Origin of the sequence: Psychrobacter sp. 1Y11 (assembly GCF_052259045.1) — a bacterium.
Lineage (GTDB): Bacteria > Pseudomonadota > Gammaproteobacteria > Pseudomonadales > Moraxellaceae > Psychrobacter.
Window position 1 is genome coordinate 230687 of sequence record NZ_JBQQER010000002.1, and the last position, 115343, is coordinate 346029.

Here is a 115343-nt window from a genome sequence, read left to right on the forward strand (position 1 = left end):
GCTTACCCGCTAGAGGATGGTTAGCATCAACAGTAACTTCTTGATCGTTGACATCAGTTACCGTCACTAGCATCACTTGGCCACCCGCTTCTGACTGAAACTGCATGCCAGGCTGAATGTCATCAACGCCTTGGAAGTTATCGCGAGGTACCTTTTGTACCGCTTGCTCTTGGTATTCGCCGTAGCCATCAGCAGGCTCAACGACTGCATTGACTTTTTCGCCAGCAGATTTGCCTTCTAGTTGCTGCTCAAGGCCTGGAATGATGTTGCTATGACCATGAAGATAAGCAAGAGGTTGGCCTTCTGGCGACTGATCAAGGATATTGCCTTCATCATCTTTTAGCGTATAGTTGAATTTGACGGCGGTATCTTTTGCGATAGTAGTCATAAATTATCCTAAATTGAATATCGTTATAAAATTAAATTTGGAGGTAATAAACCTAAAAAGGTCGATCAGCTAAAGAGCCATATCAATAATCAATTATCATCAGTTTATTAAGGTAACTGTTAAAAAGAAACTGTTAATTTCACTATTAATTAGAGTAACTGTAGCAGTTAGCCTCTTTAATTGAGATGGTTATGATAACTTTCAAGGCAAAATGCATAAAAAAAGAGGATTTATCGCATATTCATGCTATTTGCGGTCTAGATTACTTTGAGTTTGAGCTATTGTTAGCTGTAGCATACGCTTTAGCCGTTGCGTTTTTGCGCAAGGACTTCTACCATAACTATAAATACTACCAAGATAATAAGCAGAGATTATGACCGCTACTACTTTTAACCATTTAACTGAAAGCTTGGACAATAAAAAAACTGCTTTGAGCGATAATACCGCTACTATTAGCTATAGCTTAGATTTTGCGCGTTTTAATGAGCATTTAGTCGATGTGACCTTGAGCTTTACGGCGACTATGGATAGCCCTGAGCTGTGGTTGCCGGCATGGATTCCCGGTAGTTATCTGATGCGTGAGTTTGCGCGTAATATTACCGCGGTCCATTATGAGATAGTAGCAGATAAGCCGACAAAATCTTATCGTGCTCAAAAAATAGATAAGCACAGCTGGCAGCTACCAGAGGTAACAGCAGGACAGGCAATAAAAGTGCAGTACGAAGTCTACTGCTATGATTTGTCCGTGCGTAGCGCTTATGTCGATCAGCAGCGTCTCTATGGTAATTTCACCTCGTTAACGGTGGCAGTAGCAGGGCAAGAGCTGTCGCCTGTACAAGTCAGTTTGTTAGTTCCAGCCGCTTTTATAGCTAACAATAATAATGATGCCACAACTGATAGCTTTATAGATAATAATGAGACTAACCAAAGTGAAGTGGTGTTAGCTTGTGGTCTTAAAGCTAGCCATTTACAGCTAGATAATCATCACGGTTATGGCCTACAGGCAGACGATTACTATCAGATGATTGATCATCCGTTTGAGATTGCGCTGCAGCAGTCCTTTGATTTTATTATTCAAGACGATGAGCATCAAACCTTGCCGCATAGCTTTTATCTCTCTGGCAGACACAATGCCAATATGGGGCGTCTGCAACATGATGTCACCCAGATTTGTCAGACCTATCTGAACTGGTTAGGAGATGCGCCTTTTAGTGACTATACCTTTATGACTTACGCCAGCGGCCAAGATTATGGTGGCCTTGAGCATATTAATTCAACGAGCTTGATTACGCCGCGTAACGATCTGCCAAGTGGTGATGAGCCAGTATTGCCAAGCCCTGATTATCAGCGCTTTTTAGGTCTATGTAGCCACGAGTACTTTCATGCGTGGTGGGTGAAGACCGTGCGCCCTGATGTGATGATGGAGGTGGATTTACGCCGTGAAGCTTTCACCCCGCTTCTTTGGGTGTTTGAGGGTTTTACCTCTTATATTGACGATTTTATGCTACAAGCCTCAGGCGTCATCGATAAGCCAAGCTACCTTAAGCTATTGGCGGAGCAGATCAACCACTATTATCAAACCGATGGCCGCGCCAATCAAAGTGTTGCCGAATCGAGCTTTGATGCTTGGATTAAACTTTATCGTAGTGATGAAAATACTGGTAATGCTGGTATTAGTTACTACAATAAAGGCGCTTTAGTCGCGCTGTGTTTGGATCTAACGCTGCAACAAAAAACGAATGGCCGCTATCGTTTATTTGATGTCGTCAAAGCCTTTTATCAGCAAGCCAAACAAAACAATAAACAGCGTATCGGTATCAGTAGCGCCGATATGGGAGCAGTGATTAGTGGGTTTATGTCACAGGCGGAGTGGCAGGATTTTGAGCAGCGCTATATCAATGGGGTCGAAGAGTTACCTATTAAGACGCTGCTAAGCGCGAATGGTATCAGCTGGCATGAGAACGAGATAGAAACGGCAGACAAAAACATCCCTTGGGGCATGCGCTGTAGCGAGGCGGCTACAGGGCTAAAAGTGAATCGCGTGCAGCGCGGTAGCATTGCGGCAACGGCTGGTATCTCAGCCAATGATATCATCGTCGCCATTGACGGTATCAAGGCTACCAGTAAGCAATTAGCGCTATTTAGTCCTCTGAATCAACCGGTGAGCTGTCATCTGTTCCGCCGCGACGAGCTCATGACGATGACGATACTGCCAAAACAAAGCGCCGATACTGCTATTCAGGGTCAACAAGCATTTCCGCACAAGATAAGCTTGACGCTAGTCAATACAGATAGCGCTGAACAAGAGGCTGACAAGACAGCTTCGGCTTGGCTGGATGTTTTATCGGACTAATCGTTTTTGGTTTTTAATAACAAATAAGACTTTTACTCATAGTAAAAGTCTTATCATCGATCTGGAGGTTTTTGGCATTACGGTTTTAATGTCGGTTAGTAAGTCATAGCTTTATGCCTTAGTAGCTAACCGCTATCTGCTTACCAGTGGTCTTGTTGTCTTTGCTTGTTATTCTTGCTCGTCGTGTTTGATAGTATCGCCATGTTCTTCTGGCTCTAGACTCTCTACCGATTCTGGTACTGGGGCATTGTTGGCAAGCCAGTCTTCTAATATCTGTATAATACGCGGCTGATCTCTAGTGATTTGTACCGCCAGTCGGCGCATCTCCACATCAGTACCATATCTAAGCTGTACTTGCGCAAGTTGTAATATGGCTTGCTGATGAGCAAGCATTCCGCGCGCAAAAGCTAAATCTGCGGCAGGAGACTCCGTACCCATTCTGATGTTATAGTTCATAGAAGCTACAATGTCGGCATAGTCGAGCTGCATGGCTTCAGTATTGGGCTTAGGATTAGGGATATCAGGGTGGCTGGCTAGCCATTTGTTACTGATATCAATCTTTTGCTGTTGAGATTTGATGATCTCTTGAGCCAGTAGTTTGAGCTCGTTGTCTGTTCCATATTTGAGCTGCAGCTCCGCCATACTGATAGCGCCGCGATGCAAAGCAAGGATGGTTTTGGCAAAAGCGGTATCTGGATCGTTATAAACTATGCCTATCATGATCTCATTATTCATTCTAGTCATTGCCTTAGTATAGTCCTCCGTCATCTGCTCGCTATTGACCATACTCTCGTCTGTTTCATCCACTACTATTACTTCATCAGTATCATCTTGAGTCGCCGAGTTCTGCGTGACTATCGGGGTATCCGTGGTCTCGGCTGTTGTTTCGCTAGGGTCAGAGGCAGGCTGACAAGCACTTAGGGCAAACCCTACCACAACGCTGATGAGAGAAGCGCTAAAACGCGATGACAGTATCATAGTAATCCTTAACATAAGCCGGCGGGATCAAACGTAACCATAGAAAACGGTAGTTAAATACTAGCAGATTTAACAGATAAATCTAGAGAGTTTGAGAGAGCGATTTCATAATGATTAAGGTATTTGTGGCAACCTTGATAAAACTACTGTTTTCTTAACAGAATAACGGCCTGTTAGTCATTAATCCCTAACTGCTGACAGCGCTCAGTATTGAGATGAATCCGTACAAATTCTCCACTCGCCAATGACCCTAAGTCAAAACCGGCTACCGACCAGCGGATAAGGCGTAAGCAAGGTAGATCCACATGTGCGGTCATTCGCCTGACTTGTCGATTTTTGCCCTCATAGATCGTCAGCATCAGCCACGAAGTCGGAACGTTTTTGCGCTCGCGTATCGGTGGATCGCGTTGCCACAATTCAATAGGTAGCTCGTCTTCTGCGACCATTTTTGCTGTCGCAGGTAGCGTCATACCGTCTTTTAGTAAGACACCGTTTGTCAACTTATCGAGCTGCTCTTGGCTCGCTTCTCCTTCCACTTGCACTAGATAAGTTTTACCTTGTTTATATTTATCTTTATTAAAATTTTTTTGACTAGGCGGCTGGGTAATGGCTTTATTGACACGGCCATCACTAGTCAGAATTAACAGACCCTCCGAGGTGGCATCTAAGCGGCCGGCGACGCGCAGTGACTTATCGGTGAAATACTGCGATAGGGTAATATGGTTATTATTACTGTCATCACGAAACTGACTTTGTACCCCATAAGGTTTGTTAAAAAGCACTAAGCTTGAGGTGGCCATGAGAGGAGTGTTCCTAATTAAAGATTAGAGATAGTCATACTATCAATCTTTGCCATAAAAAACACCTCAACAGTATTATACCATTGAGGTGTGGCTATCATTTAAGCGTTCTATATTGCTCAACTAGCGTTATAGCGACTTATTAATCACTATTATAATGAAGCAATAGCTTCGTTAAATAGCTTACTCGGACGCATGGCCTCTTCAGCTAGTTTTTCATCAGCTAAGTAGTAGCCTTTGATATCTACAGGCTTGCCTTGTGCTTCATTCATCTCTTCAACAATCGCTTGTTCATTATTTTCAAGCTGCTCAGCTAGAGGTGCAAACTGAGCTTTTAGCTCCGCATCTTGATCTTGCGCTGCAAGCTCCTCAGCCCAGTACTTAGCTAAGTAGAAGTGGCTACCACGGTTATCAAGCTCACCAGTTTTGCGTGATGGCGATTTGTCGTTTAGTAGTAGTTTTTCAGTCGCTTTATCCAATGAGTCTGCTAGTATTTTCGCTTTAGCATTATCATCATTTTTGGCTAAGTGCTCTAAAGATTCAGTCAAGGCTAAGAACTCACCTAATGAATCCCAGCGTAGATGGTTTTCCTCAACCAGCTGCTGCACGTGCTTAGGAGCAGAGCCCCCTGCGCCGGTCTCAAACAAGCCGCCACCTTTCATGAGCGGTACTACCGAGAGCATCTTGGCACTAGTACCAAGCTCGAGGATAGGGAACAAATCAGTCAGGTAATCTCGCAGGATATTACCAGTAGCTGAGATAGTATCGAGACCGCGAGCGACACGCTCTAAAGTGTAACGCATGGCACGAACTTGCGACATAATTTCGATATGCAGACCGTCGGTATCATGATCTTTTAGGTACATATTGACCTTTTTGATCAGCTCATTTTCGTGTGGACGGTATGGGTCTAACCAAAAGATAACCGGCGTATCTGACTCACGTGCGCGGCGCACAGCAAGCTTAACCCAGTCTTGGATTGGCTCATCCTTGGTCTGACACATGCGCCAAATATCACCCTTCTCAACATACTGCTCCATGAGCACTTCATCAGTTTCTTCGTCAACAATACGAGCGGTACCTGAATCGGCGGCTTCAAAGGTTTTGTCGTGCGAGCCGTACTCTTCTGCTTTTTGCGCCATAAGGCCAACGTTTGGTACTGTGCCCATCGTAGTAGGATCAAAGTTGCCATGCCACTTACAGAAGTTGATCATCTCTTGGTAGATGCGTGCAAAAGTAGATTCAGGCATCACGGCTTTACAATCATACATTTTGCCATCCGCGCCCCACATCTTACCGCCTGAGCGGATCATCGCTGGCATAGACGCGTCAACAATCACATCGCTAGGTGAGTGAAAGTTAGTGATACCTTTATTAGAGTCGACCATCGCCAGACGAGGACGATGCACTTGGCAGGCATGTAAGTCGCGCTCAATCTCTTCTTGTAGAGAGGTTGGCAGCTCTTTGATTTTGTCGTAAAGTGATGCCATACCGTTATTGACGTTGATGCCTAACTCATCAAAGAGCGCACCATGTTTTTGAAAAGCGTCTTTATAATAAGTTCTGACCGCATGACCGAAGACGATTGGATGCGAGACTTTCATCATCGTCGCTTTGACGTGTAATGAGAATAAGATACCAGCTTCGCGGCAGTCTTCCATTTCACGCTCATAAAACTCAAGCAGCGCCTCTTTACTCATAAACATAAGGTCAATGACTTCTTTATCTTGCAAAGCTAGACCCTTTTTGAAGACATGAACCGTACCATCGTCAGTAACACGCTCCATACGTACAGTGCGCGCTTTATCTAAAGTCATCGATTGCTCACCGGCGTAGAAATCACCACCATGCATGTGTGAGACGTGCGTCTGTGACCACTGCTTCCATTCGCCCATCGAGTGCGGATGTTTACGCGCGTAGTTTTTGACCGCTTTTGGCGCGCGGCGATCGGAGTTACCTTCACGCAGTACAGGGTTGACTGAGCTACCTAAAGCCTTGCCATAACGACGGCGAATCTCTTCTTCTTCCTCTGTCTCTGCCTCATCTGGAAAATCAGGTAACGCGTAGCCTTTACCTTGTAGCTCTTTGATAGCAGCTTTTAGCTGACCAACAGAGGCACTGATATTTGGTAGCTTAATGATATTAGCGTTTGGATCTTGCGTGAGACGGCCTAGCTCCGCTAAGTTATCAGGAACACGCTGCTCCTCGTCAAGATAGTCAGGAAACTCAGCTAAGATACGCGCGGCAACAGAGATGTCACTCATCTCTACTTCGACGCCTGCGGTTTTAGTGAAGGCTTCAACGATAGGCAAAAATGATAGGGTGGCTAGCGCTGGGGCTTCGTCGGTTTTTGTATATATAATTTTTGACATTGTAATCTCTTATTCCTTTTGGTTGTCATTAAGCGTTTGATTCTTATAAAAATAAAAGCTGTTTGCGAATTAAAATAAAGACAGCGGCAAACGGGTAGGGCGGTAAGTGGTTCATTTATCAAAGTGATAATACGGATAAGCTAACAATCGAAAGCAATACTCAAAGATAGTAATAAATAGCCAGTTCCAATCGATTGATCCTTCTAATTGATCCTTTTAAATGATCAGCAAGGGTCTCATTTTGAACAGCTTAAGGCTAATTTTAACATTAGCCCACAGAGAACAACAGCGACACGACTATTTTTTACCATAACGAGACTAAAATAAAACGTCTTAAGCTCATATCAGAAACTATCCATGCAAATAGTTTAAATGATGAGCTTGAAAGAGTACTACTAAGCTTAATCGTTATAAGCTCAAAGCCATTTTAAAACTACGGTATCGAGGCGATGATGTCGTTTAGAAGTTGACTTGGGCGCATGACATTTTCAGCCCGTTCTTTATCTAATAGATAGTAACCGCCGATATCAACAGCTTGACCTTGCACCTCATTGAGGTCTTTGACAATGGCGTCTTCATTATCAGTGAGGGCTTTGGCTAACGGTGTAAAGGTCTGTTTTAACTCGCTATTATCATTTTGCGCTGCTAGCGCCTCTGCCCAGTATAGCGCTAGATAAAAGTGGCTACCACGGTTATCAAGCTCGCCGGCTTTGCGTGAGGGAGATTTATTATTCATTAGTAGCTGTTCTGTCGCGGTATCTAGCGTATCTGACAGTATTTGCGCTTTATCATTGTCCTCATGAATAGCCAAATGTTCAAGCGACTCTGCTAATGCCAAAAACTCCCCTAAAGAATCCCAACGTAAATGGTTTTCCTCAACCAACTGCTGCACGTGCTTTGGCGCTGAACCACCAGCACCTGTTTCAAACAGACCGCCGCCATTCATAAGGGGCACGATAGAGAGCATTTTGGCACTGGTGCCAAGCTCTAAAATTGGGAACAGGTCAGTGAGATAATCACGCAGCACGTTACCGGTGACTGAAATGGTATCTTTGCCTGCTTTTAGGCGCTCTAAGGTAAAGCGCGTGGCTTCACGCACCGGCATGATACGGATATCTAGGCCTTCAGTATCGTGATCTTTTAGATAGCGTTCTACTTTTTTGATTAAGGCGGCATGATGCGGGCGTTTTTTATCTAACCAGAAAATAGTAGGAACTTTGCTGGCACGAGCGCGAGTGACGGCGAGCTTGACCCAGTCCTGAATCGGCGCGTCTTTGACCTGATTCATCCGCCAGATATCTTCTTTTTTGACTTGATGTTCAGTAAGTACGTTGCCAGCATCATCTAGCACTTGCACTTTACCTGAAGATGGGATTTGGAAGGTTTTGTCATGCGAGCCATATTCTTCTGCTTTTTGGGCCATCAAGCCGACATTCGGTACTGAACCCATCGTTGCCGGATCAAAAGCACCGTGCTCTTTACAGAACTTAATAGTCTCATCATAGACACAAGCGTAGCTACTATCAGGAATGACGGCTTTGGTATCATGCAGCTCATGATCAGTGCCCCACATTTTACCTGAGTTACGAATCATCGCAGGCATGGAGGCATCGACAATGACATCGCTAGGCACATGCAAGTTAGTGATGCCTTTTTCTGAATCAACCATTGCCAGACTAGGATTGTGTTTATAGATATTTGCAATATCATCTTCGATAGCTTGACGTTTGTCAGCAGGCAGCTCTTTTATTTTGGTGAGTAGATTACTAAAGCCATTATTGACATTGACGTCTAGCTCTTTAAAAGTATCGCCATATTTTTCAAATAGCTCTTTAAAATAAACTTTTACCGCTTCACCAAAGATAATAGGGTCAGAGACCTTCATCATGGTGGCTTTTAGATGTAAGGAAAACAACACATTTTTTGCTTTTGCGTCTTTAACTTGCTCGTTTAAGAACGCTACTAAGGCGTCGTGACGCAGTACCGCTGCATCAATCACTTCGCCTGCGAGTAGGGGCGCTGGCGCTTTTAGCTCAGTGATTTCTCCGTTATCGTTAGTAAATTCGATACGATAATCTGTCGGCTGGTCAACTGTCACTGAAGTCTCTGTATCAGCAAAGTCGCCATGATCCATAGTAGCAACGTGCGACTTCGAGTCAGGACTCCACGCGCCCATTGAGTGCGGATGACGCCTAGCGTAGGCTTTGACGGCTTTCGGCGCGCGGCGATCTGAATTACCTTCACGCAGGATCGGGTTGACCGCACTGCCTTTGATTTTGTCATAACGAATACGTACGTCTTTTTCTTTATCCGTTTCTGGATGATCCGGATAGTTAGGCAAGGTGTAACCTTTATCTTGTAGCTCTTTGATAGCCGCCTTTAGCTGTGGAATAGAAGCGCTGATATTAGGCAGCTTAATAACATTGGCGCCAGGCGTTTTAACCAATTCACGTAGCTCTTGAAAAGCGCTAGGAATACGCTGCTCTTCAATCAAAAAATCGGGAAATAAAGCAATAATACGCCCTGCTAACGAAATGTCGGCGGTTTCGACGTCGATGCCTGCGGTATTAGCAAAAGCTTTGACGATAGGTAGAAAGGAGAGGGTGGCTAGTGCCGGTGCTTCATCCGTTTTTGTATAAATTAGTTTTGACATTATAGTGGTTATTCCTTTGAGTAATTATTAATAATAAATGTGAAGTTTGGCAATTTTATATTTGGTAGTAGTATTCCACTTTGAGTTACCTTCGGCCTTGAATTAACAGCGGCTATGCTTTTAAATAAATGATTTTAGAGTAACAAGTTGGCGGGTGGTCTCTTGAAGAATTTTGATTCTACTGAGAGTTTTTATAAAAAATCAGAATCAGTTAATGTTTTGACGGTTATAGTCAAGCTACAGCTAAGCGATAGTCAAGCCATCCAAAATCAATGATAGATGATGCATTGCGTTGATAAACTATAAATTCAAGGCGATGTCAATGTATCAAAATGAACTAGGGATAGTATGATTGCTAATATCTCATATCTTAGAATTATATTAAACTGTTAAAAGCCTTATTCTAGCAGTCATCAGTATTAAAAACATCTTTTTGCTAGCTCTAGCATTGGCTGCTTCTTTATTCCTCAATGAACATCAAGGCTAACTCGCTGTTAAAAATCGCATAAAGAATAGCCGTTAGAATTTGCAAATTTTAACCGCATTCTTATCAAAGTTTGTTAGGCTAATAGTGACTTAGTACACAATAATAGTAGGTGTCATGAATTTAAAGTATGCGCTAGTAGGTGATATGAGCTGGCAAACCCAAGCGGACTGGCAAGCGCCTGACACGCCGTTTATGTCTTTTGCCTTTTGGCAGGCGCTAAGTGACACTGGTGCTATCGGTGAAAAAGCAGGCTGGCTGCCGATTTATATTAGTGTTTATGAGGATGATACGCACAGCCCTATCGCGGTAATGCCTGTCTTTGTTAAAGGTCATCACCAAGGCGAGTTTGTGTTTGATTATTCTTGGGCGCAGGCTTACGCGCATTACGGTCTGGATTACTATCCGCGTCTAGTGACGAGCGTGCCTTATACACCGATTACCGGGCAACGTCTATGGCTAGCGGCAAATCGGAGCTTAACGCCTGAAATAATACAGACCGCCATCAAAGGGGTAGATGATATTGCTCAGCAAGTGGGGGCGTCTAGCTGGCATTGTCTCTTTGCTGAGCCTGCGCTTGCAACTATAGCTGCTTCATCAAGTCAAGAGATTGCGCAGATTATCCATGATAGCGCCAAAGAGCTGGCTAGCGAAGAGGATAGGCAGATACAAGGACAACCACCAGACTCCCCACAAAAAAATAAGCGATCTTTGCCTATCCTTGAGCGTCAGGGCTGTCAGTTTTTATGGCAAAATCAAAACCTGACTGCTGACGCTCAGCCTTTCGCTGATTTTGATGGTTTCTTAGCGACGTTAAGAGCGAAAAAGCGCAAAACTATTCGTGCCGAGCGCCGTAAAGTCACTGAGCAAAATATCGTCTGTGCACGCAAATGCGGTAGCGATATTACTGATAGTGACTGGAAAGCGTTTTATCATTGTTATGTGATGACTTATGCGGTGCGCGGTCAGCAGCCTTATCTGACATTAGAATTTTTTATGGCGCTCGCTCAGAGTATGCCTGAGCACTTAATGCTGGCGCTCGCATATGACAACGACAATGAGATTATCGCTAGTAGTTTGTTTCTCTACGATAAGCCTGATAGCGAGCATTCAACGCTTTATGGGCGCTATTGGGGCGCGCTTGCCGATTATGACAGCTTGCACTTTGAGCTGTGCTATTATCAAGGCGTAGAGTTTGCTATTGAACAAGGTTTGCAGTATTTTGACCCGGGTACGCAAGGCGAGCATAAGCTAGTGCGCGGTTTTATTCCGACGACGACCCACTCGTTACATCGTATTTATGATGAGCGTTTTATTCCAGCGATTAGCAATTTTTGTATGGAGGATCGGCAACGCATGGCACAGTATCGTCAACAAGCGCATCAGGCTCTGCCGTTCAATGCTGACAATATGCCGGTCTTTGATAGTGAGCAATAATCGCCATCCCTTATACTCTCCCTTCTACTTTGCTATTGGATACTAGGGTATTGAGGGTTTTTTTGTTTTTATATCTGTAATAATCAATAATTTTGTTAACTATGCCAAGTCACTCTTCTAACGCTCATACTCCTTCTTCAGTCTCACCGCCGGCTGCGCTATCATCTTGGCTCAATGTCGAAGGCTCATTGACCGCCGTGTTAGAGGCAAAGTCAGGTCAACCTCTGCGTGTAGAGCGCTGTTTTGAGGGCTATCGGCTACTGAGCTTAACGCAAAAAAAGCAACTAGGCATGTCAGCAAAGCAGTACAACAGACCGATACTGGCTTGGGTGCGCGAAGCGAAACTATATGGCGATAGTGACCAGCCCTGGGTGTGGGCGCAAAGCGTTTTTCCGCTACCTAGTTTGCAAGGCTCAGCCAAGCGCTTACAACAGCTAAAAGGTACTCCCATCGGTTACGTACTCTTTAAGCGCCGCCGGACGCTACCCAATCAGCGCTTTATCTCCTATACTGAGCAAGGATGGCAGCGCCAAACCCGCTATGATTGGTACGGTAGAAGGTTATTGATTAGTGAAACTTTTTTGCCGGATTTTTTATCTCGTCTTGATGAATGCTAGGCGCTGAGCAAATTTTAGTAGTATGGATTTAAGAACTGAGGAGGTTGTGCTTAGTAAGCTAAATTAGCAACCCATCAAAGCCTACTACTTTGGTACTTCTTTTTTCATAGTCTAAAAAACATCTCATTTACTCAGCGCAAAGTGAGTTTTTGCATTTACCTTATCTGGTTTCATGTTAAACTCAAATCACAGCAAAATTTCAGTAGGATAAGACCTGCAAGATGAATGCTGAATTATCGTCACCAAGCATGAGTTTATTTTAGGTTTATCATGAGCCAGCACTCATCGCTTACCCTTCTATTTTTAAACCCTTTTTTATCACTCTTAATAAAAATATGCTATAGGACATAACTATGTTTAAAGATATCTCTATAAAAGAATTTGACCCAAAACTTGCTGAAGCCATGGAAGCTGAAAGCCAGCGTCAAGAAAGCCATATCGAGCTTATCGCCTCAGAGAACTATTGCTCGCAAGCGGTAATGGAAGCACAAGGCTCAGATCTAACTAATAAATATGCCGAAGGCTATCCAGGTAAGCGTTACTATGGTGGCTGTGAGCACGTCGATGTCGTTGAGCAATTAGCTATTGATCGCGCCAAAGAGCTATTTGGCGCAGAATACGTCAACGTCCAGCCGCATTCAGGTAGCCAAGCCAACTCTGCAGTATTCTTAGCGTTACTTGAAGCTAACGATACGGTGCTCGGCATGAGTCTTGATGCCGGTGGTCACTTGACCCATGGCGCGCATATCAACTTCTCAGGCATTAACTACAACGCCGTACAGTATGGCTTAGTTGAAGAGACGGGCCTGATTGATTATGATGAAGTCGATCGCTTAGCGCGCGAGCATAAGCCAAAGATGATCATCGCAGGTTTCTCTGCCTATTCGCAAGTGGTTGATTGGCAGCGCTTCCGTGATATCGCTGATGAAATCGGTGCCTATTTCTTGGTCGATATGGCGCACATTGCAGGCCTTGCTGCTACTGGCGCGTATCCAAATCCAGTACCATTCGCTGATGTGGTCACTAGTACTACCCATAAAACCTTACGTGGCCCGCGCTCAGGTATCATCATGTCGCGCGACGATAAGCTTGCCAAAAAGCTTAACTCTGCCGTATTCCCAGGCAACCAAGGTGGTCCATTGATGCACGCCATCGCGGGTAAAGCGGTCTGCTTTAAAGAAGCACTCGAAGATAATTTCAAAACTTATCAAGAGCAAGTGGTCAAAAACGCCAAAGCTATGGCAGAAGTAATCATCGATCGCGGCTATGAAATCATCTCTGGCGGTACTGAAAACCATTTAATGCTCATCAGCCTTGTGAAGCAAGAGATGACGGGTAAAGAAGCGGATAAGTGGCTTGGCGATGCTTTTATCACCGTTAATAAAAACGCCGTACCTAATGATCCAAAATCGCCATTTGTGACTTCTGGTATCCGTATCGGTACGCCAGCATTAACCACTCGCGGCTTCGATGAAGCAGATGTCAAAGAAGTGGCAAACTGGATCTGTGACGTGTTGGATAGTCGCGGTGATGAAAAAGTGATCAGTGACACGCGCGAAAAAGTAAAAGCTATCTGCGCCAAAAAGCCAGTTTATGAGAAAAACCAATAGGTCTTTTTAGACGCTGTTAGACGTTTCTAAATCTATAAAAATCAACAACCGCTTAGCTTTTTGCTAGGCGGTTTTTTTATTACTATTATTTATAGTAAGTGACTGGGCAACATTACACCCTTTTTAAGAGTAATAACTTTCAAAACTGAGTTCACACTGTAATCAGAAAAATGAATAAATATTTTGTTTGTTCAATCTTATTAGTATATATTTGATGATGTAAATTTATTAATAATATTAATACAAATTGTAATATATAACTACATACATTATTTTGGTTTTATTGCTGTGACTTAAGTATTCACAATGAAGTGATTCTTACAAAAGGGATTTTTATGAAAAACCAATCGTTAGTCGCTATAGTGCTACTACTCAGCGCTACTCTCGCGCGAGCAGCAGAACCGTCAGCTTTAGAAGCTGAACCCTCAGGTCTAGCCGCATTTGGTGCGGGTCTTGATAACTTTATGGCCAATATATTTGGCTGGTTCGTCGATCTTATTTTCTTTTCAGTGCCTCTAGGCGATGTAAGCTTCCCGCTAATTGTGGGTTGGCTGCTCATTGCGGCATTGGTATTTACCTTCTATTTCGGTTTTATTCAGTTTCGTCAGATAGGATTGTCTCTAGATATTGTCAGAGGCAAATATAGCGATCCAAATCCTGCTATCAAAGAAGAAGGCGAAGTTAGCCATTTTCAGGCTTTAGCCACTGCTTTATCAGGTACCGTTGGTCTTGGTAATATTGCTGGCGTGGGTGCGGCATTGGCTATTGGTGGACCTGGGGCTACCTTTTGGATGATTATGGTCGGTCTATTTGGTATGGCTACCAAGTTTGTAGAGTGTACGCTAGGGGTAAAATACCGTACGATACTGCCATCTGGTGCTGTATCGGGTGGACCTATGTACTACTTAAGCCGCGGTATGGCAGAACGTGGCATGGGCGGATTAGGTAAAGTGTTAGCGGTTGGTTTTGCGCTCATGTGTATATTGGCAACTTTCGGTGCTGGTAACATGTTTCAGGGTAATCAAGCTTTTGCGGTAATGAGCTCTACCTTCAGTATTCCAACGGATTACAGTTTATTCTTTGGTATTGGCTTGGCTTTTTTAGTCGGCATGGTCATCATCGGTGGCATGCCTCGCATCGCAACGGTTACTGAAAAAGTCGTGCCTTTTATGGCTTTATTGTATATCACCATGGCGGTGATTGTCCTTATTGCCAACTTTAATCTTATTGGAGCCGCTTTTGGTGAGATTTTCACAGGAGCATTTACCGGTGCTGGTGTTGCTGGCGGCTTTATTGGAGCGTTAATTCAAGGTTTAAAACGTGCGACCTTCTCTAACGAAGCTGGGGTTGGTTCAGCGGCTATTGCTCACTCAGCGGTAAAAACGAATGAGCCTGCTACTGAAGGGTTAGTGGCTTTACTAGAACCCTTTATTGATACTGTTATCATTTGTACTATGACGGCGTTGGTTATTACTATATCTGGAGTGAATACAGCAGCAAACTTGCAAACGCAAGCACTGACAGGTGTCGATCTAACCCGTGCCGCCTTTATGGAAACGGCCCCCATTTTCCAGTACTTTTTAGCCGTAGCTGTATTATTGTTCGCCTTTTCAACGATGATTTCATGGTCTTATTATGGTCTAAAAGCTTGGACTTATCTTTTCGGGGAAGGTAGAGGTGGTGAGATGATATACAAAATTATCTTCCTAGTATTCGTCGTTATCGGTACTATCGTACAGTTTAGCTTCGTTATCGACTTCTCAGATGCCGCTCTGTTTGCGATGGCCATCTTTAATATCATTGGATTATATTTCTTGATGCCAATTGTGAAGAGAGAGATTCAATCCTTTGTCGCTCGCGTGAAGAGTGGTGAAATTAAAAAGTATAAATAATGGTTTTTATTGAATACAGACCGCTTGGCTTTTGGCTTAGCGGTTTTTTTATTTGTATAAATAAGGTTTGGCAATTTGTTGTAGGAATGGTCACGCCTTTACCCTTGATGGTGATATGTTGGCTTAGGCGTATAAGTAATAAGCTTGTGCTTACTCATAATATTTTCTCATTATTATCATTTATACTACGAATAATATTGATGGTGCGCGTGGCGATATCCTACGACCTAGCTTATTTAACTCAACCTAGCTTAACTGCGCTAGCCACAAATTCATAGCAAATCCGACAAACAACAACCCAGTCAAACTCATGCTGACCATAATCAGTAACGGGGACTGACTAAACTTGCGTGATAACGTCTTACCCGAAAACACCATCACACTTAGATAGCTAAAACTAATGATTTGCAGAATGATGGCCAATATAAAAAAGGATACAAAAGGATGAGGGTAGGCGGGCTCAACGAACTGCACAAAGAAGGATAAGAAAAACAAAATAGCTTTTGGATTAGTCAGGCTCAGTAACAGCGCACGATTAAAGAAGTTTTGGTGAATGGGCGCAGCTACCAGTTTGGGCTTGGCGTCCATTAACAGCGCTCTATGACGAAAGGTTTGATAGGCTCCCATGAGCAGCTTTATGCCTAAGTAAAATAAATACAAGCCGCCTATGAGTTTAATCGTAGTGAATAAAATAGGATAGAGCTTGAGTAAGCTGCCGACTCCTAAAACGGTCACTAGCATCAAGATACTATCGCCTAAGAATATGCCAGCGACCGTATGATAACCCTTACGTACGCCATGTGCCGCCGATACGGACAGGCAATATAAACTGTTTGGGCCAGGCAGTAAGATAATGAGAATGGAGCCAATAATATAAGCGCTAAGATCAGTAATACCAAACATAAAGAAACCTTTGCCACACTTAAATAAAAGCCCCAATCATACAAATACAATCGGGGCTTATTCATATCTACTTATTTTAATTTTTACTTAAAAACCTACATAAAGGGGAGCTGAGTAAATATTTGCAGTACCGTAGCGTTAACGATATCGACAAAGAATGCACCGACCATAGGGACAATCAAAAAAGCCTTGGGCGAAGCTAAGTAGCGATCGGTTACCGCCTGCATATTGGCAATGGCCGTCGGGGTGGCGCCCATACCGAAACCACAATGACCCGCAGAGAGTACAGCGGCATCGTAGTCTTTGCCCATAATTCGGAAGGTCACAAGGTAGACATAGATCACCATAATAAGCGTTTGTACTAACAAAATAATCAGTACAGGCCCGGCCAAATCAGTTAACTGCCAAAGTTTCAGTGAAAGGAGCGCCATAGCTAAGAATAGACTCAAAGAGGCGTTACCGATGACATCAATCGCCCGATCAAACATATCGAAATTAAAGACAATAGTGAGTGAGTTACGAATGATTACCCCAGCGGCTAGCGCCCAAACGAAGGTAGGCAATTGGAACCAAGTATCTTCGGCCACTGTCGTCATAATATCGGCAAAAGCTAAAGCAGCAGCAAATAGCGCTAACGACTCAATAGTGGAAGAGGCGGTAATCAGACGGATATGATCAGGTTTTTCAAAGATTTCTTTGCTGCTAAGAATCTCATCCTCATCGTGCTTGGTACTATACAGCGACTGTGAACTGGCTACCTTTTCGATATCACTAGGGTTAGGATCATCTTGGGTAGGACGAATGCCTAGCTTGCGAATGAGCTTGCGTGCGACAGGTCCACCGATGAGGCCACCTGCGACTAAGCCATAAGTGGCAACCGCAATACCTAAAGTGGTGGCACCGACTACGCCATACTCTTCTTCTAATACTACGCCCCATGCGCCTGCAGTACCATGCCCACCGGTCAATGCGATAGAGCCTGTCACTAAGCCAAGTAGCGGATCGAGTCCTAGCGCACTGGCCATAGCGACGCCAACGATATCTTGCAAAATAATAAATACCGATACCACAACTGTAAAGATAAATAACGGCGAGCCGCCCGCTTTGAGTCTGCCAAAATCGGCACTAAGGCCAATAGAAGCAAAGAACATCAGCATCGTTGCAGTTTGTAACCCTTGATGGAAGTTGAAGCTATAGCCCCAAATCAGATTGAGCGCATAAACAATCATCGCGGCGACCAAGCCACCGACCACAGGTTCTGGGATATTAAAATCCTCTAACACTTTGATCTTTTTGATTAAAAAACGCCCAAGTAATAGCACTAATGTTGCCAATATCAAGGTGTAATAACCGTTTAATGTCATTTCCATAAATGAATCCTTCTCGTAAACTTCGGTTGTAAACTCGATAATAGGACTGATTGATAATGAAGCAACACCCTATTCTTCTGATGTATCTGTTACAGCCGTTATCAGTCTTTATGTAGCAGTATAATTCATAGCTGCGGCTTGCCATACTCTTTATAGGTATGTGCAATAATTTATTTAATCTAAAAAGCTATCAATTTAAATAATAAAAAACGCCAGCGATTAGGCTGACGTTGTTTTTGGATTATACTTTAAATTAAACGATAAGTAACTAGCTAAAAGCCAGTTGAGCACTGATAAAGTGCTTGCTTAAGCAGATGTTAAGCGCGGGTCTCCCCATGACCGTAGACGATCCATTTTTGTGAGGTTAGACCTTCTAATCCAACTGGGCCACGAGCGTGAATCTTATCGGTTGAGATACCAATCTCAGCGCCAAGACCATACTCAAAGCCGTCAGCAAAGCGGCTAGAGGCGTTAATCATCACACTAGCGGAGTCGACTTCGCGGATAAAGCGCTGCGACTTACTATAATTATCAGTGATAATGACGTCAGTATGATGGCTGCCGTGAGTATTGATATGCTCAATCGCCGCGTCAAGTCCATCGATGACTTTTACCGCTAAGATAGGCGCAAGGTATTCAGTATCCCAATCCTCTTCAGTAGCTGCTGAGAGATGACCGTCAAGCTTAGCATTGTCTTTTAATATACTTTGCGCTTGCTCATCGAGACGCAGCTGCATCGCTTCATCGGCTTTGACGATAGCTTCCGCAATTTGCGGTAGCATCTCATCGGCGACGGCCTTATCGACCAATAGCGTTTCCATAGTATTACAAGTGCCATAGCGATGTGTCTTGGCATTGACGCTGACCTCTATTGCTATATCAGCTTGGGCATCACTATCGATATAAGTATGACAGTTACCATCTAAATGCTTGATGACTGGTACTTTGGCGTCTTCACTAATACGAGAGATTAAGCCTTTGCCGCCGCGTGGGACAATGACATCGACGTAATCGGTCATTGTAATCAGCTCACCGACAGCCGCGCGGTCAGTGGTTTCTAGTACTTGCACGCTGTGCTCAGAGAGACCGGCTTCACTCAAGCCTTTATGGATACATTTAGCAATGGCTTGATTGGACTCAAAAGCTTCAGAACCACCGCGCAAGATAATAGCGTTGCCAGATTTAAGCGCTAAAGAAGCGGCTTCCAAAGTCACGTTAGGACGCGATTCGTAAATCATACCAACCACACCGAGCGGCACCCGCATTTTACCTAGATGGATGCCGGAGGGGCGAAACGTCATATCAGTGACTTCCCCGATTGGATCGGGTAGGGCGGCGACGTCTTTGAGACCTTGAAGCATGCCATCGAACCTAGCATCGTTTAGCTCTAAGCGATCGAGTAGGGCGGCCTCCAAGTCATTGCTATCACCTTTATCCATATCTATTTTGTTCGCTGCTAAAATATCGGCTTTCGCGTTGACTAACTCATCATGAATGCTCATAAGTGCTGAGTTTTTATCGCCAGTATTGGCAGCCGCGAGGGCACGAGAGGCGGCGCGCGCTTGCTTACCGACCGTTTGCATATAAGCTTTTATATCTGAGGTATTCGCTTGACTCATAAATTGTTTTCCTTTTGGTTACGGATGAATCGTTATTTGGAATAAATGTTTTAGACGAGCAAAAAGGCCTAAACAGGCAAAGTCCAACTAAAGGGCTGTAAAGAATATCGTTAATAAGGGCTAAATCCAGTGCTTTAACAAGTGTCTTAATTATTGTTCTCACTTAGGATAAAGCGTTATGCTATTTAACATAGAGCAGATTGTGGTTAGAGTAAAGTTGAATTTGTGAACAGCGCTCATTTGCAATTTCGATTTAAGCGTTTTTAACATCGATTATGGATCATTAAAGGCTTTGTCTTACGAGTCTCTAACACAACTGTGTTGCAACTACTAAGGTAGTCATTACTAGATCTGATTATACTAAGCGTTAAATATTAGATGTATTAACAGCTTGATATGAGTGACATCTTGTAAAACTAATTAGCGAGGGAAATATGAAAAAATCGACTTATAAACTAGGGTTATGCGCAGCGGCCGCTTTTACATTAACACTTAGCGCTTGCTCTGATAAAGGCGCGGCGACTACTGAGGAGGATCCAACGCTAGATCCGCAAACGCAAGTAGAGCAAGAAGCTACCGGCGTTGATGATGTTGCGCAAGTGACTGAAGGCGTCAATAGTGCAGATATCTCTGATGATCCCATGGTTAATGATGACGTTGCAGTAGCGAGCGCCGATGATGACATTGCTATAGCAACGGTAGACGATGCTGATGTCCTCGATGGTTCTGAGTCTGAGGAACACGTCTCGACTTATTAAGGGTTACGGATATCGCTGCGTCATTGGCGTTACAGATAATGGAGCGCTAGGTGGCTTAAAGTGTTAAAATAAAGCTCAAATTATGACAGTGATTTGGGCTTTATTTATGGAGTAATGGCCAATAATAGAGAGTATTTGCCTTTTTGCTGTATTATAAGCGACAATACGCTGCCTTTTACTTCAGTAAGCTGCTTGAAAGCCTTATTCATAACAATCGGAAACCTGTTTAACCATGCTTGATATTGCCAAAGACTCGACTCGCCCCATCGCTTTAGATATACAAGATCTGCATAAAAGCTACGGCTCTTTAGAGGTGCTAAAAGGGGTATCGCTCACCGCCTATGATGGCGACGTGATCTCGATTTTGGGGTCGTCGGGTTCCGGAAAGTCGACGTTATTACGTTGTATCAACTTGTTAGAAAAACCAACTAAAGGGCGTATCAGTATCGGTGAAGATGAGCTGATGCTAAAAGCCAATAAGTCAGGCGAGATGCAAGCGGCAGATCATAGACAGCTTGAGAATCTACGTGCGCGCGTTGGTTTTGTCTTTCAAAACTTCAATCTATGGCCGCATAAAACCATATTGCAAAATATCATCGAAGGTCCGACTCAGGTTCTAAAAATCAAAAAAGATCAAGCCATCAGTGAAGCCGAACAGCTTCTAAAAAAAGTAGGGCTGTCCGATAAAAAAGACGCTTATCCTGCCAATCTCTCTGGCGGTCAACGTCAGAGGGTTGCTATTGCCCGCGCTTTGGCTATGCAGCCAAGAGTGCTCTTATTCGATGAACCAACTTCCGCGCTTGATCCTGAGCTGGTCAACGAAGTACTCGCCGTCATGCAAGACTTAGCAGAAGAGGGCCGTACTATGCTGATCGTCACCCATGAGATGCGCTTCGCTCGAGATGTGTCAAGCCAAGTAGTGTTCTTGCATCAAGGCATCATCGAGGAGATGGGCACGCCTGAGCAAGTATTTGATAATCCAAACTCGCAGCGCGTCAGAGACTTTATGGCTTCCCATCGCCAGAACTAATCCTTATTTCAGACTTGTCAGCTGACGAATCGGCTAGATAAGTCTGCTTGCATCAGTTGAGCTATTTTCAAACCAGTACCAGGTTATTAACCTTCTTCCTTTTATAGCCTAGGTTACGCAGCTCTGTTTCGCTTGCGCGCGGCATGGATCCTACAAAGAGATCAACCTCATATGTTTTCATAGCGGAATCTCTTTACTTATAGCTGACAATAGCAGAACCGTTTATTACCCAATAATAACAGTCAATACCTAAAACGTTTGTTTTTGATATTTTTGTCAGGTATTATCGATGGGTTTATAAGCTGCTAATATCTATCACTATTACGACTGTTTAGTCAGTGATTAGATAAGGATATTAAATTAAAATAAGGAATATATGATGTCGAATTCTCGTCTATTGTGGTCATCGATGACTATCACCGCAGCGCTAGCATTGAGCGCCTGTAGCCAGCCAAGCGACGATACGGTGGATGCAAATGCTGATGCACCTGCTGCCGATGTCGCGGGTAAAACCATTCGTATTGCTACCGAAGGGGCTTATCCTCCTTTTAACTATACCAATGCTGATGGCAGTATCGCCGGATATGATGTCGATGTTGCTAATGCTCTATGTGAGCAGATGCAAGCTAACTGTGAGATTGTCGCGCAAGACTGGGATGGAATTATTCCAGGTCTTTTGGCGCAAAAATATGACGCCGTTGTCGCTGGTATGTCTATCACTCCAGAGCGTCAAGAAAAGGTGGACTTCACTGAGCCGTACTTTGCTAATACTATGGTTTGGCTGACTGATGCAGATGGTGGTTTTGATCCTAATGCTATCAGTAACCTGAACTTAGGTGGTCAGCGCTCAACCACGCCTGGCGTCTATCTGCAAGATAATTATGAAGGTAAAGACGGCAATACTGTGCAGCTTTATGATAACTATGACAATGCTTATTTAGACCTAAAGTCTGGTCGTAGCGATGCAGTATTGGCTGAAAAAGTCTCAGCTAAAGCTTGGTTAAAAGACAATCCAGAAGGTTTTGGTATCGTGGGTGATGAGATTGATAACGATGACAACATCGCTATCGCTGTTCGTAAAGGTGATCCTTTAAGAGACGATTTTAATAAAGCTTTGAGCGAGATCCGTAGTAACGGTGAGTTGGCTCGTCTAGAACAAGCAAACTTCAACCAATAATCTACTGCCTGATAACTGAGGAAAACATAATGAGCTTATCTAAATATTCTCAAAACAAGTCAATCTTGCCCAACAAAGCACTCTGGTTAGCACCGCTTAGCGCTGCTATGCTGATGCTTGCCGCTTGTAGTAATAGCTCAGCGCCAGAGGAAAGCCAAGTTGCGGATGAAGGCGTAGCTACCGAGACGCCAATGAACATAAAAATCGCTACTGAATCGAGCTATAAACCCTTTAGTTACACCGATGCTGATGGCAAGCTGATCGGCTATGAAATCGAGCTGGTCGATGCTTTGTGCGCGCAGATGCAAGCAGAGTGTGAGCTGATCTCGCAGGACTGGGATGGTTTGATTCCTGGCTTAAATGCGCAAAAGTTCGATGCGATTATCGCAGGTATGTCGATTACCCCAGAGCGTAAAGAAGTCGTTGAGTTTACCGATCCTTACTTCCACACTGGTATCATTCTTATTGGTAAAAAAGGCGATGATATTACGGTTGCCGACTTAAATGGTCAGCCAATTGCTTCACAGCGCTCAACGGTAGCGGCGCAGTATTTGCAAGACGAGCATCCACAGTCTGATATCAAGCTTTATGATACGCAAGATAACGCTTATTTAGATCTGACCTCAGGTCGCGTACGCGCTATGATGTCTGACAAAGTCACGGGTATCGACTGGCTGAAAACCGAAGCCGGTAAAGACTACGAAGTCAAAGGCGAAGAGATTAGCACCGATGAAGACGCGATGGGTATTGCCTTTCGTAAAGGTGATCCTCTAGTTGGTAAATTCAACACAGCTTTGGCTGAGTTAAAGGCCAATGGCACTTACGATCAGATCACAGGAAGTTACTTCGGTACGAGCTCTACTGCGGCGGCGAATAAAGCGGCGGCAGCAGATAGTGTTAAAGAAGTCGTAGTCGTTGAAAGCGATAATGTCGATGTCGATGCAAATGCAACTATCGCAGCCGAAGAGCAGACAGAAACCACTAGTAATTAAAACTTAGACAGTGATATTTTATATCGCTATGGTCTTATGCTGAACCGGATATAGTGGCGCTTTATGCTTCTCATAGCATAGGGCGCCATTATTGTTTATAGTGCTTGTATCGACTTACTTATCAAAAGGAATCAAGGATGATGATAAATTACCCTAGTTTTTTTGGCTCAAGCCAGACGCTACACAAAATCTTTATTGCGGCAGTAGCCTTAGGGGTGCTAGCGGGCTGTAGTAATGGTCAAGAGACCAATACCGCTAATACAGAATCCACTGATACGGCTGCCACTGAAGCCACTGGCGAGGTTTTGCGTATCGGTACTGAAGGCGCCTATGCTCCTTTTAACTATACCAACGCTGATGGCTCGCTTGGCGGTTTTGATATCGAAATTGCCAATGCCTTGTGTGCTGATATGGGGGTCACCTGTGAGATTGTCGCGCAGGATTGGGATGGTATTATCCCCGGTCTTAAAGCGGGCAAATATGATGCTATTGTCGCCGCTATGTCGATTACGCCAGAGCGCGCCGAGCAAGTCAGCTTTACTGATCCATATTTTAGTAATACGTTAGTGTTTTTGGCAAAAGAGGGTAGCGGTTTTGACCCTAGTAATCCTGATGATATCAATTCAAAAAGCATCGCCGCTCAGCGCTCGACGATCTCGTCCCAGTGGCTAGAGCAGGCTTATCCAAAAGCGAATATGCAGCTGTATGATACTTTGAGTAACGCCTTTTTAGACTTAGGCTCGGGGCGAGTTGAGGCGATGATCTCTGATAAACTACCTGCTATCGAATGGCTCAGCTCCGCCTCGGGCAGCCAATATACGCTAAAAGGCGATGAGATCGATATTGATGATAATTTTGCTATTGCAGTACGTCCAGGTGACCCGCTGCAAGCGAAAATTAATGACTCGTTGGCAGCTATAAAAGCAGATGGGACTTACGCGGCTATTAACGAAAAATACTTTTCAGTGCCCACGCCTAGCAAGACTAAATAATACGTTCAAGCTTTTACTGTGAGGGTGACGGCGCTACTGGAATGGTTTATAAGCTTGATAAGCTCTTAAAAGGATATCGCGGCTTCGTGGTATCCTTTTTTATGGAGATAGTTTTTATTAATAGTAGGGTGCTAGTCATAATTGCTCTTTACTCATGATGGATTTATAGCAAAAGACGCGGTTTTATAATGGCTAACTCTCTATTTTGACTGGGTATTTGCTATCAGCGTTAACATCGAGTGCCTCAGTTATGATAAAATCAGCGCTTATTTTTATCTGAATCATCAGTGAATGAATCTTTGGGTCAACTGATAGTCATTTATTATATATTCCAAAACCGCTTCTCGTTACTACAGACCATAAATAGTGCTTTATTTTAGCTAGCGTCAGGACAGTAAACTGGCATTTTGAGCGTTATTTGATGGCTTGGCAGAAACGCGAGTGACGCGACTAACATATAGAGACTGAGTGAATAACTGTGTTTGATTTACAAGGATTTGGTGCCCTGCTATTAAGCGGCGCGACCGTCACCATTAAGCTGGCCGTAACTAGCCTGATAATAGGAATGCTGTTAGGGCTCCTTGGGGCAACGGCTAAGCTCTCGAACTTCTGGCTACTGCGCAAGCTTGCCACTGTCTATACCGCAACGATGCGTGGTATTCCTGAGTTACTATTAGTGCTATTCATCTATTATGGGGGCTCTATTTTGCTGATGAGCATCCTCAAAAAGTTCGGCTATAATGAGTATGTGGAGATCAGCGCTTTTTGGGGCGGGGTGATGGCCTTATCTATTGCCTTCGGTGCTTATGCCACTGAAATCTTTCGGATGTCCATCCAAGAGATTCCTATCGGGCAAAAGGAGGCCGCACAAGCGATAGGGATGCGTCCTTTTCAGACTTTTTATCGGATTACTTTGCCGCAAGTTTGGCAGATTGCCTTGCCAGGCCTTGGTAATTTGTTCTTAGTCTTGCTCAAAGATACCGCTCTAGTATCGGTCGTTGGTCTCAAAGATATTATGTATCAATCCTCACGCGCGGCGCAATCCACTCAGCAACCTTTTACCTTTTATATGGCCGCCGCCATTATCTATTTAGGTCTCACTATGCTTATTACCGGCTTTATGATTTGGCTAGAATGGCGCGCTAATCCCGCGGCACGCTATGCCAAAAAAATCAGCCGTCAATCCACTCATCAGCCATCGACTTTAGGGTAGAGGAGAGATATTATGGATTGGAATTGGCAGGTTATTTTTGAGTACTTTCCGGATCTACTAGGCGGAGCGGTACTGACCGTACAGCTCGTCGTTATCTCAGGAATCATTGGGCTGTTTTTTGGTTTGATTTTGGCGTTACTACGTCTGTCTAAAAGCTGGCTGGTACAGCTATTACCGTTTTTATATATTTTCTTTTTTCGCGGTACGCCGCTGCTAGTACAGATATTCTTGATCTACTATGGTTTGGGACAGTTCGAGGCGGTGCGCGAGTCATTCTTGTGGGAGCCGGTGCTGAGCCAGGCATACTGGTGTGCGATTATCGCTTTTACGCTCAATACCAGTGCTTATTTAGCAGAGATTATCCGCGGCGCTATTCAGGCCATTCCTGTCGGTGAACTGGAGGCGGCAGACGCTGTCGGTATGTCACCGTGGCAAAAGCTCACTCGTATTACTTTGCCACGCGCTTTTGGTATTGTCATTCCTGCTTATAGTAATGAAGTTATCTTTATGCTCAAAGGCAGTGCGCTAGCCTCGACCATTGCGCTGATGGATATCACCGGCGTGGCTCGTACTATTAGTGCGCGGACTTATACCTTGATGGAGCTATTCTTTGCTGCTGGTATTGTCTATTTATTATTGTCATGGATCATATTATTTAGCTTTGGGCGTTTTGAGAAAAGAATGAACCGTCATGCCAGTTACGTGCCGCCCGATGTAATGACCAATACTATTCCATAATTGAGCCGAGGTGAGTTATGAGCCAATTGCTGAGAATGACTGATAATAATATCAATGGTGAGACGCGGGCTCATATCGGCAAAGTAGTTTGCGTCGGTCGTAACTACGCCGCTCACGCTCATGAGCTGGGTAATGCAGTCCCGTCTAAGCCGCTGCTTTTTATGAAGCCGGCTTCTTCTATCGTTTCCATACAGAATGATATTATTGTTCCAGATTCCAATGTTTATGGTGATACTCATTATGAAGCGGAGCTATGCATTCAGCTCGCGGCTGATTTATCCGATGCGACTACCGAGCAAGCACAGCAAGCCATAGGTGCTGTGACGTTAGGATTAGATTTAACCTTAAGAGAACTGCAAAGCCAGCTTAAAGCCAACGGCCATCCTTGGGAGCGCGCTAAATGCTTCGATGGCGCTTGCGTACTCGCTGACTGGCTTGATCCGCAAAGTTTCAACGACTTAATGCACATTCAGTATCAGCTCTATATCAACGGTGAGCTCAAGCAAGACGGTGATAGTGCCTTGATGCTATTTCCCATCTATGAACTGCTTGCCGAAATCAGCCACGCTTTTAGCTTGCAAGCAAGCGATGTCATTATGACGGGTACGCCAAGCGGGGTGGGCGTACTACAAGCAGGCGATCAGGTAAGATTGGTGCTAGGGGAGAAGCAGTGGCAGAGCCAAGTACGATAACCGCTTCGCTTTCATTATTATCCTCAGCTATGTCTAGCGACGAATACTATACTTCTTTATCATCTTGCTCTTCTGAGCACAAAATTTACTTATATATCAAATCATTCTCTTCTCTTTGTTGCATTTAACCGCTAGTATAGAAAGCTCTCTTTTGCAGAAATCACCTATTATATGAGTGCTACAAAGAACGCCATGACTACTAATATCTATTCTACAGACTTGCCTGATGCTACCCATGATAGCTACGGAAGTAATTTTAGTAATGAGGGTGTCATTCACTATCAGCCAGGAACTCATCCTGTAGAAAAGTCTAATATGCCAATTCATGGTGATTTGTATGAACACCTCTCGCAGCTCGATGCGCTTGATGTGGATGAATTGGTCAGGTTATTAGCAGATGGTGCTGATGAAACCGTCAAAAGCCAACCGCTCACTTTAGGGGGTTTTTTTGAAGGGTTGGCGCAGCTTGCGACGATGGGCGTGGTCGAGGTGACGGATATTGTCGAGTCTATGCACCGCGAGATTATGCTGCGTCCGATAGGGCGCTTCAACGAAAACCATCTAAAAAACTGGCATGGCGGTGTCACCGGGCGCGTCTACGGACTCGTACGCCATGTGATGTTGCTAGTGGGTAATAATCTCTCCTCAGGACTGCGTCTGTATAAAAACGTGGCAACGCAAACTAGCTCCCAACCACTTCCTGTTAGTCTAAAAAAACTCGTCAATGTTTTTAACGGAGTAATGGGCGATCATTTAGTCAATAACAACAACTCGCTTGCGATCCCTATGGCACTATACGACAAAGAGGGTATCCCTCAACGCGAAGAGCTATCAGGGCGCATTATCATCTTATGTCATGGTCTATGCTTAAGTTACTTAAGTTGGCATCCACAACAGTACAATAGCTTAGGTCAGGCGATTAGTCGCAGTCAGCCTGAGGCGACGGTGCTTTATTTAGATTATAATACTGGCCGACGTATCTCTCGTAGTGGCCGCAAACTCTCTAAACTGTTGCAAGACTTAGTGGATAATAACCCAAATATCAGTCAAATCGATCTAGTAGGGCACAGTATGGGCGGTTTAGTGGCTCGTAGCGCACTATTTTATGCCAAACAAGATCGCCTAGATTGGATGAAGCGCGTGGGTAACTTGATTACTTTAGGCTCGCCGCATCACGGCGCTGTGCTTGAGCGTATTGGGTTTTTGGTTCAAGACATCATCTCCAAAGTCCCCTTCGCAAGCTCACTTGCGCATTTAGGTGATATGCGTAGCGCCGGTATTATTGATTTGCGTCACGGTAGTATTCGTGATGCCGATTGGCAATCTTTAGAGGGCCGAAATGTTGTGCCACAGGACTTCCGTCATCCTGCTCGTCTGCCGAGCGGTATTAAGACCTATTTTGTCGCTAGCGCCTTAATAGAGACCCATTATGACTCGAAAGTAACCAATCTGCTCGGGGATAGTCTAGTGTCAGTAGCTTCAGCTTTGGGCGAAGACGATGGCGAGCATAATCTATTTGTACCAGAGGGTCATAAAGCGATCTTTTATGGTGTTAATCATATGGGTCTAATCCATAGTAGACGAGTGCGCGAGCAAGTCGTGGCTTGGCTGCTTGATAATGGCAAAAGCGATTACGCCAGTCGCGACCGTATTCACTCTTATCCTTGCAGCTTAGGATTGGTCGCTGAAGAGTCTTAAACAAGAGGGATGTACCAATTTTAAGAGACTGAAATTTAAAAAAACAAAAACCCTCTAAACAAAAGTTTAAAGGGTTTTTGAGTTAGCATAATAAGACGTCAAACTAATCTGAAAAAATAGCCGTCACATCGTCTTTGTCAAATTTATAGACCTCACCGCAAAAGCCGCAATCCATCTCAAAAGTACCGTTTTGTTCTTCAATGATATCGAGCGCTTCGGTTTCACCGATTTGCGCAATAGCCGTCTCACACTTCTCACGCGAGCAAGTACAACCAAACTCTAAGCTGATAGGCTCAGGGGCAACGACGTTCTCTTCGTTATATAAGCGATAGATAATCTCATTGGCTGCAAGCGTGGTCAACTCCTCGCCTTTGACTGTGCTGGTCAGCATCGTCAAGCGCGTCCACAAGTCATCGTCGATACCGGCATCTTGATTTTGCTCCACTTCGATGTTCTCTGCAGCAGTACGCGGTAGCATTTGCACTAGTATGCCGCCGGCTTGTAAGCCATCTGATGCTAAGTTAATCAGCGTTGGAATCTGAGCTGATTGCTTTTGATAATGGGCTAAGCAGTCGGCTAGATTATCATGGCTACGCTCAACGATACCTTGGTACGGCTCGCCATTATTCGGCTGAATATTGATAAACAACACGCCTTGACCAGTCGCGCCCAATTCAGCGAAAGCCTCGTCAGCGCAAGTCTTGTCATTCCAAGCAGCCACTTGCTCATCGTTGTCCGCTTTCCAGCTAGCAAGCGCCCGGATAATGCCGTTTTGATCGCACTCTGCCATCGCCCAGTTCAGTAAGCTCTCACTATCTGAAGACTGCAATTGGATAGACAAACGACCCTCTATCTTCACTGTGCCTATCAGCAAGCTTGCTGCGGTAAGCATCTCGCCCAGCAAGCGTTTGATGGCTTCAGGATAAGGCTTTTGGGCAATGGTAGAAGCGTAGCTACGCGACAGGCGCACCACATCACCGCGTACTGGCGAGTCTTCGATAAAGAAGCGCTGACGCACATCATTATCTATTTTTTTTTCGGAGGGCTGCGTGTGATCTGTCTGCATAGCTGAAGTATCTTGTGTCATATATTTTTATCTTATCGAGTTAAGAGAGTGCTAGCTTTATGGGGATTATTCGGAATTTATCAATCATAGAAAAGATGCTAATGGCAAAATCTCGTAGCTAGCCGCGTATTGATTTAAGCCGAAAAAAGCGACAATAAGCCAAAAATTTGCACAATAATTATAAAAGTGTTGTACAGTAACATTAAGTTGCATTAAGATAACTAAAAGTAACTGCACGGATGCCTATTAGTAATAGCTAATTAAGCATTTTTTAAACTAATAATGATGTGATAAAAGGATGGATCTTATGGCTTACGCACTCACCAAACCTCTAACGTTAGCAGCATTTATGGCACTAGGTTTAGCCGGTTGTAACAATAGCAGTCAAACGGCTACCGATGAAGCTGTAACTGAGGATGCGGCGACCACTGAAACCTCTACAAATGCCAATGGCACCCTCCAAAAAATCAAAGACTCAGGCACTATCGTTGTCGGCTATCGTGACTCTTCTATTCCTTTTTCGTATATCGCTGACGATCCGAATCAACCGATGGGGTATGCACATGATCTTGAGATGAAAGTCGTAGAAGCGGTGAAGCAAGAGCTTAATATGCCGGACTTAAATGTTCGCTATAACTTGATTACCTCGCAAACGCGTATTCCGTTAGTACAAAACGGCACAGTCGACTTTGAGTGTGGCTCAACGACCAATAACGAAGAGCGCCAAAAGCAAGTGGGCTTCTCAAACGGTTTCTTTGAGATCGGAACTCGCTTACTGACAGCGACTGACTCAGGTATTAGTACCTTTGCAGACTTAGCCGATGAGACGCTAGTCACTACCGCAGGCACTACCTCAGAGCGTTATATCCGTCAGTATATCGATGAAAATCAGATGGACACCAATGTCATCTCAGCCAAAGACCATGGCGAAGCGTTTTTGATGTTAGAAAATGGCCGTGCTGATGCCTTTATGATGGATGATGTACTATTAGCGGGCGAGAAAGCCAAAGCTAAAAATCCAGATGAGTGGGTCATCGTAGGCGAGCCGCAATCTTTTGAGATTTATGGTTGTATGCTGCGTAAAGACGATCCTGAGTTCAAAGCAGTAGTCGATAAAGCCTTAACTGATGTCTTTAGCTCAGGTGAGATCAATAGCATTTACGATAAGTGGTTCTTAAACCCAATCCCGCCGAAAAACGTCAACTTAAACTTTGAGATGTCAGATAACCTAAAAGCACTCATTGCTGACCCTCATGATAGTGCACAGCCAAAAATGGCTATGGCCCAGTAACTTTCGATCCTCAATTTAGCTGGTATTCCTAAAAGCTTCATTATTGAAGCTTTTAGGGGTTAAGCCTATCAACCACTGCTTGGAGAGACAAGCATGAATTATAGCTGGAACTGGGGTGTGCTCTTTGAGCATACTGGTGTCGGTAGCGAGCTGTATATCCATTGGATGATAACTGGCCTTGGCTGGCTGTTGTTAATTGGTAGTATCGCTTGGGCCATTGCTATGGTCGTTGGTACTATTTTCGGTATCATGCGTACTTTGCCAAGCAAACCGGCACGGGCGATCGGTACCGCTTACGTGACCTTCTTTCGTAATATTCCGCTACTGGTACAACTGTTCTTTTGGTTCTATATTGCCCCAGGGTGGCTGACGCCTACGCTACAAGAATGGTGGTATAAGGAGCTTACGCCTAATACTTCAGCGATGCTCTCAGCGAGTATCGGCCTGGGTCTATTTACCGCCGCGCGTATCGTTGAGCAAGTGCGCACGGGTATCGAGTCACTACCACAAGGTCAGATCAATGCCGCTTATGCGCTAGGCTTTAGTATTCCGCAGGCTTATAAGCAAGTGTTATTGCCGCAAGCCTTTCGTATTATCCTACCTCCCTTAAGCTCTGAGTTGACCAACTGTTTCAAAAACGCCTCTGTTGCTTCGCTCGTTGGGGTGATGGAGCTGATTAGTCAGACTAAGACCATTAGCGAATATACCCAAAATAGTCTTGAGATCTATACTTATGCGACGATTATCTATTTAGTGTTTAATCTATCGCTGATCGCCATTATGGGTTTGATTGAGCGAAAACTTCGCGTGCCAGGGCTTATTGCAGGGAGTCAGAAATGAATATGATGACCGAACTTGCGACCGCATATCCAGGCCTTATGGGCGGGATGATTACCACCTTAAAAGTACTATTTTTAGCCATCTTAGGCGGCATTACTCTAGGCACGATACTAGCCTTGATGCGCCTATCTGGCATTAAAGCCTTAGAGATACCCGCCAAGTTATACGTAAACTACTTTCGTTCAGTGCCGCTGCTATTGGTGCTGTTGTGGTTTTATTTCGCCGTACCGATGATTTATTTTTGGGTGGCGGGTAGATACCTGCAGTTAAACGCCGCCTTTGCCTCTTGTGTTGTGGCTTTTATGATGTTTGAGGCCGCCTATTTCTCAGAGGTAGTACGGGCAGGTATTCAATCTATTGGCAGTGGTCAGGTCAATGCGGCAAGAGCGCTTGGCATGACTTATGGGCAGACCATGCGCTTGGTTATTTTGCCACAAGCCTTTCGTAAAATGCTACCGCTGATCCTACAGCAGTGTATTATTCTCTTCCAAGATACCACTTTAGTCTTTGCGATTGGTTTGACCGATTTTTTCCGTGCCGCTTACGTGCGCGGAGAGCTGATGGGACTGCTGACACCTTACATACTAGGCGCAGGCGCAGTTTATTTTATTATCAGTTTGACCGCTTCTATTGGCGTGCAGCAAGTGCAAAAAAAGCTTAGGTTTTAGCGTTTAATTAAACAACTAAACAGCAAAGGTTTGCGAAATGAAATAGCCTAAACCTTACTGACATAGCACTATCACTCATTTTAAATACACTGCAAAAATATTAAGCATAAGGCTAGGAGCCAACGATGAATAAGGCTAATACATTTATAAATGACTTTGGCGGATTGGTTACAGATAACGGTCATGCTAGCAATGAGATAGTCATTGAAATGGATAGCGTCAGTAAGTGGTATGGCGACTTTCAAGTGCTCACCGACTGTACCGCTCATGTCCATAAAGGCGATGTGGTGGTGGTTTGTGGCCCGTCCGGCAGCGGTAAGTCGACCCTAATCAAAACCGTCAACGGCCTTGAGCCCTTTCAAAAAGGGCAAATCATGGTTAATGGTATCTCAGTTGGCGACTCAAAAACGAACTTGCCTAAACTGCGTAGCCGCGTGGGCATGGTGTTTCAGCACTTTGAGCTGTTTCCGCATTTGACGATCATTGATAACTTAACTGTGGCACAAGTTAAGGTTTTGGGCCGTAAAGAGTCTGAAGCCAAACAAAAAGGCATGGCTTACTTGGACCGCGTGGGATTAAGCGCGCAAGCGCCAAAATATCCGGCTGAGCTGTCCGGTGGTCAGCAGCAGCGGGTAGCGATTGCGCGAGCGCTGGCGATGGATCCGGTGGCGATGCTGTTTGATGAGCCGACCTCCGCGCTCGACCCTGAGATGATTCAAGAGGTGCTCGATGTGATGGTAGAGCTGACCCGTGAGGGCATGACGATGATGTGCGTAACCCATGAGATGGGCTTTGCTAGCCAAGTGGCGAACCGCATTATCTTTATGGATGAAGGCTATATCGTTGAGAACTGCAGTAAAGAGGAGTTTTTTGAAGGCGCAAAAAGTGATCGCGCTCAGCAGTTTTTATCAAAGATTCTTAATCACTAACTCTCAAGTATTCAGCAAATATTAAGCAAAAGTCTTTACCATTTAGCTTTATGCGTCTTTTTATAAGGCGCTTTTTTATGCCCGCTGGTTTACTGTAAATTCTCAGTTTACAAGCGTTTCTTTTTTACTGCTACAATAGTGGCTATTATCTTAAACCCTATTCATATTAATTATAAAAAACTATCTTGGAGACTTTATGAGCATTGATGAATCATCGAAAAATTCTGGCATAGTTATCATTGGCGCAGGCTTAGCAGGCTGGCACGTTATTGATGCCATTCGTAGTAAAGATAAAGAGATACCGATTACCTTAATCACGGCTGACAACGCTGATCGCTATCACAAGCCGATGCTGACGATGGCCATTAGCCAAGATAAGAAGCCGGCAGACTTAGTGCGAGCGACAGGGGAGGAGGCTGCAAAAGTAGCCAACGTCACTTTATTAGCCAACACGCAGGTCAGTGATATCAATGCAGCAAGCCAAAAACTGCAGCTTATCTCTGCGAACCGCTCAGATCCTGCCAACACCAATTACGCGGCCATCAGTTATGATAAGCTAGTCCTAGCGATGGGCGCGCATCCGATATTTCCTAAGAGCTTGCCGGAGAATTTAGTCTGGCACGTCAATCATATTGAGCGCTTTGGTCAGTTGCAAGAAAAGCTCTCGACTGGCAGCCAGCATGTAGCTATCGTCGGTGCGGGGATGGTCGGTACCGAGATCGCCGAAGACTTGCTTAAAGCGGGTCATAAAATCAGCCTAATTGATCTTAATGAGGCGCCGCTTGCGCAAATGCTACCGGCGAAAGCCACCGCGCGTATTAGGCAGGCTATAGAATCGCAAGGGATTGATTTTTTGGGCGGATATCAGGTGACCAGTATCGCCCGTAATGATGATAACAGACTGGAAGTCAGCTATGAGCCGTTAGAAAAGACAAAAGGGCAGTCTAATACTGTGATAGTCGATCATGTGATTGCCAGTACTGGCTTAGTCGTCGATGATACGCTACCCGCGGCGGCAGGCATTGAGTTCAATCCGCGTACCGGTATTGTTGTCGATGCACCAACTCTGCGCACCAACGCCAATAATGTCTATGCAATTGGCGATTGCATGTCTATCGATGGCGTGGCATGTCGTTATGTGGCCCCGCTACGCGCGCAAGCGGCGACTATCGCTGATGATATTTTGGGTCTCAAGCATGCTGGCTACGACCATAAACCGCCGATGATACGTTTGAAAAATAAAGCAATCGCGGTCACCGTCGTCGGCGTACCGCAAGCGATGGGCAATTGGCAAGTCAAAACCGAAACGACTGATGAGCTAGTGATGGAATTACTTGATGACTCTGCCGATGATAAAGCCATAAAAGCAACGGTATCGCTTAAAGTACCAGTAAAGCCTGCGGATAAGGCTTAATGAGTAGCGCTCTATTCTTACAGGTATGGCAGCTCATAGGTAGGGTAGTCTCAGAGGTAGGGTAGTTCAATCGCCAGTCTTTTATTTGAATAGGAGATTGGCTTTTTATAACTCGTTAGTTATTGCAACGCTATTAATTATTTAATGAGACATCTTGTATCAATATGATTGACAGGATTTCATTGCAGGCGTTATAGTGACTAGATATAAAGGAAAAACAAGGCATAATAGCTTTATTTATACGCTTAGCTAGCAAAACGGAAAAGTACAACGAAAGGACTCGTTATGATTCAATCCCCCTCATTCGGCACTGCCTCCAGCGATATTCTAAATAATATTCCAAAAATAAATATGGGCGCACGCTCTGCCAATGCTCCTCTCACCCAAAGTTATGACAAAGGTCCTGACGTACCACTCATAGAAGCCACTATCGGCGACTTTTTTGATGCTATCGTTGCCAAATACCCTAAGCGCGAAGCCCTAGTCGTACGTCATCAACATATCCGCTGGACTTATAAAGAACTACAACAACAAGTTAATAAGCTTGCTAGCGCTATTATCGAGATGGGGCTTGAGATTGGTGATCGTATCGGTATCTGGTCGCACAATAATAGCGAGTGGTTATTAATGCAGCTCGCTACGGCTAAAGTTGGCGTTATCTTAGTTAACATCAATCCTGCCTATCGTACCTTTGAGCTGCAATACGCCCTAAATAAATTAGGCTGCTCAGCTTTGGTGCTTATGCGTCACTTTAAGAGTAGTGATTATGCGCAGATGATTCGCGAGCTTTGCCCTGAGATTTATCATAAAACCTTTAATCAGCTCGATTTGGTTGAGATACCGACCGTTGAGCGCATTATTTGGATCGATAGTGCAGAGGATGCAGAGGACTTTAGCTATATGCAAAAGTTCTCAGATTGGATAGCAGAAGGTGATGCCAACGACCCTCGTATTGCTAAGCGCCAAGCTCAGCTCAAAAATACTGATGCGATTAACGTACAGTTTACTAGCGGCACCACAGGTACGCCAAAAGGCGCCACGCTAAGCCACCGTAATATACTAAATAATGGCTACTTTATCGGCGAGGCGATGAATCTCACCTTCGAGGATAGGCTATGTATTCCAGTACCGCTTTACCACTGTTTTGGTATGGTGCTAGGTAATTTAGCTATTCTAACGCATGGCGGCTGTATCGTTTATCCGAACGATGGTTTCGAACCTCTTAGTGTCTTACAAACCGTGCAAGAAGAGCGCTGTACCGCCCTGCATGGGGTGCCAACGATGTTTATCGCTGAGCTTGATCATCCTGATTTTGATAACTTTGACTTATCGAGCTTACGTACTGGCATTATGGCAGGCTCGAGCTGTCCGATTGAGGTCATGCGCCGGGTTATCGACAAGATGCACATGCAGGAAGTCACTATCGCTTATGGTATGACCGAAACCAGTCCTGTATCCTGTCAGACCAATGAGCATACCCCGCTTGAGAAGCAAGTCTCGACGGTAGGACTGGTACAACCGGCGCTTGAGGTCAAGGTCGTCGATACTGAAACTGGCGAGATTCTACCTATTGGCGAAACAGGCGAGCTACTAACAAAGGGCTATTCGGTGATGAAAGGTTATTGGGGCAGCCGCTTTAAAACCCGCGAGGCCATACAGGATGGCTGGATGCATACGGGCGATCTGGCTACGATGGATGAAGAAGGCTATGTTAAAGTCGTCGGGCGTAGTAAAGATATGGTCATACGTGGCGGCGAAAATATATATCCTGTTGAGATTGAAAACTATCTGTATCGTCATCCAAAAATACGCGACGTACAAATCGTTGGTATCCCTGATGAGCGCTACGGCGAAGTATTGGCCGCGTGGATTATCCCCAAAGAGCCAGACAGCTTAAGCGAAGAGGAGGTCGAACAGTTCTGCCGTGATAATATTGCCCATTATAAAATCCCAGCTTACTATCGTTTTGTCACTGAGTACCCAATGACCATTACCGGTAAAATTCAAAAGTACAAAATTATTGAGCAAATGAAAGAAGAGTTGGGCTTGGTATAACTTTGATTGAATGTGGTTAGAGTGTACTTTGAGATAAATTGCTAAGTGAAAAGATAAATAACAAGGAATACCATGAGCGCCGTCATTACCAGTAAACTAAGCCCCAACTCCGTTGAGTTTCAGCAAAATAGTAGAGCCATGCAAGCAATCGTTGATGATTTATATCAGCATTTAAATAAGATTGCCCAAGGCGGATCAGAGCGCGCTCGTGCCAAGCATTTAGCGCGCGGTAAGCTGTTGCCACGTGAGCGCGTGGAGCGTCTGCTTGATGTTGGCACGCCTTTTTTAGAAGTCGCTCCAATGGCCGCGCATGATATGTATGGCGAAGATATTCCAGCGGCAGGAGTCATCGCCGGTATTGGCCGTGTTAATGGTATTGAGTGCATGATCGTCTGTAATGACGCCACAGTAAAAGGTGGCACTTATTATCCGATGACGGTGAAGAAACATTTACGCGCGCAAGAAATCGCGCAGCAAAACCATCTACCGTGTGTCTATTTAGTGGATTCCGGTGGCGCAAATCTACCCAATCAAGATGAGGTATTCCCTGATAAAGATGACTTCGGGCGTATCTTTTTTAATCAAGCCAATCTCAGCGCAGCGGGTATTCCACAAATCGCGGTAGTAATGGGAAGCTGTACGGCAGGCGGTGCTTATGTACCTGCGATGAGCGATGAATCTATCATTGTCAAAGATCAAGGCACTATCTTTCTCGGTGGCCCGCCATTGGTGAAAGCAGCGACGGGTGAAGAGGTGAGCGCAGAAGATTTGGGCGGCGGTGATGTGCATACGCGGCTATCAGGGGTGGTCGATTATCTGGCGCAAAACGACACTCATGCGTTATCTATAGCGCGCGATATCGTCGGACACTTGAATCGCGATGCCAAAGTCATTCCCAATCAAATCACCCCGCGACCACCGCGCTTTGACGCCAAAGAATTATACGGCATTATCCCAACCGATAAGCGCAAGCCTTTTGATATCAAAGAGATTATCGCTCGTATCGTTGATGATAGCGCCTTTGATGAATTCAAAGCGCGCTTTGCTAATACCCTTATCTGCGGTTTTGCCCATATCGAAGGCATGCCAGTTGGTATTATTGCTAATAACGGCATCTTGTTTAGCGAGTCGGCGCAAAAAGGCACGCATTTCATTGAGCTATGCTGTAAGCGCAAAATCCCCTTAGTATTCCTGCAAAACATCACCGGCTTTATGGTCGGGCGCAAATATGAAAACGAAGGGATTGCCCGTCATGGCGCGAAGATGGTGATGGCCGTTGCTAATGCTAAAGTGCCTAAATTTACCGTTATCGTCGGCGGCTCTTTTGGCGCGGGTAACTATGGTATGTGCGGCCGTGCTTATGACCCGAGATTTTTATGGATGTGGCCAAACGCGCGTATCTCGGTGATGGGCGGCGAGCAAGCGGCATCGGTATTGGCGACAGTGAAGCGTGATAACTTCGAGCGTAAAGGCGAGTCGTGGAGCGAAGCGGACGAAGAAACGTTTAAAGCACCAATACGGGAGATGTACGAAGAGCAAGGTCATCCTTATTATGCCACCGCGCGTCTTTGGGACGATGGCGTCATCGATCCTGCGGATACGCGTCAGGTGTTAGCATTAGGATTGAGCGCTGCTCATAATGCGCCTATTGAAGAGACGACTTTTGGTATTTTTAGAATGTAATTATTATATATTGTGTGTGATATAAAAACGATTTAGCGAGACTGGTATTAATTTTTCGCAGCCTCTGTCAGCGTAGACACAGCACGCCAGAAAAATTCATATCAGTTTCGCGTTGCAATATAATGTATTTGTTTTATTTGCTATCGACTATAAGAAACCAGTGCTAAGACCAAGGCTAAGAATAGGAACAAACATAAATGACCAACTATAAAAACCTATTAGTAACCATAGAAAACTACGTCGCAACCGTGACCTTAAATCGTCCTGAAATACGTAATGCCTTTAATGATAAAACGATTAGCGAGCTAAATACAGTGTTCAGCGCTTTAGGCAAAGACGATGAGGTTCGCGTGATTGTTTTAGCAGCAGCGGGAAAAGCCTTTTGTGCCGGCGCTGATCTAAACTGGATGCGTGCTATGGCGGATTATGATTATCAGGAAAACCTAGCTGATGCTGATAAACTGGCGCAAATGCTCAAAACCATTTATGACTGTCCTAAGCCTACCATTGCTGCTATTCAAGGCGACGTTTATGCCGGCGGTATTGGACTCGTGGCAGTGTGTGATATCGCTATTGCCGTTAAAAATGCGAATTTTTGTCTTAGCGAAGTACGTCTAGGCCTTGCTCCAGCGACCATCAGTCCTTATGTCATTCGGGCTTTGGGCGCTAGAGCCTCACAGCGTTATTTTTTAACGGCTGAAGTATTTGATGCCAAAAAAGCGCGGCAACTTGGCTTTGTTCATGAGCGCGTTAGTGAAGAGAGTCTTGCAGATACGGTCGCTACATTATGCGCGAAGATTGTCAGTAATAGCCCTGACGCGGTTAGGACTTGCAAGCGCTTACTCCATAATATCGCAGGCGAAACTATCACTGATGAGTTAATTGCTGATACGGTAAAAGAGATTGCGGATATTCGCGCGTCTAAGCAAGGCCGCGAGGGGGTACAAGCATTTTTGCAAAAGCGTAAGCCGGATTGGTTAGTTGATAAGCAAAAGTAACCTATTCAAATGACGATAAAATATCAAATATAAAGCACAGGAATTGCTATGTTCTCCAAAATACTAATCGCCAATCGTGGTGAAATCGCTTGCCGAGTAGCGGCTACTGCCAAGCGTATGGGCGTACGTACGGTCGCGGTTTATTCAGATGCCGATCAATATGCTAAGCATGTCGCTGTTTGTGATGAAGCTGTCTATCTCGGAGGCTCTGCGCCAAAGGATAGCTACCTAAAAGGCAATGCTATCATTGCTATTGCCAAGGAGCGCGGCGCTGAGGCAATTCATCCTGGCTATGGGTTTTTGAGTGAGAACGCCGACTTTGCACAAGCTTGTCAAGATGCGGGCTTAGTATTTATTGGACCATCTGCCGATGCTATTCGAGCGATGGGCGGTAAGTCCGAATCCAAGCGTTTGATGGAAGCGGCAGATGTACCGCTCATTCCCGGTTATCATGGCGAGAAGCAAGACGCAGCATTCTTAAAAGATAAAGCCGATGCTATTGGCTATCCGGTGCTGATTAAAGCCAGTGCTGGCGGCGGCGGCAAAGGTATGCGTATCGTTGAGGATAGTAATAACTTTACCGATCTTTTAGAGTCCTGTCGCCGTGAAGCCATCACTAGCTTTGGTAATGACCAAGTCCTCATTGAAAAGTATGCCCTCAAACCGCGCCATATCGAGATTCAAGTATTCGGCGATAGTCACGGTAATTATGTGCATCTGTTCGAGCGCGACTGCTCCGTACAGCGCCGCCATCAAAAAGTGCTAGAAGAAGCGCCTGCGCCTGACGTTGATGAGTCCATGCGTGCTGCAATGGGTAAAGCGGCGATCGATGCCGCGCGCGCGGTCGATTATGTCGGTGCGGGTACGGTAGAGTTTATCGTTGAGCAGCGCGATGAGGGCATGAGTTTTTATTTCATGGAAATGAATACGCGTCTGCAAGTCGAGCATCCGGTGACTGAAGCGATCACGGGTGTCGATTTGGTTGAATGGCAATTACGCGTAGCTGCGGGTCAGAAATTACCGAAATCTCAAGAAGATCTGAAGATAAATGGTCATGCGATTGAGGCGCGTATCTGTGCGGAAAATCCAGATAATGACTTCTTGCCTGCGACTGGCACGCTGTTTAGGTATCAAAAGCCAGAGCACAGCACCTTTGTGGTTGATGATGTACGTATTGATGATGGCGTGCGCGAAGGCGATGTGATTAGCCCTTTTTATGACTCGATGATTGCCAAGCTTATCGTCCATGCCCCGACTCGCACGCAAGCTTTAGCTAAGCTAGATCAAGCATTAGCACTCACTCGTATTGTCGGATTGCCGAATAACGTAGCTTTTTTGCGTTATGTGATTAATACCGACTCCTTTAGTCAGGCTAATCTGGATACGGCGCTGATTGAGCGTGAAGCGGATGAGCTATTCAATCAGCATCCTCTGAAGCTTACGACGTTGGTGACGATGGCTATCGTGCAGCAGTTGGCTAGCGAGAAAGACAGCATTAGTATGAATGCTAACGTCAATGACCCTTTTAGTCAGGCTTCTGCGTTCCGTGCTTATACCGATTATACGCGTACTTTTAACCTAACTTATAATGAGCAAGATTACCTTGCGCGCATTAGCGATTGGAATAATGCTAGTCATGCTAATAGTCAAAAAAATACAGATAATTCTAATCACTTTTTACTGACTATCGAACCCGACAACAGCACTGACAATGCTATAAATAATGCTTTAAAACAGACAGACGAGCTTCTATATGACGCTCAGGTTAGCTACCAAAGTGATGATGAAAATAATCATACTCTATGGCTTGATGATACGCGTATTAATGCGCAAAGCTGGACGCATAAAGAGACGGTTTACGTGTTTACCGATACTGGCCGCGATCAGATTAAGCTGATTGATTTGATGCTACATGTCGGTGAAGAGTCTGCCGCAGTAGGTAGCCTGAAGTCACCTATGCCTGGGCAAGTTATCGCCTTTAAAGTCGCTGTCGGTGATAGCGTTAAGCAAGGGGAGGCGTTGGCGGTAATTGAAGCGATGAAAATCGAACATACCATTACCGCACCCACAGATGGTATCGTCGCTGAATTGCTATTTGCAGCGGGCGACTTAGTGGCTGATGGTGATGAGCTACTGCGAATTGATAGCGAAACGAGCGAAGCTTAAGGATAACAACTATGAATAACGCTTACCCAAAGCATGTCACCATCGTCGATGTCAGTCCGCGTGATGGCTTACAAAATGAGTCAAAGACAGTACCGACAGCGGTCAAGAAAGCGCTGATTGAAGATTTAATCGCTTCAGGGGTTAAGAAGATTGAGACTACTAGCTTTGTCTCCCCTAAATGGGTGCCGCAGATGGGTGATAACAGCGAGCTAATGACGGCACTTGCGCCTAGCCGTCAAGATGATGTCATCTATTCAGTACTCGTGCCGAATATGCGCGGCTTTGACAATGCTGTCATTCATCACCCTGATGAAGTGGTCATTTTTGCTTCAGCGAGTGAAACCTTTAGTCAGAAAAATATCAATTGTAGTATCGATGAGAGCATCGAGCGATTTGCGCCAGTAGCTGCCGCTGCAAAAGCGCAAGGCATCAAAGTACGCGGCGTCATCTCCTGCACGGTCGGCTGCCCTTATGAAGGTGAGATTGACCCTAGCCAAGTCGCTTACGTCACCAAACGTCTCGTTGAGATTGGTGCAGAGCAGATCGGCATCGCTGATACGATTGGGGTAGGCACGCCTATCAAGGTAAAAAAGGCCTTGCAAGCAGCACTCGAATATATCGATATAGAGCATATCTCAGGGCATTTCCATGATACTTATGGACAGGCGCTAAGCAATACTTTAGCAGCGCTTGAGATGGGCGTGAGCGAATTTGATACCTCAGTGGCAGGCCTTGGCGGTTGTCCTTATGCTAAAGGCGCTACCGGCAATGTCGCGACCGAAGATGTGGTCTATATGCTGCATGGCATGGGTATTAAGACTGGTATTGATTTAGATAAGCTAGTCGTCGCAGGTGAGCGCATTAGTGAATTTTTGGGACGTCGTAACGACTCTAATGTAGCGCGGGCTTTGATCAATAAGCGACATTCTTAAAGACAGTATTTTAAAACAAGGTTTTTAGACTAAGTACTAGGACTAGGTTTTCTAAAATTATCAAAATTTCAAAACGTTAAATGATTAAGGATAAATAATGAGTTTACCCGGTTTAGATTTTCAGCTTGGCGAAGATATCGATGCTTTGCGTGATGTGGTGGCACAGTTCGCTGCTAAAGAGATTATCCCTCGCGCTGGTGAGATCGATAGTAGTGATGAGTTCCCCATGGACCTGTGGCAAAAAATGGGTGATTTAGGTCTACATGGCATTACCGTACCTGAAGAATACGGCGGCGCTGATATGGGCTATGTCGCGCATATGGTGGCGATGGAAGAGATCAGCCGTGCGTCAGCTTCTATCGGTTTGAGCTACGGGGCGCACTCAAATCTCTGTGTCAATCAAATCAAACGCAACGGTAACGAGGCGCAAAAGCAGAAATTTTTACCCAAACTCATCACCGGTGAATTCATCGGTGCGTTAGCGATGAGTGAAACGGGTGCGGGTTCTGACGTCACTAGCATGAAGCTCAAAGCCGAGCAAAAAGGCGATGTCTTTGTGCTAAATGGTAGCAAAATGTGGATTACCAATGGCCCAGATGCGGACGTAATGGTGGTCTATGCGAAAACTAATCCTGAGCTTGGCGCGCAAGGCATTACCGCCTTTATCGTTGAGAAAGGCATGGAAGGTTTTGGTACCGCGCAAAAGCTCGATAAACTCGGCATGCGTGGCAGTCATACCGGCGAGATGACCTTTAATAATGTTGAAGTACCCAAAGAAAACATCTTGGGCGGCTTAAATAATGGCGTAAAGGTGCTAATGAGCGGCCTTGACTATGAGCGCGCGGTATTAGCGGCTGGCCCTATCGGCATTATGCAAGCGGTGATGGATAATGTTGTGCCTTACATTCATGACCGTAAGCAGTTCGGTCAAGCGATCGGTGAATTTCAGCTTATCCAAGGTAAAGTCGCCGATATGTATACGATTTTGCAAGCCGGGCGTAGCTTTTTATATACCGTTGGCAAGAACTTAGATATGCTCGATGCAAAAGGCGAAGGTCATAGCCGGCAAGTACGTAAAGACTGCGCCAGTGTGATTTTGTGGTGCGCTGAAAAAGCGACCCTTATGGCAGGCGATGGCATTCAAATCTTCGGCGGTAACGGTTATACCAATGAGTATCCACTCGGACGCTTATGGCGTGATGCTAAGCTGTATGAGATTGGCGCAGGAACGAGCGAGATTCGCCGTATGCTGATTGGCCGTGAGTTATTTAATGAGACCAAGTAGAAATAATTAATTTTTTAGCACAATAAAAAAGCAGTAAGTCTAAGACCTACTGCTTTTTTTATTTTCTACGACTATTTAACTGGCTTTTAAACCATCAACTGTTTTTTGCTATGATCGAAATATCTCGCCAAACCATTTAACAATAAGTCATCACGTAGTCTTACCGGACGATTGACGTGCTCGGCGATCATAGTCGCGTCACCGCCAGTCATTATTAGCTCAAAATTGGGATACCGATGGGTAATCTCATTGATAGCGCCAACGATAGATAATAATATCCCGTGATGTACCGCATCCTGTGTGGTTATTCCTTGAGCGATGCTATCAAAAGCACCGCTTGAAATAGTAATCTGCTTAGTGCCTGAAAATAGCGATTCGCGCTGCAAATAGATGCTAGGAAAAATATAACCACCCAAATGCTCGGCATGATCGATCAAATCTATCGTGACCGCCGTACCGCAGCCCACTACACATTGGCGCTTCGTCTTATCCACTGCGCCTAGCATCTGTAACCAACGGTCACAGCCCAATTGCTTGGCATCATAACGGCTGCTCATGAGCGCATGAGAAGAGTCGACATTGACAAACTCAAAGGGAATATTCAGCCGACTCAACGTCTCTGCTACTCGGCTATTGAGCTCATCACCAAGCACCGATGAGATACCGATAAAATCAGGCGCATAGCGCTCAAATCTATCAGTCAGGCCCATGAGTAGCTCAGCAGGCGCTTGCAAATGCTGCCGTGCATTGTGCGAGACAATCTGTCCAATATCGTCAGTCAGCCAGTATTTCAGTCGGGTATTCCCCAGATCTAGCCAGAGCATAAACTTTCCTTATTGGCCCTTTATCTAGTGCTCGTTAAGTCTCATTTATCACATCAATGCGACCGGTAAAAATTGCTGAAATATTACCGTTATCTTGCTGTAATTGCAAACAGCCGTTTGTATCGATGCCATAAGCCCGGCCTTCAAGAATGTGCTCCTTATTATTGAGATTTTGAGTAACTTTTATCCTCAAGCCTTTGAGTGCGTCTTGCTCTTTAAACTGCTGGTTAAATTGAGCCGTTACATACTGGGTAGAGCTAGGCTGTAAATTAGACTTTTCAGCCGCTATATTTTTAAAGCATTCGATAGCTTCTAGCAAAGCCTGACTGATTTGCTCATAAATAATAGCTAGGCTTGGTATAGTTTCTAGCGGATTATCTTTTTCATCTTTTTTTATCGACTCATGAATATCTTGTAAGCTAATAGCTTGATAACTCATGCCTTCTAGCATTTGTTCCGTCAGCTTAGGAGCCGCCGCTACATTTAACCCCACGCCTATAACGATGCCTTTTAGCTTGCTTGCTATCCATACCGGCTCAATCAGTATTCCCGCTAATTTATTAAAAGCAATGACATTATTTATATTGAAGCCAAAGTTTAAATTTTGCTTTGCTAGCGGGTAAAAGCCCAAATCATTGGCCCATTTCACGCCAATAGGAATTTTTCCTTGCGCTTTCAATTGTAAGTTAAGGGCTTGAATCACAGGCATTTTTGCGAGTTTGACACCGATAATCAACGACAGCAGACCGCTGATAGGCACGTCAATCGGATGATAAAGGGAGAGATACACATTACCAGGTGGCGATTGCCAAGAGCGGGTATGTTGCCCACGGCCTGCGCTCTGGATCTCAGCAGTAAGTAACTGTTTTTTGTTAACATCAAGCTCACCTGCTTGCAGTGCTTCTATTAGTTCGCTATTGGTCGATACACTCGTCGTTACATGACGATGATTTAGTGCGGAGAGGCTAGAGTTTTGGGTAAATAAAGACATATCAGTAGTCGCTGTAATCAATGAGCTAATAGTGCTAGCGGTTGTACATCTAAGAGTTAAGTATAAAGCAAAGTCACAATAACAGATTTTGTTATACTAAGCGCCTGCAACTACTAGCTGAATGCTCAATTATGAGCTAAAAATATATCTTACTAAATAGCAGTATCATAAAAGCGCAATGAAACAACTGGATAGTAAGACCGTAAAATAAAGGATTTCGATAATGCTATATGTATGGTTTGTGATTGCCGGCGCCTTTGCCGGAGTCTGTGCCGGTTTATTCGGTATTGGCGGCGGCATGATAATCGTGCCTGCGCTAGTTTGGATTTTTACCGCGTATAATTTTTCCCCAGAAGTCGTGACTCACTTAGCGGTTGGTACTTCCTTAGCGACCATTATCATCACCTCTATTAGCTCTCTAACTGCCCATAATAAACGCGGCGGGGTGCGTTGGGAGATTTGGCGCGGTATGGCTATCGGCTTAGTGGTTGGTAGCGTGGTTGGTGCTGGCATCGCTGATATGATTGATGGTAGGGTTTTGCAAGCGATCATCGGTGTTGGCGCATTATTAGTCGCGCTAAAGATGCTGTTTTTCTCCAATAAAGAACAGTTAGGCAAACCGCTACCGTCCAAAGGTATACAAGTTGGTGCGGGCACGGGTATCGGTATCGCGTCGTCTATCTTCGGTATTGGCGGCGGTAGTTTGACCGTGCCATTTCTTAATTGGGCAGGGCTACCGATGAAGCAAGCGGTCGGCACTTCCGCTGCTTGTGGTCTGCCGATTGCCGTGGCGGGGGCGCTCGGCTTTGCATGGTTTGGTCAAGATGTGGCTAATCTCCCCGCAGGTACGATAGGTTTTGTACATATCATCGGATTTTTATGCATATCGGTCGCCAGTTTTATCACCGCCAAAATTGGCGCAAAGCTGGCGCATCAATTACCGGCGCTGATGCTAAAACGGGCTTTTGGGGTGTTACTAATCTTTGCAGGCGGGCAGTTGTTTTTAAGCGGCATTGGGGTGTTGTGACTACCTCTTCTTTGAATATTCTTTGCGTAGTAAGGACATTTATATTCAGAAAACTCTACTGAGCAATCTCACGAAAAAGCTGATGTCATGCAAACATAAGCCCTTCACAAGCCCTTGAAAAACCCCAAAAATCCACCCCAATTTCAGGTAGAATAGCCGCCTGTTTTTAGCAAGTTTATCGATATCTCATGCGTCTAAAATCCCTTAAGCTGGCAGGCTTTAAATCTTTTGCCAATGTCACTACTTTTACCTTTCCCCGAGGCATCACTGCTATCGTCGGGCCTAATGGCTGTGGCAAATCGAATGTCATTGACGCGATCCGTTGGGTATTAGGTGAAACCTCTGCCAAGCAATTGCGCGGCGGGGCGATGAGTGATGTGATCTTTGCCGGTACGCAAGATAAATCCGCCAAAAGCGTCGCTAGTGTCGAGCTGACTTTTGAGCATACCCAAGATGAGCAAACCGGTATTCGCCATGAATTCAACCTCTATCATGAACTGTCAGTACGCCGGCAAGTCAATTTGGATGGGCGCTCTGATTATTTTATCAATGGGACACGGGCGCGTCGCCGTGATGTCGTCGATGTGTTCTTAGGTACGGGGCTTGGCGCGCGCAGTTATGCAGTGATTGAACAAGGTATGATTGGTCGTATTGTTGACTCAAGTCCCATGCAACTGCGTGAGTTCATTGAAGAAGCGGCAGGCGTATCGCGTTATCAAGCCCGCCGGATAGAGACGCAAAAGAAGCTTTCAAGGACAGAGGATAATCTAGCACGTCTGCACGATATGCAAAGCGAGCTGGTCCGTCAACAAAAAAGCTTAGCGCGTCAAGCGACTAGTGCTCAGCGCTATAATGAGCTTAATGAAACTTTAGCGGATACCAAGCAACAACTGGCGATTCAGCAGTTATATCAAGCCAAACAAGCCCAGCTGCAGCATAAGAGTGTTTATGAGCAGAGCGCTACTGAAGCGACAGAACTACAAACTCGCTATGAACAGCTAAAAAGTAAGCAAGATAAATTAAGTACGCAGATTAACCAAGAACAATGGCTCAAAGACGAGGCACAAAGCGCGCATTATCAGCAGCAGCTTAGCTGTCAACAAACTGAGTATGAGCTTAATGATATCACTGCTAAAGTAACCGCCATTAAACAGCAGTTAGCTGATTTAGAGCGGCAACGTCAGCAGGCGACTGACGAGCTGGATAGGCTAAAGACCGAGCAGGCTGAACAGCAGCTAGCGCTTGATTGTTTACAGCCAGAGCTTGCTGAGCTATCAAAAAAGCGCCAAACTTATCAAGCGGATGAGCAACTGCTACAACGTGCATGGTCTGAGTCACAAACGCAGTTAGCGCGTCTGCAAGATAATGCGCGCACCCTCGAGCAGCAACAAGCGATTAATAATCAAGCGCAAAAACGCCATCATCTGGGTCAAGATAAGCTCGCTAGTCGCCAGCAGAGTTGGCAAACGCTGTGGGATCAGTCGCAAACTCAAAGCCTCAATAATGATGGCTCTTTGAGCATAGATGCGCAAGCCAAAAGCGTCAGCAGCGTTATCGATGAGCTAGAAGCTCAGTTGCAGCAGCGCGTCCGTCAGCAAGATAGCGTCGCTGAAAGGCTAGCTGATTTGCAACCGCAAGCTCATACGCTGCAGCAGCGTTTGACCGAGCAGCTACGCCAGGTGACGGCAAAAGAAAAGAGCCACGCGCTATTGGCAGGGGAATACGATACGCTGCATAAAATAGTGTATGCCGAAGCTAACGAGAAGCCGACCGCGCCAACGGATAAGACGGATAAGGGTTTGGCAAATAACGTCGCTATTGAAAATGAGAGTCTGCTGTCGACTGCTACTTTGCGCGAGCAAATCGAGCTGAGTGAACTCGGTCAGCAGCACGCCCAAATTCTCGATAACGTATTAGCCTTATGGTTAGACAGTCAAGTCTTGGTGCAAAATCAAATTGGTTTAAATTCAGAGACAGCTCTTTATAAATATGTACCTAATTTGCTTAGTTTTCAGCATAATCAAATTAACCATTCTAAGCAAAATGAAGCGGCTACCAGTAGCCACAGTTTATGGTTGCCTGCTACAAAAAACGATAGTGCAAATAAAAGTTTTATCAGCGAGCTACCTGCTGATTTAGAAGGCAAAGTTTTACCTTTATCCTCATTGATTACTAAGCCAAATTTAGCGATATGGCAGCAGTGCTATTTATATATTGCAGATAATAAGACTAGTAGCGACATTACTGCAGAATTGACCGAAATATTAAAAGTCTTACCACCATCGGCATGGGTGTTAACTGCAGAGGGTTGGTTAATCAGTGAAAAAGGCACGATCAATTTTAGTCAACTAACCAAGCAAAAAAACGCTACGCAGAATAGTCATTTTTTGACACAGCGCTTGCAGCAACAGCAGCGTTTGATGCAGTTGGAAGAGTTGCTTGATAAGAGCGATGAGCATGTTGATAGCTTGCATAAGCAGATGAAACGAAGCCAAAGTCAGTATGATACGCTAAGAATAAGCTTGGATGAGAGCCGCGCACAAAGCGAGCAGCTTACGCGCGCGGTTTATGACTATCAGCAGCAATTGGCGACTGAAAAAGCCGCCCTTAAACAAAAACAAGCTGACGCGCAGCGTTTGCAGAGTGAAAGATTGGCTTTGGAGAGTGAGCAACAAGAGCTAGTGGCAGAACAAAAAGGACTCGATGATGAGCGCGAGCAAATCGAAACAGACTTACAAATATTCAGGCCCAAGATTCAAGCAGCACAGGACCGGCGTCAGCAGTTACAAGGAGAGCGTAACGAGCTGCAGCGCAATCGTCAAAATGTTGAATCCGCTTGGCAAACCTTACAATTACGCCAGCAAAAAGACGAGATGCGTCTTGAGCATAGTGTTAATAGTCTTGAGCGAGCGACTAAATTTCTTGATGAGTCTTGGCAAAACCGGCTGGCACTGATCGCCAGTCTTGATAGCCACCAACAACAACTGCTAACACTGCAGGCCACATTACAGGCTATAAAAGCCAAGCGCGATGATCAGCAAGATTTATTAGCAGCGCGTGAAGTCACGCTGACCGCACTCAAAGATGACTATAATGAGCAGCAATCTATTTTAGATACTCTGCAGACAAACTTGCAAGCTCAGCAAGATACCAATGCCAAGCAAGCGACAGAGCTGGCGCTTAGTGAGTCCAAACTTAACGATGCTAGTGAAAACGTACAACATGCGCTCGATCGTTATCAGCAAATTCTAGCTAACCGTAATGACAAAGACCCTAAAAGCTCTGAATCATTGTCGCCGATGATAAGCGTTTCAAACTTACTAACTGATTTTATTATTCATGAGCGCCGCGTCCGTCCCGAGAAAATAGCCGAGCTACAAGCTGAGCAAGCTGATCTTGAGCAAAAAATTAGTAAAATAGGCGCGGTCAATCTGGCGGCAGTCGCAGAACTGGATGAAGTCAATGAACGCTTAGAGCCGCTAGCGCAGCAGACTGAGGATATCGCTGCTAGTATGCAGACTTTGACTGCGGCTATTGCTTCGATTGATGAGACGACTAAGGCGCTATTTATGCAAACCTTAGAGTCGGTCAACGTAGAGTTATCTAAATTATTCGCTAAAGTATTCGGCGGCGGGCAAGCCAGCCTAACGCTAGATTTGGAGGATATGGCTGCTGACACCAATTCTGCTACTAATGCTGATATCACCATGGATAAATCTGAGCATTGGCGCGCAGGGTTAACCTTAATGGCGCAACCAAAAGGCAAGCGTAATAGTCGTCTAGCCGTACTCTCTGGCGGCGAGAAAACTTTGACCGCGCTGAGTCTGATTTTTGCGATATTTAAGCAGCATCCGGCGCCGTTTTGTGTACTCGATGAAGTCGATGCGCCACTTGATGACGCTAATGTTGGTCGTTTTACTAGCCTCATTACGGAGCTAGCTGATGACTTGCAGTTTATCTTTATTAGCCACAATAAACTGTCGATGCAGATTGCCGATGAGCTTAAAGGTATTACCATGCCTAGCGCTGGCATCTCTACTTTAGTAAGCGTCTCGCTTGACGAAGCCGAAAAATATATCGAAAGTTAAATATATCAAGTTAAGTATTGATAAACAAAGTTTATAATTTAGGGTAAAATCAGGGCAGTTATATCTATGGCGCGTTTTTGCTCGTTGGTACCTAATCAGCAGCTCGCTAAAATGATTATTAACAAGTGTCAAACCGTTACAATGTGATGACGCTTTTAGGTAGCCGTGCTAGACTGATAGCGTTTAAACTGCTGTATATTTTCTGATTACTTTTATCATTACCTATATTGTTACCTTTATTATTACTAGGATGTATTCTCTTATGACCGCTATCCAGTTTGTATTGATCGCCATTGCCGCTTTGATTGTGCTAGCAGGACTGTTTATGGTCATTCGTAGTTTGAAGCGCCGGCAAAATACCGATGCGGTAGCGGTGAATTATGACAAAAACGGTATTCCTATCATTCCGCGTCATGAGCGTAATGTCGTTGATGAGCCAGACTTTGATGATGCTATCGCCGGTGAGACGAGTATCGCCCCTGATAGAGACTATCTCAGTGCTGTGGTCGAAGAGGAGCCTTTGACCCAAAACCATACTCAAGTCGATGCGCAGTTGACCCAAAATCGCGGTGATGCAGAAGTTAATCATGAAGCCAATCCAGAATATGCCCGCTGGCAAGCAGAACAGCAGCGCGCAGATAACGAAGAGTTTACGTATTTAGCACAAGAGAACTACTCCGACACTCAGAGCGAGCCGGATGCTTTTTCAAGCCTCATGTCAGCGACTGATAGCTTGATGCCAGTGATTGATACCGCTGAGGAGCCAAGCTTCACGGACAACAGCCCTGTACTCGACCAGCATTTATTGACGCCCATTGATGAGGCGCAGAACGGGCCACTGATCAATGCCAAAGATAATATCAATATTACTATCTTGCCGCAGCAAAGCCGAGAGCGGCCGAATGCGATCATTCGCGGCGGTGACTTATTGACGTTAGTGGATAAGTACGGCTTGCGTTTTGGCGCGATGAATATGTTCCATCGTTATGAGCAAAAAGACGGCACCGGTATGCTTTGGTTCAGCATGATGGGTATCACTGATAATGGTATCGCGCCTTTTGATCCGCATAGCGTGGCGACCAATGTCTATAGCGGCGTGGTGTTGTTTTTATCGCTGCCACATCCACAAGCGGTGCGTAGCTTTGATAGTATGATGAGTATTGCTTATATGATGGCAAGCGACCTCGATGCGATAATGCTAGACGAAAATAACGAACCGATTACGCCGGATTATAAGCAGCAGCTACGTAACCAAGTTCGTGATTATGAAGGCTAACGTAGCAAAATAATACCTTATTTAGCGCCATTTTTATCTAATAAAAGTGGCGTTTTTTTATGCCAGTCTTTGCTGTAAAGCGCCCCCTAAATTGTTATCATAGTTGCTATTATCAATCGCTAAATAACTACTATAGATACCGACTATGACTGACTCTGGCAACACTAATAACCATAAAAATGATTCGACCGATGATAGCAATGTCATCACAAAAATGCGCAGCTTGATTGCAGCGCTAAAAACCCATAATAATGCCTATTATGTCCTCGATAATCCTATGATTGAGGATAGCGAGTACGATCAGCTGCGCCTGTCACTACTCGAGTTAGAAGAAGCGTATCCAGACCTTATTCAGTCTGATAGCCCGATCAATCAAGTCGGTGATGTACCGCTGTCTGCCTTTACCCAAGTCACCCATGATATCCCTATGCTGTCACTTGGCAATATCTTTGATTACGATGATCTCAGCGACTTTATGCGCCGTGTCAATGATCGACTCAGCGTGGCACAGCAAAACCCTGAGTATGAAATGGAGATGAAGCTTGACGGCCTTGCAGTGTCGCTAAAATACGAGTATGGCCAGTATGTACAAGCGATCACGCGCGGCGATGGGCAAACGGGTGAAGACATTACTCAAAATGTAAAAACCATCCGTAATCTGCCATTGTGGCTTGCTGGTGCTGAAGATATCGGATTGCTAGAAGTACGCGGTGAAGTACTGATGCCCAAGGCAGGCTTTGAGCGCCTTAATCGTTTAGCCATTGAGCATGAAGAAAAAACCTTTGCTAATCCGCGTAATGCCGCTGCTGGAAGTTTACGTCAGCTCGATCCCGCTATTGCCGCTAGCCGTCCCTTAGCTTTTTATGGTTATTCGGTCAATCAAGGATTGCCTGAGACTATAGACACCCAATCGGGCGCACTAGCTTGGCTTGGTGACATAGGCTTCACTGTTAGCGCGGTGCGAGTGGTTGCCAATCCACGCGAAGCACAAGAGTATTATGAGTCAGTCATTGAAAAACGTGAGAAACTGCCATTTGAAATCGACGGCATCGTGATTAAAGTCAACAGCTTGGCCTTGCAGCAACAATTGGGCTTCCTTTCTCGCGAACCGCGCTGGGCGACGGCTTATAAATTTCCCGCTGAAACCGTCATGACCCGTTTGCATACTATCGAATGGCAAGTTGGGCGTACCGGACAAATCACCCCTGTCGGCAAACTAGAGCCAGTCAAAGTTGGCGGCGTCACGGTTAGTAATGTCACTTTGCATAACTTTGGCGAGATTCAGCGCTTAGATGTCAGAGCTGGCGATATGGTCAGCGTGCATCGCGCCGGCGATGTCATCCCGAAAGTCACCCGCGTTTGGGAGGATCAGCGCCCAGAAGAGGCTAAGCCCGTCGAGCTACCCTCTACTTGTCCGGTTTGCAACTCCCCTGTGGTGCTACCAGAGGACGAAGCCTTAGCGCGTTGTACTGGCGGGCTATTTTGTCCGGCGCAGCAGACGGAGGCGTTGATTCATTTTGTCTCACGCCGTGCGATGGATATCGACGGTCTTGGCGAGCGCTGGCTGATTAGCTTCTTTGAGCATGGACTCGTCAGAACCGTCGCCGATATTTATCAACTGCATAAGCATACGGATGAGATGATCACCTATGAGAAGCTGGGTGAAAAGTCAGTACAAAACATTATTGAAGCTATTGAGGTCAGTAAAAAAACGACCTTAGCGAGATTTATCTACGCGCTTGGTATTCGCGGGGTTGGTGAAGGCACCGCACAAAACTTCGCCCAGCAATTTGGTGATCTTGACAGTTTAATGAACGCTGATATGGACGCGCTTATCGCCACCCCTGATGTTGGCACCATTACCGCTGAGCTGACCTACGAGTTCTTCCGCGCTGCGCACAATATCGAAGTCATCGACAAGCTCCGCGCGGCTGGCGTGCATTGGGATAACGTTGAGCAAGTGGCCTCTAGCGATTTACCTTTAGACGGTCAAACGTGGGTGATTACCGGAGCGCTTGCGAGCATGGCACGTGACGAAGCCAAAGCCAAATTGCAAGCCTTAGGCGCTAAGGTCGTGGGTAGTGTCTCCGCCAAAACTACCGCACTATTAGCGGGAGAAAAAGCAGGTTCGAAGCTTACCAAAGCGGAGAAGTTAGAAGTTAAGGTCGTGGGCGAGGATGAGTTTTTGGCAATGTTAGAAGAGTCGTAAATCTTTAATATGAAAGCGAGTTGTAGGGTGGGCGATAGCGCAACCCACCGAACTATAGATATATTGCAAAAGAGAAAGGATAAAAGGACTAGCCTCAGCATTAGGTTCTTTAAGAGATAGAAATATGCGAGTTATGGATTAGCTTTCTTCAGTGGTTTAGCTCGGCGCTCGTCCCTCGCGCAAGACCAAACACCTTGCATTTGCATATATTTGAAATGATTAAGGTGGTCGCATGGGTTGCGCCCCGTGCATCATTTAAGAAAGTGATTTCGGAATTGGTAGTATTTTTTTATAAGTAGCTGAGCTTTGAAATATTTGCGTAGATAAGTGCTTTTAATTTATCGGTTTGAATTTATGCGTTGGTGCGCAGAGCACACCTTACAAGTTACGACTTTTCTTACATACTAATAATCTCACTCAAAGAACTACTCCACCAACTCCTCATGCGGATTAAGCGCAGCCTCACTTTTCTTACCATCAGGCCGTATCTCAATCGGCAACACTAAACCCTTAGCAAAATCATCGCTAAATACATACTCATAATTGCTAGCCTGTACTTCAGGTGTAGTATGTACAATAAGCTCAACCGTTTCGCCATCGGTTAACTCATGCGAGGTATAGCTATTACTAAGTTGATCGAGCACTTTGGATAGTGCCTCATTACTCGCCATACCGACGGTGAGATTATGCTGTGCCGTCGCCTTATCCACTTTGAAATACTCCGCATAATCCTTTACGTTTTGACCATCGATCGCGAAGGGGTAATCGTAGTTGCTACGATCTGCGGCCTGCTCACCGCTAGCCACTTCTGACCAGTCAACATCGGTAACAATAGCTGAGTCATCACTTATAGTAGTATCAGTTTCTGTCGAGGCAGTTTGCTCAGTATTAACAGTATTATTATCACAACTGGATAATCCAATAACACTAAGCGCGCTAAACACAGTAACTAGCGCGATAGCTGATAGACGAGTTTTCATCACTCTTCCTTTTTTACGAACGGCTTGTTTAAGCACAGGTTATAGTCAATTATTATTGATATTATTTTGACAGTTTTTGCTAGTATTAACCACTGCATACGCCATAAAAAAACAGCCATCACATGATGACTGCTTATGTCTTTACTGATTATAATTTATAGGCTTAGTATTAACGACCTATCTTACAGTTGACTTGGTATTCTTTGCCGTTAGCCCATTTCATGGCTAGTACGCCTTCATCGCCTTTCATGTGCCAAGCGTAGATAACTTCTGGGTTGGAGTCGTTAATATAGCTTGCCGTGTCGCCATTGACGCCGCCGACCAAGATTACTTCTTGCTGTGTCCAGTTCAGTTTAGGGACAGTTGCGCTAATAGTCGCTTGCTTCTTGTTAATAGACTGCTTTGCCAAAATTTGGCTATCATCAGTACAAGTATAAGGAGCAGGCGCCATGCGATCGTAGGCCATATCACTCATTCCCTCTGAAGGGGTAGCTGGCGTGGTTGGTACCATAGGGGTAGTGGTAGAGCAGGCTGCCAGTAGAGCAACAGCAGGTAGGGTAGCGGTGAGTTTCATCATAGTATTCATAAGGTTCTCCAAAATATAATACTTTATTATTAAAGGTTATAGCACTCTCAGTGCATGGAGTTTATGGTAACGAAAGCGCCTGCTTTTGAATGTTAGAAATTGTTCACTACCTTATAACTTCATTGCTTAAATATTGACTAATGTAATTATGAATTTTAACTAAATAAAGCGGCTGCTGACTTAAGTCAACAACCGCTTTTTTAATCGAGCTTTGTATTGTTCACTAACCTTTGTTTAACTAGTCTTTCGTGGTGGCAAGCCGGTATGCTGTGTCTGAAAGTTGCCTTTACTGACTTTCTTTTTAGAGCGGTTATTGGTTTGAGCTTTACTAGCGCTATTGTTACTATTGTTTTGACGCTTAATCGAGTCATTGCCAACGCGGCTATTTTTCTTACGCGCTGATTGATAGCTGTCTTGATTGGCGTCACGGCCTTCTAAATGTGCGTTAAAAGGCGGTATGAGGCAGCCTCTGTTTTTACCGATTAGATCGCTACGTCCCATATCTTGCAGTGCTTTACGGAGTATCGCCCAGTTCTTAGGGTCATGGTAACGAAGAAACGCTTTGTGCAATTTACGCTGCTTGCCTGACTTGACGATATCCATATCACCACCTTCGCGGCTGACTTTGTGCAGCGGATCTTTATGGGTATGATACATCGTCGTCGCGGTCGCCATGGGGCTTGGGTAGAAGGCTTGCACTTGGTCGGCACGGTAGCCATAGCTTTTGAGCCACAGTGCAAGGTTCATCATGTCTTCGTCTTTAGTGCCGGGGTGCGCCGCGATAAAGTAAGGTATCAGATACTGTTCTTTACCGGCCTCTTGGCTGTACTGCTCAAACATTGCTTTGAACTTATCATAGCTGCCCATACCGGGTTTCATCATTTTTGCTAAGACGTTTTCTTCAGAGTGCTCTGGCGCGATTTTGAGATAACCACCGACATGATGGCTAACGAGCTCTTTGACGTATTCAGGATCTTTTACCGCTAGATCATAGCGAAGACCGGAGGCGATGAGGATCTTCTTCACGCCTTTGATATCACGCGCCTTACGATACAGCTGGGTCAAATTACTGTGATCAGTGAGCAAGTTCTCACAGACATCTGGGTAGACGCAAGAGGGCTTACGGCAGTGCTTTTCGATGGTTTCATCTTTACAGTTGAGACGATACATATTGGCCGTCGGGCCACCTAAGTCTGAGATAACGCCAGTAAAGTTCGGCGCGGTATCACGAATGGCTTCCACTTCGCGTAGGATGGAGTCTTCTGAGCGGTTTTGGATAATACGACCTTCATGCTCGGTAATCGAACAAAAAGTACAACCGCCAAAACAGCCACGCATAATATTGACTGAGAATTTGATCATGTCATAAGCAGGGATACGGGCGTCGCCATAGCTGGGATGCGGCAGGCGCGCATAAGGCAAATCAAAGACGTAATCCATCTCTTCGGTCGACAGTGGAATCGGCGGCGGATTAAGCCAAACATCGATAGAGGTAAAGGAGTTACCCGCGCCGCTACTATGACGCTGCACTAGCGCCCGCGCATTACCTGGGTTAGTCTCAAGATGTAGAATTCGGCTAGCGTGCGCGTAGAGTACCGGATCGGACTTGACATGATCATAATCTGGCAGACGAATGACGGTTTGCTCACGTGGTGGCATCTTTAGCTTATGCTTAAGAGCAGTTTTGGGCTTATATTCTTTATTATCCTCAGCATCCATACCGCGCATTTGCACCACTTGCGTATCAGTATCGACTTGCTCGGCGTTCAGAACTTTATTAGTGACAGGCTCTGCGACAAATCCCGCGTATTGGGCAGACATGCCAGTCATCGCTTGGCCAACGGGCGAATCGCTAGGTTTTTCTTGCTCAATCTTACAGCTGTCAACGTCTTCGGTCATCACATAAGGATTGATAATCGGATCGACACGGCCGACGGTATCGACATCGTTACTGGCGACCTCTGTCATATGTGCTTGCCAGTGGCGACGGCTTGGAGTCAACAGGTAAGCCGCTCCGCGCAAGCTGCTCATTTGCTCAAAGGTATAGCCTTTGGATAGACCATGCACCACATCAACGATAGCGCGTTCAGCATTACCATACAGTAAGACGTCGGCACGGCTATCGAGCAAAATACTACGGCGTACCTTGTCCGACCAATAGTCATAATGGGCAATTCGGCGTAGGCTACCTTCGATACCGCCTAAGATAATGGGCACATCAGGATAAGCTTCGCGGCAGCGCTGGCTGTAGACAATCGCGGCGCGATCAGGGCGTTTATTCGCCACATTACCCGGTGAGTAGGCATCATCGCTACGTATCTTGCGATCAGCAGTATAGCGGTTGATCATACTATCCATGTTGCCCGCGGTGACGCCATAGGCATAAACGGGTTTGCCAAGCTCCATAAAGGCGTCTTTGCTCTTCCAATCAGGCTGCGCGATGATACCGACACGAAAGCCTTGCGCTTCCAACAAACGACCAATGATCGCCATCCCAAAGCTTGGATGATCGACATACGCATCGCCGGAGATGATAATCACATCGCAAGCATCCCAACCTAGCGCGTCCATCTCCGCACGACTCATCGGCAAGTAAGGCGCAGGCTCATAGCAGCTTGCCCAATGCTTATCGTAGTCGTATAGCGGCTTAGTGCCTTGTTTAAAAGCGGTATGAGCAATGGTATCGGCAGACATGGGCAGACCTGTATATTTGAGGCTAATTAAAAGGCGCTCATTTTAACATGAATTGCGTTCAGGATGTGATATTCAATTACCGATAAGTGATTGATAGTTTAAGATTAATCCAACAATATCTTCGTACCACTTTTAGTAAAGTTCATCACAAACTGACTGCTAAAACTACGCACATTATTCTCGTGCGTCAGTAAGTCGCGGGTAAATTGATGGTAATCTTGCATATTTTTAGCATTGACCATTAGCATAAAATCTGCATCGCCTGACACTTCATAACAGCTCATCACCCGAGGCTGGCTGCTCATCAAGCGCTCAAATCGGTGTTGCATAGAATTATTCGAGCGTAGCATCTGGATCATCACTACTGCTGTCAGACCGTAGCCCACTTTGTTTGGATTGACGATAGCCACTTGTTTACTAATGACTTCATTATCTATTAGAGCTTGTACGCGCCGCTGGGCGGTAGCAATAGAAACGTTTACCTTTTGCGAAATTGTCTTCAGTGGCAAAGTCGCATCGTCTTGTAATAGGTTTAATATAGCTTTGTCCGTTTGGTCTAAAGTGTGTGTCATAACATTAGGCTTCTAAATTAGGTAGAATTTAACGGTCACTAAGCATAAATACTAACAAAAACTCAATAATGATAAATAATTAGTAATTTTGCCATAATACGATAAAAAAATTCATAATTAGTTAGATATAGAAATAATATATCAAAGCGCTCTAGTAAACTAGTTTCCATCAGCTTAATAACGACAAGATGCTGAATGATAGAATCTAATTCAATTTTTGGAGCGTTTATGTCACCCTCAGTTTTATCCGCGGTATTTAATAATACGCTAGCGAGTACAGTCGCGCGTTTGCCGTTGCCAACGGTATGGACAGCGGGTAGCACTAAGCAGCGCACGCTTGTAATGGGCGTAGCGTTAGCGATAGTATCGAATTTATTGTTTGGCGTGCTTTATGCTTATAGTCACTTTTTAGCACCACTATCTGGTACGCAAGTTTTTATCTGGCGGATGCTAGCGATGTGGGCGGCACTAGTAGGCTATCTGGTGCTTAGTGGACGCTTAGGCTTGCATTTAGAAAAATTAAAAAAGCTAGGTTCAATAAAACAGTGGGTATGGTTACTACTGCCAACACCAATATTTTTAAGCCAGTTTTGGCTGTTTATGTGGGCCCCAGTCAATGGTCAAGGTGTACAAACCGCGATGGGTTATTTTCTGTTTCCGCTAATGATGGTGGTATTTGGCTGTGTGCTATTCGGTGAAAAACTCAGCCGTTTGCAATGGTTAGCCGTGGGCTTTGCGGCATTGGGTGTCGCTAGTGAGATTGTGCGTACCCAAAGCATCTCTTGGGCGACTTTATGGGTGTGCGGTACTTATCCGCTGTATTACATTATACGCCGTCTGCAAGGTATCGGTGCGATTACGGGTTTACTGGTTGATTTAACAATTTTTGCGCCATTTGCCTTAGGGTATTTAGTCTTTATAGCGCCCAGTAGCTTGAGCTTAGTTAGCAGCTCCAGTTACTTTATTATGATGCTTATAGGACTTGGCATCTTAAGTGTGCTAGCTATGAAGACCAATGTCGATGCCAGTCAAATGCTACCGGTCAACGTCTACGGCATGATGAGCTACCTAGAGCCAGCGTTATTATTTATTTTAGCGATTACTATACTGGGTAATCCGTTTGAATCGGCGATGCTTTATAGCTATGGTCTGATTTGGTTGGGAATTGCATTTTTGATTGCTCATGGCTTTCGTCAGTTGCGTCTGGTTAAACGTAATCAAGCACCCGCGTCAGCGTAGCTGGTTTAAATAGAACTAAGCTTATTAACGCAAAAACGGCTATCATAATGATAGCCGTTTTTTGTGATATATTTTCAACAGACCCTAACCCAAATGCTGTTTAAAGCCGCGCTGCTTATCGCGCTCCCAATCGCGGTCTTTAAGGGTTTTGCGTTTGTCATGCTGCTTTTTACCAACGGCAAGTCCGATTTGGCACTTTACCATTGAGCGCTTCCAGTAACAGGATAACGGCACGCAAGCATAGCCTTTTTGATTGACCGCGCCATAGAGTTTATCAATCTCGCGGCGATTGAGCAGTAGCTTACGGGTGCGCGTGGTATCAGGACTCACATGCGTTGAGCTAGAAATTAGTGGCTGAATATGCGCACCAAATAAAAAAGCTTCATTATTGCGAAAGATAATATAAGCTTCGGTAATGGTCATTTTACCAGCGCGAATGGATTTGACTTCCCAACCTTGCAGTGACAATCCCGCCTCAAAAGTCTCTTCAATAAAATACTCGTGCCGCGCTTTTTTATTACTGGCAATCTGGTTGTCCGGTTTTCTTGATTTTTTTGACATAATCTCTCCATCAGGACGATGAGTTAATAAGTCGCTGCCTTTAACTTCTGGTCCTAGTCTTACTATTCCTCATTCTAACCCGCTAATTTCGCCATTAGCTTTGAGCCATAAAGATGAATGAGTCGAAGCGAGTATTGTAACAAATCGAAGGTTAAAAAGGGTAATAGCCCTTTAGGACAAATGTAGCCGTTACTATTTTAGCCCATGCTATCGAAAGCTAATAAACTAAGTATTCAATAGGCGCTAAATTTGCTAGGATACGCATTACCATCAATGACTATATTAGCCTTGCTATGACTCAAGCCTCTACTTCTAAAGCTTCTAAGCTACACACCAAAATTCTCTATCCTGGTACCTTTGATCCGATAACTACCGGCCATGTCGATTTAGTCAAACGTGCTACAAAATTATTCGATGAAGTGGTTATTGCCGTGGCGTCAGGTCATCATAAAAAGCCGCTATTTAGTTTTGAGGAGCGGGTGAGATTAGTCGAAACCGTGTTTGAGGATTTACCGCAAGTATCGGTCGTCGGTTTTGAAGGTTTGCTCGTTGACTTTATGCGCGAGAAGGGAGCGACTGCAGTACTACGCGGGCTGCGTGCGATGTCAGATTTTGAGTATGAGTTTCAACTGGCCAATATGAACCGTGAGCTTGATGAAAATTTTGAAGCGGTATTTTTGACGCCTTCACAGAACTATTCATTTATCTCCTCTACTATGATTCGCGAAATCGCTAAGCTTGGCGGCGATGTCAGAAAGTTTGTGCCAGAGTGCGTCTCGCAGGCCTTTATTGATAAGCTCGCCATTCAGACAAAATAAGTCAGCAAGTTTTGTTACTTATCGCAAGCAGAGCTAATTTTCATAATCATCATTTTATAACGACAAAGGGGTAGGTCATGGCATTATTAATCACTGATGAATGTATCAACTGTGATGTCTGCGAGCCTGCTTGTCCCAACGAGGCTATCTCTGAGGGCGAAGACATCTACGTCATCGATCCAGATTTATGCACCGAATGCGTCGGCCATTTCGATGAGCCGCAATGCGTGGTGATCTGCCCGGTAGATTGTATTCCCCATGATCCTAACCATGTTGAGACCCAGAGCGATTTATTAGCCAAATATAAGCGTATTACTGGTAAGTAAAATCATTTGATAGTCAGTAGCTCTCAGAGTAAATATATAGATTAGTTTGAATTCGAAAAAGTTATTCCTTCAAATGTGGGCTGTTGTAGGCTGGTTCTTTAGCCTACGCCAATAATTCTTGTCAGTTGCAAGCAGGGTAGTGCTACAAAATTTAGCTCTAAAATAATCCAAAAATACATAACCAAGCTAGTACAAGTTTTGTTATAATAGCGCGCTTGGTAGACTAGGCAATCGCCGCTGCATACTGTTTTACAGACTTGCAGGGGAGGAAAGTCCGGGCTACATAGGGCAGCGTGCCAGCTAACGGCTGGGCAGAGTAATCTGACGACCAGTGCAGCAGAGAGCAGACCGCCTTCGATATCTTAGATATTGTCGGTAAGGGTGAAAGGGTGCGGTAAGAGCGCACCGCGTGGATGGCAACATCTCACGGCAGGGTAAACTCCACGCGTAGCAAGACCAAATAGGCATCGATATGGCGCGGCCCGCGTTCGATGCGGGTAGGTTGCTTGAGCGTACGAGCGATTGTACGCCTAGAGGAATGATTGTCCACGACAGAACCCGGCTTATCGGTCTACCAAACCTTTTATGTGTCCTAGATTTGCTATTGTATTTTAGAAGTTAAAGCAGTTTTTTTGCAAAAAATGTCAGATTGGGGTTGACGCAAGTCAATGCTATCGGTATTATACCGAGCCTTAAATGGCGATGTAGCTCAGCTGGTTAGAGCGCACGACTCATAATCGTGAGGTCGAGAGTTCAAGTCTCTCCATCGCCACCATATTCAAAAAGCCAATCCTTAGCGATTGGTTTTTTTTTGCCTATAGGTTTTAATCTACAACTCTCTGCAACAGTGGCAGAACTCTCTTAATTATCTAAACAACTACCTAAACGGCGCACCGCATCGATTTAGTAGCGTTAATGAATGCTTAAAAATCAGCGACTTATCTACTCATTCACAGATTAATTGTTGTAACTTAAGCACCATTTACTTATCATGGGAGCTGTTTTAGCAAGGTCTTGTAAATCCATGTCCGTACAGTTACCTCCTTATCGTCCTGTCAAACACCGTAGCGGCCTTAAAGTCATGGGCGCGGCTTTTCATGCTTTAATCATGCGTGAGCTACAGACTCGTTTCGGTGGCTATCGGTTAGGTTACTTATGGGCACCGCTAGAAGTTATTTTTCAAATACTAATATTTCTAGTTATTTTTGGCGCTATTCGTGAACGCTTAGTACCAGGAATGGATTTTTCCCTGTTTTTAGTGGCAGGAATGGTGCCCTTTCGCATGTTTCAAAAGATTGCAACTAGGGCGTTAGGTGCGGTTGAGGCTAATCAAGGGCTGTTGATGTATCGCTCGATAAGGCACATTGACGTCATTATTGCTCGCTCTTTTTTAGAGTTAATTATCTACTTTTTTACTTCTATACTATTATTGGTGGGTCTAGCTTTTTTTGATATTTATGCCAATTTAGAGAATTTACATATTGTGATTTTTTGCTGGATTACGTTATTTTTATTTAGCTTTGGCATTGCTTTGATTATGATGGTTGTGGGTTATTATGGCGGGGAAATCAGTAAAGTGGTGACGATATTTTTTACTATCCTTTACTTTACCTCTGGTATTATTTTCCCTATTCATATCGTTCCCGAGCCCTATTTTAGCTACTTGTTATATAATCCTCTCATTCATAATATTGAGCTGATACGCCATGCTTTTGCGCCAAATTACCCCGCTTATCATATCGATATTACTTACTTTTTAAAGTGGATGATAGGGGTTAATTTTTTTGGTCTTTTACTTTATAAATTTACAGAAAGAGATATGTTACGTTCTCGTTAGGCAATTTTTTTAAGGGTTATTTAAGATATAGGTAGATAAATGATCGAGATCAAAAATATATCCAAGTCATTTATGACCAAGCAAGGTCGGCATTATTTATTTAAAGACTTAAACCTGACCATAGGCGACAAGCAAAATGTAGGCTTGCTTGGTCGTAACGGTGCTGGTAAATCTACTTTACTGCGTATCATTTGTGGCCTTGATCAGCCGGATAGTGGCGAGATTATCACTGATTCGACGATTTCTTGGCCAGTCGGGGTGGCGGGTGGCTTCCAAGGCAGCTTAACAGGGCGGCAAAACGTTCGCTTTGTTTGTCGCTTGTATTCGAGCGGCGCTTATATTGACGAAAAGATTCGCTTTGTCGAAGAGTTTGCCGATATTGGCAATTATTTTGATATGCCGGTAAAGAGCTACTCTTCAGGGATGAAAGCGCGTTTGACTTTTGGCTTAAGCTTAGCCTTTGATTTTGATTATTACATGCTTGATGAAGCTGGCGCGGTAGGTGATGCCGCCTTTCGTAAGCGTAGTGAAGAGATTTTGGCAGCGCGCCGTGCACAGGCAGGGTTTTTGGTGGTGTCACATAATATTGGTGATATTAAGCGTAATTGCGATATTGGTATCGTGTTAATGAATCAAACGGCATTAGTGTTTGACAATACAGAAGAAGCGATTGAGGTATATGAAAAGCATGTCCACAAAGCGAAAAAATAAGATCATTGACTTCTCGCTGTTTATCGGCTTGGTCATCCTACCTTGGGTGCTAGTGATCTTTTATGTCATGACCTTAGCGCATCCCCGCTTTATCTCAACCTCCGATGTGGTGGTCAAACAGGTAAGCGATACTAATGTCCCCGCTGGCGGTGGTCTATCGGCTTTGTTGGGAGTCAATAGCACGAGTAAAGAAGATGCCACTTATCTGACTGAATATATCTTATCCAATGATATGGTGAAGCGCCTTGATAATACCTTCAAGTTTCGCGAAGCTTATCACGTGGATGGCTCAGATCCGCTCAACGAGATTGACCCTGATGCTACGCAAGAAGAGCTGCTGAAGTATTTTAAAAAGCGCGTGCATATTAATCTTGATGAGCAAAGCTATATCCTCTCCGTATCGACCGAAGCTTTTCAGTCAGATTATGCCTTTAAGTTGAATCAGGCGATTTTGGCCGAGTCTGAGCAGTTTGTGAACCGTATCTCGCAAGAAGTTGCTCGCGATCAATTGTCTTTTGCCGAAACCCAGCTCAGTGAATCAGAAGATCGCTTAAATGATGCCAAAGAGCAACTGCTGAACTATCAAAACACCAATGAAATCTTTGATCCGCAGGCCAACGCCCAGATCGTAAATCAGCTAATTGGTAGCTTGCAGGCCCAGCTAAGCTCTTTGCGTACCGAAGAGCGTCAATTACTCAGTTATCTTAATCCAGACGCCCCGCAAGTGGTGTCGTTGAGAAGTCAGATTAAAGCGGTTGAAGAACAAATCGCTCAAGAGCAAACGAAACTCACCTCACCCAACACCACTAAGTTAAACCGGCAAGCGGTACAGTTTGAGACGATTAAGGCCGATGTGGATTTTGCCACTGAGCTTTATAAGCTATCATTATCATCGCTAGAAAAGGCGCGACTTGAAGCCTTCAAAAAGATGAAGAATCTGATTATTATCTCAACCCCTTATGAGGCAGAAGAGGCCACCTATCCGCGTCATCTGTACATCATTTGGACCTCACTAGCCTTGTTACTGATGTTCTATGGTTTTGTACGTTTAGTCATGGCTGTTGTGCGCGATCATCGCAGTTAGATATTGATAATTTTGCGCTCAGCTTTTAGCTACTATTTGATAGCAAGCTTGGCGCCCTTATGCGTTATAAATGAAACATTAGATACTGATATGATCGGCATATCGGCAAAGGAATACAGCTCATGAATACCAAACCACGTCTTATCGTTACCCTGATTAAGATCATCAGCTTAACCATGGCGGCGACGAGCATTCCAGCGCTCGCTGCGACCAGCTACGCCGATCAAGTAGCAGGGGGGAGCTTTGGTACTTCTGCCAATAATAGCAGTCAAAACCAAAACCGTAACAACATTAATGTGGCCACTCAAGCCTTTGCAGGCGGAGTGCCGGGTCAAGGCACCGCGCAAGAAGCGGTCGCGGCATCAAGCTTGCCTAGTCAATCGGTCATTAACACCACGCGCCCTTATCAAGAGATCAATACGCAAGATCAGATGTTTGGTGAGCAGTTATTCCGCGGCGCTTTTTCGACCACTTCTGGTTCGACCTTTAACGGCAGCTACGTCATCAACCCCGGCGATAATGTACAGGTGCGAATGTGGGGCGCTTATCAGTTTGCCTCCACCATGACGGTTGATCCGCAAGGAAATATATTTTTGCCAAACGTTGGGCCTGTGCGCATCTCAGGCGTCCAAAATGGCAATCTACAAAACGTAGTCAAAAGCGCAGTTAGCCGTATTTATCGCTCTAATGTCGGCGTTTATGCCTCGTTAGAGCAAGCGCAGCCAGTCAAGGTTTTTGTGACTGGTTTTGTCAAGCAGCCAGGCTACTATGGCGGGCTGGCGGCTGATTCGGTATTGTCTTATCTCGACCGAGCAGGCGGGGTTGATCCTACCCGTGGGAGCTACATCGATATTCAGATCAAACGTGATGGCCAGCTACTGCAACAAGTCAATCTTTATGACTTTTTGTTAGCGGGTAAATTGCAGCCTTTTGCCTTTCGTGATGGTGATGTGATTACGGTGGCGCCGCAGAAAAAAACTTTTGAAGTTGGCGGCCAAGTCCAGAACGAATATACCTTTGAGTTTGATGTCAATAACTTAACGATTGGTGATGTACTGCAGGTGGCTAATCCAGCAGCCAATGCCACTAACGTTAGTATTACCCGTAGCGCTGGTCGAGCGCAGACCGCGGAGTATTACAGTCTGAGCGAGGCGCAAAACGTGCCAGTCTACAATGGCGATCAAATGGTTGTGACCTCAGATCGCTACGCCGGCACTATTGCGGTACAGATTCAAGGCGCGCATACCGGTAATGGCGCGATGGTTGTGCCTTATGGCGCGCGGCTAAAAGATATTCTGCCGCAAATACAGCCCAGTCCACTAGCGCAACTGACTGATCTGACCATCTATCGCCAGTCTGTAGTCGAGCAACAAAAACGCATGATCAATGAGTCTCTTGATCGCCTAGAGCAGTTGACCTTAGCGACGCAGTCTACCACTCGTGAAGAGGCGGCGCTGCGCCAAGATGATGCTACTTTGGTGAAAGAGTTTGTGGCAAAAGCGCGTCAAGTACAGCCAACGGGTCAGATCGTCGTTGTACCGAACTCTTGGCAGGATATTATCCTGCAACAAGGCGATATCATTGAGATACCCGCGCAAACCTCTGTCATCACCGTCAATGGCCAGGTACGAGCGCAAGGGGCATTGACTTTCAATCCTGATTATACCGTAGGGGACTACATCGCTAATTCAGGTGGCTTTGATGACAATGCGGATACCAAAGAGATCTTAGTCATCCATCAAAATGGAGCCAATGAAGTGGTCAATAGCGCTTATCGTATTCAGCAGGGCGATGAAATTATGGTACTACCTAAAGTAAAAACCAAACGGGTAGAGATTACGCGCGGTTTATCACAAATCGTCTATCAGTTAGCAATCGCTGCCAAGGTAGTCTTAGATTTATAACAGCGGCTTAATAAGGGCTTAGGATTTGGCAGCTATGTGAGCTTTAGAGAGTAGGGTATAAGACGTTATAACAGAATAGGTAGGATAAAATGGCAAAAAAGATAGCGAATAATAAGCAAGTACAAGCTGAAATGACTGAGCTTACCTCGCTATCTGATGATGTTTTGCAGCCATTCAATAACTCTACTGTTACGCCAAGATTTGCGGTGATAGGTAAAGGCATTAAGCGTAATAACCTGCTATTACCGCATATCCTGCAAGCTGACATTCAGCGTTGGTATCCTTGGTCGCGCATAGGATCAAAGATTCAGAAAGCTCTAAAATTAGGCACTACGCATCCTGATAAGCCCGACGCTTTTATCGGTTGGGGCCATAAAAAAAGCTACCAACGTGCCAATAAGGCGGCCAAGCGTCAGCAGCTCACGACCTTGAGTGTCGAAGATGGGCTTTTGCGCTCTCTACAATCTGGTATTGATAGTCGTCAGGCATTGAGCGTGGTAGTCGATGATTTGGGGATATATTTTGACTTAAACCATCAGTCACGCCTTGAGCAGCTCATCTTGCAACGCACGCACATACCAGCAAGCTTGGCGCAAGCTACAGCCGAGAACTTACGCGCTGAGCGGTTAATGGCGCGTATCATTGATGAGCAGTTAAGTAAGTACAACGCGGTGATAGCGTGTCCCTCACTAGATAAAATCATTGCCGAAGACAATAGTTCTAACAGCAGCGCACTAACCTCACATGTGCTCTTAATCGATCAAGTGCAGGGCGATGCTTCTATCAAAGGCGCGGGGGCAGATAAAAAGCAATTCAAACGTATGCTAAAAGCGGCCTACCGCAACCACCCTAACGCTCATATTTGGATAAAAGCCCATCCTGCGAGCAGTAAAGGTTATCTAACTTCCTTAAAGCTACCCAAGAATGTCCGAGTACTTAAGCAAGCGCTCAATCCTATAGCGTTATTAGCGCAAATCGATCACGTCTATACGGTCAGCTCACATATGGGCTTTGAAGCTTTGATGTTAGGCAAGTCAGTGCATTGTTTTGGTGTCAGCTGGTACAGTGGTTGGGGCTTAACTGAGGATACGGGCGCGCCTCAGCCGCTATTAAATAAGGCAATTTTGCGGCGACAACAGCGATCTGAGAGTTTCAGACCGGCGCCAGAGAGTAAAAACCCAACGAAGCTCTCCTTTTATCAGCGCGGCAAAAATAGACTGTCGCTAATGAAGAAAAAGCCAACAGCGGTTATCGAGTCAAGTTTAGCCACTTTATTTTATAGCGCTTATATCGACTACAGCTATTATGCCGATCCGGTGACCAAACAAGCTTGCGATATTGATAACGCGATCGATTGGCTAGTGACTAATCGGTATTGGTCCTTACGCCTTGAGGGCAATCTGACGGTTTATGAGTTTAGCCGCTGGAAACTACCTTTTGTTAGAGCTTTTATTGATTTGCCGCGCACCTCGTTGTTTGTTAAGCCTAAGCCTAGATTAAAAAACTTGCTGCATCCCGACCATTTTCGTGCAGACTACCGACAACCTTTGCTGGTTTGGGGCTTAGCTAAGCGTCAGCAGCTAGAGAGCAAGCTAAAAAACAGCAAGCTAAAAAGAGGCCAGTCTAAAAGTCACTCCCGCAACTCCGATTCAGATAAGCTTGATTTATCTACCGCTACGCCGCCTATTTATACCATGGAAGACGGCTTTATCCGCTCTAATGGCTTAGGAGCGACTTTATTAGCACCTTTATCAGTAGTGGTAGATAAACGTGGTATCTATTACGATGCTACCCAGCCGTCTGATTTAGAAATATTACTACGCGATTGTCAGCCTTTAAGCGATAAACAGTTACAACGAATCGAGCAGCTTCGCGACAAGCTATTGACTCAGCGCGTCAGTAAATACAATGTCGGCACGCGTGCTACTGATAATCAAAATAATAACACCCTTGCTAAAAGCAATAATGAAATCAGCGGCAATTCAAAAATATCATGGCTGAGCGCGGCGCAAGCAACCAATAAGACTCGCCTTTTAATCGTCGGTCAAGTCGAAGACGATCTGTCAGTACAGTATTGCGGCTCAGCAATCAAAACCAATAGCGATTTGATCGAACGCGTCCGCCAAGATCATCCTGATGCTTATCTGATTTATAAGCCGCACCCTGATGTCGAAGTTGGCCTACGCAGCGGTCAAGTAGCAGCTAAGATATTGCAGCAAGTAGACGCTGTTGCACATGATACCGCGATGCCTGACTGCTTAGCACAGGTAGATGAGGTGCATACTATTAGCTCTTTAACTGGGTTTGAGGCGCTATTACGTGATTTGACAGTCATTTGTTATGGTCTGCCTTTTTACGCCGGCTGGGGACTCACTGTCGATGTCGATGCAGATCTGCCCCCAAAAGCGCTGTATATGCAGCGCCGTCAACGCAGCACGCCCTTGACGCTTGAGCAACTAATACAGTGCACCTTGATAGCGTACCCTTTATACCGCTTACCGGAGGGGTATGGCTTAGCTCAGGTAGAGCAAGTGATTGATTATTTGTATCCTTCAAGCGCTTCTGATAGTGCTACTTCCTCAGAGAGCGGTGCGGCTCAGCCTTCGTTATCTATCGCTAAATCTAAGCTGGCTCAGAAGATACAGTCAGTAAAACGGCAAGCGGCTACTCGCTTTATGCAGCAGCGCCATCAGCTAAAACAGCTTTTACAAAAGCCAAATAAATAAAGAGTAGCATGTTTTTCAGCTCGTTTAAGTTTGCTTTTAAACAATATCTAATCAATCAGTTGAGCCACTATTTGTAAATCCATTATAACAAGCAGGGGTTTTTTAGGTATAATTCGACTGTAGATTGAACTTTTCTACACTTTTAAGCTGATTTTATAACTTCTGTTATCTTTATTTAACCTCTTTTACTAACGGTAATAAAATTATGGCAGCATCGATGCATCACCTGCTCACCCATCGACACGTTTTATTATTACAAGGAAAGATGGGCGGGTTTTTCAATCGCTTTGCTACCTTTTTAAAGAGCCAAGGTATTGCCGTCAGCAAGATAAATTTTAATGCAGGTGATGCTTTTTTTTATCGACAAGATCAGGCTTATGATTATACTGGCACCTTGGCGCAGTTCTCCTCTTGGCTACAGTCCTTTATTGCCGAGCATTCGATTGATGCTATTGTTTGTTTTGGAGATTGCCGTCCACATCATACGCAAGCGGCGTGCTTGGGCGAGCAGTTGGGTATATCCTTTTTCGTTTTTGAAGAAGGCTATTTGCGCCCTGACTATATTACTTTACAAGAGCATGGCATCAATGGCTATTCGCGTCTCAATATTGCCGATATCAAAGCCCTGAAAAAAGCCAACGATCATCCTTTATATACCCATAATCGCTTTTATCGGTTGAGTATTGCCGCTATCGTTTATTATGTTGTGACACGACTGTATAAGTCACGCTATCCACATTATTCTCATTATCGTGGCATGACCGCTTGGCAAGAAGCTATCGCTTGGCTAAAAGCGCCATGGCGTAAATTTCGAGACTATTTGCCAGATAAGCGTCTGCAGCAGCAGCTAGTGACCCAAGCGGATAAAAACTTTTTTTTAGTCAGCTTACAAGTCCACAATGATTCACAAATCACCCATCATAGTAGCTATCGCGATGTCGTGCAGTTTATTGAAAGTACTCTAGCAAGCTTTGCCGCTTATGCCGATAAGTCTCAGTGGCTAGTGTTCAAACATCATCCATTAGACCGTGGTCATCGTGATTATCGCGAGCTCGTCCAAAAATTAGCTGCACGGTATCAGCTTGAATCGCGAGTGTTTTACGGCTGTGATATGCATTTGCCTACGCTGATGAAGCATAGCATCGGTATGGTCACTATCAATAGCACCACAGGCTTACAATCGGTTTATCATAAAAAACCAACCAAAGTGATGGGACGCGCTATTTATGACACTCCGAAGCTTACGGATGCAAAACCGCTTGATGCTTTTTGGCAACAACCTAAGGCGCCAGATAATGAGTTTTATCTGCGCTTTCGCGAGTATTTAATTGAGCAGACCCAGCTAAATGGCTCGTTTTATGGTAAATCGCCTTGGATGTATAAGTTTTTGCAGCATCCAGAACATAGCGACGTTGAGATTGAAGCTAGCAAATAATGTGACTAGCCAAGATTAAAAGTGTCAGTTAGTACGCTTACCGCTTTAAAGTACTGAAGTTTTACATCGTCATGATAAATGTCTCAGCCATCAAAGCAGCGCTCAAAAAACTAGCCCTGCGTTTGTCTTGGTTATCCTCGCCTTTATCTTGAGTTATAAATCAATTGCTTGCCAACGAAATCGCCTTACTTTATAGCCAAAAACTGCTAGAATACGCACACAAGCTTCTCTTTAGTTCTCAGTAAATATATTAATGCAATTTAGAATAAACACTTAGAGTAAACATAGTGTTACTGGGATGACCACTAGCAAGACAAGTTTTAATCAATATACTCTATCACCTCTTATTTAGTAGGCGCTTTGTGACTGCATTAGCCAATATTCGTAATTTTTCTATCATTGCCCACATTGATCATGGCAAGTCGACTCTTGCTGATCGTTTTATCCAGATGTGCGGTGCGCTGCAAGATCGTGAGATGCAGGCACAAGTGCTTGACTCTATGGACATCGAGCGTGAGCGCGGTATCACGATTAAAGCGCAGTCGGTAACGCTATATTATGACCATCCTAATGGTGAGCGTTATCAGCTGAACTTTATCGATACGCCAGGTCACGTCGATTTTTCTTATGAAGTATCACGCTCATTAGCGGCTTGTGAAGGCGCACTGTTAGTCGTTGACGCGGCTCAAGGTGTTGAGGCGCAGTCGGTTGCTAATTGTTATACCGCAGTCGATCAGGGCCTAGAGGTAATGGCGGTGCTCAATAAGATTGATCTGCCACAAGTAGAGCCTGAGCGCGTCATCCAAGAGATTGAAGATATTATCGGTATCGATGCCGTTGATGCGCCGCGCGTCTCAGCAAAATCCGGCCTTGGAGTCGATAATCTACTCGAGGCGTTAGTAGAGTTTATACCGCCGCCGACAGGCGATCGTGAAGCGCCGTTACAGGCGCTAATTATTGACTCTTGGTTTGATAGTTATTTGGGCGTGGTGTCATTAGTCAGAGTCCGTGAAGGCACAGTGCGTAAGGGAGATAAGATTTATATCAAATCGACTCAAGAGGCACATCCGGTCAGCTCAATTGGTGTGTTTACACCTAAGCCTTTAGATACCGGTATTTTAGAAGCGGGTGAGGTAGGCTTTATCATAGCTGGTATTAAAGATATTGCCGGCGCGCCAGTAGGGGATACCATTACTCATGCAAAAACGCCTGATGTCGACCGTATTCCTGGATTTAAGCAAATTACCCCGCAGGTCTATTCTGGGATGTTTCCAGTAGATTCTAATGATTTTGAAAAATTCCGTGAAGCATTGCAAAAGCTGCAAATTAATGACGCTTCATTGTTTTTTGAGCCGGATACTTCTGATGCGTTAGGTTTTGGTTTTCGCTGTGGCTTTTTAGGTATGCTGCACATGGAGATCATCCAAGAGCGCCTTGAGCGCGAATATGACTTAGATCTGATTACCACCGCGCCTTCTGTTATCTATGAGATAGAAAAGAAAGATGGCGAGGTTATCTATGTTGATAACCCTTCAAAACTTCCTGAACCCAATAATATCGAAGAGTTCCGTGAGCCGATAGCGCGCTGTCAGATCTTAGTACCGCAAGACTACTTAGGTAACGTTATGACGCTGTGTATTGAGCGCCGAGGCGTGCAGGTCGATATGCGCTTTATGGGTAAGCAAGTCCAGCTGATATTTGATATTCCAATGGCCGAGGTGGTCATGGATTTCTTTGATCGTCTCAAGTCAGTATCGCGCGGCTTTGCTTCACTAGATTATAACTTTGAGCGTTATCAAGTCGATAAGTTAGTCAAAGTTGATGTGCTCATTAACGGCGATAAAGTCGATGCGCTAGCGATGATTGTTCATCAGGATCAAGCGCGTTTCCGTGGTAATCAGCTAGTGACTAAGATGAAAGAGCTAATCCCGCGGCAGATGTTCGATGTCGCTATTCAAGCCGCGATTGGCAGTCAGATTATCGGCCGTAGTACGGTCAAAGCTATGCGTAAAGATGTCTTGGCTAAGTGTTACGGCGGGGACGTATCGCGTAAGAAAAAGCTATTATCTAAGCAAAAAGCGGGTAAAAAGCGTATGAAGCAAGTAGGTAACGTGGAGATTCCACAAGAAGCTTTCTTAGCGGTATTACAGGTCGATAGTTAATAGTCGACAAATCGTAAACGATACCGATAGTTTTATATTAGGATAATTACGGTCTTAGACCGATTTTAAGCATGAGTCACTTTTTGATAGCTCAAGGGCACTTTGATGGATTTTGATTTTAACTTAATTTTAGTGCCACTAACTCTAGGTTTAGGGCTGATTTGGCTATTAGATAAACTGGCTTTGAAGCAGCGAAAAACGCGTGGCCCCGGCCAAGAAAATCTACTAGTGCGCTGGGCCTATGATTTTTTTCCAGTATTGGCAGTAGTATTGATCGTGCGCTCGTTTTTGATTGAGCCTTTTAATATTCCATCCTCTTCTATGGTGCCGACGCTATATACCGGCGACTTTATCGCGGTAAATAAGTTCGCTTATGGCGTGCGCTTGCCATTAACTTATAGTAAAGTCATTGATACAGGTGATCCTGAACATGGCGATGTCGCTGTGTTTCGTTATCCTGAAAATCCAAGTGTACATTATATCAAGCGCGTTATTGGCCTGCCAGGTGATACGGTCAGTTATGATAATGGTACCCTTGCCATCAATGGCACAGATGTAAAGACTGAGTCTGTTGACTATGCTGCCAATCCTGAATTGACCTCACAGCTGTATTCAGCGGGCCAGATTGCTCCAGGTCAAGCGCTGTCTGACGCTGAAGCCATGAGAATGGGACAGTTAGAAGAAGAGCAAGCGGAGTATTTCAAAGAAACTCAAGGTGAGCATGAACACATGGTTCGCTACTTAAAAGGCATGAATAGCTCACAATATGCGCCTTTTTTACAGCAGCAAGCGTCAGAGGTGGTGAGCTCAGCTGGCACTCAGTGGAGCATCACGGTTCCTGAAAATGAGTATTTTGTTATGGGCGATAATCGTGACCGTAGCTTAGATGGCCGTTTTTGGGGGTTTGTTCCCGACGAGAACTTAGCCGGTAAAGCCGTCTATATTTGGATGCATAAAGCGCCCGGCCTAAGTATGCCAACTTTTGATCGCAATGGTTCGATCGACTAATGATACCAGCTTACCCATCTTACATAGGAAGCGTAAGGATGAAGCAAAACAGTTTATCTGCACAGCGCGGCGCTAGTGTGACTAGTATTATTTTATTATTAATCGTTATTGTTATTGCAGGTAAGCTGACGATAGCTATCGTGCCGGCACAAGTGGGCGATTATCAATTGACAGAGCTATTAGCGACTCAGTTGAAAGAGGCCAATGCTAATAACGAGACGTCTAGCCAATATATTGAACGAGTCAACAGACAACTCAATATCAACGCTTACTACGACACTGCGGCCCAAGATATCTTTACGTTTACTAATAAAAAAACAGGACAATTGGCGATTTATAAAAATTACCAAGAAACCAATAACTTTTTTGCGAACGTCGATATCGTCAATCGCTTTGAAGGTGATATCGATGCGACGTCAGCAGAATAAACAATGACTAAGCTGCTATATTAATACGATAAAAGGATAGCCAAAAGCCACGCATGAAATCAAATCCACCGCAGCATAAAGCAAAGCCCGTGCCTGTTAGTCACAAAAAAAGCACTGCTACTGACGCGCTAATATTAACCCCGAGTTTTATTCAGGGCTTAGAGGTGCTGACTCGCAAGCTGGGGTATGTTTTTAATGATCTAAGCTTACCCAAGCTGGCTTTGACCCATCGCTCTTTTGATAGTAAAACAAACTATGAACGCTTAGAGTTCTTAGGGGATGCGCTGCTCGGGATGATCGTTGGCGAAGCTTTATATCATCGTTACCCTACGCAAAATGAAGGGCGCTTGACGCGTATGCGCGCGACTTTGGTCCGCCAAGAATCGCTAGTCATCATAGCGCAAAATCTTGAGCTGTCGAACCATCTCATATTAGGTGTGGGCGAGCGCAAGGGTGGCGGTCGTAACCGTGCTTCTATTTTAGCCGACGCGGTAGAGTCGTTGATTGGCGCGATATATCTCGATAGTCAAGATATTAACATTACCCGTAATTGCGTGTTGGCTTGGTATGGTGAGCTGATAGAAAACGTCAATGAGCAAAAAGTGCTAAAAGACGCCAAAAGCCGCCTACAAGAATGGCTGCAATCTAAGCAGTTTGAGCTTCCGGTTTATGAGTTAATAGAAACTCGCGGTAATGCCCCGCATCAGATTTTTGTCGTTCGCTGCCAGGTGAATATCAGTCAATGTCCTGATGTGACTGAGTCTGGCGAGAGTCGCCGTATCGCGGAACAAAAAGCGGCTGAGCTGATGATCAATCAGTTGCACAAACTCCCTAATGCCATAAAAAAACGCCCTTAAGATTAGCCTCATCCTTTTATAACTATCATTAAAATATCAATACTTTTACTATAAAAGCCATTACTTTAACCTTAAAGATAAAGCCAATAATATGAGCCAAAACAACGAAACTGAGCCAAATATCGAAACCAACTCACCTAAAGGTAGTAGAAGAATAGGCAAGTCCTTAGTGGCTGTGCAACCAGAAACGGCTAATGATGCGCCTGACAACAGTGCCCAGACACTAAGTACTACTGATAATGACGACGCAATCGATAGCTTTTTTTCAGCAGATAGTAATCATGACGTCGCAGAGAATTTTAAAGCTGGTTATGTAGCTATTGTTGGACGTCCAAACGTAGGCAAGTCGACGCTGATGAACCATCTTTTGGGTCAAAAGCTCTCTATTACGTCACGCAAACCGCAAACGACTCGCCACCGTATCCATGGTATTTTGAGCACCAATGAGATGCAGGCGGTGTTCGTGGACACACCCGGTATTCATCATAATGAAGTGCGCGCGATCAATGAGCGCATGAATAAAGCGGCATTATCAGCACTAGTCGATGTGGATTTAGTGCTGTTTGTCGTCGATTCAGACCAGTGGCGTGAAGATGATTTATTGACCTTACAAAAATTAGGTGAAACCGACCTAACCGTTGTGCTTATTATTAATAAAGCTGACACTCTAAAAGATAAGGGTGTGATGTTGCCATTGATCGAAACGTTCAATGAAAGCTTCGATTTTGCTGATATCGTGCCGGTTTCTGCTTTAAAGAGTCAAAATCTCGACCGCTTGCAAGAAGTTATCGCCTCACATTTACCCGTTGCAGATCCTATTTATGACCTTGAACAAATCACCGATCGCTCAGAGCGCTTCTTAGCCAGTGAAATCATCCGTGAAAAAATAATGCGTAGTGCCGGTGACGAAGTGCCTTATGATCTGACGGTACAAATTGACGGCTTTAAAGACGAAGCGGCGCATAAAGATCCTAAAACCGGGCGTCCACGCAAGGCTATGACCTTTATCGATGCGACCATCTTTGTGGAGCGCAGTGGTCAAAAAGTCATCGTCATCGGCGAAAAAGGTCAGCGAATTAAACAAGTCGGTATAGATGCTCGTAAAGATATGGAGCTGCTGTTTGGCAAAAAAGTCATGCTAACACTATGGGTCAAAGTTAAACGCGGTTGGTCTGATGATGAGCGTGCTCTGAATAGCCTAGGGTACTAATAAAAGCTGCCACTCAAGCAACACTCTAATTGACGCTGAGGTAATAATAAATGCGCAATGAAGCATTAGTTGGTTATTTATTACATCAGCGCTCTTACCAAGAAAAACGCGCGATCTACTATCTCTTTTCTCAGCAGCATGGAGTGGTGCATGGTATTGGTAAAAAGGGCGCGCCGCTATTTGAGCCACTACAACTGTTTGCCACCGGCAAGCGCGATCTAAAAACCTTTACCCAAATCACTATCAGCCAGTTCGATAGCCCGCAAGAGAATGAGCAACACGCTATTCAAACAGACCGCTCATCAGCCGCAAGTCATAACCAACGTTATGGTCAAATCCGTGGCCAACAGCAGTACGCGGCTTTATATCTCAACGAGATATTATGGAAGCTACTTCCTAGTGAAGATCCTATGCCAGTGTTATGGCAGCACTATCAAGATAGCTTAAATTTGCTCAAACAGCCATTAACAGCTGATGAGCTACGCCTATGCCTACGCCAATTTGAGCAGCACTTATTTAAAGAGTTAGGCTTTGCGCTAAGCTTAACTGAGGATAGTAGCTTAGAGGCTATCGATTCAGATATGACTTACCGGTTTTTAGCCGATACCGGCTTTATGCCAGTGATAGCAGAAGCATCAGCAGACCTTTCTTCAGCAGCAGCAGCTTTATTCAGTGGCCAAGAGATACTGTCAATGACTCAGCTTGGTATCGTAAGCGCGACTCTGAACTCATGGTCGCGCCTACATCGTCAGCTTATCGATCAGCTGCTTGACTACCAGCCGCTACAAAGCCGTCTGCTTTGGCAGCAGCAACAGCGTTATCAATAGCGATTCTTGAATCACTCAAACGATAAATGACTAACAGCCAGTCGGATGAGCGGCATCGGGTTTGTATTTAACGATACCGCCTTGATTAAAAGATATTTGATACTTGCTTTGGTTGTAGCTAGAGGTAGGACAGTATTTGATATGACCAAAAAATCCACGAGGTTTACCGCTATCTCCCCAAAACTTAATGTAATGCCGATTACCTGCTCGCAGTTGTAGCCGTGCATATCTAGGAGACAATCGCTGTTGCTCTAATAGCTCATCAGTAGAAACGTCGAAGTGCTGATTATCATTGTGATCAAAGAACAGCAGTATCGCCTTATTGCTATTTTTATGACAACGACCCGCTGAATCTGATAAACAAATAATTAAATTTTGCCGTCTCAGATAGCTCTCCGCTTTTGCAGTAGCCAACATAGAGCTTATGCCATATCTGATTCGCTTAGATTCCATGCTAGCTAATTGGCTTAATATAGACGGTGCGGCAATGATGGCTAGTATCGCTAAAATACAAACCGTCACGACAAGCTCTACTAATGTAAAACCCTCGTTACGTCTAAACCGGGCTGGATGTTGATGTTGATGAATAGTGCAATTAAGAGTAAACGCGATAAACAATATATAAATAAATATTGTTACAAGCGAATATATAAACAGCGGATAATTTAAAGATAGCATGATTTTTACCGCCCTAGGCTAATCGATAATGGAATGCGGTCTACAGAAGATCCTAAATAATCAAGTACAACCTAAAGCACTTTACTGGTATAAATTTTCTTTGCGTGCTGTGTCTCTAATAGCTGCACAAAATTTATTACTGAATAAATAAATTTTATTTTGGCAAAAATATCAATACCAACAAGTGAAATAATGTTCATAGTTATATATAAGCAGAATATAGCCCAACTGTCAAAAAATGTTTCAATTAGTGAATCGAGGGTTTTATGGATAGAGAAAAGCATAAGGATGTACTAGAATGCTTAGATACAACAAACAAAGAAGTTGATATTCTTTAGGTAGGTTTAGTAACCATAAGTCTAAAGTCAAAAACAAAAAGACTTGGGTTAGGTTAGTTAGTATCAGGAATGTATCTAGAATTTGTTCTAATTACCCTATTATCATGTAATAATGTGTAGCTGCCTGATAAAAAAAGTTGTAAACTGAATTAATAATCGCTAAGCTACTTCCTAATTACTTTTGTTGTATAATGACACATTCGTGATAGGTGTGTATTTAACATATCTTAGGAAGTGGTATTACTTGATTTATCACTTAAATTATCCTTTGGAGGAAGCCCATGAAATTGAATAAAATCGCTCTGGCTCTTGTTGCTGTAGCAGCTACGCCACTAGTAGCTAACGCTGGCGTTACTATCAGCCCACTATTACTAGGTTATCATTTCACTGAAGATTTCAGTGATACTGCTGATAAACAACGTGAAATTTTACGTACTGGTAAAAACTTATACCAAGACGCTGATGGTAATGACTTTGGTGGTGACAACCGTGGTAACAACAACGGCGGCGTTGCTAAAGAAAGCGGCCTATATACTGGTGCAGCTTTAGGTATCGAGCTGACTCCTTCTACTCAGTTCCAAGTAGAGTACGGTGTTTCTAACACTAACGGCGAAGCTTCTGAAAGATCAGCTGATGCTGGTGTTAACCGCTTTGACGTTGAGCAAGAAATGATCTCTGGTAACTTCCTAGTTGGTCTAGAAGAGTTCACTGGTTACACTGAAAACGCATTTAAACCATACATGCTAATCGGTGCTGGTCAATCTAAGATCGAAGTAGAAAACCAAGAAGCTTATGATTCTAATATTGATGTAGATGCTAATGGTGATGCAGTAAGAGTTAATGCTGGTACTGAAGTTGCTAGCTCTAAAGATACTATCGGTAACTTAGGTCTAGGTGCTATGTACCGCATCAATGACGCTATCAGCTTACGTGGTGAAGCTCGTGCTATTCATAACTTCGATAACAACTGGTGGGAAGGCATGGCCTTAGCTGGTTTAGAAGTTGTACTAGGTGGTCACTTGAAGCCTACCGTAGCAGTACCACCAGTAGTAGAGCCTGACGTTTATGTACCACCAGTAGTCGTTGTAGAAGAAGACGTAGACTCTGATGGTGATGGCGTTGTTGACTCACTAGACGCTTGCCCAGGTACACCAATGAACGTCGTCGTTGACGAACGTGGTTGCCCAATCCCAGTAGACATTACTGACGAATTGAAAATGGAGCTACGCGTATTCTTTGATAACGATAAGTCTACTATCAAATCACAATATCAGCCTGAAATCGCTAAAGTAGCTGAGAAGATGCGCGAGTATCCTAACTCTACTGCCCGTGTTGAAGGTCATGCTTCAAAAACTGGTCCATCAGCACGTTACAACCAACGTCTGTCTGAAGCCCGTGCTGTAGCAGTTAAGTCTATGTTGACTAACGAGTTCGGTATCGCGCCAAACCGTCTATCAACTGTAGGTTATGGTTATGACCAGCCTATCGCTGATAACGATACTGAAGAAGGCCGCGCTATGAACCGTCGTGTTTATGCCATCATCACTGGTGACAAAACAATGACTGTAGAACAAACTAAAGACATGGTTGTTCAGTAAGCACTAGCTTAGTAAGCCTTAAATTGATACTTTAATTTTTACACAAAAAAGCCACCTTCAAGGTGGCTTTTTTTGTTCCATAAAAAGTAATGATATAAATAACTTATTGCAAAAAAGTGTTTGCATTAATGTTATACTAGCCGCCCAAACATTTTGCAAATGGACAAATCATCTATCATTACTGATATTTAGTAATAGATTTGTCACTATCAGCACTTTACGCGGTAAGCCTTACGCCAAAAAGATCTTTATGATTCTGAATGTATTATTCAGTGCTCTAAATTGAAAATTATGGCGTCTATGCCTCTAATTAATCGTATGCAAATGACGATTGACTACTATCTTCGTAAAGCTTTTGCTAAATTGGTAAATAAAATTTATCCAGTAGTAGATACTGCTACTGCATTTTCTTAAGACAAAACGAGCATTTTATATGGCGAACGATATTAAACACTTGCGTAATATTGCAATCATTGCCCACGTTGACCACGGTAAAACCACTTTGGTTGATAAATTATTACATCAATCAGGTACTTTTGGCGATCGTGCTAACATTGCCGAACGCGCGATGGACTCTGGTGATATCGAGCAAGAGCGTGGCATCACCATTTTAGCTAAAAATACAGCGATTAGATGGACAGATAGCTCTGACGATACTGAATATCGTATTAACATTGTCGACACCCCAGGTCACGCCGATTTTGGCGGTGAAGTCGAACGCGTCATGTCGATGGTTGATTGTGTACTGTTAGTCGTAGATGCCGTTGACGGTCCTATGCCACAAACTCGCTTTGTCACGCAAAAGGCGTTTGAACAAGGCCTAAAACCTATTGTCGTTATCAATAAGATTGACCGTCCAGGCGCGCGTCCTGATTGGGTTATGGATCAGATTTTTGATCTTTTTGATAATCTTGGTGCGACCGATGAGCAGTTGGACTTCCCGGTTGTGTATGCTTCAGCGTTAAACGGTATTGCTGGTCTTGAGGCCGATAATTTAGCGGAAGATATGACGCCTTTATTTAAAACTATCGTTGATGTGGTACAGCCGCCACAAGTGGATGCCGATGCCCCATTTCGTATGCAAATATCTAGCCTCGATTATAATAGCTTCGTAGGCGTCATCGGTATTGGACGTATTCAACGTGGTAAAGTGACTACCAATACCCAAGTTACGGTTATCGATAAAAACGGTAACAAGCGTAATGGTCGTATCCTCAAGATCATGGGCTATCATGGCCTTGATCGTATTGAAGTAGAGAGTGCTCAAGCTGGTGATATTATTTGTATTACCGGTATCGATGCGCTAAATATCTCTGATACTATCTGTGATCCGAATCATGTTGAAGCGCTACCGGCATTGACCGTAGATGAGCCAACCGTTTCGATGAACTTCCAAGTTAATAACTCACCGTTCGCAGGTCGCGAAGGTAAGTTTGTGACTTCGCGTAATATTCGTGAGCGTCTAGAGCGTGAACTGATTCATAATGTTGCTCTGCGTGTAGAAGATACCGAATCTCCTGATAAGTTTAAAGTATCAGGCCGTGGTGAGCTACATTTGTCAGTATTGATCGAAAACATGCGCCGTGAAGGGTTTGAAATGGGCGTATCAGGTCCAGAGGTTATCGTCAAAGAAGTCGATGGTAAGCTACAAGAGCCTTATGAAAACGTTGTTTTCGATATCGAGGAAGAGCATCAAGGCGCTATCATGGAGCAGGTTGGCTTACGTAAAGGTGAGATGACGAACATGGAGCTAGATGGTAAAGGTCGTATGCGTATCGAAGCGACAGTACCCGCTCGTGGTTTGATTGGTTTCCGTTCTGAATTTTTAACCCTGACCTCAGGAACGGGTATCATGACTTCAAGCTTCTCACATTATGGTCCACAAAAGATCGGTGATGTCGGCGGTCGTACTAACGGCGTGTTAGTTTCAATGGCTAACGGTACTTGTTTAGGCTTCGCTCTCTTTAATTTACAAAAGCGTGGTAAGTTATTTGCAGAGCCTCAGCTTGAAGTTTATGAAGGTATGATCGTAGGTCTAAACTCGCGTAACGATGACATGGCGGTGAATCCTACGACGGCTAAGCAGCTGACCAACGTACGTGCTAGTGGTACCGATGAGGCCTTGACCTTGACGCCAGCGATCAAGTTTACGCTTGAGCAAGCACTTGAGTTTATTCAAGATGACGAATTAGTTGAAGTCACGCCAAAAGCGATTCGCCTACGTAAGCGTTATTTGACTGAAAATGAGCGTAAGCGTCACGGTCGTAAGAAAAATGCTTAACTCTTGATTTGACTTCGTTTCAGAATGAGAAAAGGCTAACCTGAGGTTAGCCTTTTTTTGTGCTAAAAATTTGTAATAGATAAAAGTAGTCAGTCAATAACGGCTAACTGTGCTTTGAGCTTACGGCGTTGCTATTACTAATATTACTAAGGTTATTACTGCTATTAAGGAGTTACGACGACATAATCATTAGTATTAATCAAGATCTCTGAGGGCTGATCGACTACAATGCGCACCGTATTATCGTTAACTGCTGCTTGTGACTTATAATAATTATCTTCGGCAACCGTACAGCCCAAACAGCGACTCATCGCCTCCCAAGGCTCTACAAAGAGTTTTTGTTGCGACTGATCAGCATTACCGCCAATAACAGCAAAAGGTAGGCTCACTAAATAGGCGGCAGTACCTGTAACGGCTGCTACTAATTGTAAAGGCTTACCCACTACCGTATCGACTACCATAGTGTCATAAGAAGGACCAAAATCTGTCTCGTCAATCTCGATCGCCGCTGAAGCTGGGCTCATAGTGATAACCACAAGGCTGATACTAGTAAGAGCGGTTAAAAGCTTGGATTTCACAGCGCGTTGGAAGCGGGTTTTGACAGTCATGATGTCATCCTAAAATAGGGGTGGAAGATAAAGACTAGAGCTACTATTAAACCAAGATGTCGGGCGATAAGCAATACAATTCCATACGCCATATCTTCAGCTTTATCATTAGCCTGTAAAAACAGTAGCTTTCTGTTTCAATCATATTCACTAAAGCTTTGGCAGTGGTTGACACTCAGGGCAGAAGACACTCGCGCGCCCATTTAATTTGATGTTATCGAGAGTAGCGGCGCAGTGCGGACAATCTTCGCCTTGTCGGCCGTAAACGTTTAAGGTTTGTTGAAAGTATCCCGTTTGGCCACTAGCTACAGTGAAATCGCGCAGGGTAGAGCCGCCAAGCGTAATGGCTTTATCTAAAATCGTTTTAATGTGCTCGACCAGTAGCGCTATTTGCTCGTAAGATAAGCTATTAGCAGGGGTGGCGGGATGAATCGCTGATAAAAAAAGGCTTTCGGCGGCATAAATATTACCTACACCTACCACCACTTGCTGCTCCATAATGACTGATTTAATCGGTCGCGTGATGGGTTTTTTCTTAGTGGTTTTCTTTTTACCGATATCATCATTATCAGCACTATCATTGTCGCTAGTATTATTATCACTGCTACGCTGAATGAAATGGTATAAATAGTCGGCATTAAAAGCTGCAGATAGCGGCTCAAGTCCTAGATGGTCAAGGAGTTTGGTTTTATAATCGATATACCAAAGTACAGCGCCAAAACGTCTGGGGTCGTGATAATGTAATTGAGTAGTAGAACTGTCTTCACTGATAAATGTCAGTATCAAATGGTCATGCTTGCGTTTTTCTGTACCATAAGGATGCTGCTGCAAGCTACCTGACATGCCTAAATGAATAATTAGCTGACGCAAAGGTGTGATACTAGTAAGATTACTGTTTCCGCTATTTGACTCAGTACTTTGTAATAGCTCTGCAGATGGGGCGAAGCTTAAAATCAAGTATTTAGCACGGCGCTCAGCTCCTTGTAAGCGGTAGCCGACCAATGACTGTAAATCATCAGGCATTTGCCAACGCAGTTTAGGCTGGAATACTTGTACCGATTCTACAGTTTTATTAAGCAAAGGCGCAAGACTGGTTTTTGTGGTTTCGACTTCGGGTAATTCGGGCATAAGCGTTTATATGGTGACCTTTAAAGGGTTGGTTGTGAGTGATAATCAGTGCTAAAGCAACGCTCTACTAGGGCGCAACCGCTCGGCGTGCATGCAGTATGCCAGGCTGTTGCTCAAGCTTGGCTAAGAGTTTGGATAAATGCGCTAACCCTGCTACCTCAACATGAAATTTCAAAAAGGCGATATTATCATCGTTACTCATAGTGTCTACTTGACGGATATTGACGCTTTCATTATCGATGACTTGAGTTAAATCGCGTAGTAAGCCGCGGCGATCATACGCTTCGATATGAATATCTACAGGCTGATAACGCCCGGATTTTGTTCTCCAAGCCGCACTAACAGCGCGCTCAGGATCACGCTCTATCAGACGTTCATATTCAGGGCAACCGCGATTATGAATGCTGACGCCGCGTGACAAGGTAATATACCCTGAGATAGGCTCACCTTGTATCGGGTGACAGCAGCCGGCCAAACTGATTTCGATATTATCTAAGCCATCGATATAGATCTTGTAGGCGTCAACTTTGCCAGTGGTTTTTGGATCGATACTAGGAGTAAATTCGGCTTTTTGTTTTTCAGGCTCTAAATGCAGCTGCCTAGAGATATGTCCTGTCAACTGATTCAGGCCAATCTCACCGGTGACTAAACCGACAATAATATCGTCAGGAGTATTAACATGAAAAAACTGAGTGTAGTCATTAAGATCTATACTGTTCGGATGGACCGATAAACGCTCAAGCTCACGACTGAGCATATGGCGTCCGATCTCAAGGTTTTTATCGCGATCTTGCTTATTGAACCATTGACGCAGCTTGGAGCGTGCGCGGCTAGTATGGATATAACCCAATGAAGCAACTAGCCAATCTCGGTTAGGCTCCCGAGAAGCTTTGGTGATAATCTCCACTTGCTCGCCGGTTTTGAGCTGATAGGTGAGGGGCACATAACGCTGATTGACCCGAGCGGCCTGCGCGCGATTGCCGACTTGGGTGTGTACGTAATAAGCAAAATCAAGCACCGTTGCATTTTTGGGCAGCTCTATAATGTCGCCATCACGGCTGAAGATGTAGATACGTTCAAGCTCATCAAAATCAATAGCTTGCTCATCTTCATCAAAGTCAGTCATATCATTGATGTCATACTCTGCGTCGCCTTCATTATCGCTGGTATCGCGGCTACGCGCCTCGTTATTGATAGATAATAAATGACGCAGTGAGCTGATTTTTTGGTTGAGATAGTTGTCCTTTCTATTCTTGAGCCCTTCTTTGTAGTTAACGTGCGCGCACATGCCAAGCTCCGCTTCAAAATGCATCTCATTGGTCCGAATTTGTACCTCAAGCGATTTGTTTTCAGCGATGACAGCGGTATGTAGGGAGCGATAACCATTGGGCTTTGGGTTGGTGATATAGTCATCAAATTGCTCGGGGATATAACGCCACAAGCCATGTACTAAGCCTAAGACATGGTAGCAATCAGCGGGATCTTGTACTAATACACGTAGCGCACGAATATCATAAAGCTGATCAAAAGATAAGCTTTTGAGCTTCATTTTGCGATAAATAGAATAGATATGTTTGACCCGGCCTGAGACCTCGCCTACGATATCAGCATCGATTAGGGCTTGATTGAGCTTGTTTTCTACCCGCTGAATATAAGCCTCGCGTTCGCTACGTTTCTCAGATAGCAGCTTAGCAATCTCTTTATAGCGATCGGGGGCAAGGTAACGAAACGCTAAGTCTTCAAGCTCCCACTTGAGCTGAGCAATTCCTAATCGATGCGAGAGCGGCGCATAAATGGTCATGACTTCACGAGCCACGCGCTGTTGGCGCTCAGCGCTAGAGAAGGATAGCTCACGCATCGCAAAAGTACGCTCAGCAAGCTTAATCAGCACCACTCGCACATCGTTGGTGACCGAGATGAGCATGCTATAAATGTTAGAGAGCTGATCGCGTTGCTTGTTGATAAAGTGGTCTTCTAGGCGTTTATTATTTTCAATAATAGCCGACAGCTTACCCATCGCTAAAGTATCTTTGACTAAAGTGCGAATCTCAGCGCCAAAGTTTTGCTCAATCTCAGTCATCGAAATCAGAGATTTACGCGCACTCCGATAGAGCATCGCAGCGACTAAAGCGTCTTCGTCTTGGTAGAGGTAAGTGAGAATATCGCTCATGCCGATGCCAGTGACGTAAGCCCCTGAGCGCTCAGACTCGCTAGTATTCATACGACTGCGGATAAACTCACAGGCCGCGGTTAGGTTAGGAACGGAGTCTTGGCCGATACGTTCGGCGACATTGTTGAGCCAAGCCGGTACATCAATATTGGCTTGATCTAAATCGGGAGAATCCATTAATGTATAGGAGTCTGCAGATAAAGCGTTATCTGCAGCGTAATTAACTAGCTTTGGATCATGATTATGATAAGCAAGCGCTGCTGAACGATCAAAAGTGGTATGCAGCTTATGAGTGGCCAGTTGCTGCTTAATATCGAAAGGAATCTGAGCATAGCTATTAGCAGACTGGTGAGAGCGTTGATTGGCAACCAATTGCGCCGCCAAACTCGCGCTATCTTCTTCAGTGGTTTGACCATCTACTAACGGCAATCCTTCTCGAATCTTGACCATAGCTGGCTCCTTTTAGCTATTATAGAGTATTGACAGCGACATCGACAATTCATCATGATAAGGATGATTACCAATAAGTATAAAACTTAAGCCAAGACAGCCGCTAATCAAAATAGCAGCTGTCTTAATGCAGTAAGTAATCCCGGTTTGTACTATCAAGCTTTAGTCATAAGTTTAAGTGATAAGTTTCGCATAACGACTATTTGTAAAATAGTTGTTATGAAGTAACCTCTGTAAAACTACTAAGGACTAAGGCTAAAATGCTCAGAGTTGCCAGAGACTATAATTCAAATCACTAGCAATTAGTTAGATTACTATTAGGATCAATCATCAGAGAATATTTTAATATAAACTAAACTATAGTCCAATAAGTCACTCTTGCAATAACTTAGCGATTTTATGACAGCTGTCATGACTATTATCTCAGTTTGCCGCTACAACTCAAGTTGAGCTCTGTAATATTACTACTCGTAAGCTTAATATCTAAGCGATAGAATGTAGCCCGAACCCTTTAAGGTGCTTAGCAAGATAAACCATTAAGCAGGTATTTTCTCAAATCTAGCAATCGACTCCACATGGCCTGTGTGGCAAAACATATCCATCACCCCCGCATGAGTCAGTCGATACCCTTGTTCAAGTAGCGCCTTAGTATCACGAGCAAGCGTTGCCGGATTGCAGGAGACGTAGACAATGCGCTGGGCATTGAACTTAGGTAGATACTGCATAATCTCCCAAGCGCCTGAACGCGGCGGATCAATAAGTAGCGCATCAAAGCCTTGATTGGCCCATGGCTCAGCAGTGCAATCTTGAGTCAAGTCTTGGCTATAGAATTCGGTATTATTAAGGCCATTACGCTGGGCATTGGCACTGGCGCGCAAAGTCATCTCCTCGCTGCCTTCAACGCCGATAACTTTACCCGACTCGCCGACCAAACGCGCTAATGGTAAGCTAAAATTACCTAAACCACTAAACAGGTCTAATACGCGCTCGCCAGCTTTTAGCTCTAATAAATCACAAGCCAGCTTCGTCATTTTTCTATTGACTGACAGATTGACCTGAGTAAAATCAGTCGGAATAAACTCAAAGGTTAAGTCATATTCAGGCAGTTGGTAATATAAGCGGCCAAATTGCTCACTCATATCATCATCACTAGTTAAGGCTATACGCTGAATGCTATCGACGCCTTTGGATTGTAGATACAGCTGCCAATTTCGCGCCGCAAAAAAGGCTTTTAGCTTATCGATATCGCCATCTGATAAAGGTGCTAGGTTACGTACAATCAGCGCTACCGGCTGAGTACCATCTGGCAGCTCAGGGATAAATTCACCCATAGCCAGCTCAAGCTGAGCAATTTTATCTCGGGCATCTAACGTACTGACTAGCGCTTTTAAGTTTTCAATCTCAAAGCCGATACGTGGATCTAAAATATGACATTCATTAAGCTCAGCCAAAAAGTTACTTGAACGCTCACGAAAGCCGACTAGCGCGGTTTCTTTTTTGGCGACATAGCGCACGCCAAGACGAGCCTTCGTACGATAACCCAATCTATCGCCAACTACAGGATCTAACCAATGCTCCGGCTGCACATCAGCTTGATGCTGGAGCATCTCAGCCAGCACTGACTGTTTAAAGCTGATCTGACTATCTGGTTGCCAATGCTGCAAGTTACAGCCGCCGCAGACGCCAAAGTGCGGGCACGGTGGCACTGCGCGCTCTGGATTGGGGTTGGCAGTAACCTCTATAGCATCGCCTTCCTCAAAGCTGGCTCGGCTATTGGTCAGCTTGACCTTAACACTCTCTCCTGGCAAAGCAAAGCTGACAAAGACTTTTTTGCCATGCTTATCAGTGCTATGGCCTTGCGCTTCATCAAAGCCATTACCATAGACGGCTACACCGCGACCATCATGAGAAAGACCGTCGATAGTAAAAGGTACTGGCAGCGCATCTTTTAAGCGGCGACGGGTCTTTGAGGACGGTTTTGATTTTTTCTTATTAGGCGGGGTGATAATCGTCTTGCTGTCTTCTTGATTAGAGTGAGTCTGAGCGGTAGCGTCACTGCTCTTAAGGTTGTGTTTAACATTGTTCTTAGTGTTTTGATCGTCGGTGGGCTGCATAAACCTGCCTTAGCAATAAATGATAAAAATAAGTAAAAGTTGAAACTGGCGTGCTATGTTAATAAATGCGGTCGATATATTAACTTTATTAAGAGGGCGATAGCCAATCATCAAGAAAACTCTGATGGCGTACGCGACCATCGGCTTGCGTAAAGCCGGTCAGATAATCGCGGCTTTGCTGTTGCCACTCTATAAACCCTGTGGAGGAGAGTTGTCCGGTCAAGCGCAGCCAGCGCAAATATATCAGCCAAGTATTCATCACATCGGACTCGCAATATATCGATAGCGTCTGCCACTCATTATTACTGACCAGGTCTCCAACCATACTGCCATCGACATCCGTCTTACCGGGTAGACCGTAGAGACTAGCGACCACATCCATCGCTTCACGTCGAGAGGCGCCATACTGACTGAACCTATCCATCAGATCCAAATGCCGAGTTTGGAAGCGATTGACATAATTGTTGAAGCGCATATTTTTGATACGCTCGCCCTCTTCAAATAACCAGGGCGCTGAGAGGTCATATTGCATAGCCCGATAAATAAGCACAGGAATATCAAAACCTGAGCCATTCCAGCTAATCAACTGTGGTAGCTTCTCTAAATCGCTAAAGGCGCGGAAAAACTTCGCTAGTATCTGTTGTTCACTGAAATTATCAGCGGTTAAGGAAAATAAAGAGAATTGACCGTCTTTGATATATAAAGCGGAAATACACACAATACGCTGCAGTGGCAGGCGCATAAAGTCATGGCCTGCCTCTTGAGTGCGAATAGCGGTCAGCGCGCTCAAAGTATCAGCATCATTAAGAGTCGCTAATTGTGGATAGATACGACGGGCCGCCTCAGCATCAGCGATGGTTTCGATATCGAATACCAAGACGGGATTAGCGGGTAGGGCTTGGCTCATAAATAGTCCTGATGGCACTTATAATTGCGCTTAGCGCTATATTCGATAGGCTATAAAAGGTTATGCTATAAAAAGTCTTAAGCTGAAGCACTATCATCAGCATCATTAACGTTATATAACCCAGTTGATAAATACCGATCGCCGCGGTCGCAAACGATAAAGGCTATCACCGCATCCGGATTGGTTTTGGCAACTTGCACAGCGGCCCAAGCTGCGGCTCCTGAGGACACGCCAGCAAAGATGCCCTCGAGCTTGGCAAGCTTACGCATATAGACTTCAGCGATTTTTTGATCGACGTCCATAACCTCATCGACCATGTCTGCATTATAGATACCTGGCATGTAAGCAGCAGGCCAACGACGAATACCAGCGATAGACGCTTCTTCATCTGGTTGCAAACCAATAATTTGGATATCAGGATTTTGCTCTTTTAGATATTGACTGACACCAGTGATAGTGCCGGTAGTACCCATAGAGCTGATAAAATGGGTGATTTTACCGCCCGTTTGTTGCCATAACTCAGGACCAGTAGTGAGATAATGCGCTTGGCTGTTATCAGGGTTATTGAATTGATCTAGCACTATGCCTTTGCCATCGGCTTGCATCTGCAAGGCCATATCGCGCGCCGCTTCCATGCCTTCATCGACTTCAATCAACACAGCGCCGTAAGCTGCCATCGCATCTTTACGCTCTTGGGTTGAGTTAGTCGGCATCAAGAGGGTAATCGGATAGCCTCGCATGGCCGCAACCATAGCCAAGGCAATGCCAGTATTGCCGCTAGTGGCTTCGATGAGCATATCACCGGGTTTGATGTCGCCGCGCTGTTCTGCTTGATAGATCATATTAAAGGCGGGGCGATCTTTTACCGAACCTGCTGGGTTATTGCCTTCAAGCTTGGCCAATAATTGGGTAGTATTAGTGATCTCTTCTTGCTCAGGTAAACGCTGTAATCTCACCAGCGGTGTCTGACCCACGCAATCGGCAAGCTGTGTGACTTGAGTGATAAAGTTAGCGTTGGCGGTAGACGACATGGGACATCCTATTATAATTAAAGTTAATATTGATATTAGCGCTATTTTTGAGGTATGTTTTTTAGTTGATGCTATTGGCTAGTTTTAAAGCAAAAGTATCGCGAATAGTGAGCTTGCTACCGCCTGTTGCCTATAGCTTAAATGGTATAGTAAAGCTGACAAAAAGCAGCGTGAATAAAAACTGGCCTTATTATATCATTTTGTTTTTGGCTACGCTTAGCGCATCATTAATTACTTGTGACTGTCGTTTCTAACGGTTGTGGTTTTAAATGACTTTTGCTGTTAATGACTGTGATTTTTAGCGGCTGGATTACTGGTGCTTAAATCAGAATTGAGTGACATTAGGATTGATTCACAGAGACACTAAGAATACTGGTAAAATAACTCTCAAAACCACCGCAGCAAAATCTAATCCATTACTTTTAAGTGACCTATAGAGTCGTTGGAGCTTATCTTTAGCATGGCATACAAAAAACGCTTTGATACGAGTAGCGCTTACGGTCAATTGATCCTATTGGTGTTTTTACCGATCTGTATCCTAGCCGCAGTCGGTGGCCTTTTGGTGTTTTATGAGACCATGCGTGCCTCTAACTCTGAGCAGCAGGCATTGGCTGAGGCAGTGTTAATCCGCTATAAGCCGACTATCGCTGAGATTGTGCCAAAGTTACTAGAACAGCCTCAGGACCTAGAAGTTACAGGAACCTCGTCGCAAACGACGCTCGCTACCTTACAAGACAAACTGAACACTATACAGTCAGAGCAACACGTACAGCGCATTGCTATTATCGATGATAGTAATCAGGTTTTGGCGAGTGTCGGTTACGGCGTAGAGGAGCAGTGGCCGCAGATTATTCCTGATCAGAGCGCTATGATGCAGCAACCTACTCCCATAGGTACCGCTTATGGATTGCCTTTAGGGGATTTTGCTGATCAACAGCTGTGGCTGCTTATCGATATGGATAATGAACCGCTATATTTAGCGCGTTACCGTATCGCTATGGCCTTAGCGATTACCGGTCTACTCACTATTTTGATATTACTACTCAGCCTAAATATCTATGCTAAGCGCTGGATCGCCCCTATTTATGAGCTGCGATTACAGCTGCAACGCACGACTGTTGATAATTTATATAAGCCTATCTTGACCGAGTCTAACGGCGAGCTGAATCTGCTACAACAAGATCTGGTTAGAACTTTGCGCCGCTTACACAGCAGCTTTCAGGAGTTAAGAAACCACGCCGAACAGACCGAGGATGATTTGCGTTTAGCCTTCGATGAGATGGAGATGCAAAATATCTCGATTCGTAATGCTAGAGATGCCGCAATCTCCACTAGTCAGGCCAAATCTGCATTTTTGGCGAATATCAGCCATGAGCTAAGGACGCCGCTGAACAGTATCGACGGCTTTATTAATCTGCTTGCTCGTCATGGTGAGCTAAATTCTGAGCAAGACCTGTACGTGCAGACCATTCGTAAGTCATCAGCGCATCTATTGGCACTGGTCAACGATGTGCTTGATTTCTCCAAAATAGAAGCAGGTAAGCTGGTGCTTGATCGTCACGAGTTTGATCTCTACAACACTATTTATGATGTGGTCGATATGTTGTCTCCTGTCGCTGCTGAAAAAGGCTTACGGATGGCGGTATTGTTCTATAACGATGTGCCTATGCAGATCGTAGGGGACGCTTTAAGACTCAAGCAAGTACTGACTAATATAGTAGGTAATGCCATCAAGTTTACCGATAATGGCGATGTGGTCGTGCGCGTCAGCTTGGACGACTATCAAGATAATTATCTAATGATCAGTGTGCAAGATAGTGGTAAAGGTATCTCAGAGGCTGATCAAAAGATGCTGTTCCAAAGCTTTAGCCAAGGTGATCCTTCCATCACTCGTCAATATGGCGGTACTGGACTTGGACTTGTCATCTCAAAACAGCTGACTCGGCTGATGGGCGGTGATATTGGGTTTTATGATAATGCCCAAGAGAATATCGCTAATAAAGGCGCGACTTTTTGGTTTAGGATGCCAACCCACGTCGATGTGCTAGAAGCGGCCAGCGGAAATACCATTGCGCTACCAGTGCTTGCGCCGCTAGCAGGAGCGGGCGATGAGTTTCATATGCTTGTGTGGATCAATCATACTGCCTCCTTACAAGTGCTCAAAGCCAGCTTGCAAAACCTTCCTATTAAGTTGACTCAAGCCAACTCCTTGCCAGGAGTGCTTGAATCGCTCAAAGAGCAAGACAATCATTGGGACTGGGTCATTGTTGATAACGATAATCAAGACGATATGATGGCGCTACTCAAGCAAATCAGGCTGCACTATCAAGGCAAGCTGGCAGTATTTGGCTACCAAGTGGCGGCTGATCAAGCCTTACTCAATCGCTATCATGCCAATATCTTGTATGAGCCACTCGACAAGCGCCAGCTCTACGCTATTTTAGATACCCAAAATAAAAAAGCACTTGTACAAGTGCAAGAACCGCGTTGGCAAGGAATCACTGTACTCGCTGTCGATGATCATCTGCCCAATCTTTTGGTATTGGATGCGCTTTTGAGCGAGCTTGGTATTCATGTCATTACTGCCAATAGTGGCTTTGAGGCTATAGAGCTGATAAGTAAGCAGCAGGCTAGGCAAGCTAAAACCAATAACAAGACCGTCACTCAAAGCTTATCGAGTAAAACTCAGCGCTCAAAAGCAGAAGCACGCGCGCAACTCAGTAATACGCCCTCCCCATTAAAGCTAAGCACCGAGAATAACGCGACAGATAAGATAACGGCTACTCCTCATGATATCGATCTGATATTCATGGACATTCAAATGCCTCGAATGTCAGGAAGAGAAGCTACCGAACAGATCCGAAAAATAGAAGCAGCAGACAGTCATATTCCTATTATCGCGCTGACGGCTCACGGCCTATCTGATGAGCGCGATCGCCTTATAGCTAGCGGTATAGACGACTATGTTGGTAAGCCTATTAGCCAACCACAGTTACTGCAAGTGCTACAAAAATGGCTAGGACGCGCCACAGCCGCGCACCATATGGCGGCGAGTACTCAGCTGGCGCACACTAATCTAGCTGATTCGAGTTTGACCGATTTGAGTGCCAATAATCCCAATGACACTCAGTTAAAGGCGAACGATCAAGATAATAAGCAGCCTGAAAAAACCCAACTAAATCCCCAGAAAAAAAATAAAAAAATGTTGCGACCGCTGTCGTTAAAGAAAATTCGCGATAATTATCTGCGTGATAATTTACACGATACTCTACGTGATAACCTAACGGATACTCAGTCGGCACAAAGCCATGGGCGTAATGGCACTCAAGCTCGTTATAGTTATCTAGACCAAAGAAACTTATCGCAAAGTCCGGTAGAGCCTAATACGCATCTGCAACAAAATCAAAGCCTTGCAACAGGTCGACAGCTATTAAATCTAGAGCAGCACTCTGCTGCAAACGCTACTGAGAGATCAGAGATTTTAGACTGGCAAGATGCGTTGACTCGTTCAGCGAATAAGCCAGATCTGGCAGCAAAACTCATTATTATGATGCTCGACACCATCGCCGATGAGAAAGAGTCACTCGCTCAAGCTTGGCAGGCAAAAGATCGTCATATGCTTGCGCAGATTGCTCACCGTATTTTGGGAGCGAGTCGCTATACCGGTGTCCCGCAGCTACGTCTTGCCAGTCAAAATTTAGAGGATAAATGCTTATTAAATGTACAGCATACGACGCCTGCACAATTTGCCATGCTACAGCCTTATTATAAAGACTTAATGACAGCGCTAAATAATCTGCAAAACCTAGACTTATCGCCTTACTCTGAGCTTAATTACCACCGTCTAAGCGAAAACGATATGAACTGGAAAATGATTTGAATGGATAGTCAGTTATTGCTAGGGTAGCTTTGAGATAACACTGCTATGATTAAAAATATTACTATTGTTTATTTTTATCGATTATTATATTAAGGGACTACTATGCACGCCATCGCCGCTTATGAATACCAAACGCTACAAGTCAGTATTAGTGAAAATATAGCCACTGTCACTTTGAATCGCCCACAGAAAAAAAATGCCTTGAGCTTTCAGATGGTGGATGATCTCATTCGTGTTGCCGGCCACATTACCAAAGACAAAAGCTTACGAGCCGTAATTTTAAATGGCGCGGAAGGTACTTTTTGTGCCGGTATTGATCTAGGTGATTTGAATAACCCCAAAAATCAGCTGTATGCGATGTGGGAACTTATTAAGCCGAAACAAAGCCTATTTCAGCGCGTATGCTTGGTATGGCGTGATCTGCCTATTCCGGTGATTGCAGTACTAGAAGGTCATTGTATTGGCGCTGGCATGCAGCTGGCGCTAGCGTGCGATGTACGCATCAGCCATCCTGACTGTAAGCTATCGATTATGGAGGCGAAGTGGGGCTTAGTGCCAGATATGGGCTTGACTCAGTCCGCGCTTGGTGTCGTGCGCGAAGACGTACTCAAAGAGATGGCGATGACTGCGCGTATCGTTGAGGCCGCTGAAGGTAAAGAGCTAGGTCTCGTCAGTCATTGTGATGAGGCGCCTCTTGAGCACGCGCAGAAGCTAGCAGAAGAGCTCGTACAGCGCTCACCTGATGCGGTGCTTGCAAGTAAACGCGTCATTAACGCTATGCATCATCAGTCTGCATTAACACTTTATCAAGAAAAAATGTGGCAAATGAAGCTAATGCTCGGCCGTAATCGTAAGCTTGCGCTCAGAAAGGCAAAGCAGGCGAGCACCGTATTCACTAAACGTCAATTTCGCTAATCGCTCAGACGCGTATTCGAGTAGACGGCTTTCAGGTAAGGCTGGCGTCACGGTAGTCATTATGTGAGCGGTATATTTTAAGCGTTACTTATCCATTGAAAAAGCAGCAGACAGTCCGATATAGACTTGTCTGCTGCTTTGTTCGCGCAGTAGTGTTTATTGCTAAATACTATTTTAAAGCTTAACTAGCTTGAATCTCACAAACCTATCTTAAACTTCATAAACGGTACGTACTATGTCTGCTCGCAAGTCTAATGGCACTGATCTCACTAAAGCTGCTCCTCAAAGAGCCGCTGCTACCAGAGTACGCTCATCAGAGCTACCGGTAGCTTGGATTATGATGCTAGGACTTATCGTAGCGATAGGGCCATTATCTATTGATATGTATTTGCCCGCATTGCCTTCTATGGCCGATGAGTTTGGCGTATCGACCGCTTTTATGGCCAATTCCGTACCGGCTTATTTTGTGGGTTTAGTTTTTGGTCAGCTGATTTATGGGCCTTTGAGTGATCGTGTCGGCCGCGTCAAACCACTCTATTTTGGTATGACCTTGTATGTGATCGCCTCTATAGTCTGTGCTACAACGAGTAATGAATACGTATTGTTTGCAGGCCGTACTGTGCAAGCACTTGGCGCTTGTGTTGGCGCTGTGGTGACGCGTGCAGCGATTCGTGACAGGCTGACGGCGAAGCAAACGGCAAAGGCGTTTTCTATCATGATATTGGTGATGGGCCTTGCGCCAATTTTAGCGCCTTCTCTTGGGGCTTTATTCCTACAGTTTTTTAATTGGCATTCTATTTTTTGGTTTTTGGCCGCCTTTGGCATGCTTAATTTATTATTAACCAAGTTTTTCTTTTTTGAAACCCTTAGCGAAGAAAATCGCAATGCTCGCCCTGCTAAAGAAGTGCTCAGCCAGTATTGGGATTTGCTAAAAGACCCCAGCTTTAATTATCCGGCTATAGGCGGTGGCTTACTGATGGGCGCAATGTTTGTCTACATTAGCTCAGCTTCTGAGCTAATTATGGATACTTATGGGATTTCAGCTACTCATTTTGGTTGGTTATTTGGTATGAATGCGGCAGGTTTTGTGGCTTTAACTCAGCTGAACCAATGGCTAACCAATCGATTTCGTATTCTGAGTATTCTGCGTTTTGGCGCGATGATGCAGGTCATCTCTGCTGCTATGCTATTTGTGATTGGGCTGATTTTCGGTACCGACGCTTGGCTGCCGTTAGTATTAGGGTGCATCTTTTTCTGTATTGCAGGATTGGGGCTGACACAGCCGAACGCTTCTGCTATTGCTTTAGCATTTCAAAAAAGCCGCGCCGGTATGGCTAGTGCCATGCAAGGCTCACTGATGTTTTCAGTAGGTATCTTCGGCGGATTGTTATTAAACTTATTCCCAGTCAACCCAGTATTAAAGATAGGTATCGCAATGTTTGCGCTCATGAGCCTTGGTAGCTACTTAATTTGGCAAATTGATCGTAATCTAAATCTCGATGATGCGGAGTAGTTTTGGTTAATGTTTTGCTGATTTAAAGTCCAAAAGAGCAGACTACATAAAAACATCTATAGGTTGATACTTATAGATGTTTTTTTTGGCGATAAAAAATATTAAGCTTTTGTCTCGTTAAGCTAAATAAGTTAGGTCTTATATTTGTATAAACGAATTAATAAAAAATATTTATACTCAAAGAAACTTATTTATTGTAATTATAAAGTTACTTGAGTATTATCGAGTGTAATTAAATGTATTAAAAGAATAGAGATTTGATGCTCTGTATTTTTATTATCATTTTATAATTTCTAAATATATTGAGTTTTAAGGACAGACCATGAGATCTTTGTATCAGATACTTCCCATAGTCATAAGTATAGGGCTTCTTGGCTGTAATAACTCTGCAAACCAAGAGAGTAGAGCAGCGCTTGATAACACTCAAAAAGATGACGGCTTTGTCAGTAAATTACCTGACTCAGCTCCTACTATAAAAGTAGTTATGACTGGCGATTTGCCGCCTTTCTCGTTTAAAGATGATTATGGCAACTTGCAAGGTATTGATGTGGATGCTATCAGAGCTATCGGTGAAGAGCAGGGCTTTAAGTCTGAGTTCTACACCGAAACTTGGCAAGATATGTTCGATAGTGTGGAGTCTGGAGAGCGCGATTTAGCGATATCTGGTATCTCCTATAAAGATGATAGAAATGTTAGATATGGCCTGTCTACTCCATATTTCTTTAATCCAGCGACTATTATATATCTAGAAGGTAAACACGATGTAAAAGGTCTAGAGGATATAAAAGGTCTAAAAACCGGCACTTTAGAAGGTTCTAAAGAAGAGGATACCCTAAAAGAGATGGGCGACTCAGTCGAACTGGTTTCAAGACCTACTATGTTTTTGGCCTATCAAGATTTGGTCCAAGGCGAGACTGATGTACTTCTATATGACTTGCCAGTTATACAGTACGTTGTAAAAGGTTATCCGGATTATAAAGTAACGATGGTTCCTTACGAAGCTGACGATGCACCATCAGCTCAGCAAGTAGTGCTAATGGCAAAAGAAAATACCCAATTGATCGATAGCGTCAATGAGGGTATTACTAAGCTCAAAGCAAAAGGGGTTTTTAAAGAGATTGAGGCCCGTTGGTTAGGGTCGTCAGAACCTACCGCGGAAAATAGCTCTACTTCCACTCAGCTAGCGAATTAAGGATTTTTAGAGATGGCAACTATAAATAATGTCGATAATAAGCGCTATCAAAGTTTAATTATATCCATTGCACTTTTTTTAACGCTGATCGGGGCTTTGCTAGCCTTTACTTTTTATACCTCAAGCCTACTGGAAAGAAATACCGTTTTGATTGCACAAACCAACCAAGTGGCTAATAGTGCTCAGGCGGTCATCAAAGATCTATTTGATTTAGATAATAGTTATGGTGAGGACACTAACTCTCCACATATTCAGCGAGTATTAGAACGTCTAACCCGAAATACTGAGCAGATTACTAGCTCTATCACTGCCCTTGAGCAAGGTGATACGATCGTTGATGAAAATGGCAAAAGTCATAATTTGCCCAACATCGATAGTAACGCCAAAGCGGATATCGATGCCGCCAACGAGCAGTGGCAATTATTAGAACCAAAGATTCAGACCTACCTAAAAGATGCTGATAACATCATGGTAGACTCTGAGGATGGATTAGCTCAGGCGGTAGATCAAGCCAAAACCTCAAGTCTATTTATTAACGAGTCGCTAGATCAGTTAACCGAAGATGTCTTTAATAGTGCTGAGCGTCAAGCCAATACCATTCGCCTTATTCAGATACTAGGGGTAGCCGCTATCTTGGCGTACTTCCTAATTTTTGTCTTCTTCTTTGTCCGTCGTCTGCGTGATACTGACGCTGAAGCGCTCGCCGCTCGCCGTGAAACGCAAGAAATTATGGAAACGGTCAATACCGGTCTGTTCTTATTAGACAAAGACTTAAATATTGGTCAGCAGCATTCTCGCGCACTGACGACTATTGTCGGTAGCGATAATCTAGCGGGGCAGAACTTTACCGACGTTTTGCGTGGTCGTATCTCTGACAAAGATCTAAATACTACGCAAAAGTTCATTGAGCAATTATATAATCCACGCGTTAAAGAAAAGCTCGTTGATTCGTTAAATCCGTTGCACAAAGTGATGCTACATAATAAGGCTACGAGCCAAACCAGCGAAAATCGTTATTTAGATTTTAAGTTCTCGCGCGTATATGAAGGTAAAAACATTGTTCATATCTTGGTCAACGTCAATGACGTTTCTGATGCCGTTTATTTAGAGCAGCGTTTAGAAAAAGAGCGCTCACAAAACGATATGCAAATTGAGATGTTAACGACTATCTTGAATGTGAAGCCTAAAGTAATCAATGAGTTCATTATTAACACTAAGCAGCATATTGAAAAGATTAATAATATCTTAAAGAATCCTGGCAGCTCGCAGTATGAGCTTGAAGGTAAGCTAAATGCTATTTACCGCGATATGCATAGTCTAAAAGGCGAAGCTTCTGCACTAAAATTACATAGCTTCACGAAGATTGCTTCAGATGCTGAAGACAAGCTCCAAGCGCTACAAAACCAAGGTAAACTAGTCGGTAATGATTTCTTGCCTTTGGCTGTACATTTAGATGATTTATTAAGTCTATCCAATACTATCGAGTCTTTAGGAGAGCGAATTAATCTCTCTGTTCCCACTCACAAGCAGTCGACAAGTCCAGCTACTGCTGATATTGATACTTTAGCTACGCCTAAGGTAGTAGAGCAAAACAATCAAATAAATAATGAGGTATTTGATACTGACAAAGCTATCATTAGTGATGATGAAGGTGAAGATGTCGATTTAAGCGATGAGGCTGAGGATGATTATCTGACTTATTATAGAGCGTTTGCGCAAGACATTGCGAATAGGCAAGCCAAACAAGTTCAACTGAATAGCCAGACACTGAGTCAAGTGCAGATACCAGAGCGTTTGAAAAAACCGGTGAAAACGATCACCATTCAACTGCTACGCAATGCTATGGTGCATGGCATAGAGACGCCAGCAGCCCGAGCGCGCGCTGGTAAATCTGCTATTGGCAACATCACGCTTGAGATGCAAAATAGCGCTCAAAATTTAGTGATCACTTTAGAAGATGATGGCCGAGGTATCGATTATGAGGGTATCTGTGATCAGCTTGTCAAAGAGGGGCGCTTTAGTAGCGAGGAGGCGATGCAGCTTGGTCGCGCTGATTTGCTGAAGCAACTGTTCTCTTCAGGTTTCTCCACTAAAGAGCAGGCTGATGAAGATGGGGGCCGCGGTGTTGGTCTCGATATTATTAAAGCGCAAGTCAAAGAATGCGGTGGCAACCTCAATGTAAATAGCACCTTTGGTAAGAAGACACGCTTTACCATTATCTTGCCAAAAGCTTAGTTTTAGTTAAGGACAACAGAGACGTTATGCATAAACTAATGATTGTCGATGATTCCAATATCATTCGAAACAGAATTCAGCGAGCATATGACTCAGGAAATTTTACCTTAGTAGCGACCGCCACCAGTGGCGTGCAAGCGCTTGAGAAATTTAAAATACATCGTCCTCATGTGGTGACTATGGATCTAACGATGCCACAGATGGATGGTCTTGAATGTATCGAAAAGATTATCGCCCTTGACCCAGAAGTTCGTATTTTAGTGGTCTCGGCATTATCCGATAAGTCTACAGGCATAGAAGCTTTGTCGTTAGGGGCGAGTGGGTTTTTGTGTAAGCCTTTCTCAGAAGAGGAGCTGGTAGAGTCTTTGTATGAGCTTGTACAAGATTAATTGGGTCTAAAGACTAAAACAGAGCCACAAGCAAAGATTGAAAAATATGAAAGAACACGGTCTACAGGTTTTTCTGAATATCATTAGCAATTATTTCAATCAGTTTGGTAAAGAGCAAGTCGTAGTCGATACTCCTTACTTACTAGAAAAAAATCAGCCTAGAGGTTTTGATTATACTAGTATGATCACTATCTCGGGCGCTCAAACAGGTGTGGTACATTTTTCAGCAACCCGCGAATTATTATATTCTATACTGACGAGCATGGGCGAGACTGACAATAGTGAAGCGATTTACTTAGATCTCACCGGCGAGGTGGCAAACACCATTGCTGGAAATGCTCGTCTTGAGTTTGGTGCAGAATTTGATATATCAGTACCATCGGTATCAAAAACCTCATCTAGTAATAGCTCGCTGCTTGATGATGAGCGCTCTTTTATAATTCCCATAACTTGGTTATCGCAAGATGGTGAAATATTAGTCTGTTTGCAAGAGTGATGATCTTGTTGACCTGCGATAAATAGGGATAAAACTATGGTTAAAGTTGAAAAGTTGGGTGTGTTTTTGAGCTCAATTAATGCGTTTTTTGCACAAATTGATGAGGCGGCTGTCGCTGTTGATACGCCTTATCTGAATAATAATAGAACGACTATTGGTTATGATTATAGCGGCATTATCAAAATATCTGGTCCTTTGGTAGGCTATGTCTACGTCAGCGCTCCAAGTAATATGCTAAGAGAGATTATCAATATCATGGGCGAGCCTGATAACTCATTGACAATGATGAAAGACTTGTTAGGGGAGATGGCCAATACCATATCTGGTAATGCTCGCACTGAGTTTGGGGCAGATTTTATTATCTCTCCACCTGAGATTATTGAAGGTGCTCCTAGTCTCTCTTATCTACCTAAAGAGCGTCATAGCTATATTACCCCGTTTACTTGGCGTGGTTATCAGGCGGTAATAGGAATCTGTATTGCTTGATATTAAGACTTACAATATGAAACACAGTCGAGAGACAGCTTTAATAGGCTGTCTTTTTTTTATCGCTATTTGCTTACTAATAAACTATCAAAGACTTTGCATTATGAACAAAGTACTAGAGCTTTGCAGGGCTTTTATGGTAAAATACAGCGCAGCTATTTTTTGTAGGAGAGTTTTGACTTTATGAGCTGAGACTTTACTACCAAAAAAGCGCATTCTTAAAACCAACCAATGACACACATCTTACGATAAAAGATGACTGGGTGTCTGGCGATTTGATTAATTTGTTTAACGCTTCTGCATATTTGAAGCTTTAGCAAATGCGTGTCGCTAGATAGGCCATCTTTGTAAGATGGAGGCATAACCCAACCAAGGATAATATCATGGCTATAGACAACCCAACTCAAGTATCAATGCGCGACCTTTTACAAGCAGGCGCTCACTTTGGTCACCAAACCCGCTTTTGGAACCCAAAAATGGGTCCTTATATTTTTGGTGCCCGCAACAAGATTCACATCATCAACTTAGAGCACACCGTTAAATCATTTAACGAAGCGCTAAACTACGTCAACAACCTAGCTGCTAAGAAAAACAAAGTCCTATTCGTAGGTACTAAGCGCGCGGCAAGCGGTGTTATCCGTGAGCAAGCACAGCGTGCTGGCATGCCTTACGTTGATCATCGCTGGTTAGGCGGCATGTTGACTAACTGGAAAACACTACGCCAGTCAATCAACCGTCTAAAAGAGCTTGAGAAGCAAGCGGAAGACGGTACTTTTGCTAAACTAACCAAGCGTGAAGCGCTAGAACGTACTCGCGATATGGAAAAGCTAGAGCGCTCTTTAGGCGGCATCAAAGACATGGGCGGCTTGCCTGATGCAATCTTCGTCGTCGACGTCGATCATGAAGCGATCGCGATCAAAGAAGCCAAAAATCTAGGTATCCCAGTTATCGGTATCGTTGATACTAACTCAAACCCTGATAACGTTGATTACATCATCCCTGCTAATGATGATGCTATCCGCGCCGTGACTCTATACGTAACGGCTGTCGCTGATGCGGTTATCGCCGGTAAAGAGTATGCCCAGACGCAAGCAGGCGGCAAAGCGGATCAGCAAGCTCCTGCTGAGCAAGAAGCGCCAGCTGAAGCCAATGCTGATGCTATCGAGCAGCCAGCAGAAGCGCCTGCTACTAAGAACCCAGCTGAAGCACAAGCGGATCTATAATTAGACTTAACGTATGGTAAGCCTTGATATATAGCGCTTAACACCCATATAAAGTAACTAATAGCGTATAAGTTTATAATAGGCATGATGTAGTTTTACTCGTCATGCCTTATTATTGAGCGGCTAAACACAATGCAAGCGCGTCTAAGTGCCTCTAAATAACTAACGCGTCCTCTTATAAATATCAATATTCACCCACATAATAAAAGGTAACTCTTATGTCAGAAGTAAAAGTATCTGCCAAAATGGTAAAAGAATTGCGTGACCGTACTGGTCTTGGCATGATGGAATGTAAAAAAGCCCTGCAAGAAGCAAATGGTGATGTCGAAGTTGCTATTGACAATCTGCGTAAGTCAGGTCAAGCAAAAGCGGCTAAGAAAGCCGGTAACATTGCTGCTGATGGCGCTATTATCATCGCGCAAAACGATAAGCAAGCTTTCTTGTTAGAAGTTAACTGTCAGACTGACTTTGTTGCAAAAGATGATAGCTTCACTGCTTTTGCAGAAAAGGTCGCTAATCTTGCGCTAGAAAACAATGTCACTGATGTAGCTGCTATTTCTGAATTACCTTATGGTGATGGTCAAACTGTCGAAGAAGCTCGTGTTTCTTTAGTACAAAAAATCGGTGAGAACATTCAAATTCGCCGCGTTGAGACACTAGAAGGCAATAATATCGCCTCATATCGTCATGGCCTACGTATCGGTGTTGTCGTCTCATATGAGGGCGGTAATGAAGAAACGGGCAAAAACCTAGCTATGCATATCGCAGCATTCAACCCAGTAGCGGTTAATGATGAAGACGTGTCTGCTGATGTATTAGCGCGTGAAAAAGATATCATCGAAGCCAAAGCAAAAGAATCTGGCAAGCCTGATAATATCGTTGAAAAAATGATCGAAGGTGGCCTACGTAAGTATCTAGACGAAGTGACTTTACTACGTCAACCATACGTCATGGACAATGACAAAAAAGTCGGTGATGTGCTAAAAGCTGATGGCGTAACAGTACTAGGTTTCAAACGTCTAGAAGTTGGCGAAGGCATTGAGAAGAAGCAAGAAGATTTCGCAGCTGAAGTTGCAGCTACGCAAGCGGCGAACAAATAAGTTATCGCTAAACCTAAAGTAACTGTCTCGTCCTAAAATAGAAAAGCCCGTTATTGATGTAACGGGCTTTTTGCATTTATACAGCTTAACTCATACGATTATCGTAATGCATCAAAAGCAGAATTAGCGTAGCTGGCGCTATTGGCATTACTACTAGTGCCATAGCTGACTTTTTGCATACCGCTACTAATGCCAGTGTTATTGGCCGCCATAGTGCTACCGACAATGCCTGCATCGTTCTTATACAAGCTATGATAGCGACTCATGACGCGCTGCACGTAATTACGGGTTTCTTTGAAAGGAGGAATGCCTTTGTACTTATCGACATTCCCTTCGCCAGCATTATAGCCTGCTACTGCAAACTCAACATTGTTATTAAAGCGCTTCATCAGCCAAGCTATATATTTCGCTGACCCTTCAATGTTTTCCGAAGGATTCCAAGCGTTGCTGACATTGAAGCGGCGAGCGGTCGCTGGCATGAGTTGCATGAGACCTTGCGCTCCTACTGGCGAGCGAGCATTGGGATTGAAAGCGGACTCGGTATGCATCATCGCTTTCATTAGGGCAGGATCGACGCCATGACGCGCGGCAGACGCGCGAATGTAGCTGTCATAAGCATTACGGCTACTGCTGTTGCTAGCGGTACTACTGCCATAATTATTATAGTTATTGTCGCTACTACCGTCATACATCTTGGCGTCTTTATAATAAGTGACTTTGACTTTTTTGGTGAATTTATCAAAATTACCGCTTGGACTGACATTGGTTAGCAGTACCTGGCCGGCTTGGTCTTTATAGATGTACATATTGCCAGCGTGTGCCGTCATGGTAAAAGCGGATAGGGCGATAGAGGTCAATAACAAAGATGACCAACAACGGCTTAATAAAGGGGCAGTATTCATCATAGAGAGATCACTCTTTATCGGTTAATAGCAGATCGATATTATCAATAGCTAGTTTGTTAGCCTGACAAAATATCTGCCATAATTAGCATTATCAGCAGATTTTGTAAGGTTACGATAGTAACAAAACCACTAGTAATAAATACAAAATATAATAGTTACTTACTATAACACAAAATATTGGCTAGCCCCATTGTATTGATAGCTATAGGTTTTATAGTCAAATACTCATTTATTTAGCAAAAAATTTAGATATTAAAGGCACTAATAAATATAGGTACCCAAACGGCAGTCAGTAAGCCATTCACCGCAAGGCCAAATGCGGCATAGCGCCCAGCTGTAGGACTAATTTGCCAAGCTTCTACCGTTCCGAACGCGTGAGCGGCCAGTCCTAATGCTAAACCTTTGGCTCGATCGTCATTCACTTTTCTAAATAAAAACCTAGCGACTGTACCGCCCATCAGTCCAGAGACAATAATAATCAAGTTGGCCATAGCAAGCGGTGCATTGATTAAGTCCGCCACACTCAGGCCAATAGGGGTGGTGACAGAACGCGTAGCGAAAGACAGCAAGGTATCGTGACTGAGTGAAAACAGATAAGCTAACGACATCGGTAATAGCGCGCCGATCACACTTGCGATGAGCACGATAATAGATAAGCGCTTGACTGGTAAGCCTTTGAAATTCATTGCGGCTAAAGGGATAGCCAACAGCACAGTGACATAACCAAGCAAGCGATCAAACACTGGTTTGGCGACGCTATAATAATGATCGTAATCCCACTGCGTAATAAATAAAAATAGCAATACCAATACTAAAGCAGTAATGACCATAGGTAACCAAGAGATTTTCTTGGCTAATATACGAGCGATGACATGCGCGACTAAGGTCAGTAAAATAGCTGCTAGAGTTGCCATAAATACACTGCTAAACATCATCTTAATCCTCCGCGGCTCAGGCTACTCAGGCTTATCACTAATTTTGTGTGTAGTTATGCCTGCGTTGTCTTTATTATCAGCGCTAGAGCTTAACCAATGATTGGCTAAAATCGCTAGACCCCAAAGCGGTATCAAAGTACTAATAGCCATCGTCAGCATTACGCCCCAAAATTCATCACCTAACTCAAACAATAAAATACCAGCGCCTGCTGATACCGGCAAAAAAGCAAAACCGCTATCGACTAACAACAGATTACTGGCTCTGGTGATCCAGTTAGGTAAGCCTTTGAGCAAACGCCAAACGACTAAAATTACAAACATTGCTACGAGGCCTACGATGTTGGCAGCTTTTTCGATACCTGCCCACTGACACAGGAGTAGCGCTGATTCACGCACTATCACGACCATCGCCAGCGTCAAAAGTAAGGCTAGCCATAAAGGCAGTTTGGTTTGAGTAAGGGCTTTCATAAATCATCCTAGCCGCAATGACCGTTAGAGAGTCTTGATAAAGTAAAGCGTTATGTTATCGATAAAGAGCTATGGCTTGTCTTTTAGAGATTACCTAAATTACTAAAGTAAACTGAGACAAAATAAAAACTTTAGTTGAGTGACAACTAATGCGCTCGATTATATAGAGAAGTGAGCCACTAATAAACCTTCAGAGCCTGTGAATTTGCAACAAGGGTTCATGCGCGGTAATAACGGCAAAAGAAAAAGGATAGAAAGACAATAAAAATGAGCACATCAGCCTAAAAACGGCCAATATACTCAGTATTTATTTAGAACAACTTAAGGTACTTATCCTGTTGAGCTTAGAATCTTAATTCAAACACTTAAGCTTGCGGACTTGAGTCATTATTTACAGTGGCAGTATTGCTAGCCTCAGTATCTGTCTCAAAGATCTGCTCGTAGGTTAAGTCTTCTACTAGCAGTGACTCGTCCTCAGACGGCGACATCTCATCTTCATCGTCTTGTTCAAAAGGCTCAAGAATAGGCATCAACAAAGTCGCTTGCGCTAACGGTAGCACATCCATAGGTTGCAGGTCCGCTTGACCTAATAGTTGCTTGAGACGCTCGCTTGGCAAGCGAATGGTCAAGCACTCGTGACCGCTATCATCATAGCTTTCCTCCAAAATAACCCCAAGCTCGTACAAGGTGTTTTTGAAGTGCCCAGCATGGTAGGGCAAAGTCAGATCAAAGGTGGTCAAAGTGCCAGTCATCAGCTGTTGCACCGCAAGTGTTAGCTCTTCGATGCCTAAGTTGTTTTTTGAGGAGACATAAACGCGATTTGGCTCACCTTCGTTTGCATAGCCTATGCGTGCCGGCTCACCGGTTAGGTCGATCTTATTGTAGACGTTGAGTACTGGCACTTCATTATCGATCTCTGCTAGCACCTCTTTGACCGCTGCAATTTGCTCATGCATATCCTCACTAGAAGAATCAATCACGTGTAATAACAGATCCGCCTCTAAAGTCTCTTCTAAAGTAGCGTGAAAAGACTCAACCAGCTCATGCGGCAGGTGACGCACAAAGCCTACCGTATCGACTAACACCACCCGGCCAACGCCTTGCCAATCTAAGCGGCGCAAAGTCGGGTCTAGGGTCGCAAATAGCTTATCTGCGGCATAGATGTTTTCATCGACTAAGCGGTTAAATAAGGTAGATTTACCTGCGTTAGTGTAGCCAACTAATGATATTGTCGGGACGTCTGATTTTTGTCGGCGAGCACGGCCTTGCGCGCGAGTTTGACGTACTTTTTCAAGCTTAGATTTTAGCTGATTAACCCGCGTTTGTAGTAAACGACGATCCGTCTCAAGCTGGGTTTCACCCGGCCCACGTAGTCCGATACCGCCTTTTTGACGTTCCAAATGCGTCCAACCACGTACCAATCTAGTCGACAAGTGATTCAATTGTGCCAGCTCCACTTGCAGCTTACCTTCGTAAGTGCGCGCGCGCTGTGCAAAAATATCTAAAATCAAACCAGTGCGATCGAGTACACGGCATTTCGCTAAAGCTTCTAAGTTACGCTCTTGCGAGGGCGAGAGGCTATGATTAAAAATTACGATATCGGCATCATTGGCACTGACCAAATCAGCGATTTCTTGTGCTTTACCAGAGCCAACGAAGTACTTAGCATCAGGCTTTAAGCGTGAGCCTGTCACAAGCTCCACGCGCTGAGCGCCAGCAGAGTCAACAAGCAGTTCAAACTCACTTAAGTCATCAGGATCTTGGATTTGACGAATGTCTAAATGAACTAAAATGGCACGCTCGCCACCTTCATATCTTTCAAAGTATTCCAAAAATTTTCACCTATAAATGGGGGAAACAAATCGCTATTATCGGCTATAATTGCCTAAAAAATAGCGTGTAGATAATAGTCTATATGCGGTCTTTTAGCTGGTTATTAAAGCGTAATCGCTAGATTAGCGCTAGTTTTATGTTACAGCATTTGTAGCAGATCATTAATAGCAAAAACCATCCTCTAATCTCAGTGAACAAATCGTCACTGACTACGAGAATTTTGCTATACTTATGGCGTTTTTACTGACATTCAATCATGAGGAATACAGATGAGCCATTCTAAGTCAGGCTTTTCAATAAAAAAACAACTCAGCCGTAGTAAACAAATCGCAGGTATGACCACCACTATGGCAGGGGGGCTACGAGCCGCACAGCGTATTGGTGCCTTCAAAAATCCGCCGCGCGAAAAACTACCGCGCTATATTCAAGCGTTTTGTCGCAAAATGGCAGGCTCCTTTGGTATAAAAGTGGTCGAAGTTGAACCAGTACAGCAGCACCATGGACTTTGGGTCTCAAACCATGTGTCATGGATGGATATTCCAGTAGTAGGTACAGTCAGTCCAGCTTTCTTTTTGTCTAAGGCTGAGATAGGAGAATGGCCGGTATTCGGCAAACTTGCTTATGCTGCTGGTACCGTATTCATTCAACGCGGGTCAGGCGATGCCGGCTCAGTAGCGACACAAATCGCTGACTTTTTGCGACAAGGGTTTTCAGTGGTTTTCTTTCCAGAAGCCACCACCACTGATGGCACTAAGATTAAGCGCATTCATGGCAAGCTGCTACAAGCGGCTATAGACGCTGATGTGCCCGTACAGGCGATGGTCATCGCTTATGTCAATAAAGACGGTAGCTTAAGTAAAGACTTGCCTTATTATGGCAAGCTGACAATGAAGCAGAGTCTGAAAAAAGTGCTCGATACTAAGAATGTCACTGCTTATGTTTTGCCGCTTAAAGCTATCGATCCAGAAGGCCTTAGTAAAAGTGAGCTGACGGATCTGTTGCAAAAGCACATGCAAGAAGGACTAGCAGAACTACATACGCGAGTATTGAACTAATCGCTTACAGTGATTAATACTGTATTTTCGCCCGATGTAATGTAGAGCTTATAGTTGGAGCGAGATTAGGTAGATTGAAAACGGCAAAGGCGTTAATCATGTTGATTAGCGCCTTTTTATATGAGTTTGCAATTTTAGATTAAAACACATTTTCAATCTAAAAAGTTAGGGCGAGGGGTTAGGCTGCTGCGTATGCACCGCTTCGATGGCGGCTAATACATCATCGCTTAAGGTTAAATTAACGCTATCGATGTTTGATTTGAGCTGCTCAATGCTCGTTGCGCCAATGATATTACTAGTGAGAAAGGGTCGCGAATTGACAAAAGCGAGCGCCATCTGCGCCATATCTAATCCCGCGTCGCTTGCAATCTTAGCATACTGCTCAGTGGCCGCTAGCGCCTGCTCATTAGTATATCTTTGGAACCTGTCATACATAGTGAGCCGTGCGCCAGCTGGCTTTTTGCCGCCTAGATATTTACCAGAGAGTACCCCAAAAGCTAGGGGTGAATAGGCGAGCAAGCCGACATTCTCGCGATGAGCAATTTCAGCCATGCCCACTTCATAGAGCCGATTGAGTAAGCTATAAGGATTCTGCACGGTAATAGGCGCGATTAAGCCGTTTTTGTCCGCTTCCCACAAGTAGCGCATCAATCCCCATGCGGTATCGTTTGAGAGTCCATAAGCACGAATACGTCCTTTTTTGATCTCGTCATTAAGCGCTTGAATGGTCTCTAAAAACGGCGTTAAGTCATCAAGCGATTGCGCTGACATCTCGCTGTCATAACCGCGTTGGCCAAAGAAATTCGACTGACGTTCTGGCCAATGCAGCTGATAGACATCAATATAGTCCGTTTGCAGACGCTTAAGATTACCATCAATGGCTTCACTAATTTGCTTGGCATTATAGCGGCTATTACCGTCTCGCAAAAAGCTCATCGGCGACATTTTACTAGCCAAAATGACTTTATCGCGCTGCTTAGTCTTAGCAAACCAAGTGCCGATAATACGCTCAGTCTCACCTTGCTTATCTTTATCAGGCGGCGAGGGATACATCTCCGCACAGTCCCAAAAGTTTACCCCTTCGGCAAGTGCTAAGTCCATTTGCGCATGGCCTTCACTTTCGTCGTTTTGCTGACCCCAAGTCATCGTTCCTAGACAAATTCTCGAGACCTTCTCATCTATTTGCGGCAGTATGTTGTATTGCATGTGCGCATCCTTATTATTGCTTATTATTTCAAGTTGCTCGTGTGATTAGCTCAGTTGAATGCCAGTCACACCCGGCGGCGTCACTTTAAAGATTTTGACTTTAAATAGCACGTCTTGCCCGGCCAGGGGATGATTAAAATCGACCTCGATGTCATCGTCATTAATCGCACTAATAGTACCGGGCAAGGTGTTTTTACCTTTATCCTCAAACTCAACCATCATACCGACTTCAGGATTGTCAGCGACTAAGGAAAACTGCGGATGGCTAAATCGCTGAATATTATCCGGATTCCAGTCGCCAAAAGCTTGCTCAGGCTCTAGATGCGCGGTACGGGTGTCGCCCGCACGCAGGTTCATGAGTACTTGCTCAAAGCCAGGCAGCAAACTTTCATCGCCAACAGTCAGACTGACCGGTTGATCACGGTTAAAGGTGGAGTCAATCACCGTACCATTGTCTAATGACACCTCAAAATGTAGCTTGACTAAGCTGCCATGAGTGATACGAGTATCTTCATTGGGGTTAATAAATTGCGGTGAATTTTGAGAATCAGTCATAATTAAAAGCCAGTTTTAGTTAAAATATGGAATGCTGTGATCAGTTAATAAACTATAAAATGATAAGCGAAATAGTACCCCATGTAAGCGTAAATAGTGTAACGTAAAGGCGCTAAAGCATTTATTAGATCTAGAGAGTTATGAGTCATAGAAAGTTAGTAATCATAGCCAGATAATAGAGAGTATCGTTAGCAATGGCAAATAGACAACAAGGTCGAATTACAAAGTGGCAAGATGACAAAGGCTTTGGTTTTATCGAAACCGAAGTTGGTGAGTCGCTGTTTTTTCATGTTAGTGAGTTTAAAGCGCCGCGTCGACCTGTCATCGATGAGCAAGTAGTCTTCAGTGTTGGACAAGATAAACAAGGACGCTTGCAAGCTCGTCAAGTACAAGAGCTAAGTTTTGTGCAGCAGCAAATGAGCGATAAAAACAGTCAAATCCGCAGGCGTAACTCAAAAAGAAAACAGCAAGCAGACTTTGAGGCCGGACAAACCAAACGCTTATTTTTGGGTGTTGGCTTTTATGCGGTGCTGATATTACTCGCGGTCATGGGCGATCTGAGCTGGCTCATCATGGCTTGGTATGTGGTATTAGGAATACTGACTTATATCACTTACGCCAGGGACAAAGCAGCAGCGCAAAATAACGAATGGCGTACGCCTGAATCTACTTTGCATCTATTAAGCATCCTCGGCGGCTGGGTTGGCGCTATGGTCGCCCAAACTTACTTGCGTCATAAATCGCAAAAGCCTGACTTTCGCCTCGCATATTATCTGACGGTAGTGATTAATTTAGCAGGTTTGCTATTTATTATGGCAGGCGGCGGTTTAGAAACTATTGGAAAATGGTTATAACCTTGATTCAAAGCGCTTCCAAAACTCGCTGATAAACTGCAGCATCTTCATTTGAGAAGCAGCAAAAAACGACCTCTCTAATTGGAAAGTTAGCTGAATTTGCTAGCTTGTCTTGTATATAATCTTTCACTGTATTTACCGCGACTGCGGTTGCCTTGTCGATTGGATAACCATAAACGCCCGTACTGATAGACGGAAAAGCAAGGCTAACAACCTTGTTTTCAACTGCTAACTCTAAAGAGTTTTGATAGCAGCTAGTGAGTAGTGCTTCTTCATTCTTATTGCCACCGTGCCATACTGGCCCTACGGTATGAATCACATAATCACAAGGTAACTCAAAGGCAGGGCTTATCTTCGCCTCGCCAGTGGCGCAGCCGTTTAAAGTGCGGCAATAAGCTAGCAGTTCAGGTCCAGCGGCTCGATGTATCGCGCCATCAACGCCGCCACCACCAAGCAAGCTCGAGTTGGCAGCATTGACAATAGCATCGACTGCTAGCGTAGTAATATCCGCTTGTAATATGGATAAGGTAACCGTGCGAGTAGAAGTATCAGCACTACAACTATCAGAAACAGATACTTGCTTTTGTACAATAGGCTTATTTTGACGCTGTGACATATCATATCCTTTTGACTATTCGGTACTGAGTTTTTATTCAATGTAAATGTTTTACTATCGTTTACTAGTATAGGGTATGGGTATAATACATTGCTACTTAACAAAATTCGCATAAACGATAAAAGGGAATTTTTTAATGATTACACTCTATAAATACACTCATCCTAGCCGCGCAGAAACGGTGGTTTGGGCATTGCAAGAGCTTGGCTTGGAATACGAGACTAAGGAGCTTGATGGTCATAAGTTCGAGCAGCGACATCCAGATTTCCTCGCGATTAACCCTTTTGGCAAGATTCCTGCGATTACTCATAAAGGTAAAAACTTCACCGAATCCTTAGCAATTATCGAATATCTAAATGATCTACATCCTGATAGACCTTTAACGCCTAGCCATGATGACGATAATTATGCTGAGAAGAACTATAAACTGCGTCAAGTTATCTCGTTTGGCATGATAGAGATTGAGAGCTATGTGTGGATCTTAACTAAGATTAAGGTGCTAGAGAATTACGAGAATTGGCCTGAGGGCACCGCTGAGAATTGTATAACCAACATTCAAAAAGCGTTGCCGATTGCTAACGACTGGTTGACTGACCAAGACTACATAGCAGGTGATAGCTTTACGCTGGCTGATATTTATTATCATCATTTATTTAATTGGTTAAAGATGTTAGGTGTTGCTTTACCTGAGTCTGCTAAGGCTTATGTAAAAAGATTGTCGGCGCGAGAGAATTTTCCTAGAAAGTAGGGGAGTAGGATTAGTTTTGGGCTAGGGTGCACTCCGCGCATCATCAAGGTTAATCTCACGACAACAAATCCCAAACAAAAAAAAGGGCTAACATTCATTATTGTAAGCCCTTTTCTGATTATACAAAACCAAAATATTAACAATTAGACCTTAGGTTTACCTTCGCGCTTACCTTCCAAAAACAGCATATCAATAACGATGATAGCCACGCCGATACAGATCGCGATATCGGCAATATTAAAGATAGGGTAGTGCCAAACATCAGCATAGTGCACATGGATAAAATCGACCACTTTACCAAGTCTGACGCGGTCAATTAGATTGCCAATAGCGCCGCCGAGTACCATGGCGAGTCCTAACGATAACAGCTTGGCATTGCGCGGTGCTCTGATCAAATACACCAGCAAGAACAGCGCAATCACTAGCGCCAGACCCGAAAAAAACCACTTTTGCCAGCCGCCAGCATCGGCTAAAAAACTAAATGCTGCGCCATAGTTATAGGCCAATGTCCAATTCAAGAATGGCTTAATAACGGGAATCGGCTCCAAAAAATTAAGGGTAGTTTCCGCCAGCCATTTGGTCCATTGATCAATGATAATGATCGCTATCGACAGTAAATACCAGATAAAAGCACGACTGCCATTTGCCACCACTTTTGGGGTTTTGATCAACCGACTTCTAGGCGTTACTGAGTTACCTGTAGTGACGTGAGCAGGTCTCGGCGAATCATCGACTTCGTTAGTAGGACGCTCAGGCTTATCAAGCATAGTGACGCACCTCACCCGAACCTGCGACGTTAGTCACGCAGCGCGCGCACAGCTCTGGATGCTCGCTGTCAGTACCGACATCGCTACGGATGTGCCAACAGCGCACGCATTTAGTACCGTCAGCGACGTCGATAGTGACTTTTAGATCTGCTGCTGCAGCGCTTTCTTCGCTGTTACTATCACTAGCTACAGTTTG

The 115343-nt window shown here is 44.4% G+C and carries 91 protein-coding genes, 1 tRNA gene and 1 other RNA gene (2 of these 93 running past the window's edge); 61 read left to right on the plus strand and 32 right to left on the minus strand.

Annotated features, from left to right (window positions below; translation table 11 throughout):
• Window positions 1-388, minus strand: partial view of an FKBP-type peptidyl-prolyl cis-trans isomerase gene (locus ACTXGJ_RS02585; RefSeq protein ID WP_025646448.1) — the 5' portion only. 98 nt of this gene lie to the left of the window's left edge; the window shows 388 of its 486 coding nt (coding positions 1-388); it begins with the start codon at window positions 386-388; the stop codon falls past the left edge of the window.
• A 373-nt stretch (window positions 389-761) separates the two neighbouring features.
• Here ACTXGJ_RS02585 and ACTXGJ_RS02590 point away from each other — a divergent pair, with 373 nt between their 5' ends.
• Complete coding sequence (locus tag ACTXGJ_RS02590) at window positions 762-2741, plus strand: M61 family metallopeptidase (RefSeq protein ID WP_443565012.1); 1980 nt, start codon at window positions 762-764, stop codon at window positions 2739-2741.
• A gap of 168 nt (window positions 2742-2909) precedes the next feature.
• Here the strand turns inward: ACTXGJ_RS02590 and ACTXGJ_RS02595 are convergent, their stop codons facing one another.
• The 4 genes from ACTXGJ_RS02595 to ACTXGJ_RS02610 all read right to left on the minus strand — a co-directional run bounded on the left by ACTXGJ_RS02595 (window position 2910) and on the right by ACTXGJ_RS02610 (window position 9544).
• Window positions 2910-3719: a DUF305 domain-containing protein gene (locus ACTXGJ_RS02595; RefSeq protein WP_443565013.1), complete on the minus strand. Its 810-nt coding sequence runs from the start codon at window positions 3717-3719 to the stop codon at window positions 2910-2912.
• A 173-nt stretch (window positions 3720-3892) separates the two neighbouring features.
• Window positions 3893-4519 carry a pseudouridine synthase gene (locus ACTXGJ_RS02600; RefSeq protein ID WP_439240106.1) on the minus strand — a complete coding sequence of 209 codons (627 nt, stop codon included), beginning with the start codon at window positions 4517-4519 and terminating at the stop codon, window positions 3893-3895.
• 152 nt (window positions 4520-4671) lie between these two features.
• Window positions 4672-6891 (minus strand): NADP-dependent isocitrate dehydrogenase, encoded by a 2220-nt coding sequence (locus ACTXGJ_RS02605; protein WP_439240103.1) that lies wholly within the window; start codon window positions 6889-6891, stop codon window positions 4672-4674.
• 433 nt (window positions 6892-7324) lie between these two features.
• Window positions 7325-9544 (minus strand): NADP-dependent isocitrate dehydrogenase, encoded by a 2220-nt coding sequence (locus ACTXGJ_RS02610; protein WP_443565014.1) that lies wholly within the window; start codon window positions 9542-9544, stop codon window positions 7325-7327.
• 601 nt (window positions 9545-10145) lie between these two features.
• Here ACTXGJ_RS02610 and ACTXGJ_RS02615 point away from each other — a divergent pair.
• The 4 genes from ACTXGJ_RS02615 to ACTXGJ_RS02630 all read left to right on the plus strand — a co-directional run bounded on the left by ACTXGJ_RS02615 (window position 10146) and on the right by ACTXGJ_RS02630 (window position 15584).
• Window positions 10146-11465: a GNAT family N-acetyltransferase gene (locus ACTXGJ_RS02615; protein ID WP_443565015.1), complete on the plus strand. Its 1320-nt coding sequence runs from the start codon at window positions 10146-10148 to the stop codon at window positions 11463-11465.
• Between the two features lie 101 nt (window positions 11466-11566).
• On the plus strand, window positions 11567-12082 hold the full coding sequence (locus ACTXGJ_RS02620) for a chorismate--pyruvate lyase family protein (protein ID WP_443565016.1): 516 nt from the start codon (window positions 11567-11569) through the stop codon (window positions 12080-12082).
• 353 nt (window positions 12083-12435) lie between these two features.
• Window positions 12436-13692, plus strand: coding sequence for a serine hydroxymethyltransferase (gene glyA / locus ACTXGJ_RS02625; RefSeq protein WP_443565017.1), 1257 nt, complete (start codon window positions 12436-12438; stop codon window positions 13690-13692).
• Window positions 13693-14027: 335 nt separating this feature from the next.
• Entirely contained in the window at window positions 14028-15584 is a 1557-nt protein-coding gene (locus tag ACTXGJ_RS02630) for an alanine/glycine:cation symporter family protein (protein WP_443565018.1), read from the plus strand.
• A gap of 246 nt (window positions 15585-15830) precedes the next feature.
• Here the strand turns inward: ACTXGJ_RS02630 and leuE are convergent, their stop codons facing one another.
• The 3 genes from leuE to ACTXGJ_RS02645 form a co-directional block, all read right to left on the minus strand.
• A complete protein-coding gene (leuE, locus tag ACTXGJ_RS02635) occupies window positions 15831-16487 on the minus strand; it encodes a leucine efflux protein LeuE (protein ID WP_439240093.1) in 657 nt (218 codons plus the stop codon).
• A gap of 95 nt (window positions 16488-16582) precedes the next feature.
• Complete coding sequence (gltS, locus tag ACTXGJ_RS02640; RefSeq protein WP_439240091.1) at window positions 16583-17857, minus strand: sodium/glutamate symporter; 1275 nt, start codon at window positions 17855-17857, stop codon at window positions 16583-16585.
• A 317-nt stretch (window positions 17858-18174) separates the two neighbouring features.
• On the minus strand, window positions 18175-19476 hold the full coding sequence (locus tag ACTXGJ_RS02645; protein ID WP_443565019.1) for a glutamate-5-semialdehyde dehydrogenase: 1302 nt from the start codon (window positions 19474-19476) through the stop codon (window positions 18175-18177).
• Window positions 19477-19910: 434 nt separating this feature from the next.
• Between ACTXGJ_RS02645 and ACTXGJ_RS02650 the strand changes: the two genes are divergently transcribed.
• The 9 genes from ACTXGJ_RS02650 (at window position 19911) to ACTXGJ_RS02690 (ending at window position 28766) form a co-directional block, all read left to right on the plus strand.
• Window positions 19911-20234, plus strand: a complete 324-nt coding sequence (locus ACTXGJ_RS02650; protein ID WP_439240087.1) for a hypothetical protein — start codon at window positions 19911-19913, stop codon at window positions 20232-20234.
• A 232-nt stretch (window positions 20235-20466) separates the two neighbouring features.
• Window positions 20467-21264 (plus strand): ABC transporter ATP-binding protein, encoded by a 798-nt coding sequence (locus ACTXGJ_RS02655; RefSeq protein WP_439240085.1) that lies wholly within the window; start codon window positions 20467-20469, stop codon window positions 21262-21264.
• Between the two features lie 376 nt (window positions 21265-21640).
• Complete coding sequence (locus ACTXGJ_RS02660; protein WP_439257361.1) at window positions 21641-22441, plus strand: transporter substrate-binding domain-containing protein; 801 nt, start codon at window positions 21641-21643, stop codon at window positions 22439-22441.
• A gap of 29 nt (window positions 22442-22470) precedes the next feature.
• A complete protein-coding gene (locus ACTXGJ_RS02665; protein ID WP_443565020.1) occupies window positions 22471-23433 on the plus strand; it encodes a transporter substrate-binding domain-containing protein in 963 nt (320 codons plus the stop codon).
• Between the two features lie 137 nt (window positions 23434-23570).
• Window positions 23571-24425: an ABC transporter substrate-binding protein gene (locus tag ACTXGJ_RS02670; RefSeq protein ID WP_443565021.1), complete on the plus strand. Its 855-nt coding sequence runs from the start codon at window positions 23571-23573 to the stop codon at window positions 24423-24425.
• 478 nt (window positions 24426-24903) lie between these two features.
• Window positions 24904-25638 carry an ABC transporter permease gene (locus tag ACTXGJ_RS02675; protein WP_443565022.1) on the plus strand — a complete coding sequence of 245 codons (735 nt, stop codon included), beginning with the start codon at window positions 24904-24906 and terminating at the stop codon, window positions 25636-25638.
• 12 nt (window positions 25639-25650) lie between these two features.
• The gene (locus tag ACTXGJ_RS02680; protein ID WP_443565023.1) at window positions 25651-26376 is read left to right on the plus strand and encodes an ABC transporter permease; all 726 of its coding nucleotides are present in this window, start codon (window positions 25651-25653) and stop codon (window positions 26374-26376) included.
• Window positions 26377-26411: 35 nt separating this feature from the next.
• Window positions 26412-27068 carry a fumarylacetoacetate hydrolase family protein gene (locus ACTXGJ_RS02685; RefSeq protein ID WP_443565084.1) on the plus strand — a complete coding sequence of 219 codons (657 nt, stop codon included), beginning with the start codon at window positions 26412-26414 and terminating at the stop codon, window positions 27066-27068.
• A gap of 192 nt (window positions 27069-27260) precedes the next feature.
• On the plus strand, window positions 27261-28766 hold the full coding sequence (locus tag ACTXGJ_RS02690; RefSeq protein WP_443565024.1) for an alpha/beta fold hydrolase: 1506 nt from the start codon (window positions 27261-27263) through the stop codon (window positions 28764-28766).
• Window positions 28767-28869: 103 nt separating this feature from the next.
• On the opposite strand, the gene hslO is transcribed toward ACTXGJ_RS02690, so the two are convergent.
• A complete protein-coding gene (hslO, locus tag ACTXGJ_RS02695) occupies window positions 28870-29853 on the minus strand; it encodes an Hsp33 family molecular chaperone HslO (RefSeq protein WP_443565025.1) in 984 nt (327 codons plus the stop codon).
• Between the two features lie 286 nt (window positions 29854-30139).
• Here hslO and ACTXGJ_RS02700 point away from each other — a divergent pair, with 286 nt between their 5' ends.
• The 11 genes from ACTXGJ_RS02700 to ACTXGJ_RS02750 all read left to right on the plus strand — a co-directional run bounded on the left by ACTXGJ_RS02700 (window position 30140) and on the right by ACTXGJ_RS02750 (window position 44093).
• Window positions 30140-31123: a glutamate/aspartate ABC transporter substrate-binding protein gene (locus ACTXGJ_RS02700; protein WP_443565027.1), complete on the plus strand. Its 984-nt coding sequence runs from the start codon at window positions 30140-30142 to the stop codon at window positions 31121-31123.
• Window positions 31124-31216: 93 nt separating this feature from the next.
• Window positions 31217-31963 (plus strand): amino acid ABC transporter permease, encoded by a 747-nt coding sequence (locus ACTXGJ_RS02705; RefSeq protein WP_443565028.1) that lies wholly within the window; start codon window positions 31217-31219, stop codon window positions 31961-31963.
• Window positions 31960-32631 (plus strand): ABC transporter permease subunit, encoded by a 672-nt coding sequence (locus ACTXGJ_RS02710; RefSeq protein ID WP_439240065.1) that lies wholly within the window; start codon window positions 31960-31962, stop codon window positions 32629-32631. The genes ACTXGJ_RS02705 and ACTXGJ_RS02710 overlap by 4 nt, the downstream gene beginning before the upstream one ends.
• A gap of 209 nt (window positions 32632-32840) precedes the next feature.
• Window positions 32841-33560 carry an amino acid ABC transporter ATP-binding protein gene (locus ACTXGJ_RS02715; RefSeq protein ID WP_439240653.1) on the plus strand — a complete coding sequence of 240 codons (720 nt, stop codon included), beginning with the start codon at window positions 32841-32843 and terminating at the stop codon, window positions 33558-33560.
• Window positions 33561-33756: 196 nt separating this feature from the next.
• On the plus strand, window positions 33757-34974 hold the full coding sequence (locus ACTXGJ_RS02720; protein WP_443565029.1) for an FAD-dependent oxidoreductase: 1218 nt from the start codon (window positions 33757-33759) through the stop codon (window positions 34972-34974).
• Window positions 34975-35259: 285 nt separating this feature from the next.
• The gene (locus tag ACTXGJ_RS02725) at window positions 35260-37029 is read left to right on the plus strand and encodes an AMP-binding protein (RefSeq protein ID WP_443565030.1); all 1770 of its coding nucleotides are present in this window, start codon (window positions 35260-35262) and stop codon (window positions 37027-37029) included.
• Window positions 37030-37101: 72 nt separating this feature from the next.
• A complete protein-coding gene (locus ACTXGJ_RS02730) occupies window positions 37102-38712 on the plus strand; it encodes a carboxyl transferase domain-containing protein (protein WP_443565031.1) in 1611 nt (536 codons plus the stop codon).
• Between the two features lie 197 nt (window positions 38713-38909).
• Window positions 38910-39710, plus strand: a complete 801-nt coding sequence (locus tag ACTXGJ_RS02735) for an enoyl-CoA hydratase/isomerase family protein (protein WP_443565032.1) — start codon at window positions 38910-38912, stop codon at window positions 39708-39710.
• A gap of 48 nt (window positions 39711-39758) precedes the next feature.
• On the plus strand, window positions 39759-41876 hold the full coding sequence (locus tag ACTXGJ_RS02740; RefSeq protein WP_443565033.1) for an acetyl/propionyl/methylcrotonyl-CoA carboxylase subunit alpha: 2118 nt from the start codon (window positions 39759-39761) through the stop codon (window positions 41874-41876).
• An 11-nt stretch (window positions 41877-41887) separates the two neighbouring features.
• Window positions 41888-42808, plus strand: coding sequence for a hydroxymethylglutaryl-CoA lyase (locus tag ACTXGJ_RS02745; RefSeq protein WP_443565034.1), 921 nt, complete (start codon window positions 41888-41890; stop codon window positions 42806-42808).
• 97 nt (window positions 42809-42905) lie between these two features.
• Window positions 42906-44093, plus strand: a complete 1188-nt coding sequence (locus ACTXGJ_RS02750; protein WP_443565035.1) for an isovaleryl-CoA dehydrogenase — start codon at window positions 42906-42908, stop codon at window positions 44091-44093.
• 86 nt (window positions 44094-44179) lie between these two features.
• On the opposite strand, the gene ACTXGJ_RS02755 is transcribed toward ACTXGJ_RS02750, so the two are convergent.
• Window positions 44180-44917, minus strand: a complete 738-nt coding sequence (locus tag ACTXGJ_RS02755; protein ID WP_443565036.1) for a pantothenate kinase — start codon at window positions 44915-44917, stop codon at window positions 44180-44182.
• 34 nt (window positions 44918-44951) lie between these two features.
• Entirely contained in the window at window positions 44952-45908 is a 957-nt protein-coding gene (locus ACTXGJ_RS02760; protein WP_443565037.1) for a biotin--[acetyl-CoA-carboxylase] ligase, read from the minus strand.
• A gap of 223 nt (window positions 45909-46131) precedes the next feature.
• On the opposite strand from ACTXGJ_RS02760, the gene ACTXGJ_RS02765 reads away from it, so the two are divergent.
• From ACTXGJ_RS02765 to ligA, 4 genes are all read left to right on the plus strand, one after another.
• Window positions 46132-46935 (plus strand): sulfite exporter TauE/SafE family protein, encoded by an 804-nt coding sequence (locus ACTXGJ_RS02765; RefSeq protein ID WP_443565038.1) that lies wholly within the window; start codon window positions 46132-46134, stop codon window positions 46933-46935.
• 188 nt (window positions 46936-47123) lie between these two features.
• A complete protein-coding gene (locus ACTXGJ_RS02770; RefSeq protein ID WP_443565039.1) occupies window positions 47124-51023 on the plus strand; it encodes an AAA family ATPase in 3900 nt (1299 codons plus the stop codon).
• Between the two features lie 262 nt (window positions 51024-51285).
• Window positions 51286-52299 (plus strand): cell division protein ZipA, encoded by a 1014-nt coding sequence (locus tag ACTXGJ_RS02775; RefSeq protein ID WP_443565040.1) that lies wholly within the window; start codon window positions 51286-51288, stop codon window positions 52297-52299.
• Window positions 52300-52444: 145 nt separating this feature from the next.
• Window positions 52445-54508 (plus strand): NAD-dependent DNA ligase LigA, encoded by a 2064-nt coding sequence (gene ligA, locus ACTXGJ_RS02780; RefSeq protein WP_443565041.1) that lies wholly within the window; start codon window positions 52445-52447, stop codon window positions 54506-54508.
• Window positions 54509-54933: 425 nt separating this feature from the next.
• Here the strand turns inward: ligA and ACTXGJ_RS02785 are convergent, their stop codons facing one another.
• The 4 genes from ACTXGJ_RS02785 to ACTXGJ_RS02800 form a co-directional block, all read right to left on the minus strand.
• Window positions 54934-55488, minus strand: a complete 555-nt coding sequence (locus ACTXGJ_RS02785; RefSeq protein ID WP_443565042.1) for a hypothetical protein — start codon at window positions 55486-55488, stop codon at window positions 54934-54936.
• Window positions 55489-55657: 169 nt separating this feature from the next.
• On the minus strand, window positions 55658-56074 hold the full coding sequence (locus ACTXGJ_RS02790; protein ID WP_439240029.1) for a hypothetical protein: 417 nt from the start codon (window positions 56072-56074) through the stop codon (window positions 55658-55660).
• A 234-nt stretch (window positions 56075-56308) separates the two neighbouring features.
• On the minus strand, window positions 56309-58768 hold the full coding sequence (locus tag ACTXGJ_RS02795) for a YgiQ family radical SAM protein (protein ID WP_443565043.1): 2460 nt from the start codon (window positions 58766-58768) through the stop codon (window positions 56309-56311).
• Window positions 58769-58872: 104 nt separating this feature from the next.
• The gene (locus ACTXGJ_RS02800) at window positions 58873-59340 is read right to left on the minus strand and encodes an Lrp/AsnC family transcriptional regulator (protein WP_439240025.1); all 468 of its coding nucleotides are present in this window, start codon (window positions 59338-59340) and stop codon (window positions 58873-58875) included.
• A 228-nt stretch (window positions 59341-59568) separates the two neighbouring features.
• Between ACTXGJ_RS02800 and rarD the strand changes: the two genes are divergently transcribed.
• Window positions 59569-60579: an EamA family transporter RarD gene (gene rarD / locus ACTXGJ_RS02805; RefSeq protein ID WP_443565045.1), complete on the plus strand. Its 1011-nt coding sequence runs from the start codon at window positions 59569-59571 to the stop codon at window positions 60577-60579.
• An 84-nt stretch (window positions 60580-60663) separates the two neighbouring features.
• Here the strand turns inward: rarD and smpB are convergent, their stop codons facing one another.
• A complete protein-coding gene (gene smpB, locus ACTXGJ_RS02810; protein ID WP_443565046.1) occupies window positions 60664-61140 on the minus strand; it encodes an SsrA-binding protein SmpB in 477 nt (158 codons plus the stop codon).
• Window positions 61141-61433: 293 nt separating this feature from the next.
• Between smpB and coaD the strand changes: the two genes are divergently transcribed.
• The 16 genes from coaD to recO all read left to right on the plus strand — a co-directional run bounded on the left by coaD (window position 61434) and on the right by recO (window position 78473).
• Window positions 61434-61958: a pantetheine-phosphate adenylyltransferase gene (gene coaD, locus ACTXGJ_RS02815; protein ID WP_439240019.1), complete on the plus strand. Its 525-nt coding sequence runs from the start codon at window positions 61434-61436 to the stop codon at window positions 61956-61958.
• 77 nt (window positions 61959-62035) lie between these two features.
• Window positions 62036-62284 carry a YfhL family 4Fe-4S dicluster ferredoxin gene (locus tag ACTXGJ_RS02820; RefSeq protein WP_439240017.1) on the plus strand — a complete coding sequence of 83 codons (249 nt, stop codon included), beginning with the start codon at window positions 62036-62038 and terminating at the stop codon, window positions 62282-62284.
• 215 nt (window positions 62285-62499) lie between these two features.
• Window positions 62500-62866: RNase P RNA component class A (gene rnpB, locus ACTXGJ_RS02825), an RNA gene on the plus strand.
• A 116-nt stretch (window positions 62867-62982) separates the two neighbouring features.
• Window positions 62983-63059: transfer RNA gene (locus ACTXGJ_RS02830), tRNA-Met, on the plus strand.
• Window positions 63060-63365: 306 nt separating this feature from the next.
• Window positions 63366-64121, plus strand: a complete 756-nt coding sequence (locus ACTXGJ_RS02835; protein ID WP_443565047.1) for an ABC transporter permease — start codon at window positions 63366-63368, stop codon at window positions 64119-64121.
• A 39-nt stretch (window positions 64122-64160) separates the two neighbouring features.
• Window positions 64161-64832, plus strand: a complete 672-nt coding sequence (locus tag ACTXGJ_RS02840; RefSeq protein ID WP_443565048.1) for an ABC transporter ATP-binding protein — start codon at window positions 64161-64163, stop codon at window positions 64830-64832.
• On the plus strand, window positions 64810-65916 hold the full coding sequence (locus tag ACTXGJ_RS02845; protein ID WP_439240011.1) for a capsule biosynthesis protein: 1107 nt from the start codon (window positions 64810-64812) through the stop codon (window positions 65914-65916). The genes ACTXGJ_RS02840 and ACTXGJ_RS02845 overlap by 23 nt, the downstream gene beginning before the upstream one ends.
• A gap of 122 nt (window positions 65917-66038) precedes the next feature.
• Complete coding sequence (locus tag ACTXGJ_RS02850; protein ID WP_443565050.1) at window positions 66039-67820, plus strand: polysaccharide biosynthesis/export family protein; 1782 nt, start codon at window positions 66039-66041, stop codon at window positions 67818-67820.
• A gap of 89 nt (window positions 67821-67909) precedes the next feature.
• A complete protein-coding gene (locus tag ACTXGJ_RS02855) occupies window positions 67910-70546 on the plus strand; it encodes a capsular polysaccharide biosynthesis protein (RefSeq protein WP_443565051.1) in 2637 nt (878 codons plus the stop codon).
• Window positions 70547-70751: 205 nt separating this feature from the next.
• The gene (locus ACTXGJ_RS02860; protein ID WP_439240005.1) at window positions 70752-71981 is read left to right on the plus strand and encodes a capsule biosynthesis protein; all 1230 of its coding nucleotides are present in this window, start codon (window positions 70752-70754) and stop codon (window positions 71979-71981) included.
• 362 nt (window positions 71982-72343) lie between these two features.
• Window positions 72344-74143: a translation elongation factor 4 gene (gene lepA, locus ACTXGJ_RS02865; protein WP_439240002.1), complete on the plus strand. Its 1800-nt coding sequence runs from the start codon at window positions 72344-72346 to the stop codon at window positions 74141-74143.
• Window positions 74144-74248: 105 nt separating this feature from the next.
• The gene (gene lepB / locus ACTXGJ_RS02870; RefSeq protein ID WP_443565052.1) at window positions 74249-75151 is read left to right on the plus strand and encodes a signal peptidase I; all 903 of its coding nucleotides are present in this window, start codon (window positions 74249-74251) and stop codon (window positions 75149-75151) included.
• Window positions 75152-75189: 38 nt separating this feature from the next.
• Window positions 75190-75579: a DUF4845 domain-containing protein gene (locus ACTXGJ_RS02875; protein ID WP_439239998.1), complete on the plus strand. Its 390-nt coding sequence runs from the start codon at window positions 75190-75192 to the stop codon at window positions 75577-75579.
• Between the two features lie 53 nt (window positions 75580-75632).
• Window positions 75633-76436, plus strand: coding sequence for a ribonuclease III (rnc, locus tag ACTXGJ_RS02880; protein WP_443565054.1), 804 nt, complete (start codon window positions 75633-75635; stop codon window positions 76434-76436).
• 169 nt (window positions 76437-76605) lie between these two features.
• The gene (gene era, locus ACTXGJ_RS02885; protein ID WP_443565085.1) at window positions 76606-77646 is read left to right on the plus strand and encodes a GTPase Era; all 1041 of its coding nucleotides are present in this window, start codon (window positions 76606-76608) and stop codon (window positions 77644-77646) included.
• Between the two features lie 50 nt (window positions 77647-77696).
• The gene (gene recO, locus ACTXGJ_RS02890; protein ID WP_443565055.1) at window positions 77697-78473 is read left to right on the plus strand and encodes a DNA repair protein RecO; all 777 of its coding nucleotides are present in this window, start codon (window positions 77697-77699) and stop codon (window positions 78471-78473) included.
• A gap of 30 nt (window positions 78474-78503) precedes the next feature.
• Here recO and ACTXGJ_RS02895 read toward each other — a convergent pair whose 3' ends face one another.
• Window positions 78504-79151, minus strand: coding sequence for a pilus assembly FimT family protein (locus ACTXGJ_RS02895; RefSeq protein WP_443565056.1), 648 nt, complete (start codon window positions 79149-79151; stop codon window positions 78504-78506).
• 619 nt (window positions 79152-79770) lie between these two features.
• On the opposite strand from ACTXGJ_RS02895, the gene ACTXGJ_RS02900 reads away from it, so the two are divergent.
• Window positions 79771-81087 (plus strand): OmpA family protein, encoded by a 1317-nt coding sequence (locus tag ACTXGJ_RS02900; protein ID WP_443565057.1) that lies wholly within the window; start codon window positions 79771-79773, stop codon window positions 81085-81087.
• Between the two features lie 433 nt (window positions 81088-81520).
• Window positions 81521-83368 carry a translational GTPase TypA gene (typA, locus tag ACTXGJ_RS02905; RefSeq protein WP_443565058.1) on the plus strand — a complete coding sequence of 616 codons (1848 nt, stop codon included), beginning with the start codon at window positions 81521-81523 and terminating at the stop codon, window positions 83366-83368.
• 164 nt (window positions 83369-83532) lie between these two features.
• Here typA and ACTXGJ_RS02910 read toward each other — a convergent pair whose 3' ends face one another.
• The 6 genes from ACTXGJ_RS02910 to cysM all read right to left on the minus strand — a co-directional run bounded on the left by ACTXGJ_RS02910 (window position 83533) and on the right by cysM (window position 91776).
• Window positions 83533-83976, minus strand: a complete 444-nt coding sequence (locus tag ACTXGJ_RS02910; RefSeq protein ID WP_439239986.1) for a hypothetical protein — start codon at window positions 83974-83976, stop codon at window positions 83533-83535.
• Between the two features lie 150 nt (window positions 83977-84126).
• Window positions 84127-85104, minus strand: a complete 978-nt coding sequence (gene mutM, locus ACTXGJ_RS02915; protein ID WP_443565059.1) for a bifunctional DNA-formamidopyrimidine glycosylase/DNA-(apurinic or apyrimidinic site) lyase — start codon at window positions 85102-85104, stop codon at window positions 84127-84129.
• Window positions 85105-85171: 67 nt separating this feature from the next.
• Window positions 85172-87724 (minus strand): RelA/SpoT family protein, encoded by a 2553-nt coding sequence (locus ACTXGJ_RS02920; RefSeq protein ID WP_443565060.1) that lies wholly within the window; start codon window positions 87722-87724, stop codon window positions 85172-85174.
• 536 nt (window positions 87725-88260) lie between these two features.
• Window positions 88261-89838, minus strand: a complete 1578-nt coding sequence (rlmD, locus tag ACTXGJ_RS02925) for a 23S rRNA (uracil(1939)-C(5))-methyltransferase RlmD (protein ID WP_443565061.1) — start codon at window positions 89836-89838, stop codon at window positions 88261-88263.
• Window positions 89839-89926: 88 nt separating this feature from the next.
• Window positions 89927-90745, minus strand: coding sequence for a 3'-5' exonuclease (locus ACTXGJ_RS02930; protein ID WP_443565062.1), 819 nt, complete (start codon window positions 90743-90745; stop codon window positions 89927-89929).
• A gap of 77 nt (window positions 90746-90822) precedes the next feature.
• Entirely contained in the window at window positions 90823-91776 is a 954-nt protein-coding gene (gene cysM, locus ACTXGJ_RS02935) for a cysteine synthase CysM (protein ID WP_439239976.1), read from the minus strand.
• A gap of 460 nt (window positions 91777-92236) precedes the next feature.
• Between cysM and ACTXGJ_RS02940 the strand changes: the two genes are divergently transcribed.
• From ACTXGJ_RS02940 to tsf, 10 genes are all read left to right on the plus strand, one after another.
• Window positions 92237-95656 (plus strand): ATP-binding protein, encoded by a 3420-nt coding sequence (locus ACTXGJ_RS02940; protein WP_439239974.1) that lies wholly within the window; start codon window positions 92237-92239, stop codon window positions 95654-95656.
• A 102-nt stretch (window positions 95657-95758) separates the two neighbouring features.
• A complete protein-coding gene (locus tag ACTXGJ_RS02945; protein ID WP_443565063.1) occupies window positions 95759-96571 on the plus strand; it encodes a crotonase/enoyl-CoA hydratase family protein in 813 nt (270 codons plus the stop codon).
• A 337-nt stretch (window positions 96572-96908) separates the two neighbouring features.
• Window positions 96909-98084, plus strand: coding sequence for a multidrug effflux MFS transporter (locus ACTXGJ_RS02950; RefSeq protein WP_439240649.1), 1176 nt, complete (start codon window positions 96909-96911; stop codon window positions 98082-98084).
• 322 nt (window positions 98085-98406) lie between these two features.
• Complete coding sequence (locus tag ACTXGJ_RS02955) at window positions 98407-99276, plus strand: transporter substrate-binding domain-containing protein (protein ID WP_443565064.1); 870 nt, start codon at window positions 98407-98409, stop codon at window positions 99274-99276.
• A 12-nt stretch (window positions 99277-99288) separates the two neighbouring features.
• Window positions 99289-101511 carry an ATP-binding protein gene (locus ACTXGJ_RS02960; RefSeq protein ID WP_443565065.1) on the plus strand — a complete coding sequence of 741 codons (2223 nt, stop codon included), beginning with the start codon at window positions 99289-99291 and terminating at the stop codon, window positions 101509-101511.
• A gap of 26 nt (window positions 101512-101537) precedes the next feature.
• Window positions 101538-101900 carry a response regulator gene (locus ACTXGJ_RS02965; protein WP_439239965.1) on the plus strand — a complete coding sequence of 121 codons (363 nt, stop codon included), beginning with the start codon at window positions 101538-101540 and terminating at the stop codon, window positions 101898-101900.
• Between the two features lie 46 nt (window positions 101901-101946).
• Complete coding sequence (locus tag ACTXGJ_RS02970) at window positions 101947-102396, plus strand: chemotaxis protein CheX (RefSeq protein WP_439239963.1); 450 nt, start codon at window positions 101947-101949, stop codon at window positions 102394-102396.
• 36 nt (window positions 102397-102432) lie between these two features.
• Complete coding sequence (locus ACTXGJ_RS02975) at window positions 102433-102882, plus strand: chemotaxis protein CheX (protein WP_439239961.1); 450 nt, start codon at window positions 102433-102435, stop codon at window positions 102880-102882.
• 383 nt (window positions 102883-103265) lie between these two features.
• Window positions 103266-104105, plus strand: coding sequence for a 30S ribosomal protein S2 (gene rpsB / locus ACTXGJ_RS02980; RefSeq protein ID WP_439239959.1), 840 nt, complete (start codon window positions 103266-103268; stop codon window positions 104103-104105).
• Between the two features lie 218 nt (window positions 104106-104323).
• Window positions 104324-105205, plus strand: a complete 882-nt coding sequence (tsf, locus tag ACTXGJ_RS02985; RefSeq protein WP_439239957.1) for a translation elongation factor Ts — start codon at window positions 104324-104326, stop codon at window positions 105203-105205.
• A 98-nt stretch (window positions 105206-105303) separates the two neighbouring features.
• Here the strand turns inward: tsf and ACTXGJ_RS02990 are convergent, their stop codons facing one another.
• The 4 genes from ACTXGJ_RS02990 to hflX form a co-directional block, all read right to left on the minus strand.
• Complete coding sequence (locus tag ACTXGJ_RS02990) at window positions 105304-106110, minus strand: lytic transglycosylase domain-containing protein (protein ID WP_439239955.1); 807 nt, start codon at window positions 106108-106110, stop codon at window positions 105304-105306.
• A gap of 245 nt (window positions 106111-106355) precedes the next feature.
• Window positions 106356-107045, minus strand: coding sequence for an LrgB family protein (locus ACTXGJ_RS02995; RefSeq protein ID WP_443565066.1), 690 nt, complete (start codon window positions 107043-107045; stop codon window positions 106356-106358).
• Window positions 107046-107066: 21 nt separating this feature from the next.
• A complete protein-coding gene (locus tag ACTXGJ_RS03000) occupies window positions 107067-107513 on the minus strand; it encodes a CidA/LrgA family protein (RefSeq protein WP_439239951.1) in 447 nt (148 codons plus the stop codon).
• A 365-nt stretch (window positions 107514-107878) separates the two neighbouring features.
• The gene (gene hflX / locus ACTXGJ_RS03005; protein ID WP_443565067.1) at window positions 107879-109345 is read right to left on the minus strand and encodes a ribosome rescue GTPase HflX; all 1467 of its coding nucleotides are present in this window, start codon (window positions 109343-109345) and stop codon (window positions 107879-107881) included.
• A 270-nt stretch (window positions 109346-109615) separates the two neighbouring features.
• Between hflX and ACTXGJ_RS03010 the strand changes: the two genes are divergently transcribed.
• Complete coding sequence (locus ACTXGJ_RS03010; protein ID WP_439239947.1) at window positions 109616-110401, plus strand: lysophospholipid acyltransferase family protein; 786 nt, start codon at window positions 109616-109618, stop codon at window positions 110399-110401.
• A gap of 165 nt (window positions 110402-110566) precedes the next feature.
• Here ACTXGJ_RS03010 and ACTXGJ_RS03015 read toward each other — a convergent pair whose 3' ends face one another.
• Window positions 110567-111607, minus strand: coding sequence for an aldo/keto reductase (locus tag ACTXGJ_RS03015; RefSeq protein WP_439239945.1), 1041 nt, complete (start codon window positions 111605-111607; stop codon window positions 110567-110569).
• Window positions 111608-111652: 45 nt separating this feature from the next.
• Window positions 111653-112162, minus strand: a complete 510-nt coding sequence (locus ACTXGJ_RS03020) for an FKBP-type peptidyl-prolyl cis-trans isomerase (protein ID WP_439239943.1) — start codon at window positions 112160-112162, stop codon at window positions 111653-111655.
• Between the two features lie 194 nt (window positions 112163-112356).
• Between ACTXGJ_RS03020 and ACTXGJ_RS03025 the strand changes: the two genes are divergently transcribed.
• Complete coding sequence (locus tag ACTXGJ_RS03025) at window positions 112357-113016, plus strand: DUF1294 domain-containing protein (protein WP_439239941.1); 660 nt, start codon at window positions 112357-112359, stop codon at window positions 113014-113016.
• Window positions 113017-113023: 7 nt separating this feature from the next.
• Here ACTXGJ_RS03025 and ACTXGJ_RS03030 read toward each other — a convergent pair whose 3' ends face one another.
• The gene (locus ACTXGJ_RS03030; protein ID WP_443565069.1) at window positions 113024-113632 is read right to left on the minus strand and encodes an O-acetyl-ADP-ribose deacetylase; all 609 of its coding nucleotides are present in this window, start codon (window positions 113630-113632) and stop codon (window positions 113024-113026) included.
• Window positions 113633-113768: 136 nt separating this feature from the next.
• Between ACTXGJ_RS03030 and ACTXGJ_RS03035 the strand changes: the two genes are divergently transcribed.
• Window positions 113769-114380 carry a glutathione S-transferase family protein gene (locus ACTXGJ_RS03035; RefSeq protein ID WP_439239937.1) on the plus strand — a complete coding sequence of 204 codons (612 nt, stop codon included), beginning with the start codon at window positions 113769-113771 and terminating at the stop codon, window positions 114378-114380.
• A 143-nt stretch (window positions 114381-114523) separates the two neighbouring features.
• On the opposite strand, the gene lspA is transcribed toward ACTXGJ_RS03035, so the two are convergent.
• On the minus strand, window positions 114524-115147 hold the full coding sequence (gene lspA / locus ACTXGJ_RS03040; protein WP_439239935.1) for a signal peptidase II: 624 nt from the start codon (window positions 115145-115147) through the stop codon (window positions 114524-114526).
• Window positions 115140-115343, minus strand: the end of a protein-coding gene (gene ileS / locus ACTXGJ_RS03045) for an isoleucine--tRNA ligase (RefSeq protein ID WP_443565070.1). Its footprint extends 2649 nt past the window's final position; the window shows 204 of its 2853 coding nt (coding positions 2650-2853); the start codon falls outside the window, past its right edge — the gene reads right to left on this strand; it ends in the stop codon at window positions 115140-115142. Before ileS ends, lspA begins: the two co-directional genes overlap by 8 nt.

Excerpts from the sequence above, each read along its gene's own strand:
- ACTXGJ_RS02855 (WP_443565051.1), top strand. The coding sequence starts at position 67,910 with ATGGCAAAAAAGATAGCGAATAATAAGCAAGTACAAGCTGAAATGACT.
- ACTXGJ_RS02785 (WP_443565042.1), bottom strand. The coding sequence starts at position 55,488 with ATGAAAACTCGTCTATCAGCTATCGCGCTAGTTACTGTGTTTAGCGCG.
- ACTXGJ_RS02745 (WP_443565034.1), top strand. The coding sequence starts at position 41,888 with ATGAATAACGCTTACCCAAAGCATGTCACCATCGTCGATGTCAGTCCG.
- ACTXGJ_RS02595 (WP_443565013.1), bottom strand. The coding sequence starts at position 3,719 with ATGATACTGTCATCGCGTTTTAGCGCTTCTCTCATCAGCGTTGTGGTA.
- ACTXGJ_RS02775 (WP_443565040.1), top strand. The coding sequence starts at position 51,286 with ATGACCGCTATCCAGTTTGTATTGATCGCCATTGCCGCTTTGATTGTG.
- hslO (WP_443565025.1), bottom strand. The coding sequence starts at position 29,853 with ATGACACAAGATACTTCAGCTATGCAGACAGATCACACGCAGCCCTCC.
- ACTXGJ_RS02850 (WP_443565050.1), top strand. The coding sequence starts at position 66,039 with ATGAATACCAAACCACGTCTTATCGTTACCCTGATTAAGATCATCAGC.
- ACTXGJ_RS02800 (WP_439240025.1), bottom strand. The coding sequence starts at position 59,340 with ATGACACACACTTTAGACCAAACGGACAAAGCTATATTAAACCTATTA.
- ACTXGJ_RS03000 (WP_439239951.1), bottom strand. The coding sequence starts at position 107,513 with ATGAAAGCCCTTACTCAAACCAAACTGCCTTTATGGCTAGCCTTACTT.
- ACTXGJ_RS03025 (WP_439239941.1), top strand. The coding sequence starts at position 112,357 with ATGGCAAATAGACAACAAGGTCGAATTACAAAGTGGCAAGATGACAAA.
- mutM (WP_443565059.1), bottom strand. The coding sequence starts at position 85,104 with ATGCCCGAATTACCCGAAGTCGAAACCACAAAAACCAGTCTTGCGCCT.
- rnc (WP_443565054.1), top strand. The coding sequence starts at position 75,633 with ATGAAATCAAATCCACCGCAGCATAAAGCAAAGCCCGTGCCTGTTAGT.
- ACTXGJ_RS02960 (WP_443565065.1), top strand. The coding sequence starts at position 99,289 with ATGGCAACTATAAATAATGTCGATAATAAGCGCTATCAAAGTTTAATT.
- ACTXGJ_RS02615 (WP_443565015.1), top strand. The coding sequence starts at position 10,146 with ATGAATTTAAAGTATGCGCTAGTAGGTGATATGAGCTGGCAAACCCAA.
- gltS (WP_439240091.1), bottom strand. The coding sequence starts at position 17,857 with ATGGAAATGACATTAAACGGTTATTACACCTTGATATTGGCAACATTA.
- ACTXGJ_RS02590 (WP_443565012.1), top strand. The coding sequence starts at position 762 with ATGACCGCTACTACTTTTAACCATTTAACTGAAAGCTTGGACAATAAA.
- ACTXGJ_RS02735 (WP_443565032.1), top strand. The coding sequence starts at position 38,910 with ATGACCAACTATAAAAACCTATTAGTAACCATAGAAAACTACGTCGCA.
- ACTXGJ_RS02770 (WP_443565039.1), top strand. The coding sequence starts at position 47,124 with ATGCGTCTAAAATCCCTTAAGCTGGCAGGCTTTAAATCTTTTGCCAAT.
- ACTXGJ_RS02600 (WP_439240106.1), bottom strand. The coding sequence starts at position 4,519 with ATGGCCACCTCAAGCTTAGTGCTTTTTAACAAACCTTATGGGGTACAA.
- lspA (WP_439239935.1), bottom strand. The coding sequence starts at position 115,147 with ATGCTTGATAAGCCTGAGCGTCCTACTAACGAAGTCGATGATTCGCCG.
- ACTXGJ_RS02970 (WP_439239963.1), top strand. The coding sequence starts at position 101,947 with ATGAAAGAACACGGTCTACAGGTTTTTCTGAATATCATTAGCAATTAT.
- ACTXGJ_RS02665 (WP_443565020.1), top strand. The coding sequence starts at position 22,471 with ATGAGCTTATCTAAATATTCTCAAAACAAGTCAATCTTGCCCAACAAA.
- recO (WP_443565055.1), top strand. The coding sequence starts at position 77,697 with ATGCGCAATGAAGCATTAGTTGGTTATTTATTACATCAGCGCTCTTAC.
- ACTXGJ_RS02725 (WP_443565030.1), top strand. The coding sequence starts at position 35,260 with ATGATTCAATCCCCCTCATTCGGCACTGCCTCCAGCGATATTCTAAAT.
- ACTXGJ_RS02610 (WP_443565014.1), bottom strand. The coding sequence starts at position 9,544 with ATGTCAAAACTAATTTATACAAAAACGGATGAAGCACCGGCACTAGCC.
- ACTXGJ_RS02620 (WP_443565016.1), top strand. The coding sequence starts at position 11,567 with ATGCCAAGTCACTCTTCTAACGCTCATACTCCTTCTTCAGTCTCACCG.
- ACTXGJ_RS02730 (WP_443565031.1), top strand. The coding sequence starts at position 37,102 with ATGAGCGCCGTCATTACCAGTAAACTAAGCCCCAACTCCGTTGAGTTT.
- typA (WP_443565058.1), top strand. The coding sequence starts at position 81,521 with ATGGCGAACGATATTAAACACTTGCGTAATATTGCAATCATTGCCCAC.
- ACTXGJ_RS02720 (WP_443565029.1), top strand. The coding sequence starts at position 33,757 with ATGAGCATTGATGAATCATCGAAAAATTCTGGCATAGTTATCATTGGC.
- ACTXGJ_RS02715 (WP_439240653.1), top strand. The coding sequence starts at position 32,841 with ATGGATAGCGTCAGTAAGTGGTATGGCGACTTTCAAGTGCTCACCGAC.
- ACTXGJ_RS02875 (WP_439239998.1), top strand. The coding sequence starts at position 75,190 with ATGAAGCAAAACAGTTTATCTGCACAGCGCGGCGCTAGTGTGACTAGT.
- ACTXGJ_RS02655 (WP_439240085.1), top strand. The coding sequence starts at position 20,467 with ATGCTTGATATTGCCAAAGACTCGACTCGCCCCATCGCTTTAGATATA.
- glyA (WP_443565017.1), top strand. The coding sequence starts at position 12,436 with ATGTTTAAAGATATCTCTATAAAAGAATTTGACCCAAAACTTGCTGAA.
- cysM (WP_439239976.1), bottom strand. The coding sequence starts at position 91,776 with ATGTCGTCTACCGCCAACGCTAACTTTATCACTCAAGTCACACAGCTT.
- ACTXGJ_RS02755 (WP_443565036.1), bottom strand. The coding sequence starts at position 44,917 with ATGCTCTGGCTAGATCTGGGGAATACCCGACTGAAATACTGGCTGACT.
- ACTXGJ_RS02975 (WP_439239961.1), top strand. The coding sequence starts at position 102,433 with ATGGTTAAAGTTGAAAAGTTGGGTGTGTTTTTGAGCTCAATTAATGCG.
- ACTXGJ_RS02920 (WP_443565060.1), bottom strand. The coding sequence starts at position 87,724 with ATGGTCAAGATTCGAGAAGGATTGCCGTTAGTAGATGGTCAAACCACT.
- ACTXGJ_RS02605 (WP_439240103.1), bottom strand. The coding sequence starts at position 6,891 with ATGTCAAAAATTATATATACAAAAACCGACGAAGCCCCAGCGCTAGCC.
- smpB (WP_443565046.1), bottom strand. The coding sequence starts at position 61,140 with ATGTCAAAAAAATCAAGAAAACCGGACAACCAGATTGCCAGTAATAAA.
- ACTXGJ_RS02790 (WP_439240029.1), bottom strand. The coding sequence starts at position 56,074 with ATGAATACTATGATGAAACTCACCGCTACCCTACCTGCTGTTGCTCTA.
- ACTXGJ_RS02995 (WP_443565066.1), bottom strand. The coding sequence starts at position 107,045 with ATGATGTTTAGCAGTGTATTTATGGCAACTCTAGCAGCTATTTTACTG.
- rpsB (WP_439239959.1), top strand. The coding sequence starts at position 103,266 with ATGGCTATAGACAACCCAACTCAAGTATCAATGCGCGACCTTTTACAA.
- ACTXGJ_RS02955 (WP_443565064.1), top strand. The coding sequence starts at position 98,407 with ATGAGATCTTTGTATCAGATACTTCCCATAGTCATAAGTATAGGGCTT.
- ACTXGJ_RS02895 (WP_443565056.1), bottom strand. The coding sequence starts at position 79,151 with ATGCTATCTTTAAATTATCCGCTGTTTATATATTCGCTTGTAACAATA.
- ACTXGJ_RS02820 (WP_439240017.1), top strand. The coding sequence starts at position 62,036 with ATGGCATTATTAATCACTGATGAATGTATCAACTGTGATGTCTGCGAG.
- leuE (WP_439240093.1), bottom strand. The coding sequence starts at position 16,487 with ATGTTTGGTATTACTGATCTTAGCGCTTATATTATTGGCTCCATTCTC.
- ACTXGJ_RS02900 (WP_443565057.1), top strand. The coding sequence starts at position 79,771 with ATGAAATTGAATAAAATCGCTCTGGCTCTTGTTGCTGTAGCAGCTACG.
- ACTXGJ_RS02705 (WP_443565028.1), top strand. The coding sequence starts at position 31,217 with ATGAATTATAGCTGGAACTGGGGTGTGCTCTTTGAGCATACTGGTGTC.
- ACTXGJ_RS02795 (WP_443565043.1), bottom strand. The coding sequence starts at position 58,768 with ATGTCTGCCGATACCATTGCTCATACCGCTTTTAAACAAGGCACTAAG.
- ACTXGJ_RS02660 (WP_439257361.1), top strand. The coding sequence starts at position 21,641 with ATGATGTCGAATTCTCGTCTATTGTGGTCATCGATGACTATCACCGCA.
- ACTXGJ_RS02840 (WP_443565048.1), top strand. The coding sequence starts at position 64,161 with ATGATCGAGATCAAAAATATATCCAAGTCATTTATGACCAAGCAAGGT.
- ACTXGJ_RS02990 (WP_439239955.1), bottom strand. The coding sequence starts at position 106,110 with ATGATGAATACTGCCCCTTTATTAAGCCGTTGTTGGTCATCTTTGTTA.
- ACTXGJ_RS02765 (WP_443565038.1), top strand. The coding sequence starts at position 46,132 with ATGCTATATGTATGGTTTGTGATTGCCGGCGCCTTTGCCGGAGTCTGT.
- ACTXGJ_RS02690 (WP_443565024.1), top strand. The coding sequence starts at position 27,261 with ATGACTACTAATATCTATTCTACAGACTTGCCTGATGCTACCCATGAT.
- lepB (WP_443565052.1), top strand. The coding sequence starts at position 74,249 with ATGGATTTTGATTTTAACTTAATTTTAGTGCCACTAACTCTAGGTTTA.
- ACTXGJ_RS02860 (WP_439240005.1), top strand. The coding sequence starts at position 70,752 with ATGGCAGCATCGATGCATCACCTGCTCACCCATCGACACGTTTTATTA.
- ACTXGJ_RS02965 (WP_439239965.1), top strand. The coding sequence starts at position 101,538 with ATGCATAAACTAATGATTGTCGATGATTCCAATATCATTCGAAACAGA.
- ACTXGJ_RS02630 (WP_443565018.1), top strand. The coding sequence starts at position 14,028 with ATGAAAAACCAATCGTTAGTCGCTATAGTGCTACTACTCAGCGCTACT.
- ACTXGJ_RS02710 (WP_439240065.1), top strand. The coding sequence starts at position 31,960 with ATGAATATGATGACCGAACTTGCGACCGCATATCCAGGCCTTATGGGC.
- ACTXGJ_RS02760 (WP_443565037.1), bottom strand. The coding sequence starts at position 45,908 with ATGTCTTTATTTACCCAAAACTCTAGCCTCTCCGCACTAAATCATCGT.
- rarD (WP_443565045.1), top strand. The coding sequence starts at position 59,569 with ATGTCACCCTCAGTTTTATCCGCGGTATTTAATAATACGCTAGCGAGT.
- ACTXGJ_RS02930 (WP_443565062.1), bottom strand. The coding sequence starts at position 90,745 with ATGAGCCAAGCCCTACCCGCTAATCCCGTCTTGGTATTCGATATCGAA.
- ACTXGJ_RS02700 (WP_443565027.1), top strand. The coding sequence starts at position 30,140 with ATGGCTTACGCACTCACCAAACCTCTAACGTTAGCAGCATTTATGGCA.
- ACTXGJ_RS03035 (WP_439239937.1), top strand. The coding sequence starts at position 113,769 with ATGATTACACTCTATAAATACACTCATCCTAGCCGCGCAGAAACGGTG.
- ACTXGJ_RS02845 (WP_439240011.1), top strand. The coding sequence starts at position 64,810 with ATGTCCACAAAGCGAAAAAATAAGATCATTGACTTCTCGCTGTTTATC.
- ACTXGJ_RS02645 (WP_443565019.1), bottom strand. The coding sequence starts at position 19,476 with ATGAGTCAAGCGAATACCTCAGATATAAAAGCTTATATGCAAACGGTC.
- ACTXGJ_RS02835 (WP_443565047.1), top strand. The coding sequence starts at position 63,366 with ATGGGCGCGGCTTTTCATGCTTTAATCATGCGTGAGCTACAGACTCGT.
- coaD (WP_439240019.1), top strand. The coding sequence starts at position 61,434 with ATGACTCAAGCCTCTACTTCTAAAGCTTCTAAGCTACACACCAAAATT.
- ACTXGJ_RS02750 (WP_443565035.1), top strand. The coding sequence starts at position 42,906 with ATGAGTTTACCCGGTTTAGATTTTCAGCTTGGCGAAGATATCGATGCT.
- ACTXGJ_RS03020 (WP_439239943.1), bottom strand. The coding sequence starts at position 112,162 with ATGACTGATTCTCAAAATTCACCGCAATTTATTAACCCCAATGAAGAT.
- ACTXGJ_RS03015 (WP_439239945.1), bottom strand. The coding sequence starts at position 111,607 with ATGCAATACAACATACTGCCGCAAATAGATGAGAAGGTCTCGAGAATT.
- ACTXGJ_RS02945 (WP_443565063.1), top strand. The coding sequence starts at position 95,759 with ATGCACGCCATCGCCGCTTATGAATACCAAACGCTACAAGTCAGTATT.
- ligA (WP_443565041.1), top strand. The coding sequence starts at position 52,445 with ATGACTGACTCTGGCAACACTAATAACCATAAAAATGATTCGACCGAT.
- tsf (WP_439239957.1), top strand. The coding sequence starts at position 104,324 with ATGTCAGAAGTAAAAGTATCTGCCAAAATGGTAAAAGAATTGCGTGAC.
- ACTXGJ_RS02680 (WP_443565023.1), top strand. The coding sequence starts at position 25,651 with ATGGATTGGAATTGGCAGGTTATTTTTGAGTACTTTCCGGATCTACTA.
- ACTXGJ_RS02650 (WP_439240087.1), top strand. The coding sequence starts at position 19,911 with ATGAAAAAATCGACTTATAAACTAGGGTTATGCGCAGCGGCCGCTTTT.
- ACTXGJ_RS02670 (WP_443565021.1), top strand. The coding sequence starts at position 23,571 with ATGATGATAAATTACCCTAGTTTTTTTGGCTCAAGCCAGACGCTACAC.
- ACTXGJ_RS02950 (WP_439240649.1), top strand. The coding sequence starts at position 96,909 with ATGATGCTAGGACTTATCGTAGCGATAGGGCCATTATCTATTGATATG.
- ACTXGJ_RS02740 (WP_443565033.1), top strand. The coding sequence starts at position 39,759 with ATGTTCTCCAAAATACTAATCGCCAATCGTGGTGAAATCGCTTGCCGA.
- ACTXGJ_RS02685 (WP_443565084.1), top strand. The coding sequence starts at position 26,412 with ATGACTGATAATAATATCAATGGTGAGACGCGGGCTCATATCGGCAAA.
- ACTXGJ_RS03010 (WP_439239947.1), top strand. The coding sequence starts at position 109,616 with ATGAGCCATTCTAAGTCAGGCTTTTCAATAAAAAAACAACTCAGCCGT.
- ACTXGJ_RS02940 (WP_439239974.1), top strand. The coding sequence starts at position 92,237 with ATGGCATACAAAAAACGCTTTGATACGAGTAGCGCTTACGGTCAATTG.
- ACTXGJ_RS03030 (WP_443565069.1), bottom strand. The coding sequence starts at position 113,632 with ATGTCACAGCGTCAAAATAAGCCTATTGTACAAAAGCAAGTATCTGTT.
- rlmD (WP_443565061.1), bottom strand. The coding sequence starts at position 89,838 with ATGCAGCCCACCGACGATCAAAACACTAAGAACAATGTTAAACACAAC.
- ACTXGJ_RS02910 (WP_439239986.1), bottom strand. The coding sequence starts at position 83,976 with ATGACTGTCAAAACCCGCTTCCAACGCGCTGTGAAATCCAAGCTTTTA.